Consider the following 113,067-nt stretch of genomic DNA (forward strand, 5'->3'; position numbering starts at 1 on the left):
CGCCGTCGAGAACTCGCCGCTTCCGCTGATGCCGGCCTCCGGCAGCACGGCTACCAGATCGGCGCCGGCGAGTTTCATCTGACTGGAGAAAAGCCCGGTGCCGTCATTGTTCTTGAGCTCGAACAGGCCACTCAACGCGCCGCCGAGGAACTTTGCCTTGAGGTCGGAAACGCGGATGCCCTCCTGGTCGAGCTGCAGCGACAGCGCAGCGTTATAGGCGGTGGCAAGCGGACCGGCGGCAAGCGACGCCGCCGTCAGATCGAGATCGGCGGTAAATGGCAGACTGGATTTCTGGCTGAACGGTGCCGTCGGCCAGGTCCTGTCGTTGACAAGGAAGGCCTGGTCGCCGAACAGCATCACCGCCATCGGATCGAGGTCCAGCTCGTCCAGCGACAGCGCGCCGGCAAGATGCGGCAGCCCCTCGTTGATGTCGATATTTACGTCACCGGAAACCGCCGCTTCGTTGACGGCGCCGCTGAGGCCGCTCAGCACCAGGAGACCATTGCCGTAATCGGCATCGGCTGCAAGCGACGTCGACATGCCGGTGCCCATGCCGGGCAGGCCGACGCCGGTCGTCATCAGCCATGGCTCGATGTCGGCCGTTTCAAGGCTGACCTTGCCCTTGGCGGCCGCGCCTTGAGGCGTGTCGGCAATTGTCCCGTCGAAACCAGCTTTGAAGTCGTTGCCGGCCAGGCTGAAGCGTGTCGCCAGGCCGCCGCCAAGCGTGCCTTTGGCCGAGACCTCGGTAGTCGCCTCGCCAAGCATGCCGAGTGGCAGCGCCGGCAGACCGTAAAGCGCCAGAAGCGCGGTGGCGTCGGCGTTCCTTGCGTTGAAGGTCAGCGTCACCGGCGCTTCGAGAGGCCGGTCGAGCGCCCCTTTGCCGGACAACGACGCCGAAAAGGCCGAGCCACCGGCCTTGCCCTGTGCGCTCATTGCCAGTCCAGTCGTACCGTCGCCATTGTCTGCGGCACTCGTGACCGCATCGATACGCGCATCCTGGAACAGCTCGGGATAGGCAGCAGCACGCTCCGCCAGGCCCTTCAGCACTGCATTGTCGGGATAATGCTGGACGGCGACGTCGATCAGCGGCTTGAGGTCGACGGCGACCACCGAGGCGTCGAGCTTGCCGGTCGGGCTCGCCGGGAAATCCTTGATTCGACCGGTAGCGCTGATCGAGGCGCCGGCAAGTCCGCCGACCGACAGGCGATCGATCTCAAGCAGCCCATCGCGCAATCTAAGCGCGGTGTCGACGCTATCGGCGGTCAACCCGCCGGCGCTGACCGGCCCGGCCTTGATCTGGAAATCGAGGTCGCGGTCGGAAAAGCGGTTGGCGCCCTTGTCGCTGACGAAGATCGAGGCGAAGGCGGCGAGCCCGTCGACATCGAGTTCGCCACCTTCCAGTTGCATCAGCACCGATGGCCTTGTGTCGTCGGGCTGGCTGGAATCGATGCGGCCGGAGAACTTCGCCTTGCCGAGGATGAGTTCGAGATCGCTGAAGGCCTGGTGCTTCTCGCTCAAATCCACCTTGGCCTTGAAGCCGGCGGCCGGCAAGCGGCGGATCGCCTCGTCGACGTCCTTCGACAGCCATGCGGCGAAGCCGGAGGGCTGCGCCACCGCCAGAAGCAGCGATCCGGTGAAACCGAAATGGTCCTCGACGCTGACCATGCCGTTGGCTTCCAGCTTGGCGCGGCCGGGCAGCGTGGCGGCCAGCGATTTTACCGCCCAGCCGCCCTCGGCTGGCTCGGCGGACAGGTGCACGTCGCGAACGGTGGTATCGCCTGCCACCACCGCCGGCAGTTTCACCTCGACCGTGCCCGGTATGGTCGGCTTCGGCAGGTCGAGCAGCGCCTGCTCCAGCGCCGCCACCCGCTCGGACAGCGTCAATCCGGCACCGGCCGCCGCCCCCACGGCCTCGTCGAACTGCACCTGCGCGCCATCGGCCTCGATCGAGAAATGCGGCTTCAGCCCAAGGTCGACCGCAGCCTTGCCGTCGGCAGTGTAGGGATTGTCGCGCGGCCCGGTCTCGAAGCGGAATTCGTCGACGCCGAGCTTCTGGTGGTCGAGCGAAAACTTGCCGTTCAGCCTGAAGCCCGGGTCCGGTTTGCCGGCGCTGACTTTCAGCGCCTCGCCGCCGGTGCCCAGCTGCCGCGCCGCAGTCTGGTCTGCGCCCGATATCTTGAACTGGCCCGAATAGACGGCGGCGCCCTCGACGAGGCCCACATTGCCGTCGGTCTCGATGACCAGCGGATAGGCGTCCGGATCGGCCTTGAGCCTGAGCCGCATTTGCCCGTCCGGTTCGGCCTTGCCGGTGGAAGCGGCGATCGTCGTCCGCAACCCGTCCAGCAACAGCGAGCCGTCCAGCCGCCAGGGGCCGGCCAGCGACTTGGCCGAGATCGTCGAGTTGATCTCGGAAATAAGATGGCTGCGCCCGCCAGCGGCGTGGCTGAGCGCGATCTGTCCTTCCGTCACCGTCAGCTTCTCGATGGAGATCTGGCCGGGATCGAAGGGCGAGGACGGCCGTATCGTCCAGTCGACCGTGCCGTCGGCGGCGATGTCAATCGTCGCCTTCGGCCTCACCAGGCGCATGTCGAAGATCAGCACCTCGCCGCGCAGGAATGGCGCGAGTTCTGCATCCATCGAAAAGGTTTCGACGGTCATCGCCGGCTGGCCGTTAGGGCCACCGGCAACGGCGACGTTGGAAAAGGTCACCGAGGGGAACGGCAACAGCCTTGCCGTCGCATCGCCTCGCACGGTCACCTTGCGGCCCAGGACGGCACTGGCCTCGCGCTCGAAATCGGCACGGTAACCTGTCCAGTCGACAAAGTACGGCACCACCAGCGCCGCACACAGCACCAGCACGAGAAGCCCACCGAAGATCACGAACAGGCGTGCGAGCATGAACTCCTGGATAGTTGATAGTAAAGTCAGTGGCACTCTACCCGCATCAGCGTGTCGATAAAGAGGCAAATCGGGGCGCGGCAGCGGCCTGATGTCAGTCCTTTCCCGGCAGTATCTTCCCCGGGTTCATGATGTTCAGCGGATCGAGCGCCTGCTTGATCGTGCGCATGATGTCGACGCCATGGCCGAGCTCATGCCGCAGGAAGCCGATCTTGCCTTGCCCTATGCCGTGCTCGCCAGTGCAGGTGCCGTCCATGGCGATGGCGCGCATATTGAGCCGCGCCACGAATTTTTCGGCCAGTGCGATCTCTTTCGGGTCATCCACGTCCATCAGCACCAGCACATGGAAATTGCCGTCGCCGGCATGGCCGACGATCGGGGCGATCAGGCCCATCTCGGCGATATCCGCCTCGGTCTCGGTGACGCATTCGGCAAAGCGCGAGATCGGCACGCAGACATCGGTCGACAGGCCCTTGGCGCCCGGCCGCAGCGTCAGCGACGACCAGTAGGCATCGTGCCGGGCTTTCCACAATTTTGTCCGCTCTTCGGCGACGCTGGTCCACAGGAACGGACCGCCGCTATTTTCCTCGGCGATCATGCCGAAGGTCTCGGCCTGTTCGGCGACGCTGGCATCGCTGCCGTGGAACTCGCCGAACAGGCACGGGCTCTCCGGATAGTCGAGCTTCGAATAGGTCTTCATCGCCCGCATCTGCAGCGCGTTGACCAATTCTATGCGCGCCACCGGAATGCCCATCTGGATGGTCGCGATCACCGTGTTGCACGCCGCCTCGAGGCTGGGAAACGGGCAGACGCCGCCTGAAATCGCCTGTGGAATGCCCTGCAGCTTCAAGGTCAGCTGGGTGATGATGCCAAGCGTGCCTTCCGAACCGATCAGCAGCCGCGTCAGATCATAGCCGGCCGAGCTTTTCTTGGCGCGCTTGCCGGTCGTCACTGCTTCCCCGTCGGCCATCACCGCCGTCAGCGACAGGACGTTCTCGCGCATCGTGCCGTAGCGCACCGCGTTGGTGCCCGACGCACGCGTCGCCGCCATGCCGCCGAGCGAGGCGTTGGCGCCCGGGTCGATCGGAAAGAACAGGCCGGTGTCGCGCAGATGCCGGTTGAGATCCTCGCGCGTCACGCCGGGCTCGACGGTGCAGTCGAGGTCCTGCGGATTGACCGCAATGATGCGGTTCATGCGTGACGTATCGAGCGAGATGCCACCGCCCGGCGCATTGGTGTGGCCTTCCAGCGAGGAACCGACGCCAAAGGCGATCACCGGCACGCGATGTGCCGCGCATGCGCGCACGATCTCCTGCACCTCCTCCGTCGTCTCGGCAAAGGCGACGCCGTCCGGCGCCTGCGTCGGGATATAGGTCGTGGTGTGCGCGTGCTGGGCGCGGATCGCCTGGCCGGTCTGGAATCGCTCGCCGAGCCGCTGCTTGAGGATGCCGAGTACGGCGGCAATGCCTTCTTCGTTGCGCTCGACCGGATTGAGGTCGCTTAGAGCCATCGATTCCTCCGCGAATGGACCAGCGTCCACCCTTGTTCTGCATCTACGGATGCGTAGTCTCACCAACCACGCTCTGTCCAGTCCACGCTCATCCCGGCATGACGAGAAGGAAGTTTCCGATGCCCATCCCCGCCCCTTTCGTCTCCCGCGCCATGGACATCGAGGAGGCCTGGATCGACTACAACGACCATCTCAACATGGCCTACTACAACGTGCTTTTCGATCGTTGCTCCGACGAAGCCTTCGAGATGATGGGGATGGGGCCGGATTATGTGAAAGAACGACGGCTGACCATCTACACGGCGGAAGTCCATGTCTGCTACGTCCAGGAGTTGCATCTCGACCACAAGGTCACGGTCTCGTTCCAACTCCTCGACCATGACGACAAGCGGCTGAGGGCCTATCAAGAAATCCGCCATCTCGACGGCTGGCTTGCCGCCACATCCGAAACGCTGTCGCTGCATGTCGACATGGCTGGCCCGAAGGTGGCGCCCTTCCCCGCCGACGTCCTGGCCAGGGTGGAAGCGATGCGCGCCGCCCATGCTGCCCTGCCGATGCCGGAGCGCGCCGGCCGCTCGATCGGTATTCGTCGTAAGTCGGCTTGAACCACGGTCCAACCGCCGTTAACCTTACCGAGGTTTTAACGTGAACAAGCCGAATTGAGACGTTGAACGACTCAGCGCGGCGTTGGAAAACCGTCCGCATCGAATTGCGATACGGGCGGCGGAGCAGCAGCGGTTCGGGGAACGTGCATGAAAACCGATATCAAGGTCGAGGCGGACAGGCTGGCGGCTGATCCACGCATCACCGACTATGATTTCTGGCGCTCGCTGAAGAACCTCAATAACGAGATCTTCCACATCGCCAACAACAACGAGCCGATCCCTTTCGCCATGATCCGCTGGCGCGCCATCCTGAAGCAGGCGCGGATGAAACGCGGCCACGCCTGAACGGTGGGGGAAGAAACAGACCGGCCGTCCGGTTTGCATTTCTGATGATGTGCTGACGAACGATCCCAAGCGTCACAGCTGGCGCTTCACCGCCCCCAGCGGCGATCGCGGCACCACGGGCGACGACTGGATGATCGCCGTATTGGTCATCGCGAACGGAATGATCCGGTCGATCACCCGTTCGAGCTCGGCCACCGAGCCGACATGCGCCAAAGCGATGAAACAGTCCTCGCCGGTGACCCGGTCGCATTGGGCGATTTCCGGTAGGTCGCGGATGATTTCGGCCACGACAGCCAGTTGCCCCGGCACCGGCCTGATCCGCAGCCATGCCGACAGCTTCATGCCGAGCGCGGCCGGATTGATACGCACCGTATAGGCCTCGATCACACCGCTTTCCTGCAGCCGCTTGATGCGCTCGGCAACGCTCGGCGCCGACAGGCCGACCGACCGCGCCAATTCGGCGGTGCTGGTGCGCGCGTCCTTTTCCAGCAGGCGCAGAATTTTCAGGTCCGCCGGATCCAGATCGCTATTTTCATTTCGAAAGCGTTTCAGCGGAATACTCCTTGCTTTCGGAAAGGAAATGGCCGAAATGCCCGGCAATTATCCATATCAATGGCAACAATCGCCTGCGATACTGATCCCATGCAAGATCGGACGCAAGCCCCCGCAGCAAGTCCGGCACTCGCCGGCCCCGCCTTTACCCTGGCAAACGCGGTCCCGCCGCATCTCTGGTTCGGCGTCAGCGCCGTGTTCCACTATCTCGGACCGGCCTTCGCGGTGCTGCTTTTCCCGCATGTCGGCGTGCTCGGCATGGCTTGGCTGCGCATCGCCACCGCGGCACTCGTCTTTGCCCCATTGACCCGGCCATGGGCGGTCTTCGCCCGCGCCGATCGCTCGACGCAGTTGCTGCTTCTGGCCTTCGGCGCCTGCCTTGGCGTGATGAACTGTTCTTTCTACCTGGCGCTCGATCGGCTGCCGATCTCCCTGGTGGCAGCGATCGAATTCGTCGGCACGATCGGCGTCGCGCTTGTTGGCCTCAGAAGCCCGCGCAATCTCGCCGCCCTCGCAATCGCTGTCGCCGGCACCCTGCTGCTAATCGACGTCAAATGGTCGAGCGATCCCGTCGGCCTGTTCTGGGCCTTCCTCAACGGCACGCTGTTCGTTGGCTACATCGTTCTTGGCCACCGCGTCGCGCGCGCCGGCGCTGGTGACGGCATCGCCGGGCTGGGTGCCGCCATGGCGGTCGCCCTTCTCGTCGTTCTGCCGATCGGTTTCGCCGATGCTCTGCCGGCTTTCTCGGCGCCGCCGCTGCTGCTTGCGGCGGTCGGCGTCGGCATCTGCTCGTCGGTCATTCCCTATATTTGCGACCAGCTTGCCATGTCGCGGCTGCCGCGCTCCAGCTTCGCGCTGATGCTGTCATTGCTGCCGGTCACCGCAACGTTGATCGGCGTCATCGTGCTGCGGCAGGTGCCGAGCCTCACCGACTGCCTTGGCATCGCCCTGGTGGTGGCCGGCGTGGCGTTCCATAAGCCGGCGCCGGACTGATCAGGCCAGCTTCTCCTTGAGGAAAGCGATCGTCCGGCCCCAGGCGAGGTCGGCCGCCTTCTTGTCATAGCGGGCCGCCGACGTGTCGTTATTGAAGGCATGGTTGGCGCCTTCATAGACATAGACCGAGTATTCGACATGAGCCGCGTCGAGTGCCTTCTTGAAGGCATCGATACCGGCATTGGTGCGGGTGTCGAGCCCGGCATAATGCAGCATGAGCGCGGCCTTGATCTTCGGCACGTCCTCGGCCTTTGGCTGCATGCCGTAATAGGCGACGGCGGCGGCGAGGTCCGGCGCGTTGACGGCCAGCATGTTCACCGTGCCGCCGCCCCAGCAGAAGCCGACGGCGCCGACCTTGCCGTTGCCGTCCTCGTAGCCTTTGAGGTAGGCGACGGTTGCCACGGCATTGGCGGCGACCTGTGCTGGATCGAGCTGGGAAAACAGGTCACGTGCCCTGTTTTCATCGTCCGGCGTGCCGCCGAGCGATGTCATGAAGTCCGGCGCAAGCGCCACGAACCCTTCCAGCGCCACGCGCCGCGCCACATCGCGAATATGCGGGTTGAGACCCCTGTTCTCGTGCACCACGATGACCGTGCCAAGCTTGCCGGTCTGCTCCGCCGGCCTGACCAGATAGCCCTTCATCTCGCCGGCGCTGCCGGGATAGCTGATGTCCTCGCCTTTCACACGCGGATCGTCTTCCGCCACGATTGCCGCCTGGGCCGAGTTCGCCGCCAGCAGCGGCGCGATCGCGGCAGCTGCCGCACCCGATCCGGCAAGCCTGGTCAATTGCTCCATGAAGCGCCGCCGGTCGAGCGTCAGATGCGTGTATTCGTCATAGGCGTCGATCATCGCCTGGGTAATGACAGGCTCGGCGGCAATGGGTCCGGCAGGTGTTGTCATGGCGCGCTCCTCGTCGGCGCCCCCCGCGGCAACATAGAGCCGAAGCTTGCCTGGTCCAGTCACGGCTGAGTGAGGCTGCCATAAGTCCCTGCACGACGCCGTGATGCCGCGCGCCGCACTGTCGTTAAATTTTGGTCCTTTGTGGCAATGCTAAATGCACGCACCACGATGTAAAAAGAAGTTACCGGGCTATGCCTCACTCGGGCCATTTGGCGAACGAGAATGGCCATTTGGCGGGAAAAAGAATGCCTGATTGACGACGAAGGAATATGCCATGACCTTTCCCTCCCCGCTTCTGGCAAGTGGGTTCGCCCTCGCCGCTATGGCTTTGCTGGCGCTGCGGTTCACTGCCTTCACCGCATTCAAACGATCGTTGATCAAAATCCGCGCCAACCGGCACCCGCCCGCAAACACCAAAGCCTGAGGAAAGGTCATGGACGTTCAGGACATCATCAACACCGTCTCCCAGAAATCTGGTCTCAACCAGGCTTTGACGGAAAAGATCGCCGGCACGATTTTCTCGGTGCTCGAACACGAGGCGGAAGGCACGACCCTGTCCAGCTTCTTCGCCAAAATCCCGGGAGCCGACGCCCTGGCCAAGCAATATGATGTCATGGCTCCCGGCGCAGCTTCCGGTGGTGGCCTCCTGTCCTCGCTGGAGGGCGCGCTCGGTGGCGCTCTCGGCGAAAAGACCGGCGCGCTGATCAACGGCGTCGCCATACTCAAGGCATCAGGCCTCACGCTCGCACAGATCAGCCAGGCCGGCACAATGCTGGTCCAGCAGGCCGAGACAGCCGCCGGCCCGCATCTGACCAGTGAGGTACTTGCATCGGTACCCGACCTGAAAGGGCATCCCGGGCTCTGAAGGAACTTCTCTATTTCGGCAGCGTGTAGGCCATCACATAGTCGCCCGGCTTGGTACCGACCGAGCCGTGGCCGCCGGCAACGATGACGACCAACTGGCGTCCGTCGGCTACCGTGTAGGTCATCGGTGTCGACTGCCCGCCGGCCGGCAGCCGCGCCTGCCAGAGCTGTTTGCCGGTCGTCAGGTCATAAGCGCGCACATAGTCATCGACCGCCGCACCGAGGAAGGCGACGCCGCCGGCAGTGATCATCGGCCCGCCAATGCCGGGCACGCCGACCTTGAACGGCAGCGGCAGCGGCGTCATGTCGTAGACGGTGCCGTTGCGATGCTTGTAGACGATCTTGCCGGTCCGAAGGTCGGCACCCGCCACATAGCCCCAGGGCGGCGCCTGGCAGGGAATGCCGAGCGGCGACAGGAACGGCTTCAATATCACTGCGTAAGGCGCACCGTCATTGCGGTTCAGGCCTTGTTCGCTGCCCTTGGTGTCACCGGGCGGCGGCACGTCGGCGCGCGGCACCAGCTTGGAGATGAACGCCAGGTATGTCGGCATGCCGAACATCACCTGCCGGACCGGATCGACTGCCACGCCGCCCCAATTGAAGGTGCCGAAATTGCCGGGATAGATCAGCGAGCCTTGCAGCGACGGCGGCGTGTAGCGGCCCTCATAGCGCAGCTTCCGGAGCTCGATCCGGCAGGCCAGCTGGTCGAACATGGTGATGCCCCACATGTCGGCACCGGTCAGCGGTTTCGGACTGAAGCTCAGGTCCGAGACCGGCTGCGTCGGCGAGGTATGGTCGCCCTCGATCGCGCCGCCCGGTGCCGGCACTTCCTTGACCGGAACGATCGGCTCGCCGCTGCGCCGGTCGAGCACATAGAGGTCGCCCTGCTTGGTCGGCCCGACCAGCGCCGGCACCACGCCACTTTCCGTGGTGATGTCGACCAGCGTCGGCTGCGCCGGCACGTCCATGTCCCAGAGATCGTGGTGCACGGTCTGCCGCACCCAGCGCAATTGTCCGCTGTTGAGATCGAGCGCGGTGATCGACGAGGAGAATTTCTCGTCATTGGCGCTGCGCCCGGCGCCGAGCTGGTCCGGCGTCTTGTTGCCGAGCGGCACATAAAGCAGGCCGAGCTTCTCGTCGGCGCTTGCCGTCGACCACATGTTGGGCGAGTTGTTGGTGTAGGTCTGGCCCGGCGGCAGCGGCGTCGTCTGGTCCGGATTGCCGGAATCCCAGTTCCACAACAGCGCGCCGGTGTCGGCATCGTAGGCACGAATGACCCCGGACGGCTCCTGCGTCGAATAATTGTCGTTGACCGCGCCGCCGACGATGATCTTGTTGGGACGATCAGCGGCGCCGAGGTCGAATAATAATAGCCCGGCTTCGGATATGGCATGTTGGCGACCAGGTTCAGCGTGCCGCCTTCGGCGAAAGTCGGGCAGACCTGGCCATTCGCCGCATCGAGCGCGATCAGCCGGGCGTCGGATGTCGGCAGGTAGATGCGTGTGGCGCAGGGCTGGCCAGCGGCGACCCTGGCATCGGCATAATAGGACACGCCGCGGCAGGTCTGGTGCTGGCGGTCCTTGTTGAGCTTGACCTGCGGATCGAAGCGCCATTTCTCCTTACCGCTCGCGGCATCGATGGCGATGGCGAAATTATGCGGCGTGCAGATGTAGAGCGTGTCGGCGATTTTTAGCGGCGTCACCTGATAGGTCGTCTCGCCGATGTCGTCGGGCCCTTTCACGTCGCCGGTGCGATAGGTCCAGGCCGGCTGCAGATTGGCGACGTTTTCGGCGGTGATCTGGTCGAGCGGCGAATAGCGCTGGCCATATTGCGTGCGACCGTAATAGTGCCATTCGCCAGCCGGCACGTTGCCGCCGAGATCGGCCGTCGGCGTCACCTTGTCGGTGTTGAGTTCACCCGCAATATCCTTTGGATCGGTCGTCATCGAATAGCCGGCGACCGCAAGCGAGGCCAGCACGGCGAGGATCAGCGGCGCGCGTCCGTCGGGACCGGTAAGCCCGCGCCGCGCCCATGGCGTCAACAGCCATAGCGCGACAAGCACGATGATGCCGCCGCGCGGGCCGAGCTCCCACCAGTCGAAGCCAATCTCCCAGACCGCCCAGGCGAGCGTGCCGAGCACGATCGCCGCGTAGAGCCACAGCGCCGTGGATCTGCGCCTGTAGAGCAGCCAGGCCGCGACAAGGAAAGCTAGACCGACGATGACGTAGTACCAGCTGCCGCCCAGCGTCACGAGCCAGATGCCGCCGCCGCCAACCGCCAGGCCGATGAGGAAAAGGATCAGGGAGGTAATGACCACAGCCAAGACGGTGCTCCTTCGACTGGTGCGCTCCGCGACGCGTCCATGGGCAACCCGGCATTGCGCTCCTGCCCCCACGCAACTTTCTCCGGCCCGCTTCCCCTGTCAAGCAAGCTCGGCGTTTTACGGTGCCGACCCATCGCAAGCCCGGCGTTTTGGTTAGCGGACCCATCCAGATTGTGAGTCCACCGACTGGACAGAGAACAAAACGGAGACACTTCTGGCCTTTCGCTGCCGAATCACTACATTCGGGGAGAGATGTCCGGCTTTTCGGAAGACATGCCTTTTTTTGACGAACCGAACGCGCGGCCCGTGGCCCCGTCGGGCATTGCCGCGCGCGCCATGGCTGCCCGCAGCAACCAGAACAATGCGCCCGACTATCTCAAGGGGTTGAACCCCGAGCAGCGGCTGGCGGTTGAGACCACTGAAGGCCCGGTTCTGGTGTTGGCCGGCGCCGGCACCGGCAAGACGCGCGTCCTGACCACCCGCATCGCCCACATCCTTGCCACCGGCAAGGCTTTCCCGTCGCAGATCCTCGCCGTCACCTTCACCAACAAGGCGGCGCGCGAGATGAAGCAGCGCATCGGCCTGTTGATCGGCGAAGGCAATGTCGAGGGCATGCCGTGGCTCGGCACCTTCCACTCGATTGGAGTGAAGCTGCTGCGCAGACATGCCGAGCTGGCCGGGCTCAAATCCGACTTCACCATTCTCGACACGGACGACGTGGTGCGCCTGATCAAGCAGCTTATCCAGGCCGAAGGGCTGGACGACAAGCGCTGGCCGGCCAAGCAGTTCGCCCAGATGATCGACGGCTGGAAGAACAAGGGCCTCGGTCCCGCCGACATCCCCGAGGGCGATGCCCGTGCCTTCGCCAACGGCAAGGGCCGCGAGCTCTACAAGGCCTATCAGGAGCGGCTGAAAACGCTGAACGCTTGCGACTTCGGCGATCTCCTGTGCCATCCGATCCGCATCTTCCGCGCCAATCCGGACGTGCTGAAGGAATACCACAAGCGCTTCCGCTACATCCTCGTCGACGAATATCAGGACACCAACACCGCCCAGTACATGTGGCTGCGGCTCTTGGCGCAGCGGCCGCAATCCTCCCCCCTTGAGGGGGAGGTGCCCGCGAAGCGGGCGGAGGGGGTTGCCGCAGAAGGCACCGCTAGAGCGTCGAGCACTGCCGCCGGTAGGTCGAGCACTGCCGCACGGACCCCACCCGACCGGGCTTTGCCCGGCCACCCTCCCCTCAAGGGGGAGGGAAGCCCGCGCCTGTCCACCGTAAATATCTGCTGCGTCGGCGACGACGACCAGTCGATCTATGGCTGGCGCGGCGCCGAGGTCGACAACATCCTGCGCTTCGACAAGGATTTTCCCGGCGCCACCATCATCCGGCTGGAGCGCAACTATCGCTCGACCGCGCACATCCTCGGCACCGCCTCCCACCTCATCGCCCACAATGAGGGCCGCTTCGGCAAGACGCTGTTCACCGAAAAGATCGCCGAGGACGACGAGAAGGTGCATGTCCATGCCGCCTGGGATTCCGAAGAGGAGGCCCGCGCCGTCGGCGAGACCATCGAGGCCTACCAGCGCCAGAAGCACAATCTCAACGACATGGCGATTCTCGTCCGCGCCTCCTTCCAGATGCGCGAATTCGAGGATCGCTTCGTCACGCTCGGCCTCAATTACCGCGTCATCGGCGGCCCGCGCTTCTACGAGCGGCTCGAGATTCGCGATGCGCTGGCTTTCTTTCGCGTCGTCGCGCAAGGCGCCGACGACCTCGCCTTCGAGCGCATCGTCAACGTGCCGAAGCGCGGCTTGGGCGAGGCCACCATCCGCCAGATCCACGACACCGCACGGGCGCTGCGCATCCCGATGCTGGAGGCGGCGGCAAAACTTGCCGAGAGCGACGAGCTGAAGCCCAAGCCGCGCGCGGCACTGCGCGAGGTATCGGCCAATTTCGAACGCTGGCAAAAGGCTCTCGAAACCACGCCGCACACCGAGCTCGCCGAGACCATTCTGGAGGAGAGCGGCTACACCGACATGTGGAAGAACGACCGCTCGGTCGAAGCGCCCGGTCGGCTCGAGAACTTAAAAGAACTGATCCGCTCCATGGAGGAGTATGAATCGCTGCGCTCTTTCCTCGAACATGTCGCGCTGGTGATGGACGCCGAGCAGAACGCCGAGCTCGACGCCGTCAACATCATGACGCTGCATTCGGCCAAGGGCCTCGAATTCGAAACCGTGTTCCTGCCCGGCTGGGAAGAAGGCCTGTTCCCGCACCAACGCTCGCTCGACGAGGGCGGCCGCTCAGGGCTGGAGGAGGAACGCCGCCTCGCCTATGTCGGCCTGACCCGCGCCAAGAAGAACCTGCACATCTGGTTCGTCTCCAACCGCCGCATCCACGGCCTCTGGCAATCGACCATCCCGTCGCGCTTCCTTGACGAGCTGCCGGAAGCCCATGTCGAAGTTTCCGAGAGCGGCAACTCCTACGGCGGCTACGGCAATGCCTATGGCGGCGGCTCGTTCGCCTCCGGTCGTGGAGGCCAAGGTGCAGGCAGGCAGAACCCTTATGGAGCGTCGCGCTTCGACAACATCGGCGGCAATAACGGCGCCGAAAAATCCGGCGCTTTCTCCAGCACCTATGCGACACCGGGCTGGCAGCGTGCTCAGGCCAACCGCACCGAGGCGACCGACCGCAATTGGGGCACGCGCTCCGGCCACCAGGTCGAGCGCATCGGCTATGGCGAAACCGACTCCGGCTACGGCGCCGGTCGCACCTCGGTCAAAGGGCGCACTATCGACGGCGAGCTGGTCGCCAAATCCGTCGCCGACACGCCGTCCCCCTTCAGCGTCGGCGACCGCGTCTTCCACCAGAAATTCGGCAACGGCAACATCTCGGCCATCGAAGGCAACAAGCTGACCATCGACTTCGACAAAGCCGGCCAGAAACGCGTGCTGGACGGGTTTGTCACCGGGGTGTGAGGCCGCCGGGCGCTAGCGATACCGCGCCTGGTTCCACTTGTGGCCGAGCAGCGACAGGATGATGATCAGGCCGTTGAAGAACTGGACGTAGAAGCCGCTCAGGCCTGCCGCGACGACGCCGGTCTGGATGAACGAGACCGTGACCGCGCCGATGGCGCCTCCGACGACGGTACCGATGCCGCCCCAGGTCGGGGTGCCGCCGACGAACACCGATGCCAGCACCGGCAGCAGGTATCCGTCGCCCGCCGTCGGCCACCAGGTGAAGTTGATCATCACCGAGAACGTGCCGGCGATCGCCGCGCCGATACCGACGAAGACGAACACTTTCACCCGCACGCGCTTGACGTCGATACCCATCTGCTGGGCGCTGTCGGGATTGTCGCCGACCACCTTGACCTGCGCGCCGAAGCGATGGCGGTTGTAAAGCAGCGCCGACAGCACGACGAAGCCGATGGCCCAGAAGATCTGCACCGGAATGCCATAAAGCTGGCTGGAGAAGATCTTGTAGGCCCAGCTGTCGGCAAGACCGGTCAGTGCCGTCGACCTGCCCTCGTTGATGATCTGGATCAGGCCGCGCAGCAGGAAATTCATGCCGAGCGTGGCGATCAGCGACGACAGCCCGCCATAGACGACCAGCGAGCCGACCAGGAAGCCGAGCAGCATGCCGGTGACGATTGCGGCGGCGATGCCGAGGAACGGGTCGTAGCCGGCCTGCACGACCAGCGCGAAGACCCATGAGGCAAAGCCCATTGTCGCCGGAAACGACAGGTCGATCTCGCCGCAAGTGACGACGAAGACCAGCGGCACCACCACGAACAACGCCACCGGCAGCGTGGTCAGCACGGAACTGTAGAGATTCCAGGTGGTGAACACGATCGGGTTGGCGATCATGAACACCGCCATCATGACGATGAACACGGCAAGCGTGCCGAGCGCGGCGCGGTTGTCGAGGATGAACCCGCGCAGCCAATTGTCGGACGGGTGTCTCCACTCTTTCCCGGCGGCCTCATTATGCGTGCCGCCGAGGGGGCTCTGCAGATCGGGTTCCATGGTCTTGCTCATCGTGCCGCCCTCCCTGCATCGCCCGCGTCGTGCAACCCCGGCAATCCGCTGGGGTGGGCGACGTCTTCCATGAAATTGATCAGATCCTCGGCCGATTTGACCTCGCTGCGGTCGGCGGTGAGCGCGACCTTGCCGCGGTCCAGCACCACGAAGCGATCGGCGATATCGAAGACGTGGTGGATGTTGTGGCCGATGAACAGGATCGAGCGACCGCTCGCCCGCACCTGGCGCACGAAGTGGAAGACCTTGGCGGTCTCGGTCAGCGATAGCGCGGTCGTCGGTTCGTCGAGGACTATCAGCTCCGCCTTCTTATAGATGGCCCGCGCGATCGCCACGCCCTGCCGTTCGCCGCCCGAGAGCTGGCCGACGATCGACTGTGGCGTGAACACTTTCGAGGTGAAGCCGATCTCGCGCATCAGCCGGCTCGCCTCCGCGATCTCCTTGTTGACCTTCAGCCAGCCAAGCCAGCCGGTGAGTTCGCGGCCCATGAAGATATTGCGTACGATCGTCTGCTGCACGGCGAGCGCCCGGTCCTGGAACACCGTTTCGATACCGGCGTCGCGCGAGCGCGCAGGGCTCCATCCGGTCACCGGCTTGCCGCGGACGAGAATCTCGCCGCTGGTCGGTTTGACCACGCCGGACAGGATCTTGATCAGCGTCGACTTGCCGGCGCCATTGTCGCCGATCAGACCGACCACCTCGCCGCGATCGACGCTGAGATTGACCCCGCCCAGCGCATAGACCTGGCCGTAGGACTTGGTGATGTCGCGCAGTTCGATGATGCGTTCGGCCATGGCGATCCTCGCTTGATTGTCGCGTGCCGGCCTTTTCGCCGGCGGTCCCGCCGGCCGGGCTCGATCCCGGCCGACGGCTTGGGAGGTCAGCGCAGCGCCTGCTTGGCGAGCTCGGCGACGATCTCGTAATTCTGCGGCGTGACGAAGCCGGCGCCGGTATCGACATTCATCGGTGCGAGACCCAGCACAACCTGCTGGCAGAGGCTGAGGATCGGCAGATAGCCCTGCAGGAACGGCTGCTGGTCGGCCGTCAGCTGCACCCAGCCGCCCTTGAAGCCCTCGACGATCTGCGGGCTGGTGTCGAAGCCGAAGTTGAAGATATCGCCCGGCTTCCTGCCCGCCGCCTGCATGTAAGTCGGGACGTTGCCCAGCATCTGTCCGCCGGGATAGCCAACCGCCTTGACGTCGGGATTGTTGAGCAGTGCCGCGGTGATCACCGGAAGGGCCAGATTGGGGTCGGAAGCCCATTCGCCGCTTGGCGGCGAGGAGAGCTGTATGACCTCGACGCCCGCTTCCTTGAGGGCAGCGACAGTGCCGCGTTCGCGCGCGCCGCGGCTCTCGTTCTCGAACGGGCCGATCATGATTGCCTTGTCGCCGGCCTTGAGCCCGGCCAGCTTGACCGCCTCGGCACCAAGCGCGCGGCCCTGCTGCTCCTGCTGGGCACCGACATAGCCGCCGCCGAACGCCGCCGTGACCGTCGGCACCGGCACGTTCTGGTACATCATCTTGATGCCGTCCTTGTGCGCCTGTTCGGCCAGCGGCATGATCGCGGCGTCGCCCGGGTGGCCCATCATGGCGATGCCTTGGGGCTTGACCGCGACAGCCTCGCGCAATTGCTGCACCATCTTCTCGACATCCCACTGGGAAAAGATGTAGTCGACCTTCGGCCCGAGATCGGCCGCCGCCTGCTTCGCGCCATTATAGACGATCGTGCCGAAGGCATCGCCCTCGGCGCCGCCGACGAAGAAACGGATATGGACATCCTTACACCACTGGGCATCGAGCGCCTGCGCCGGCAAGGTCGAGAGTGCGGCGGCGAGCGCCATCGCGGCCGCCGCGACGGTCGAGCGCAGAACTGTCCTTCTCATCGTAATGCTCATGCACTTATCCTCCCTTTGTTCCCTCGCTAGCCGAGGGGTTTTGACGATCGCTTCGGCATTGCGCCGCAATCTTTCGCTGGCCGGCACCTCCCGCCGGCTTGTCCTGTTTTTATGCATGTCGTTATCGCAAAACCGCTGGGCACTTTTGCGCGACATGCATTAGCCTCACACCGGGTTCGGCAGGTAGCTCGCGCCTCCCCGGCATTGTTGGAGATAATCCAGTGCCCGCGCCTGGCCGGTGATCTCGAGATCGCCGCGATAGACCGGGTCGTGCCAGCCCTCGATGTCGATGGCGCCCTTGTAGCCGGCCAGCCGCAGCTCGCTGATCACCCGCGTCCAGTCGCTGTCGCCGAAGCCAGGGGTGCGCATCTGCACGAACGGCAGGCGGCCGAACACGCCATGTTCGCGGATCACGTCCCAGCGCACCGTCGCGTCCTTGCCGTGGACGTGGAAGATACGCTGCGCCCATTTGCGGATCTGCGGGATCGGATCGATCAGATAGACCAGCTGGTGGCAGGGCTCCCACTCCAGGCCGAGATTGTCGTTTGGCAATTCGTTGAATATCAGCTCCCAGGCGTCCGGATTGTGGGCGATGTTCCAGTCGCCGCTGGCCCAGTTGCCGTCCATGGCGCAGTTCTCGAAGGCGATGCGCACGCCCTTGTCGGCGGCCCGCTTGGCGAGCGGCCCCCAGACCTCGCGGAAGCGCGGCAGGCTGTCGGGCAGCGGCTTGCCGCGGATGCGGCCGGTGAAGCCGCTGACCATGTTGGTGCCGAACCGATGCGCGTTGTCGATGATCGTTTCCCACGCCTCGAGCACGCCGCGATCGATCTCGCCGCTCTCCAGCGGATTGCCGAACACGCCGATCGACGAGACGATGACATCGGCATCGCCGATCGCCTCGCGGATCTCGCCCGCCAGCCGCGGAATGTCCTTGCCGCCCAGCGTCTGCCAGAAGAACGGCTGGATGCTCTCGAAGCCGAGCGGCAGGATCTGCCTGACATAGGCGGCCGGGTCGTCGAGGTTCGCACGCACCATGGTGCCGATCCTGATGTCGAGCAGCGGGTTTGGCATCATGACCCCTCCTGTTGAGCGATAGCGACCCGGCGCCCGGTTTCGGCGCTCTCGATCGCAGCGAAAACCATGGCCAGGCTCTTGATGTTGTCGGCGCCGCGCGTCTCCGGCTCGGTGCCGGTTTCGACGGCGCGGACGAAATCCTGGATGATGCCGAGATGGCCGCCGACACGATCTGCCGGGTCGAGCGGCGGCACGGCTATCGGTTCGGTGCGGTCGAACAGGCCTTCACGGACCGGCCGCACGACTTCCGCCTTCAATCCGTCCGCGCCGTCCCAGACAATGCTGCCGCGCTCGGCGACGATCCGCCATGTACTGTCCCAGCTTGTACGGAAGCCGGCCGCGCACCAACTGCCGGCATAGGTGAACAGCTTGCCGCCGCCGAGGTTGAAGCTTGCGGCTGCCGACGACCCTTGCCGATACCAGGAGTTGGCCGGCTCCCACTCCTGGCAATAGACGCCGGCCGGTTCGCCGGCCACCATGTAGCGGGCTGCATCGAATGTGTGGATCGCCATATCGAGCAGCAGCACATGGCGCATCTCTTCGCGAAAACCGCCGAAATGCGGCGCAACGAAGAAATCGGCGTGGATGCTGGTTGGCGCACCAATGGCGCCGGAATCGAGAAAGCGCCGGATGCGCCTGACATTGGCGACATAGCGGCGGTTCTGCACGACGGCATGGATGCGGCCGGCGCTGCGGGCCGCCTCGACAATGGCACGCGCATTGTCCGGGCTGTCGGCCAGCGGCTTTTCGGTCAAGAGATGGCAATGGTGGGCAAAGGCGGAAAGCGCGACCTCGCGGCGGGCGGCGGGAACCACGACGTCGAATACCGCGTCGGGCCTGGTCTGGTCGAGCACGGCGTCGAGCTCAGTTCCGATGACGGCGCCGGAAAGCTCGTATTCGCGCGCCCTTGCCCGCGCCCTTTCGGCGTCGAGATCAACCAGGCCGACAATGGCGAGCCCGTCGATCTGCTTGGCCGCATCGAGCCAGGCCTTGCTCATCGCGCCGCAGCCGACCAGGACGACATTGATCATCCAGCACTCCTCCCTCTCGGCCCCTCCAGACCGATCGTCACGGCGTTCACGGCAGAGCCGCAAACGTTCTTCCGTAAACGTTTACGAGAACACACCCGATGGCGTAGAATGTCAATTGGCCGGCTGTGAAAAATCGTGGCGTCGGCTTGGCCCGGAGAGCAGCCGGTGCTAGCCAAGCAAGGGGGAGAACTGTCCTTTGGCGTCCAGCATTCACGACCTTGCGCGTCACCTGAATATTTCGATCGGCACGGTGTCGCGCGCGCTCAACGGCCGCGCCGATGTCAATGCCGACACACGCCAGCGCGTGCTCGATGCGGCCAAGAAGCTGAATTATTCGCCGAACCAGTCCGGCCGCAGCCTGCGGCGCGGCGCCACCCATTCGATCGCCTTCATGCTGCAGCCTCATCCGGGCGACCAGGAATATGGCGAGCCGTTCTTCATTCCGTTCCTGACCGGGTTGCAGGCCAAGCTCGCCGAAAGCGGCCTCGACCTGATCGTGGTGATGGGCGCGCCGGGCGACTACCAGCAGGAGCGCCTGCGCCGTGTCGTCGAGACGCGGCGGGCCGATGCCGTGGTGCTGGCCTGGACGCGGCGCGAGGACGAGCGCATCGACTATCTGACCCAGGCCGGTTTCCCGTTCGCGACGCTCGGCCGCAGCCGCTCCGGCGGCGATTCCTATCCCTCGCTCGACCTCGATTTCGAAAAAGCCGGGGCTGACGCGGTCGATCGTCTCGTCGCGCGCGGTCACCGCCGCATCGCCGCCATCCGCCCGTCGCTCGACCTCAATTTCGGCTATCTGTTCCTCGCCGGCTATCGCAAGGCGTTGCGGCGGCACGGCATCGAATTCGACCCCGAGTTGATCGCCGACGGCTTCATCAACGAGGCCGGCGGCTACGCGGTGACGCCGAAGGTCATGCGCTCCAAGGACCCGCCGACGGCCATCATCTTCAACAATGATGCGATGGCGCTTGGCGGCTGCAAGGCTCTGGCCGAGGCGGGCATCAGGCCCGGCCACGACGTTGCGGTGATCGTCATCGTCGACACCCCGCTCTGCCGCTATTTTTCGCCGGCGCTGACCGGCTTCCGCCCGGCGCTCGAGCCGATGGGCGAGCGGTTGGCCGAAATGCTGCTGGCATCGATCCCGGCTTACGCCGGCGCCGAAGGCGCACGCATCATCCGTGAAGTCTGGCCGCTGGAACTGATCGCGCGCGACAGCGATTGAATCGCGGCGCTCACTGAGCAGGCTCAGATTGATCAAGACCCCCGCGCTCGCGCTCCGGCGTTGCGACCAGCGAGGCAGCGGCGGCATTGGCGGCGGCAAGTGCCGCCTCGACGGGCTCTCCACGCGCAAGCCCCGCCGCAAAGGCGCCGACGAATTCATCACCGGCACCGTGGGTGCTGACCACCTCCACCGGCATCGCCGGCAAGGCGAATGCCTGGCCGTCGCGGTCGCAATAGGCAATGCCCTCGCCGCCGGCCGTAACGATTGCAGCCGGATAGGAACCGACGAGCATGCCGGCCGCCTTCGCAGCACCCTCGAGCGTGTCGACGACCGGAACGCCGGCCAGGAATTCCGCCTCGATGGCGTTGACGATGACGATGTCGGTCAGCGCGATCAGTTCGGCTGTCAGCTTTCGCGCCGGCGCCGCATTGAGAACGACGCGGCCGCCATGCGCCTTCACCGCTCGCGCCGCGGCAATGTTGGCGGCTTCCGGTACCTCGTTCTGCAGCAGCAGAACCGCCGTTTGCGCAATCAGCTCGGCCGCCTCAGTAATGTCCTTTTCGCCGAGAGTGAGATTGCTGCCCGAGACGATCACCGCGCCATAGTCGCCGCTGTCGTCGAAAATCGCTACGCTCATGCCCGAGCCGGCGCCCGAAGCCACTCCCACGAAGCGCTGGTCGACGCCGTTGCGATCGAGATTGTCGAGAAGCGCGCAGCCGAAATCATCGTCGCCGACAGCTCCGATCATCGCCGCACGCACGCCGGCCCGCGCTGCCGACACCGCCTGGTTGCCGCCCTTGCCGCCGCATTTCGGATGCCAGGCATGGCCGGTGACCGTTTCGCCCTTGCGTGGGCGATCGGGGGCTTCGACCAGGATATCGTAATGCAGGCTGCCGAATACGGTCACCAGCGGCGGAGGAGCCGTCATGTGCCCCAGACCTTCATGAGCCGCTTGCCTTTCATGAGTTCTTGTCTTTCCGTTTCGACGTCACCGCAGACATGGTACGGCCGAGATTGCGCTCCGCCGCCTGGTAGTCGCGTTGCGCGACCGCGACGAACAGCGCGTCGAGAATGTTGAGCTGGGCAATGCGCGCCGCTGCGTTCTCACCCATCAACGGCGAGCCTTGGGCGGTCGAGCAAAGCACGATGTCGGCGATGGCTGCCAATGGCGAGTTGTCATAGTTGGTGATGGCCAGCGTGCGCGCGCCGCTTTTGCGCGCAAGTTGGATGGCGTCGATAACAGCGCTCGTGTTGCCGGAATGCGAGAAGCCGACGGCGATGTCGTCGGCGCCGAGCAGCGAGGCCGACATCAGCATCATGTGCGAATCGTCATAGACAGAGGTGCGGATGCCGATGCGCAGGAATTTGTGCGAGACGTCGCGTGCGATCTGCGCCGAACCGCCGACGCCGTAGAAATCGCGGTTCCTGGCGCGGTAAAGCAGATCGGCGGCACGGTCGAAATCGTCCATGTCGAGGATGGCGAGCGTCTCCTCCAGCGCCTGGATAGAGGTGCGGAACACCTTCTGCACGATCTCGGCCGAACTGTCGTCCACCGACAGCTCCTGATGCATCTCGGCGGTCGGCAGGCGACTGTATTCATAGACCGCCGTGCGAAAGTCGCGATAGCCGGAAAAACCCAGCTTCTTGGCGATCTTGACCACCATCGCCTCCGACACACCGGCCTCCTCGGCGATCTGCTTGAGCGGTATGGTCTCGTCGAAGCCGCGCCGTCCGAAGACGGTTTCAACCACCTTCGCCTCGAGCGGCGTCAGATGCGGCATCATCATGCGAATGCGCGGTCCTACTGCTTTCAGGTCCAGCCCGGTCAAGGTCATCCACGTCCCCTCGTCACGCGATCGATAAGCATCGCGGCGAGGATTATAAGGCCAGTTGCCAGGAGCTGATAGAAGGACTGCACGTTCATCAGCGTCAGGCCGTTGCGCATGCTGCCAAGAATGACGGCGCCCAGGATGGTGCCGACGACGCTGCCCTTGCCGCCCATCAGCGAGGCACCGCCGATCGCCGCCGCCGCTATGGCGTCGAGTTCCCAGAGATTGCCGAGAATGGGCTCGGCGGCACCCAGCCGGCCGATCAGGATCTGCGCTGCAAGCGCTGCCAGCAGGCCCGAGATCATATAGGCGGCGATCTTGGTGCGAGCGATCGGCACGCCGGCTATGTAGGCCGCCTCCTCATTGCCCCCGACGGCGAGCAGATATTCGCCAAACGGCGTCTTCTTGAGGATGATCCAGGCAATCAGCGCGACCACGGCCACGATGATGACCGCCAAGGGCAATCCGAACAGCGAGCCGTTGAAGATGGCACGGAAGCCGGCAGGCAGGCCGAGCACCGGATTGCCGCCGGTATAGATCAGCGCCAGCGCCCGGTAGGTGCTGAGCGTTCCCAGCGTGACGATGAAGGGCTGCAGCCCGACATAGGCAACCAGCACGCCGTTGAGCAGTCCGCAGGCGAGGCCGATGGCGAAGCCAGCGGCGATGGCCAGCGGAAACGGCACTCCGGCAACCAGCATCGAGGCCGAGATGACCGCCGAAAGGGCTGCCGTCGGCCCGACGGACAGGTCGATGCCGCCCGAGATGATGACCAGCGTCATGCCCAACGCCAGGCACGCATTGATGCTCGATTGCTGCAGGATGTTGATCAGGTTACGCTCGGCAAAGAAGCCGGGGACCAGCACCCCGAAGACGGCGAGGATCACCACCAGGCCGATCAGCGTGCCGGCGTCGCGCACGGAAAACCGGTGCAGGAAATCTGCCCTTGGGCGCGCTGCTGTGTGTTGGGTTATATCGGTCATCGGCTGGTCCTGTCCGTTATGCACCGGCCCGATGGCCTTGCGCCTTGCCGGCCTCAATCTCCGTTTGGGGTATGGCGTACGCGGCGATCGCCTGTTCGCTGAGACTTGCGCGGCCCAGTTCGGCGGCGACCGTGCCGTCGCGCATGACCAGCACGCGGTCGGCGAGCCGGATCACCTCGGGGAGTTCGGACGACACGACGATTACCGAATGGCCTTCGGCGGCGAGTTCCTCGATCAGGTGGTAGATCTCCGCCTTGGCGCCGACATCGATGCCGCGCGTCGGTTCGTCGAACAGAAGGATCCGCGTTCCCGCCGCCAGCCAGCGGCCCATGATCGCTTTCTGCTGGTTGCCGCCGCTGAACAGGCGGATCGGCCGGTCGAGCAGGAACGGCCTGAGATTGACCCGCTTCATCTTCTCGGCCGCGACCCGTTTCAGCCTTTTGTGATCGATGACGCCGCGCGGCGCGAACACGCCCATCGAGGCCAGCGCCATGTTGCTGGAGATCGACCGCAACGGCACGATGCCTTCGCGCTTGCGCTCCTCCGGCACCAGACCGATGCCGGCCGCGATCGCGTCGCGCGGACTGGAAAGCTTTACCGCCGCGCCGTCGATCTCTATTGCGCCTGATGAGGCCCGGTCGGCGCCGGCCAGCAGCCGCAGCAGTTCGGTGCGGCCCGAGCCGACCAGGCCAGCAACGCCCAGCACCTCGCCGCGATGCAGGTCGAACGAAACGTCACGGACCTTGGTTGCCGAGGCGAGGCCACGCACGCTCAGCCTGATCTCGGGAGAAGCATGCGAGCGGTGTTGTTCCTGGGCAAGCTCGCGGCCGACCATCATCGAAACGACGGCCTTTTCCGACACCTGCGCGAGATCGACGGTTTCGACCACAACGCCGTCGCGCATGATGGTTGCGCGCTGGCAGATGCCGAACACCTCGTCCAGCTTGTGCGAGACATAGACGACGGCGACACCGTCGCGTGCCAGACCGGCAATAACTTCCGCCAGCCGTTCGAACTCGCTCGGCGTGAGGCTCGACGTCGGCTCGTCCATCGCCACGATCCTGGCGCGGTCGAGCAGCGCCCGCGCGATCTCGACGATCTGCCGCTGCGCCACCTTCAGGCTGCCAAGCGGGGCTGCCGGATCGATGGTCGGGTCGATGGCGGCCAGCGCTTCCGCAGCGCGGCTCTCCTGCTCGCGCCGTGCGACGAAGACGCCGCCGCGCGTCAACGGATGGCCGAGGAACATGTTCTGGGCGACGCTGAGGCGTGGCACCTGCTGTAATTCCTGATGGATCATCGCCACGCCGGCTGCGCGTGCGGCGACCGGATTGTTCAGCATCACCGGCTTGCCGTCGATCAGCACGCTTCCCGCCGTCGGTCGGTAGACGCCTGACAGTATGCGCAGCAGCGTCGATTTGCCGGCGCCGTTTTCACCGAGCAGGCCATGGATCTCGCCGGCGCCGACCGAAAACGACACTTCGCTCAGCGCCCGCACAGCCGGAAACTCTTTGGAAATGCCCTCGAATTGCAGCCGCGCTGACATTGCTTCGGTTCTCCAGGCAAGGTGCCGACCCAAGGCCGGCACCTGCCGGCCCTGCTCTACTGGCCCGCTGCCGCGTCCTCGAGCAGCGCCTTGCGCACGGCATCGCCGCCGCCGGAGTAACGGTCGGCATTGTCCTTGGTGATCAGCGCCTGCGGCGTGGCAACGACGCGCGGCAGCTTCTGCCCGGCCACCAGCCGCAGCGCAGATTCCAGCGCCACCTCGCCGGTCAGCACCGGGAATGAATCGACGGTGCCGGTCAGCTCGCCGGCGCGGATCGAGGCATAGGCGTCGGAGATGCCGTCGGTGCCGAAGACCGCAACCTTGTCCTGCAGCCCGGCAGCCTTGACCGCCTCGACGATGCCCAGCGCCATGCCGTCATTGTTGGCATAGAAGCCGATCAGGTCGGGGTGCTGTTGCAGGATGTTGGTGGCCGCGTCGTAGGAGGTCTGGCGATCCCAGTTACCGGGGACGCTGGCGACGACGTCGAACTTGCCGGCCTCGGTGATCGTTGTCTTGAAACCATCGGTGCGCTGGACGGCGGCGTAGACGCCGGCCTGGCCTTCGACGATGGCGACCTTGCCGCCGTCCGGCCGGTTCTTGATGAACCATTTGGCGACGCGCACGCCGTTGTCGCGCTGGACATTACCGACATAATGCTCGGCCTGCGGGATGACCGCGTCGTTGACGTTGACCACCGGCACGTTGGCCGCCTTGGCCTGTTCCATGATCGGCTGCAGGTTGGAGTCGGTCTGCGGCGAGACGAGCAGCACGTTGTAGCCCTGTGTGACCAGGCCTTCGGCGATGGTGAGCTGACCGAGCTGGTCGCCCTCGCTCTGCGCTGCCTGGTAGACGACGGGCACGCCGGTGCGGTCGCCGAACGACTTGTAGCCCTCCCCCAGCGAGCGCCAGTATTCATTGGTCAGCGTCTTGGAGACCGCACCCGCCTTGGTACCCTCGGGCAACTTGGGGAACGCCCCGAACTTGGCCTCGAGCTGCGACCAGTCGATGCGATCCTTCTCGGTGTCGGAATTGAGCGGCGCGAGGTCCGCGGAAAAAGCCGAGCCGATGGACAGCGCCATCAGGGCAGCGGCAGCGGTGGCAAGTAGAAATTTCATGATCTTCCTCCCTTGTTGAAAAACGGTCTATGCCGCCGGCCTCAGCTGTCCGGCCCGAGCATGGCTTCCTGGATGATGGCCTGCGAGGCGACCGCGTCCTGACGGTCGACGGCACTGGACAGGCGATTGTCCTTTTCCAGCCGATCGACGAAGCGCAGCATGCGCTTGACAGTCGCGATGTTGACTTCGCATTCGTGGACCGGGTCGAGCCCGGTCATGTCGGGGAACGTGTCGAAGTAGATGGCGCCGGCATAGCCGTCTCGACGGATCTGCTTGAGCAGCTCGATCGTCTGCAGCGTATGCACGGCCCCGACCATCAGGCCGTCGTCGCGCTTGGCGTAGCCGTCGTTGAGATGCACGCCGAGCAGCTTGCTGTGTCGCGCCACGAGTGCTGCGGCAAAGGCCGGCTGCTCGTCGGCATAGAGCACATGGGCGAAATCGAGCGTCACGCCGAGATTTGGCAGGCCGATCTCGCGGATCGCCAGCAATGTAGTCGCCGCATCTGGCATCAGGCTGTAGGAGCGCGGCTCGTTGGGTTTGTATTCAAGGCTGATTTGGCAGCCCGGATCATGCGCCGCAACTTCACGAATGCCATCGATTTCGTGTTGCCAGAGCGCTGCGTAGTCCACCTGGAAGGCATAGTCGAAGCCATCCTGCCCGAGCCACAAGGTCATCAGGCTGGCGCCCGCCTCGCGCGTGGCGTCGATGCCGGCCTTGGTCAGGTCGATGGCTTCGCGGCGAATGGCAGGATCCGGGTTGGTGAAGGCGCCGAGCTTGAAAGCCGGATTGGAATAGTAGCGCATGGCGAAACCATTGATGGAAAGCCCGATATCGCCGAGTTTGCGCGCTATTTCCGCAGGCTTTTCATCGACATGGTCGGGGAAGTTGAGGTCGAGATCGGTCAACTCCGCAACCTTCGCCGCACGTGCCGCCATTTGCAGCATGGACGGTTTGCCGACAAGATCGGGCCACTCGGCCTGTGGCCGCGAGGCAAAGGAATTGAGGCGGGTGGCGAAACGATAGGCAGTCATCGGGGACCTTTCATTGTCATAACTTTACATTAGAACGATTATTTGTAAAGTTGTTAATTGCTCGCTCGGCGACGACGAATTCGCCATACCCAGGCCAGTTGCGACCACGGGGGACAAGCAAGCGCGGCACTGTCACGCAAGTATCATGTTCGCGTCCTAGATCGCTTCTCCGAAGGCTTTCGCGGCATCCTTGATGCGACGCGGCGCTTTTTCAGATCCCGGCAGCTTTGTCTCAAAGAGGATACCCATGAAAAACCTGCACCGAACCGCGTCCCTCGCCGTCGCGCTGGCGATGTTCACCGCCTTGACCCCGGCCTTGGCAGAAAACGCCGCGACCGTCGGCGGCGTCAGCTTCGTCAACAAGGGCATGGTCGGTGTCGGCCGCATCCCGGCCAGCCAGAAGGACAAGTTCGGCGAGACGTTTGGCTCGGGCTCGGGCATGTCGATCGACGCTGCCGGCTGGACACATGGCGCCGATGGCTACAAGGGCTCGCTATGGCTGCTGCCGGATCGCGGCTACAATGTCGTCGGCACCACCGATTACCGTCCGCGCCTCAACACGATCGCCATCGAGTTCGCCCCGATCGCGCCGGGTGCGGCACCGGCCACCGGCCAGGAACAATCGGGCCTCAAGGCGACGCTTGCAGACACCATCCTTTTGACCGACGACAAGGGTACCGACGCAACCGGCCTCGATCCGCTCAACGGCGTGCGTGCCGCGACCGACGACATGCCGATCCTGCCCGAAGCCAACGGCAAGCTCGCGCTCGATAACGAAGCGATCGCGCGGCTGCCCGACGGCACGCTGTTCATCTCGGACGAATACGGTCCGAACATCTACCGCTTCTCCGCCGATGGGCGTCTGATGTCGGCAACGCAGCCGCCGGCGGCGCTTGTCCCGATGCGTCACGGGACGCCAAACTTTGCTTCCAACAATCCGGGACTTGGCGCGGCAGACCCAGATCCGAAGGATCCCGAAACCGGCCGTCAGAACAACCAGGGCCTCGAAGGCATGGCGCTGACGCCGGACGGGAAGTTCCTGATTGCCGTGCTGCAGTCGGCCCCAAGGCAGGATGGCGGCGATTCCGCCTCGACGCGTCAGAACACGCGCGCGCTGGTCTACGATGCCTCGGATCCCGGCCAGCTCAAGCTCGCGCATGAATATGTCGTGCCGCTGCCGATGTTCACCGATGCCAAGGGCAAAACCAAGATCGCCGCGCAGAGCGAAATCGTGGCGCTGTCGGACAAGACCTTCCTGATGCTGGCGCGCGACAGCGGCAATGGCCAGGGGCTGAAGGGCGACACCTCGCTCCACCGCGAGATCAGCGTCGTCGATCTGTCTGCGGCAACCGATGTCGCCGGCACAGAATTCGACAAGGACAAGCCGCTGGCGCCCAAGGGTGAGCTCGATCCATCGGTGACGCCGGCCAAGCTGACGCCGCTCATTGACATCAACGACAAGACCGAGCTCGGCCGCTTCGGGCTGCACAATGGCGCGCCCAACGACCGCAACAACCTTTCGGAGAAGTGGGAGGCGATGTCGGTGGTGAGCGTCCTCGATCCGACACTGCCCGACGACTATTTCCTGTTCGTCGCCAATGACAATGACTTCCTCACGCAGGACGGCTTCCAGGTAGGCGCGGCCTACAAGGCCGAGGATGGCGCCGATGTCGACACCATGTTCCTGGTCTATCAGGTCACGCTCCCAGGCCTCGCCAAGAAGTAGCGGCACCCATACAGGCGGACGCGCGGAACGCGTCCGCCTGAGCTGGCGCGATTGAGCGGTCGTGCCCTTCAGTTGCGGCTCGCCCGCGCAAGGACGGTGTCCCAGTGCGTTGCAAAACCTGCGACTGACGATCCAGTCGAAGGCACTTACCTCAACATCTCCGCGTCCTTTGGCACGCCGGCATCGATCGGCTCGGCCGTCCTGTTCGACACGGCGGCGATCTTCCCGGCGGCCGACAGGTTCGGGCGCACGAAGACCGGCGCGACGCCGTCGACGCGGCTGTAGAGGTCGATAATGTCCTGATTCATGAAGCGCACACAGCCGGAGGAAGCGTTCTTCCCAATGGAATCCCACTCCGGCGTGCCGTGCAGCCTATACATCGTGTCCTTGCCGTCACGGAAGAGATACAGCGCGCGGGCACCAAGCGGGCTCTGCGGGCCGGGCGGCATGCCGTCCTTGTATTTCGCCAGTTCCGGCCGGCGTTGGATCATTTCCGGCGGCGGCGTCCAGACCGGCCACTTCTTCCTCGCCTGTACCACGGCGCTGCCGGTCCATCCGAAACCGGCCTTGCCGAGGCTGACGCCATAGCGAATTGCCTTGCCGCCGTCGCGCACCAGATAGAGGAAGTGCTCGGAAGTATCGACGACGATCGTGCCGGGTTTTTCTCCAGTCGGGTCGGCCACGATTTGACGCACGAATTTCGGATCGACCTTGGCTACCGGGATTGCCGGCAGTTGATAGCCCTCGTCCATGCGCGCGGCATACATGCTTGCGGCATCGCCGAAAGCCGGATCGCTTGGTGCCGCGGGCACCGGCGCCGCCACGTCCGTCGTAGTGCACGACGAAAGAGCCACGGAGGCCGCGCCCAGAGCGGATGCACCAAGAAAGGCGCGCCGGTTCAGGCGCTCAAAAAACAACGGAATATCGGACATGAGCCCCCCGGCCTACCCATGAGATCCAGGAAAATGCGGCCCCACGCGTGCGGGATCAATATACGATTCCGGAAGGTTGAGAAATGCTTAGATCAAGGCACGCCAGGCGGAATTTACAGCGCCGCATCGACCTCTCCCGTTAAATCGGCAATCATTGCGGACTCAGACAAGCCTTCGCCGAGTTGCCTGCCATGGACGACAACATGCCCCCGCGCCGGCAGACCGGCGACCTCACCAGTGGGCCTATCCCGCGCACCCTGTTGCTGTTTGCCCTGCCGGTGCTCGGCTCCAATGTGCTGCAGTCGCTCAACGGCTCGATAAATGCCGTGTGGGTCGGCCGTTTCCTCGGTGAAGCGGCGCTGACCGCCACGTCCAATGCCAACCTCGTGCTGTTTCTCATCCTCGGCACCGTCTTCGGCATCGGCATGGCGGCGACCATCCTGGTCGCACAATCCGTCGGCGCTCGTGACCTGCCCGAAGCCCGGCGCATCGTCGGAACCAGCGCCACCTTCTTCTTCCTCGTCTCGGTGGTGTTCGCGGTCTGCGGCTGGATCTGGGTCGATGCGATCCTCGATGCGCTCGGCACGCCGGCCGACGCGTTGCCGCTGGCGCGCTCCTATCTGCGCATCATCTTCCTCGCCGTGCCGATGATGAACCTGCTGTCCTTCGTCATGACGGTGCTGCGCGGCGCCGGCGATTCGCGCACGCCTTTCCTTTTTATGGCGCTGGCAGTCATGCTCGACGTCGTTTTGAACCCGTTGCTCATCCTCGGCATCGGCCCGTTCCCCGAACTCGGCATCGCCGGCTCGGCCACCTCGACGCTGATCGGCCAGACGGTAAGCGTGGTTGCCATCCTGATCGTGCTTTATGCGCGCAAGCACCCGCTGCGGCTGGCCGGCGCTAATCTCGCTCTGCTGCGGCCGGACCCGGCGCTGCTGCGCATCGTCGTCTTCAAGGGCGTGCCGATGGGCCTGCAGATGATCGTCGTTTCGGCCGCGGCGCTGACGGTGATGGGCATGGTCAACTCGTACGGCTCGCAGGTCGCGGCTGCCTACGGCATAGCCGCACAGCTCTGGACCTATATCCAGATGCCGGCGCTCGCCATCGGCGCCGCGGTGTCGTCCATGGCGGCGCAAAATGTCGGCGCCAGGCGCTGGGACCGGATTGGACGCATCGCCACCTCCGGCGTCGGCTTCAACCTTGTGCTCACCGGGATGCTCGTCGCGCTGCTGTTCGTATTCGATCGCGCGGTGCTCAGCCTCTTCCTTGGCAGCGACAGTGCAGCAATCGACATCGCCACTCACATTAACAAGATCGCGTCGTGGTCCTTCATCCTGTTCGGCATCACCATCGTGCTCTTCGCCACCGTGCGTGCCACCGGCGCGGTGATGCCGCCGCTGATCATCCTGGTGATCTCGGTGCTGCTGGTGCGCACCAGCTTCGCCTATTTCTTCCGAAGCGTGATCGGCGAGGAAGCTCTGTGGTGGAGCTTTCCGGCTGGCTCTGTAACCTCGCTCGTGCTGGCCGCGGCCTATTATCGCTTCGGCCGCTGGCGCAGCCTGCACATGATCGAGAGCCGGCCGGCTGCCGGCGAACCGCCGGATACCGGCCTCGGCGTACCGCGCCAGCGCGCGCACCTTTCGCCCGAGACACCGAACGGCTGAAAGGTCGGCTCAGCGCGCGTATTTCGCGCCAAACCCGAGAGCGACCAGGGAAAAGACGACAATCATGCCGGCAAAGGCCAGGCTTGCCGCGGTCGCACCTGCCACCGTCGACAGAACGCCGATGCCGATGACCGGCAGCGCGTTGCCGCAAAAACAGCAGATGAAGAAGGCCGAGACGACTTCGGCGCGCCGGTCCGCCGGCGCGATCTCGTTCACCACTTGCAAGCCGCCGCGATAGCCGAGCGCTGCCGCCACGCCGCACAAGGCGGTGCCGGCAATCATTATGGTCATCGAGGCGAAGACCTGCGCCGCAACAATCAGCGCGACGGTTGGGATCATCAGCGCAAGCGCCGCGAACATCGCGGCTCGGCTCGAAAGACGTGCCGTCGCTACAATGGTGGCGGCCGTCACGATCGCCAATTCAAAGAACAGAGCGCCGGCTTCGGCATGGTTGGTTACCTGCAGTTGCTGCGCCAAAATGCTCGGTGCGAGTGCTGCATAAAAGCCGACCAGCGCCATTGCGCCAAAGCCGGTCACCGCCGGCGCAACGAAATTTGCGCGGATGGCATCGGGCACGGAAAGGCGCGGCCGCATCGAAACGTCAGCCAGTTTCCCCGGCCGCGAAACGGTTTCCCGCGTGCGCCAGACCAGCAGGGTTACAGTCGCGAGCATCGCCAGGTAGACGACGAATGTCAGCCTGAGCGGCCAAGGCGCGTATTCGGCGAGCAACCCGGCTCCCAGCGCACCGAGGCCGAGGCCGAGAAAATTGGTGCTGGTGGCAATCGTCGCCGCCTGTGACTTGTCGTCGGTCGGGAGCAATTCGGCGAGCCAGGCGGTGCCGGTGCCCGCGCCGACGCCGATTCCCAGTCCGCTCAGAATTCGGGCGATGTCGAGCCATGCGACATTTTCGGCGAACAGGAAAACCACCGCGCTGACCACGGCCACCGCCATCCCGGCCAATGCCATTGGACGGCGCCCGATGACATCGGACACACGCCCCAACATCAGCAGCGCCGCCAGATTGCCGATGACATAGACGGCGTAGACCAGCGTCAAAGTGATCTGTGAGAAGCCGAAGACCTGCTTGTAGATGATGTAAAGCGGCGTCAGCGCCGTGCTGCCGGCGAAAAGAGCCGCGATCATAGCGGCCACGGTGGCCGCTGCAGCGCGGCCGCCGAGTTCGTAATCGCGCGTCATGACTTGAGCGTGAGCGGTCATTTTTTCGACCTTTTGCTGTTCGGGATCTGACATCCTAACGCCTTTTTCGCGTCAGCCGTTCCCCCTCCCCGGCTTGCTCCTGACAAGTTTGGCAGCTTTGCCGATGGCGCTGAGCGAGATCCTCTTTTAACTTCAGCGGATTGTCAGGGGAGATTCATGGGCAAGGGACGAGTCGAGGCATTCACCGATGGCGTGGTCGCCATCATCATCACCATCATGGTGCTGGAATTGAAGGTGCCGCATGGCGAGGATTTTTCCGCGCTGGCACCACTCTGGCCGATCTTCCTCAGCTATGTGCTGTCCTTCATCAATGTCGGCATCTACTGGAACAATTTGCACAACATGTTCCATACCGTGCAGCGGGTCGACGGCCGCGTGCTGTGGGCGAACCTCAACCTGCTGTTCTGGCTATCGCTGATGCCGGCGACGACAGCCTTCATGGGTGAGAACCATTTCGCGCCGGTGCCGGTTGCTGTCTATGGCGTCGACCTGGCGCTCTGCGCCATCGGCTTCAACATCCTCACCATGGCCCTGCATCGACTGCACGGCAACGAGACTCTCTTCGCCAGGGCGTTGGGCAATGACCTCAAGGGAAAGATCTCGCTGGTCCTCTATCTTTCCGCCATCGCGCTGACCTTCGTCAATCACTGGATCGGTGTCTCGATCTATGTCCTGGTGGCGATGATCTGGTTCGTGCCGGACAGACGCTTCGAGCGGCTGATCGAGAAATAGGCCCCGTCTAGCCTCGCATTGCTTTCAGCTTTTCCGCTACCGAAGCGGCAAGGTCGGCGTAGCGCTCCTCCAGCCGCTCGGCCGCCTTGATCACTGAAAAATCATGGCCGAATTTTTCCAGCGCCATACGCAGCTTTTCGACGAATTCGGCCTGTTTTTCGAGCGCCGAAAACAGCGTCATAACTTGCGCTTCGCTGATGTCGGGATTGGCGAGCATCTGCGGTACTTCGCGGCTCATCTGGTCGCCGGTGGCGGTCTGTTCTTTCAGGATCTCGATCCAGTCGGTCAATCGTCAGGTCTCCTTTTTCGATATCAGCATGCGCAGCGCCCGCCGATGCGGTCAACCCGAAGATGCCGGGACCGGCTTGCGCGAGCCTTTTTCCGCGCTAAGTTCGCCGCGGCCAGAACAGGAGAAAATCATGACCACCGACGCCGAGATCCAGACCGCCCTGCCCGCACTTGCCTCCGGCAATGTCGCCGTCATCACCGGCGCGGCCAGCGGCATCGGCCTTGCCGCTGCCAAACGGCTGGCGGCGATGGGCATGAAGATCGTGCTGGCCGATATCGGCGGCGAACGCGTTGATGAGGCTGCCCGCGCCGTCGCTGCTATCGGCGGGCAGAGCGCCGTGCTTGCCGTCGCCACCGATGTCTCGAAGGCCCAAGACCTCGACCGGCTGGCCGAACGGACATCCGGCACTTTCGGCGACGTCTCGCTGCTGATGAACAATGCCGGCGTCGGCAACAACCCCGGCAAGCCCTGGGAGAACCGTGACGCCTGGAAGCGACTGCTGGACATCAATTTCTGGGGTGTCGTCCATGGCGTCGAGGCCTTCGCGCCGCGCATGCTGGCGGCGGGAAAGCCCGGCCTGATCGTCAACACCGGCTCCAAGCAAGGCATCACCACGCCGCCCGGAAACCTTGCCTACAACGTCTCCAAGGCCGGCGTGAAAACCTATACCGAGGGCCTTGCACACGCGCTGCGCAATGAGCCCGGCGCCAATGTCGCGGCGCATCTGCTCATTCCGGGGTTCACTTTTACCGGCCTGACCGAAGGCGCCACCGAAAAGCCGGCCGGAGCCTGGACCGGCGAGCAGGTCATCGACTTCATGCTGGCCTCGCTGCTGCGTGGCGATTTCTACATCCTGTGTCCCGATAACGAGGCGACCCGGCCCATGGACGAAAAGCGCATGGCCTGGGCAATCGGCGATATCATTGAGAACCGTCCTGCTCTGTCGCGCTGGCATCCGGACTACAAGGATGCTTTCGCGGCATTCATGACACGCAGCGCATGATCCCGAACCGAAGATCACCGTAGCAAAGAATCGGATCCGATCTTCGCAGGTATGCGCCGGACCTTTATATCACGCCGCTGCGTGCTTCTTCGTGTTCCGCTTCTTCGCCATGGCTTTCTCGGCTGCCAACTCGGCAAGCTTCTGATCATGCCGCTTCGCTGCCTGTTCGCATTTCTTGCGGATCTCTTCGACCTCGGTCTCAGTCAGGTGTTCGATACCGATGAAGGTGTTCTGGGCTGTGCTGACCCGGATCAATTCGTCGAGCTTCGCCTGGATCGCAGCGCCATCGCGGTTCTGGGTGTTCTGGATGAGAAACACCATCAGGAAGGTGACGACCGTCGTGCCGGTGTTGATGACGAGCTGCCAGGTGTCCGAAAAGCCGAACATCGGCCCGCTTGCCGCCCAGACGACGATGATCAGGAAACAGACGGCAAACGTCGGCGGCAGGCCGGCAAAATGGGCGACGTTGTTGGCGATCCTGGTGAAAAGCTTCTCAATCATTCAAACTCCCTCAACAGCCGGGCGACGAACCCGGACGGAAGCCGAGTTCATTGTGTCTGCAGAAACAGTTGGCAGCCGCTCCTGGTTCCCTCGTGGCGGAAGATCGCGGGTACATTGTTGGAGGAGCAGATCGCGCAGGCCGTCGGACCGCTTGCAGATACGCCCCGAAGTCAGGGGGCGCCGTTTTCCCAGCGGTCGAGGAAAGCCTCGATGGGCAAGGCCTGCATGTCGGGGACTGCCCTGGCCAGTTTCTCGACCGGCCAGTCCCACCAGGCAAGACGTTCGATCCGGGCCGCAGTTCCCGCGCTGAAGCGCTGCCGCAATGGCGTGGCCGGAACGCCGGCGACGATTGCATAGGCCGGCACGTCGCGCGTCACCACCGAGTTGGCACCGACGATCGCGCCATTGCCGATCGCCACGCCCGGCATGATCACGGCGCCATGGCCGATCCAGACATCGTGGCCGATGCTGACGGCTCTCGCCCGCCGCCGGTCGCGGAATGCCTGATCGACACCCAGCCAGCGGAAGTACTCGTTGGGCCGATAGCTGATTTTGTGCTGCGTCAGCCGCTCGACCGGATGCTCCAGCGCATTGATGCGGCTGTTGGCGGCGATCGAGCAGAATTTGCCGATCGTCGTATAGATCGCCTCGGCGTGGCGCTCGAAGTAGGAAAAGTCGCCGACCATCACCTCGCGCAGGATGACGCGCTCGCCGATCGACGCATAACGTCCAAGCTTGCACGCCTTCAGCTCCGCCGTCGGATGGATGCGCGGCTCGGGATCTTTTAGGACAAGGTGTTCAGGACGGTCCATGCGGGCGCTTTACGCCCGCGCGCATAGTCTCGCAAGCCGAGTGCAGCGCCGCGCATCCGTTTGGACGCGCCAAGGACCCCGTAGCACCTTCAGTCTCTATTTCGGCTTGCCGCTGGTCCACACCACGTTCTGGCCGTAGAGCGGCACGGTGGTGACCGACATTTTTGCCGAGCCATCCTGCACCTGGCGCGAATGCGACAGGTAGATCAGCGTCTCGTTGGCCTTGTCGTAGATGCGGTTCACCACCTGCTTTTTCCAGATCAGGCTGATGCCTTGCTTGAACACCTCCTCGCCGGCCTCGCTCATGTCGATGTCGCCAATGGTGATCGGCCCGGTCTGGCGGCAGGAGATCGAGGAATCGGACGGGTCCTCGAACCAGTTGCCTTTCTGCAGGCGGTCGATCATGCCACGGTCGAAATAGGAGACGTGGCAGGTCACGCCCTCGACCTTCGGATCCTTGATCGCCTCGACGATGATATCGTTGCCGAGCCAATCGACGCCGACCTTGCCGACTTCCTCGGCGGCGGCCGCGCCGGCGCCAATGACCAGGCATGCGGCTAACGCACCGCCAATCAGTTTTCGCAAAGAGGCCTCCTGCGGTTCGAATTTGCCGACCTCAGGTGGGACGAACGGCAGCGCTTTGCAAGCAGATCGCCTCCCACAGGATTGCCGGTTGCGGCAACGCGACATCTTTGCGTCGGCGCGACCGAACCGCTAAGAGTGTTCGCCAAGCCAGGGCCTTCACGGCGCCAACCCGGCGCCCGATGGAAATAACGACGGACTTCACTGATGATGCGTTCAATTCTGGTCGGTATTCTCGTCCTGATGGCCGCTGGCATCGGCTGGCTCACCTTCGACTGGTACCGCGGACATTATAGCGGCGAGCCGTTCGGAGCACCGTTCACGCTGGTCGACCAGAAGGGCGCGCCGGTCACCGAAGCCGCGTTTCGCGGCCACCCCAGCGTGGTCTTCTTCGGCTTCACGCACTGTCCGGAAGTCTGCCCGACCACGCTTTTCGAGTTGGCCGGCTGGCTGAAGACGATGGGCGACGACGGCAAGAACCTGCGTGCCTATTTCGTTACGGTCGACCCGGAGCGCGATACGCCGGAAATCATGAACACCTATGTCAGCAATTTCTCCGATCGCATCCTCGGCATATCAGGCGATCCGGATAAGGTCCACGCCATGGCCAAGTCCTTCGGCATCTACTGGAAGAAAGTCGACACGAACGACGGCGACTACACGATGGACCACACCGCTTCGGTGCTGCTGCTCAATGCCAAGGGCGATTTCGCCGGCACTATTGCCTATGGCGAAAGCCCGGACGCCGCCATCGCCAAGCTCAAACGGCTGGCGGCGGAAGGTTGACACATCCGGTAATGACGCAGACGCGTTTGTATTTCACCGCGGGCAAGATCGAGGCTGATCGCATCTTCGCGGCGCTCGGTGCGGCGTTCGACGATGAGGGCCTGCCGATTGCAGTGCTCGAGGTCGACGAGGACCGCGACATCCACGAAGTGTCGCTCTATGCCGGCGACGACGTCGATGCGGTCGAGGCGCGGCTCAGGGATGTACTTGCCGGACTGTCGCTGTCGAAGCCTATAGCGCGCGAAACGCTGCCCGACATCGACTGGGTGGCGCGCTCGCTGGAGGGATTGAAGCCGGTGCGGGCCGGGCGCTTCTTCGTCCATGGCGCGCATGACCGCAGGAAGCGCCACAGCGGCGAAATCGCCATAGAGATCGAGGCCGGCCTTGCTTTCGGCACCGGCCATCACGGCACCACCGCCGGCTGCCTCGAAATGCTGGAGCAGGTCGTACGGCGCGAGCATCCGCGCAACGCGCTCGACCTTGGCACCGGCAGCGCGGTGCTCGCGATCGCAGTGGCCAGGCTCGCGCATATACCGGTGCTGGCGACCGACATCGACCCGGTCGCCGTCAAGGTGGCCGCCGCCAATGCGCGGCTGAACCACGTCAAGGGGCTCGTCGAAACAGTGACGGCGCCCGGATTCCACCACCCGATCTTTGCCGCGCGCGCGCCCTTCGACTTGATCGTCGCCAACATATTGGCGCGGCCGCTGATGCGCCTGGCGCCGCAAATGGCGGAGCATATCGCGCTCGGTGGCTCGATTGTTTTGTCGGGCATCCTCGAGCGCCAGCGCGATGCGGTAATCGCGGCCTATGTCGGCCAGAAATTCCGGCACGTCCGCACCTTGCACCGCGAGGGCTGGGTGACGATTCACCTCAAGCGCTGAGGCGCGACGCCTTCAACGCAAGCCGGAATCCGCTCGGACTTAGCGCGAGTTCGCCGCTTTCTTCAGCTGTTCGCGATCGTAGCCGTGAGCTTTCAGCGTTTCGTCGTCAAAGCCAAGCAGAACGCCGCTTACATACCGGCTCGCTTCGCGCTGGCGAGCTTCGATCAGCGCTTTCACAGCGTTTTTGAAAAATCCGCGTCTAGGTGAAATCGTGGACATGACGGTCTCCTTTGCAGGGCAACAGGACTTTTCCTCCACATTAAGAAGGTAAGCTCCGCTGACGCTTTTTGAAATCGTCGATTCTGCATGGCGTCCATGCGCAAAGAGACACGCAGCAACCGGGAATGATCGGTCCGAAAATCGATTCCGATTTTCGAAGTCATGCGCTACGGTCGCGCCAGCATTCGAGGAGAGCCGACATGTTCCAGACCTTCGATTCCGCCGGCGATCCGGCCGTTGGCAAGCCGCGCGTGGCAATGCTGCGCCAATGGTTGGCGGCGAACGGGCTGGATGGCTTCATCGTGCCCCGTGCCGACGAGCACCAGGGCGAATATGTCGCCGACCGCTCGGCACGGCTGAAATGGCTGACCGGCTTCAGCGGCTCGGCCGGCGTCGCCATTGTGCTTGGCGAGCGCGCCGTCATGTTTGTCGACGGGCGCTACACGCTGCAGGTGCGCCAGGAGGTCGACCTCGACATCTTTTCGATCGAGAGCCTTGTCGACAACCCGCCGGCCAACTGGATCAAGGATAATCTCGGCAAGGGCGTGCGGTTGGGCTTCGATCCGTGGCTCCATACGATCAGTGACGTCAAGGCGCTGAAGGCCTCGGCCGAGAAGTCCGGCGCGACTTTGGAGCCGCTCGAACAAAATCCAATCGACGCCATCTGGCAGGACCAGCCCGGGCCGCCACTGGCGCCGGTCGAGATCCACCCGATCGGCTTTGCCGGCGAACTGGCCAAGGACAAGCTGGTGCGGCTGGCAGCGGCCATCGAGAAGGACGGCGCCACCCATGCCGTGCTGACCGACCCCTCCTCCATTGCCTGGGCGTTCGACATCCGTGGCGGCGACGTACCGCACACACCGCTGGCGCTCGGCTTTGCCGTGCTCGCCGCCGACGGCTCGCATCTGCTTTTCATGGATCAGCGCAAGTTTTCGCGCACCGTCGCGGCCTACCTGACGCAGCTCGCCGAATTGCACGACCCAGGTGAATTCGAAACGGCAATCGTCACCCGGGCCAAGGGCGGCGCAAAAATCGCGCTGGACCCGGTTCTAGCGGCGGACAAGCTCAGGATGCTGGTCGAGGATAATGGCGGCACCGTCATTGCCGTGCCCGATCCGGCCCGCATTCCACGCGCAACAAAGAACAAAGCTGAGATCACCGGCGCACGCGCCGCACATCGCCGCGACGGCGCCGCGGTCGCCAAGCTGCTGTGCTGGCTCGACCGCCAGAAGCCCGGCACGCTCGACGAAATCGCCGTTGTCACCAGGCTTGAGGAGACGCGCCGTCAGACCGGCGAAGAAACGCAGATGCCGCTGCGCGACGTATCGTTCGATACCATCTCCGGCGCTGGTCCTAACGGCGCCATCATGCACTACCGCGTCTCCCGCGCCACCAATCGCAAGCTGGGGGATGGCGAGCTGTTCCTGCTCGATTCCGGCGGGCAGTACCAGGACGGCACCACCGACATCACCCGCACGGTTCCGATTGGCGCGCCAACCGAGGAGATGCGCGAGCGCTTCACGCTGGTGCTGAAAGGCATGATCGGCATCTCCATGCTGCGCTTCCCCCAGGGCACGCGCGGCTCCGAAATCGATGCAGTGGCGCGCCTGGCGCTATGGAGACACGGCTGCGATTTCGCCCATGGCACCGGGCACGGTGTCGGCTCCTATCTTGCCGTGCACGAGGGCCCGCAGCGTATCGCCAAGACCGGCACCGAAAAGCTGCTGGCCGGCATGATCGTCTCCAACGAGCCCGGCTATTACAAGGAAGGTTCCTACGGCATCCGCATCGAGAACTTGATTCTGGTGACACCGGCCGAGGCAATCGAGGGCGGCGACATCGCCATGCACGGCTTCGAGACACTGACGCTGGCGCCGATCGACAAGCGGCTGGTCCGATCGGACCTTTTAACCCGCGACGAGTTGCATTGGCTTGACGAATACCATGCGCGCGTACTGGCCGAGATCGGACCGATGCTCGACGGCGAAACGCTGGCCTGGCTGGAAAAGGCAACCGCGCCGCTGCCGCACGACTTCAAGCAATAGCCGCGGCGGCAACGCCGGTTGACAGGCTTTGCTCCGCAAGCAGTGCCTGCAAAGCGGTGACGTTGGGAGAACCGGCTCCCTTGCGCCAGAACAACACCGTGACGGCATTGTCTTCGTCAGCGGGCAGTTCGTGCAGCTTTAGCCAGCGGCTTTCCGGAAAACCCGAAAGCACGCTTTTCGGCATCAGCGCTATGCCCATGCCAGCCACCACGCAACCAAGGATGGCATGGTATGAACCAAGCTCGATGGTTTTCTCGGCCATGAACCCTCTACGCGCGTACCATTGTTCCAGCCGCTTGCGGTGCGGGCAGCCGTGCTCGAAGGCTATCATGGTTTTGGGCATGTCCAGGTGGTCTTCGACCGAAACGCGCGATGCCGCCGAGACAATGACCAGCTGCTCATGGAATGCCGGCAGCTTTTCGAACGGAACGTCGGCGATCGGCTCGGCGGCGAAGGCTGCATCGAGTTCGCCGGCAAGCATGGCGGTCGCGAGAACCTGCGGATTGCCGGTGCGCAACTGGATTTCCACTTCGGGATAACGTGCGTGATAATCGGCGAGCAGACAAGGAAGCCGTGCCGCGGCCGTGCTCTCCATGGCACCTAGGCGAAGCGTGCCGCGCGGGCGTGGATCGAGCATCGCTATTCGCGCCTCCTCCGCAAGCGCCAGCAGCCGATCCGCATAGCCGACCAATTTGTGACCGGCCGGCGATACGTGCAGGCGCTTGCCCTCCCGGATAAACAGCTGCACGCCGAGATCCTCCTCGAGCTGCCGGATGCGTGTGGTCACGTTCGACTGCACGCGAAACAGTTTTTCCGCCGCCTTGGTGATTCCGCCCTCGCGCACCACCGTGCGGAAGATGCGCAGATCGGCCAAATCCATACATCTCTCCTGGAGAACATAACGATCTTAATTATTCATTTTAACTGATTATGCCTTTCCCGTAAATCGCCGGTGTAGCTGCCGCTCAACACGGCAAACCAGGGGAGATGGAAATGTCGCGTAAGCCCTTCGGCATCCAGCCGACCGATCTAAGCGCATTGACGCCGAAGCAGCACGAAGCGCTCTATACCGACGCCGTGCGTCGCGCCCACCAGGAGAGATCGGAGGCGGTCCGGCTGAGCCTGTCGCGGGTCGGCGCGGCAATAGTCGCTGCGGTAAAGCGCATGTGTGCTCTCGCCGCCAAGGCAAAAGTCGATCAGCCGACGAGCTGCCGGGCGAGGATCAGCACGGCAGCACCCGCCAGGAACATCGCCATCAGGCCGCCACGCAGCGAGACCAGGCCGGCGACGATCAAGGCTGCCCATTCCGCCGGCCCGGCACTCACGGCCGCCGGCGCCACCAGCGTCGTCAGCACCGCCGCCGGAACGGCGCTGAGCCCGGCTTCGACGCGCGGATGGATATGATCGAAGCGGGAGATCACCAGATGACCGCCGATGCGGGTCAGATAGGTCGCGATCGAAGCGGCGATGATGATCCACAAGGTCGTGCTCATGGCCGTGCCCCCACGCCGCTGTGGCGGGGCGGCAGGATGACGGCGAGCAGCACGCCCGCCAGCGCACCTATGGAGACATGCCAGGGCGAGCCGACCGTTTTGTATGCAATAATGGAGGCGGCAGCGCTGGCGACGACCACCGGCAGCCACAGCGGCCGCTTGCGGAAGCTCATGACCAGGCCGAGAAAATAGATCGGCAGCAGGAAATCGATGCCCAACGCATGGGTGTCGGGAATAAGCTTGCCGAACATCGCGCCGAGCGCGCTTTCGATGACCCAGAACACATAGACCGGCAGCCCAAGGCCCATATACCAGGTGAACCCGACGGTCTCGCCGGCCTCCGCCTTGCGCTCGGCCACCGCGAACTGCGGATCGGTCAGCACAAAATAGCCTATCGCCTGCTGCACCAGCGGCCAATGCGCAATGCGCCGGCCGATGCCAGCCGAATAGAGCACATGGCGAAAATTCACGGCGAAGATCGACAGCACGATCAGCCACGGCGCGACATGCTGGCCGAACAGCTCGATGCCGACCATCTGGCTGGCGCCGCCGAACACCGTTGCGCTCATCAGGAACGCTTCGAGCACGGAAAACCCGTTGTCGACTGCGAGCGCTCCGAACAGCAACGCAAACGGCGCCGACGCCACCACGACGGGCATGCTGAGCCGCACGCCGTCCCAGAAATCGCTTTTCGCTCCGTTTTCGGAGATTGCTTCCGCCGACATCGATCGCTCCTTGGGAACGGCCGTATGTAGAGAGAGCGGCCCGGCTTGTCACACCAATTTGCTTGAGGCAAACGATCAGCGGAAATGATGGCTGAAGCGTCGCGGCAAGCTCGCTTCCGAGCCTAGCGCGGCGAAGCCTTGCCTTCGATCGCCCTGCCCCAGTCAAGCAGCGGTTTTGCCAGCATGACGAAGTCGACGAGTTCGTCGACCAATCCAGCTCCGTAGATATCCGCCGGCTCGATCGCGTGCCGGACGGCAAAATGCCGGTTGCGGATCGCGGTAGCGAGATCGGGCTCGGCGATATGCTCGAAGCCGCGCGGCGTGCGCTTCATGCAGCCGTCCGGGTCGAGCTCGAGACCATTCTTCTTCAGCGCCGCGACGAGGGTGCGGAATTCAGCGGGCCGCTTCGCGATCGCGTTGCGCAGCGCCAGCAATAGGTCCGGTCCGGGCTGCCACCAGGCGACGGCAGCAAAGCAGCGATCGAGCCCGATATGGACGTAAAACACGCCCTGTTCCATCTTGGTGCCGTCGGGCGAAAGGATCGCCGACAAATGCTGGTTGTAAGGCCGTTTGTCCTTGGCAAAACGCACGTCGCGATTAATCCGGAACAGCGATTTCTTGCGGTCGCCGCGCAGGCCGAGCCCCAATGCCGTGAAGCGCTCGGAGAGCGTCTCGACCAGATCGCCGAAGGGATCGCGCAGGTCGCGCTCAAAAAGATCGCGGTTTTCCAAAAACCACTCCCGGCTCTGATGAAAATCCAGCGCCTTGAGGAAGGGAATGGCCTTTTGCCCAAATCCATTGAACGCAGCCGCCATCACCCGCCCTTGCCAATCCGCTGCAGCCAGGTGTCCTCGTCGATCACCTCGATGCCGAATTTGGTCGCGTCCTTCAGCTTGGAACCGGCGCCCGGGCCTGCCACCAGGAGATCGGTCTTCGCGGAAACAGAGCCGGCGACCTTCGCGCCGAGACGTTCAGCCATCGCCTTGGCCTCGGGGCGCGTCATCTTTTCCAGCGTGCCTGTAAACACGATTGTCTTGCCGGCGACCGCACTATCGGCTGAGACGTTCACAATGTACGGCTTCGGGTGGATCTGTGTGAGCAGCGCTTCAAGCACGGCGTCGTTGCGTTCATTGCCGAAGAAATCGCGAAGCGCGCCTATCACGGTATCGCCGATGCCGTTGATTGAAGGAAAAACGGTGTGTGGATCGGCTGCTGCTGCTGTCTCCTTGCCAATGCGGATCAACTCCTCGATCGTCGAGAAGGTTCGGGCGAGCACAGCGGCCGTCGTTTCGCCGATATGGCGGATGCCCAGCGCAAAGATGAAGCGATCGAGTTCGGGTTCGCGGCGGGCGTCGATGGCAGCGAAGAGCTTGTCGAGGCCGTCATAGTTGCGTTCCTCGACGCTGCGTACATTCTTGCGCGTTTTGCCCGATGCGGCCTCACGCTGCCTGGCCTGCTCCTCCCGTCGCTCCGCCAGCGCCTTGGTGACGGCGGGACGGCGGTCCCGGAGGGTGAAGATATCGGCGGCAGTCTTGACCAACCCGGCATTGAAGAACAGGTCTATGTTTTCAGCGCCCAGGCCTTCGATATCCATGGCGCCGCGCGACACAAAGTGGCGTAATCCTTCCACGGCCTGCGCGGGGCAGATCAGCTCGCCGGTGCACCGTCGGCGGGAATCCTCCTTGCCGGTCTTCTCGTTGATCTCGCGCGTTGCGGGTGAGCCGCAGATCGGACATTTGTGCGGGAATTCGTAGGGCACGGCATCTGGCGGACGCTTGTCGACGACGACGCTGACGATCTGCGGAATGACGTCCCCCGCCCGCTGGATGACCACCGTGTCGCCGATACGGATGTCGTTGCCGTCGCGGATCGGCTGGCCGTTGCTGTCCAGACCCTTGATGTAGTCTTCGTTGTGAAGCGTGACATTTTCGACCACGACGCCGCCGACCGTGACGGGCGCAAGCCGGGCAACGGGCGCCAGCGTACCGGTACGGCCGACCTGAATGTCGATCCTGAGCACGGTCGTCATCGCCTGTTCGGCCGGAAATTTATGAGCGATCGCCCAGCGTGGTTCGCCGGTGACGAAGCCCCATCTGCGCTGCAACTCCAATTGGTCGACCTTGTAGACGACGCCGTCGATGTCGTAGCCGAGCGATGAGCGCTGGGCCTCGATAAGGTGATAATGCGCGATCAGTTCGTCGACCGACTTTGCCCGGACCATCAGCGGACTGACCTTGAACCCCCACTCCGCGAATTTTTGCACGGAATCGTATTGGGTCGGAGCTGGATCCTTTGAAGTATAGCCCCAGGCGTAGGCAAAGAATTTGAGGTTGCGGCTGGCGGTAACGGACGGGTCCTTCTGGCGCAGCGATCCGGCCGCCGTGTTACGCGGATTGACGTAATCCTGGCCGCCTATCGCCGCCGAACGCTGCTTCAGCGCCTCGAATTCCGCGTAGGTCATATAGACCTCACCGCGTATTTCGATGACCTCGGGCCAGTCCGGTCCCTTCAAGGTCTTGGGAATATCGGCGATGGTCTTGAGATTGGCGGTGATGTCCTCGCCGACGACGCCGTCGCCGCGCGTTGCGCCCTGCACGAACACACCGCCTTCATACCGCAGGGAAGCCGATAGCCCGTCGATCTTCGGCTCAGCCGTGAAGGCGATGTTCAGCTCCTTGTCGCGATCAAAGAATCGCCGGCCCCGTTCTATGAAGTCCGCGACGTCCTGGTCGGTATAGGCCTTGGCGAGGCTGAGCATCGGCACCGCGTGGCGCACCTTTGCAAAACCTTCCGCCGGCGGCGCGCCGACCCTGCGTGAGGGCGAATCCTCGCGCACAAGATGCGGGAACTGCTGCTCGATGGCGAGGTTGCGCCGGGTCAGCGCGTCATATTCCGCATCCGTGATTATCGGCGCGTCCTCGCCATGGTAGCGCCGGTCGTGCTCGGCGATCTCCTGCGCCAACCGCTTCAACTCGCTTGCCGCCTCGCTTTCGCTGAGCGAATCGACTGGTTTTTCGTCCATGCACTGCTCCCTCCACGGTGGCGCGACACAATAGAACAGGATTTTCTCATGAGGGAGAGACCAGACACAGAAAATCATTCCTGAACAGCAGGATGGCGCCATACCCTGACTCAGGTCACGAGCGCCGGAAACGAACTCGCCTGGAGCAATTCCAGGAAAAGTGTGAAACGGTTTTCCGTCCGGAACTGCGCAGAAACAAAGAGGTAGAGCGGTTCGGCGTTTCGGTGAAACGATGAACAGCTCTACGCTGCCGCGGTGTTCTCCCGCAGCAGCCGCTCGGCCGCCGCACGCGCCTCGTCGGTGATGGTGGCGCCGGCGAGCATGCGTGCGATCTCTTCCTGCCGTGCCGCCCGGTCCATCTCGGCGATGCCGGTCGAGACCCTGTCGGCACCGCCCGATTTGGAGATCAGGAAATGCGTCGCCGCGCGCGCCGCCACTTGCGGTGCATGCGTGACCGAAAGCACCTGCACGCGTTTTGCCAGCCGCGCCAGCCGCTGGCCGATGGCGTCGGCAACCGCGCCGCCGACGCCGGTGTCAATTTCGTCGAAGACCAAGGTCGGCGCCGACCCGCGATCAGCCAGCGCGACCTTCAACGCCAGCAGGAAGCGCGAAAGCTCGCCGCCGGAAGCGACCTTCATCATAGGGCCGGGCCTGGTGCCGGGATTGGTCCGCACCCAGAACTCGACCTGGTCGATGCCTTCTTCCATGCGGCTCTCGGCATCGCTAGCGATCTCGACGATGAACTCGGCGCGTTCGAGCTTCAGCGCCGGCAGTTCGGCCATCACCGCCTTGCTCAGCCCGACAGCCGCCGCATGGCGAAGCGACGACAGCTGGGCCGCTGCAATGTCATAGGCCTGGCGCGCCGCCGCAGCCTGTTTCTCCAGCGCCTGCAGGCGCTCTTCGCCGGCGTCGAGATCGGCAAGGTCGGCAGCCATGGTGTCACGCAATTGCGCCAGGTCATCGACGGCGACGCTGTGCTTGCGCGAGGCGGCACGCAGCGAAAACAGCCGCTCCTCAGCCTTCTCCAGCCGCTGCGGATCATATTCGGTGGCGCGAAGTGCTGCTTCGACGCCCGACTGCGCCGCGTCGAGCGACAGCATCGCCTCGTCGAGCGACTTGACGACATCCTCGAGCAGCCCGGGCGCTTCGGTGACCTTGCGCTGCAGCCGCCTGAGCAGGCTGGCCAGTTGCGGCAAGGGCGAGGACGGACCCGAGAGCACATCCTGCGCATCATGGATTTCCGAGGCGATCTTTTCGGCACGCATCATCAAGGCGCGCAATTCGGCCAGCTCGGTCTCTTCGCCAGGTTGCGGATCGAGCCTGGTCAATTCGGCGACCGCTGCACGCAGATAATCGGCCTCACGGGCAGCTGCTTCGACTTTGGCCCGGTGCCGTGAAAATTCCTGCTCGCAGGTACGCCAATGCCGCCACGCCTCGCCGGTTCCCCGAGCAGCGCCGAGATGGCCGCCGAAACTGTCGAGCAACTCGCGATGGGCGCCGGGATCGACCAAAGCGCGCTCGTCATGCTGGCCGTGGATCTCGACCAGCGCACGGCCGATGTCGCGCATCAGCGTCACGCTGGACGGCTGGTCGTTGACGAACACGCGCGTGCGGCCGTCAGCCGTCTGGACGCGGCGCAGGATGATTTCGCCGTCGTCCTCGATGGCATTCTCGGCAAGCAACATGCGAGCCGCGTGGTTGCGCGGCACGTCGAACACGGCGATGATCTGGCCTTGTGCCGCGCCATGCCGCACCAGCGAAGCGTCGCCGCGGGCGCCAAGCGCCAGCGACAAGGCGTCGAGCAGGATAGATTTTCCGGCGCCGGTTTCGCCGGTAAGGACCGAAAGGCCGGACGAGAAGTCGATGTCCAGCTTCTCGATCAGAACGATATCGCGGATCGACAGTCTGGAGAGCATGGTGACGCGCCGCTCAGGCGCCGGTGATCAGCTTCCCGGCCTTGGAGATCCACGATCCGGCATTCTCGCGCGGCTCGAGCCCACCACTCTGCAGGAGCTTGTAGGAGTCCTTGTACCACTGGCTGTCGGGATAGTTGGTGCCGAGCACGGCCGCAGCGGTCTGGGCTTCCGACGTCAGCCCCATCGCATAGTAGCTCTCGGTCAGACGCGCCAGCGCTTCCTCGACATGACGTGTGTTGGAATAGTTCTCCACGACGTTGCGGAACCGTTTAACGGCCGCGATGTATTCGCGGCGCTCGAGATAGTAGCGGCCGATCTGCATCTCCTTGCCGGCGAGCTGATCGTTGGCGAAGCGGATCTTCTCCTTGGCATCGTCGACATATTCGGAAGTCGGCCAGCGCGTTACCAGATCCTGCATCGTCTGCGCGGTAAGACGCGCTTCCTTCTGGTCCTGGGTGACGTCCTTGATCTGGCGGTAGTAGCTCAGCCCGATAATATATTGGGCATAGGCCGCATCGTCGGTCGACGGGTAGAGGGTCAGGTAGCGCTTGGCCGAACCGATCGCCTCATCGTAATTGCCCTGACGGTAGTCGGCAAAGGCACCCATCACCATCGATTTGCGGGCGAATTCGGAATATGGATGCTGGCGGTCGACGGCATCGAACTTGCGGCTTGCCTCCTGCAGTCGCCCGGCATTCAGATTGGCGAGACCCTGATTGTAGAGCACGTCGGCCGGCTCGGTCTGATCGACATAGGTCGACAGATCGACGTCCTTCTCGGACGACATGCAGGCCGACAGAAACAGCGATGGAACGACCACCGAAAGCGCCAGGAAAACAGCCCGCCGCGGCGCCTTCGATTGACCAACTCGCTTGAAAAACATGTTTGGATTCCGCCCTTTCGGCGTCATTTCAGTCGACGGCAGCAGCCATAAACCATAATTGCCTTGCCCGGCAACGCTATCCCCGGCCAATCGCACATTTTTGTGGCGCTTTGGCGCTACCTGGAAAGCTGTGTAATTTGGCAGGCCGGTGATGCATCCATGCAACACAGCTTGACCGCAACGGGAGCCGCAAGACCTTAAGAATCAGATCATCCAGGGCGCATAGAGGGGTGCGTTGACGGCGCTCATCTCCGCGGTACGCCCGCGCTCGCGGCGCGTCGTCTCAACGATCTCGAAAGCCGAACGGTCGGACAAGAGACGGCGCAGCGCAGCTGCGTTCAGCCTGTGGCCGCCACGATAGGAGCGGAAGCAGCCGATGAACCGGGCACCGGCGAGCGCCAGGTCGCCCATCGCATCCATCGTCTTGTGGCGCGCGAACTCGTTGGGATAGCGCAGGCCTCCCATATTGATCACGCGGTTGTCGTCGCCGATCACCAGGGAGTTTTCCAACGAGGAGCCGAGCGCATAGCCGGCCGCCCACAGCCGCTCGACGTCCTTCATGAAACCGAAAGTGCGGGCCCGCGCGACGTCACGCCGGAAAATGTCGGCGTTCATGTCGGATGCAAAAAGCTGGCGCCCGATCGCCGGGCTTTCGAAATCGATCTCGATCTCGAAGCGCGTGCCATCATAGGGCCGGAACTCCGCCCAGCAGGCGCCGTTCTCGATGCGAACCGGCTTGACCACCCTGATGTAGCGACGCTTGACCGGCAGCGTTTCGACGCCTGCCTGGTCAATGGCCTCGATGAACATCACTGCGCTACCGTCGAGGATAGGCACCTCATGGCCGTCGATTTCGATGACGAGATTGTCGATCCCAAGCCCGAAAAGCGTCGCCATCAGATGCTCGACCGTGGCAATGTGCTCGCCCTGCGGATCGCCGAGCATCGTGCAGAGGTCGGTGGCACCGACCTCGGAAACGAGCGCGCGAAATTCGTGGCTTCCGCTTGCATTCGAAAGCTGGAAGACGACACCCGTATCGGCGTCCGCCGGCAGGAAATGGACGGTGACCGGATTGCCACTGTGAACGCCGATGCCGGTCAGCGTCGCACGCGATTTAAGTGTCGTCTGATAGTCGTGCAAAACAATCCCCATAGCCCATGCTGCCTAGGTCGGCTTCATCTGCCCTGAGGGCGCGGCTCTTGATTGATCGGCAGGCAGGGCCACTTCCCCGAGACTCCCAGCAAACCGACTTTGGTCGGTGGCGAAGATAATGGTCCCGCAGGGAGACTCCAAATCACGGTTTCTTACTCGTTGTAACCGCGCTCCAGCGCGGGATTGCCGCATAAGTCCTTGTTTTGAAATTGCTTTTAATTTTAACAGGCGAACAGTTTCCTGCTCGCCTGTTAACAACTGTTACGAACCGTTAACAGATCAATTGGCTTGTCGGCGCAGGAAGGCGGGAATCTCCAACTGATCGTCTTCCTGGACAGCCCGGCTCTGCGGCGTCAGGCGGCCCTGCTCGTCCAGCTGGCCGCGGCGCGGTGCGTAAAGCTGCGGATCCTGGCTGGCTAGGCGGCGCACTTCCGCCGGCGCCTGGCGCAGTTTCGGTTCGCGAGGCTGCGCCGGCTGCAGTCTTGCAGGCTCCTCTTCGCGGCGGGTCAAGCCGTTGGTCAGGCGCTTGAGCAACCCCATCGGGCCGCTGTTCTCGTGGTCGGCGGGGCGGGCCTTGGCTTCCACTTCGGCCTTCACCTGCGGCGGGAAATCCTCGACCCGCGGCATGCGCTGGGGTGCCGCGGCAACCGGCTGCGGCATTTCACGATGCGGAGCGGGCTGCATCGCTTGCTGAACCGCTGGCTGCATCATTGGCTGCGGTTGAGCGGGAGGCGCCTGGAAAATCTTGCTCTGCGGACGGAAGTCTTCCGCATGCGCGACCGGTGCCGGGCGGGCCTGCGCCATCGCTGCCGCATTCGCTTCGGCGAGCTGAATGGCCTCGGCGACCGGGTCGGCAGCACGTGGTTCATAGATTGGTTGCTGGACAGGCGCCGGGCGCATTTCCGTGACCTGGGCCGCCGGGCGGCTGACCGGCTTCGGCGGAGCCGCGCGGATGGCGATCGGCGCGGCAGCGATTTCGGCCGCCGATTTGTCGATGCCGGTGGCGACCACCGACACGCGGATGACGCCTTCGAGTTCCTCGTCGAAGGTGGCGCCCAGAATGATGTTGGCGTCCTGGTCGACCTCTTCGCGAATGCGGGTTGCCGCCTCATCGACTTCGAACAGGGTCAGGTCACGGCCGCCGGTGATCGAGATCAGCAGGCCCTTGGCGCCCTTCATCGAGGTCTCGTCGAGCAGCGGGTTGGCGATGGCGGCTTCCGCCGCGGCCATTGCGCGGCCCTCGCCCGAAGCCTCGCCGGTTCCCATCATCGCCTTGCCCATTTCGCGCATGACCGAGCGGACGTCGGCGAAGTCGAGATTGATCAGGCCTTCCTTGACCATCAGGTCGGTAATGCAGGCAACGCCCGAATAGAGCACCTGGTCGGCCATCGCGAAGGCATCGGCGAAGGTGGTCTTGTCATTGGCCAGCCGGAACAGGTTCTGGTTGGGAATGACGATCAGGGTATCGACGCATTTCTGCAGTTCCTCGATACCCATGTCGGCCGTCTTCATGCGGCGCTGGCCTTCGAAGTGGAACGGCTTGGTGACGACGCCGACGGTGAGGATACCCTTTTCGCGGGCAGCGCGGGCAACGACGGGAGCCGCCCCGGTGCCGGTGCCGCCGCCCATGCCGGCAGTGACGAAGCACATATGCGTGTTGGAGAGATGATCGATGATCTCGTCGATGCATTCCTCCGCCGCCGCGCGCCCGACTTCAGGCTGCGATCCGGCGCCGAGACCTTCGGTGACATGCGCGCCGAGCTGGATCAGCCGCTCGGCCTTCGACATCGTCAGTGCCTGCGCGTCGGTGTTGGCCACCACGAACTCGACGCCGCGCAAGCCGGCGGTGATCATGTTGTTGACGGCATTGCCGCCGCCGCCGCCGACACCGAACACGGTGATGCGCGGCTTGAGCTCGGTGATGTCCGGCTTCTGCAGATTGATGGTCATTGTCTCCGTCCTTTGCCTTTCCCGCCGCTTCGCCGCCGCGGCCGCCTATGGGGCTGTCCCCGTCAAAATTAAAAACTGTCTCTCAACCACTGACTCATTCGATGCAGTTTTCCGCCTGTTCCGGTCATCCGAAGACCGGAAATTCCCTTCGCCGGCCGGCTCTCGAAGCTCGCCATCTGTGGATAGATCAGAAGTCCGACCGGGGTCGAGAAAGCCGGCCCCTTGGCCGCCTCGGGCAAGCCTGCCACGCCAAGCGGGCGTCCGATGCGCACATTGCGGCCGAGAATGCGGCGTGCTGCTTCTGGCAGGCCGGCAAGCTGGCTGGCACCGCCGGTCAGCACCACACGCTTGCCGACGGCGTTGCCGTAGCCGGATTTGTTCAGCCGGTCGCGCAACAATTCCAGCGTCTCGTCGATGCGGGCGCGGATGATGCGCGTCATCACCGAGCGCGGTATCTGCAACGGCACCTCGCCGTCCTCGCCGATCGGATGGATGGAAACCAGGTCGCGGTCGTCGGCACTGCCAGGCAGCGCCGAGCCATGCATCACTTTCAGCCTTTCGGCGGCATCGAGCGAGGTCGACAGGCCCTTGGCCATATCCAGCGTGACGTGGTTGCCGCCGATCGCGATGGCATCGCCATGGACGAACTTGCCTTCCGAAAACACCGAGATCGTCGTCGTGCCGCCGCCCATGTCGATGCAGGCTGCGCCCATTTCGAGCTCGTCGTCGACCAGCGCAGCAAGCCCGCTGGCATAGGGCGTCGCCACCATGCGTTCAACCGACAGATGCGAGCGGTTGATGCAGAGCTCCAGATTGCGCAAGGGCGCTGCGTCGCCTGTCAGCACGTGCATGTCGACGCCAAGCTGGTCGCCAACCATGCCGCGCGGATCGCGCACACCGCGCTCGGCATCCAGCGAAAAGGCTACGGGAAGCGAATGGATCACCTCGCGCTCGGCCCGCAACGCCTGCTTGGCGCCGGCGGCAAGCACGCGCTTGATGTCGGCCTCGTCGGCCTCATGGCCGCCGAGATTGATGGTGGCCGAAAAAGCCTCGCTCTTCAGCCGGCCGGCAGTCATGTTGACGATCAGCGAATCGACCGTCAGTCCCGCCATGCGTTCGGCGGCGTCGACGGCAAGACGGATGGCGTGCTCGGCACGGTCGAGATCGATGACGACGCCGGATTTCACGCCTTGCGATTTCTGGTGGCCGATGCCGATCACCTGGACGCGATGCGAGCGTCCGCGCAGCAGCTTGCCATCCTCGCGCGGCTTGAGTTTGGCCACCACGCAGCAGACCTTGCTGGACCCGACATCCAGCACCGTCAGGATGCCGGACCGGCGCGACGAGGCATCGCTATTGCCGCCAAGCCAGCTCATATCTTCGTCTCCGGCTTGGGCTTCAGCATCTTGGGCTTTTCGTCGAGCGCGGCTTGGCGCTGTGTCGCCGCTTCCGGCGTCAACTGGACGACCAGACGATCGGAAAGGCGCATGTCGACGGCGGCGATGTCGCGCGTCAAAAGCCCGTTCTCGTGATCCATCCTGACCAGGTCGGCAATCGCCTGATCCTCACCGTCTTCGGGAAGCTTGATCGTGATGCCGTTTTCAAGCTTGAGATCCCAGCGCCGTTCGCCGATGCGGATGTAGCCCTTGATCCGCGCGGCGAGCTCCGGATAATTCTTGATCTTGGCCAGGAAATCCGGCGCTGTGGCCGGCGCGCCGGTGCCGATGATCAGCGGGAGCAATATCTGCTTGCCGCCGGAGAACGGCGCAATGACGGTGCCGGATTTCTCGATGACCGAAAGCGCGCTGCCTTGCTGCCACAACGCGAACGGCTCGCGCTCCTCGACGCGCACTTCCAGCGTATGCGGGTAGACCTTGCGCACTGCCGCGGCTTCGACCCAGGGTAGCGTGGTGATGCGTTCGCGCGCCGCTTCGGCATCGAAGCCGATCAGCGAGGTCCAGCCGTCGAGTTCCAGCCTGTCGAGAATATCGATCTCGGACGTTTCGCGGTTGCCGACGACCTTGACCTGGTCGACGGCAAAGCCGGTGCGGGCGGTGACACTCTGGACGATGGCGTCGGAATATCCGCCGAGATAGGCGCCATAGGCACTGCTCGAAACAAGCAGTGCCGCCGACAGCATGGCAGCGCAATAGGGCGGCGCTTCGAAGTCGCCTTCGCCGAGGCGCGCCAGCACACGCACCGGCCGGCGGAGCAGGCGCGGCAGCACGAAATGGTCGAACGACAACGGCATGCCGAACAGCGCCGGCCCGGCCGCGCCCTTCCCCTTGCCCTGTCCCCACTTCAACGCAGACACGAAGCGTCCTCCACCATCCAACTCAACAAATCGCCGAACGAGTGTCCCGCTTGCGCGGCGATTTCCGGCACCAAAGACGTCGGCGTCATGCCCGGCTGGGTGTTGACCTCGAGCCAGACAATTTCGCCGTTTTCGGAGTGACGATCGTCATAACGGAAGTCCGACCGGGAAACGCCCCGACAGCCGATAGCTTGGTGAGCCTTGAGCGTCAGTGTCTGTATTTTTTGGTAAATATTCGGTGAAAGTTTTGCCGGGCATTCGTGTTTTGATCCGCCCGCGACGTATTTTGAATCATAGTCGTAGAAGGAATGGCCGGTCGGGATGATCTCGCAGACACCGAGCGCCACATCGCCCATCACCGCGCAGGTCAATTCCCGCCCGTGCACATAACGCTCGACCATCACCGTATCGCCATATCTCCACTCGGACGAGCCGATGATCTGCGGCGGATGCGACTGGCCTTCATGGACGATGACGACACCGAAGCTCGACCCTTCGTTGACCGGCTTGACGACATAGGGCGGCTTCATCGGGTGCTTGTTCTGGATGGCGAAGCGATTGGCCACCTTCGATTCCGCCACCGGAATGCCTCCCGCCTTGGCGACCTTCTTGGCCTGTTCCTTGTTCATCGCGAGCGCCGAGGCAAGCACGCCGGAATGGGTGTACGGAATGGCGAGGTACTCGAGGATGCCCTGGATGGTGCCGTCCTCGCCGAAGGGGCCGTGCAGTGCGTTGAAGACGACGTCGGGCTTGAGCGCGCTGAGCACCGAGCCGATATCGCGCGAGACGTCGACGCGGGTGACCTGGTAGCCCTCTCCCTCGAGCGCATCGGCGCAGGCCTTACCCGACGACAGGGACACGGGCCGCTCGGACGAGAATCCCCCCAGAAGGACGGCCACATGCTTGCTTGTCATTCCCCGTCATTTCCTCTCACAGCAGGCCTGCACCATCGTGCATGCCCCGAAAAGCATCGCGCGCACTCAAATGCGCCCGAGCAACTTCGCTCCCGTGTTTCCGCAACATTGAGTCCGAGTCTCCCGGCAGGTTGCCCCCCAGACGGAAACGCGAGTAACGCGTCGAAACGACTCAAATCAGGAAACGCTTCAGGGCAGAGAATCAGAGAGTTGATTCGCTGGCAAGTGCTTACGATTCCGATGGATTCACTTTCCGCAAAAACGGCAGCAAAATGTGAATTCATGAGTCCAAAAGGCAACGGCGGTCAGCTTGCCTAAAGCAACTGTCCGAGAAATTCCTGGACGGCATGGCCCGGCCGAAAATTACCGATGCGCTTGATCTCCCACTGCAGCCGGATGCCTGATCTTTCGAGCACGCGCGCACGCACCGTCTCACCGAGATATTCAAGCTCGTAGCCCGTGGCGGTTCCGGTGTTGATCATGAAGTTGCAATGCATCGGCGACATCTGCGCCCCGCCGACCATCAGGCCGCGGCAGCCGGCCTTGTCGATCTCCTTCCAGGCCGAGGTGCCCTCAGGATTCTTGAAGGTAGAGCCACCGGTCTTTTCGCGGATCGGCTGCACGGTCTCGCGATGGTTCTGGACAGCATCCATCGCGGCCTTGATCGCCGCCTTGTCCTCGGGAATGCCTTCGAGCAGCGCCGACGTGAAGATCAGCCCGGACGGCGCCGCTGAATGGCGATAGGCATAGCCCATATCGGCATTGCTCAGCGTATGAACATTGCCCTTGCGGTCGAGTGCCCGCACCTCGACCACGCGCTCGCGCGTCTCAACGCCATTGGCGCCGGCGTTCATCCTCAGCGCTCCGCCAATGGCGCCGGGAATGCCGTGGTAGAAATGAAAGCCACCGATGCCGGCCTCGTAGGCAACGGCCGCAAGGCGCTTGTCGGGTGTCGCGGCGCCCGCCTTGATCGTGGTCGGCGCAATCACTTCGGTCTCGGCAAAACCCTTGGCCGAAAGCCGGATGACAAAGCCCGCAATGCCGCCGTCACGGACAAGCAGGTTCGAGCCGACGCCGACGATGGTCAGCGGAATTTCCTCCGGCACCGCCTTCAGGAACGTGGCAAGATCGTCCTCGTCGGCCGGCTGGAACAATGCGTCCGCCAGCCCGCCGGCTCGAAACCAGGTGATCTTGTCCATCTCGGCATTGGGCATGATGCGGCCGCGCAGTCCGGCAAGCCGGTCGCCGAGCTTCTCGATCAACGCCTGGCCGCGCATCATGAGATGGTCCCGCCGAGTTCCCTGGGCAGCGCATAGGCCCATTGCGTGATGTTGCCGGCGCCGAGGAAGACGACGAAATCGCCCGGCTTCGCCACCTCGCGCACAATCGGCGCAATCGCCGCCGGACCTTCGATGTAGCGTGCGTCGCGATGGCCGCCGGAGCGGATGCGCGACACCAGTGCGTCGGACGTAACGCCGTCGATCGGCTCCTCGCCGGCCGCATAGACGGGCGCCACCATTACCGTATCGGCATCGTTGAAGCAGACGGAAAACTCGTCGAACAGATCGCGCAGCCGGGTGAAGCGATGCGGTTGGGTAACGGCGATGATGCGACCCTTGGTAGCGCTGCGCGCAGCCTTTAGTACCGCCGTGATCTCGACCGGATGATGGCCGTAATCGTCGAACACATCGACACCGTTCCACGAACCGGTATGGGTGAAACGGCGCTTGACGCCGGCGAAGGACGACAGGCCCTTCTTGATTGCCTCAGCCGAAAGGCCGAGCTCATGCGCGACGGCAATCGCCGCCGTCGCATTGGAAACATTGTGGCGCCCGGGCATAGGCAGCCGCAGGCCTGATATCGTTATCTGGCCGTGCGTCTTGCGGTCGCGGATCACCACGTCGAATTCCGAGGTCGGGCCGTCCATGCGGTGATTGGTGAAGCGCACGTCGGCCTGCGCATTTTCGCCATAGGTGATGACGCGCCGGTCCTCGATGCGGCCGACCAGCGCCTGCACCTCGGGATGGTCGGTGCACATCACACCGAAGCCGTAGAACGGCACATTCTCGACGAACTGACGAAACGCTTCGCGCACTTTGTCGAAGGAGCCGTAATGGTCGAGGTGCTCGGGGTCGATATTGGTGACGACGGCAATCTCGGCCGGCAGCTTGAGGAAGGTGCCGTCGCTCTCGTCGGCCTCGACCACCATCCATTCGCCGTCTCCCATGCGGGCATTGGTGCCATAGGCATTGATGATGCCGCCATTGATTACCGTCGGGTCGAGCCCGCCGGCTTCGAGTAGCGTCGCCACCATCGAAGTCGTCGTCGTCTTGCCATGCGTGCCGCCGATCGCCACCGCTTGCCGGAAGCGCATCAGTTCGGCCAGCATTTCGGCGCGCCGCACGATCGGCAGCAACTTCTCTCTCGCCGCCTTCAGCTCCGGATTGGATTTCTTGATTGCGGTGGAGACGACGACCACTTCGGCCTCGCCGAGGTTTTCGGCCTGATGGCCGACGAAGCATTCGATGCCTTTGTCGCGCAGCCGCTGCACATTGGCGCTGTCGGCCTGATCGGATCCCTGCACCTTGTAGCCGAGATTGTGCAGCACCTCGGCGATGCCGCTCATGCCGATGCCGCCAATGCCGATGAAATGCACGAGGCCGATCGTCTGTGGCATCTTCATGCGTGCGTCTCCTTCCTGAATTCCGAAACGGATTTCCTGGACGCAATAGCCTCTGTCAGATCGGCGAGCAACCGCGCGGCATCCGGTTTTCCGGACGATTTCGCCGCCGCGGCCATTGTCGCCGCCTTGCCTGGATCATCCATCAGCCCGCCGACAAGCACGGCGATCCGCTCCGCCGAAAGCGTGGATTGCGGATGCACCTCGGCGCCGCCCGCTGCCGCAAGGGCCGCCGCATTCGCCGCCTGGTCGTGGTCGAGCGCGTGCGGATAAGGCACCAGCAGCGCCGGCCGGCCGATCACCGCGATTTCCGATACGGTCGATGCGCCGGAGCGCGACATCACCAGATGCGCCGCCGCCAGCCGCGCCGCCATGTCGGTGAAGAAGGGCGACACCTCGGCCTCGATGTCAAGCGTGGCATAGGCCGCTTTCACCCGCGCCACATCGTCGGCGCGCGCCTGCTGGGTGATCGCCAGCCGCCTGCGCTGTGCATCGGAAAGCCGGGCGATCGCCGCCGGCACCGCATCGGAAAAGAACTGCGCGCCTTGGCTGCCGCCAAACACCAGAAATCGGAACGGCTCTTCACCGGCCGATGCGGCATAAGGCGTCTTCGCCGCTTCCAGCACTTGCGGCCTGACCGGATTGCCGGTGGTCACCGTCTTGACGCCTGTAGCACTTGTGTCTTCCGGTAGGAAACCACCGGCAATAGCGTCGACGCGGCCGGCGAGCGCCCGGTTGGCACGGCCCATCACAGCGTTCTGCTCGTGGATCAGCGTCGGCACCTTGCGCCGGGTCGCGGCATAGAGCGGCGGCAGCGTCGGATAGCCGCCGAAGCCGACCACGATGGCGGGCTTGACGCTGGCGATGACGGCCGATGCCTGCCGCACCCCGCGCCAGATTTTCCAAAATGCGGCGAGCACGGCAAAAGGATTTTTCGACCCCATCGTCGCCGACTGGATCGGATGGATGGCGGCCGCCGGGAACTGCCCGGCAAAGCGCTCGGCGCGTTCGTCCGTCGCCAGGTGCACCGCCCAGCCGCGCCCGGTCAGTTCGTGCGCCAGCGCCTCGGCCGGGAACAGATGTCCGCCGGTTCCGCCTGCCGCCAGAAGGATGACCCCCTTCGCCATCTCACTCCGCCGGCATCGCACGCGGCGACGGCATGAAGCCCAGCTGCTTGCGCTTTTCCGGGCGCTTGCGCGTCAGCGCCAGCACCATGCCCATCGAGATGGCGATCGCGATCTGCGAGGAGCCGCCGTAGGAGATGAACGGCAGCGTCATGCCCTTGGCCGGCATCAGCTGCAGATTGACGGCCATGTTGATGACCGACTGCAGGCCGAAGACCGTGACCAGGCCGCCAACCGCGTAGCGGGTGAAATCGTCCTGCTCCCTGAGCGCCGTGTTGAGACCGCGCAGCACGATGAAACCGAAGATGGACATGATGAAGAAACACATGATCAGCCCGAATTCCTCGCCGGCGACGGAGAAGACGAAGTCGGCGTGGCTGTCGGGGATGACCCGCTTGACAGTACCCTCGCCCGGCCCGACGCCGAACCAGCCGCCATTGATCAGCGCCTCGCGGCCCATGTCGACCTGGAACGTGTCGCCCTCGCCGGTCATGAAGCGGTCGATGCGGCCGGCAACGTGCGGGAACACCGCATAGGCAGCGAACACGCCGCCGACGCCGGCAGCACCCAGCGCGACGATCCACAGCCACGGCAACCCGGCCATGAAGAACATCACCCCCCAGGTGCCGAGCACCAGCATGGTCTGCCCAAGGTCAGGCTGCGCCACCAGCAGCGAGATGACCAGCGCAAGCAGCAACATGGCGAACAAATTGCCCGGAATGTCCGGCTGGCGCTTGTGCTCGGCGAACAGCCAGGCGCAGATGATGACGAAGGCCGGTTTCAGGAACTCGGACGGCTGGATCGAGAGGCCGGCAAGCGACACCCAACGCCGCGCGCCCTTCACCTCGACGCCGATATAGAGCACGGCCACCATCAAAAACAGCATGATGCACAGCATGACCAGCGCCATGCGCCGGATCTGCCTGGATTCAAGGAACGAGACGGCCAGCATCACCCCAAGTGCCGGAATGGTGAAGATAATCTGGCGCGTCGCGAAGTGGAAACTGTCTAGCCCGATGCGCTCGGCCACCGCCGGGCTTGCGGCGAAAGACAAAACGATGCCGAGCCCCATCAGCGACAGGAACGCCGCCAGGAACCACCGATCGATCGTCCACCACCAGGTCGCCACAGGGCTTTTGTCGAGACGGCTTTGCATTATCGTGTCCCTCCGATGGGCTTCACGCCATCAATGGCGGTTGCGGCTTGCCTGAACGCCTCGCCGCGGACTTCGAAATTCTTGAACTGGTCGAAACTGGCGCATGCCGGCGACAGCAGCACCACTGCCTCGCCGCTACTATCCCTGGCCGCATCGCGGGCGGCGTGTTCGACTGCCGCCGCCAACGTGCCTGATATCTCGTAGCGCACCGCTTCGCCCAGCGTCGCCGAAAAGGCCGGTGCGGCTTCGCCGATCAGATAGGCCTTGGCGATGCGCGGGAAGAAGCCGCGTAATGGCTCGATGCCGCCCTCTTTCGGCAGGCCGCCGGCAATCCAGTAGATACGCGCAAAGCTCGACAGCGCCGGTGCAGCGGCATCGGCATTGGTCGCCTTGGAATCGTTGACGAACAGCACATGCCCTTTGCGGCCGACCTGCTCCATGCGGTGCGCCAGCCCAGGGAAACTCTCCAGTCCGGATTGGATCTCGCCGAGCTCGAGCCCGACCGTGAGGCAGGCGGCGGCGGCGGCCAGCGCGTTCTGCGCATTGTGCTGGCCGCGCAACGAGCCGATGCCTTCGAGGAAGGCGACACGGCTGTAGCGGCCGTGCACGGCTTCCATTAAGTTGGTGCCGTCAGCGAAATAGCCGTCGGTCAGCGGCAGCCGCTTGGAGATGCGGATGACCTGCCGGCCGGCCCGCTCCAGCCGATCGGCGATCTGGGCGCACCAGGAATCGTCGACACCGATGATTGCCGTCTCGCTGCCGGCCACCAGCCGCTCCTTGATCGAGGCGTAGTGTTGCATCGTGCCATGGCGGTCGAGATGGTCCGGCGTCAGGTTGAGCAGCACACCGGCCGTCGGGTTGATCGAAGGGGCAAGATCGATCTGGTAGGAAGAGCACTCAACCACATAATGCCGTTCAGGCTGCGGCGGATCGAGCGTCATCACTGCGCGGCCGATATTCCCGCCCATCTGCGTGTCGCGCCCAGCCGATTTTAGGATGTGCGCCGTCAGTGCCGTGGTCGTCGACTTGCCGTTGGTGCCGGTAATGGCAATGAAAGGTGCTGCCGGTGCCAGCAGCATCCGCTCGCGGCAGAAAAGCTCGATGTCGCCGATGATCTCCACGCCTGAGCCCCGCGCCAACTCGACGGTCCAGTGTGGCTTGGGATGCGTCAGCGGCACGCCGGGCGACAGCACGAAGGCGGAAAACCTCGCCCAGTCCGCACCGCGCAGGTCCGCTGTCGTGATGCCGACCGCGCCGGCCTTGGCGACGCTGTCGGGATTGTCGTCCCAGGCCAGCACATCCGCGCCGCCCTCGATCAGCGCGCGCGCCGTGGCAATCCCCGAGCCACCGAGCCCGAAGAGCGAAACGCGCTTGCCTGAAAAGGATGCGGCGGGGATCAAGCGGCCTCCTATCTGAGCTTCAGGGTCGACAGGCCGACCAGCGCCAGGATGACGGCGATGATCCAGAAGCGGATCACCACCTGGCTTTCGGTCCAGCCGAGCTTTTCGAAATGATGGTGGATCGGCGCCATCAGGAAGACGCGCTTGCCGGTCATCTTGAAGTAGCCGACCTGGATGATGACCGAGAATATCTCGACGACGAACAGACCGCCGACGATGACCAGCACGATCTCGTGCTTGGTCGCCACCGCGACCGTGCCGATCAGCCCACCCAGCGCCAGCGAGCCGGTGTCGCCCATGAAGATCGCCGCCGGCGGCGCATTGAACCAGAGGAAGCCGAGACCGGCGCCGATCACCGCTCCAAGGACCACCGCAAGTTCGCCGGTGCCGGGCACGAAATGGATCTGCAGATATTCGGCGAACACCGCGTTGCCAGAGAGATAGGCGATGACGCCGAAGGATGCGGCCGCGATCATGATCGGCACGATCGCCAGCCCGTCGAGACCGTCGGTCAGGTTCACCGCATTGCCGGCGCCGACGATGACGAAGCACGAGAACGGGATGAAGAACCAGCCGAGATTGACGAGAAACTCCTTGGCGAAAGGGAATGTCAGCGATGACGAGAACGGCGCCTGGCCGTTATGCATGATCACCCAGGCGGCGATGCCGGCGATAACGAATTCGAGCCCCAGCCGCGCCTTGCCGGAAAAGCCGAGATGCGATTGCTTGGTTACTTTGAGATAATCGTCGTAAAAGCCGATCGAGCCGAATCCCAGCGTCACCAGCAGGACCACCCAGACGTAGATGCTCGACAGGTTCGCCCACAGCAGCGACGAACCGACGATGCCGGACAGGATCATCAGTCCGCCCATTGTCGGCGTTCCCGCCTTCTTGAAATGCGTCTGCGGCCCGTCGGCACGGATCGGCTGGCCCTTGCCTTGCCGCAGCCGCAGCGAATTGATGATGGTCGGTCCGAAGATGAACACGATCAGCGCCGCTGTGATCAGCGCTCCGCCGGTGCGGAATGTTATGTAGCGGAAGACGTTGAAGACCGAGATCTTGTCCGCAAATTCGACGAGCAGTGTTAGCATGCGCTTGCGTCCCCCGGACCGATCCTAGGTCTGTCTGCTGGTTGTGGCTTCCGCCGGAAACTTGCCGAGCAACGCCTCGACCAGCTTTGAAAAGCCTATGCCCTTCGACGATTTGATCATGACCACGTCGCCGGGCTTCAATTCCGATAGAAGAACCGGTTTCAGATCTTCCGCACCGGCGCGGTATTCCGTCTTGATCTCGTCGGGCAAAACGTCGGCCAGCGCCCGCATTTCCGGGCCGCCGAGAAAGACCGTGCGCGTGTCGGTGCCGACGATCAGACCGGCAAGCGCGGCATGCAATTTCGCCGAATGGCTGCCGAGCTCGAGCATATCGCCGAGCACGGCAATGCGCCTGCCCTCGCCCGACACCGGCGTCGTGTTGAGCAGTGCCATTGCAGCGCTCATCGACGCCGGATTGGCGTTGTAGCTCTCGTCGATCAGTGTGATCGGCCCGTTGGGGTGACGCAACACATAGCGCTTGCCGCGTCCGCGTTCGGGCGAAAGATCGGCCAGCGCCTGCGCAACCCTGTTAACGTCGGCACCGACCAGATGCGCGGCACCAAGCACCGCGAGCACGTTCTGCACCATATGGCGGCCCGGCGCGCCGATCCTGGCGACAATCTCGTGCCCGCCAATCTTGGCGGTGATGACCGAGTGATCGGCATTGAGCTCGCATTTGATCAGTTTGAAGGTCGCCCGGGCATTCTCGCCGAACCCGTAGACATGCTCGACGCCGGCCTCTTTGGCCATCTTCTCCAGCAGCTTCCAGCGCGCATCGTCGCGGTTGAGAAGGGCGGCGCCACCGGGCTCCAATCCCTCGAAAACCTCTGCCTTGGCCTTGGCGATCTCGTCCAGGTTGCGGAAGAAGCCGAGGTGAGCGGCCGCGATCAACGTGACGATGGCGACATGCGGCCGGACCATCTTGACCAGCGGCCGGATCTCGTCGGGATGGTTCATGCCGATCTCGAAGACGGCATAGTCGCAATCCTGCGGCATGCGCGCCAGCGTCAGCGGCACGCCCCAGTGATTGTTGAACGACTGGGCCGATGCATGCACCGTACCGACCGCGGAGAGAGCGTGGCGTAGCGCTTCCTTGGTGGTGGTCTTGCCCGCCGATCCGGTCACGGCAATGACCCTGGCCTTTGAGCGTGCGCGCGCCGCAACGCCGAGCTTTTCCAGAGCGACAAGCACGTCCTCCACGACGATCATCGGTGCCGTCAGCCGCCCCAGCGACGGCAGCTTGCCCTCGGCGACGACCAGCACGCCGGCGCCCGCCTTGATAGCGGCGGTGACGAAATCATGGCCGTCCATGGCCTCGCCCTTGATGGCGAAGAAAGCGTCTCCCGGCTGCAGGCTGCGGCTGTCGATGGAAATGCCGGCGATGGCTTCAGGCATCGGACCGAGCGGCCGGCCATCCATGGCGGCAACCAGCGCCTCGGAGGTCCACAGATAGCTCACGCCGCTTGCTCCCGCAGCGCCGAGCGAACTTCCTCATGATCGGAAAAATGCAGCGTCTCGGTGCCGATGGTCTGGCCTTCCTCATGGCCCTTGCCGGCCACGATCAGCGTGTCGCCAGCGTGAAGCATCCCGACCGCCTCGTGGATGGCCTTGCGCCGGTCGCCGATCTCGATGGCGCCAGGTGCGGCTTCCAGGATCGCGGCGCGGATCGTCTCGGGTACTTCCGAGCGGGGATTGTCGTCGGTGACGATGACCACGTCGGCCAGTCTTGTGGCGATCTCGCCCATGATCGGCCGCTTGCCTCGGTCCCGGTCGCCGCCGCAACCGAATACGACGATGACGCGGCCGGTGGTAAAGGGGCGCACCGAAGCCAGCACGTTTTCCAGCGCATCCGGCTTGTGCGCGTAGTCGACATAGACCGGCGCGCCGTTGGCGGCCGTCCCGACAAGGTCGAGCCGTCCCGGCGCGCCCTTCAATTTCTCCAGCGCCATCAACGCTTTGGCAACAGATGTTCCAGTCGAAATGGCGAGTCCGGCCGACACCAGCGCATTTGCAATCTGGAAGTCGCCGGCCAGCGGCAAGTCGACTTCGTGGAGAACGCCGTCCGCTTCGACCTCGGCGCGCTGGCGGTGGCGCTCGTGCTCGACCCGCTTCAGCCGCAGGAAATCGCCGTGGCGGCCGACCGTCAGCACGTTCAGTCCCGCTGCCCGCGCCGCCTTGATCGTCGGCTCCGACCACGGGTCGTCGGCAAAGATGACCGCCGGCGCGCCCTTCGGCAGCAGCGCGTCGAACAGACGCAATTTGGCGCGATGATACTCCTCGACCGTCGGATGATAGTCCATATGGTCGCGGCCGAGATTGGTGAAGCCACCGGCCGCGAGCTTGACGCCGTCGAGCCGGCGCTGGTCGAGGCCATGGCTGGACGCTTCCATCGAGGCGTGGGTGACGCCGGCCTCCGCCAGCTCCTTGAGCAGCCTGTGCAGTGCCACCGGATCCGGCGTGGTCAGCGAGCCATATTCGTTGCGGCCCGGCGCCACCACGCCGGTCGTGCCGATCGAGGCGGCGGCAAAACCCGCCTGCTCCCATATCTGCCGGGTGAATGCGGCGACCGAGGTCTTGCCGCTGGTTCCGGTCACCGCGACCATGGTTTGCGGTTGCATGCCGAAAAAACGTGCAGCACTCAGCGCCAGTGCAAGGCGCGGATCGTCTACGACAAGAACCGGGACTGGCAGCCCGGCGACCGCACTGCCTTTGCCGACCACGATCGCTGCAGCGCCGCGGCTTGCGGCATCGGCTGCGTAGGCTGCGCCATCCGCCTTGGAGCCGGTGAGCGCGAAAAAGACGACGCCCCGTGTTACCTGGCGGGAATCCGACGAAATCCCTGTAACCTCCATGTCGAAGGAAGCTGTCCCCTCGACAGGCAGGATACCGGCTAGATTTTTCAGCTTCATCGAACCCCGTTCATCGCAACAAAATAGCGCGCAGTTGCCGGCGCGCCCCAAGAATCACTGATAGGAAACCAGCGTTGCACCATTTTCATGGCTGAAATCTGGCTTCACGCCAAGCATGGAAGCCGCACGTCGGATGATGTTTGCAGCCATGATGCCCGCGTTCGAGGCGGCCGTACCACCCATGCCGGGCTTTTCCGGCTTCGGTTCGTCGGCGATCGTAAGCACTATGTATTGCGGATCGTCCATCGGAAAAGCCGCAACGAAGGCATTGAAATTCTTTTCCTTCGAGTAACGGCCGTTGACAACCTTCTCCGCCGTTCCCGTCTTGCCGCCCACCCGGTATCCTGGCACCCGTGCATTGCGGCCGGATCCCTTTTCGGCATTGAGGGCATAGAGATAGCGCATGCCCTCGACCGTCTTGTCGCTGACCACTTTCTTGGCCACCGCCATCGCCTGCTCCTGCGTGCGCGGCAGGAAGGTCGGGTCCATCAGATAGCCGCCATTCATCAGCGCGGCGCAGCCGACCGCTGTCTGCAGCGGCGTCGTCGACACACCGTGGCCGAAGGCGATGGTGATCGAATTGACCTGCTTCCAGACCTTGGGCTCGGTCGGCCGAGCCACTTCCGGCAGTTCGGTCTGCATCTTCTCGAGGATTCCCAGGCGATGCAGGAATTCGCGGTGTCCGTCGATGCCAACCGCTTCGGCTTCCTTGGCAGAGCCGATATTGGAGGAGTAGATGAACACTTCCGGCACCGACAGTACCCGGCCCTTGCCATGGAAATCATGGATGGTTTGATGGCCGATCCTGATCGGGCGCGACGCGTCGAAGCGGCTTTGCAGCGTTATCTTGCCGGAATCGAGCGCCATAGCGGTGGTGAAGCTCTTGAAGGTCGACCCCATTTCATAGAGGCCGGCCGACATACGGTTGAGCCTGTCCTTGTCCTGCGCGTTATAGGGGTTGTTCGGATCGAAATCCGGAACCGACGCCATCGCCAGCACCTCGCCGGTCTTGACGTTGAGCACGACGGCGCCCGCCGCGATCGCGTGGTACTTTTCCATACCGGTGGCGACCTCATCGCGCACGATATGCTGGACGCGCAGGTCGATCGAGAGCTGCACCGGCTTCAAATCCTTGGCCACCGCCAGACCCGACGCCTGAAGGTCGCTCAAGCCTTGTTCGTCGATGTATTTCTCCATGCCGGAGATGCCCTGATTGTCGATGTTGGTGAGGCCGACAATGTAGGACGAGGTTTCGCCGGCCGGATAGAACCGGCGCTTTTCGGTGCGAAAGCCGAATCCGGGGATGCCGAGTTGCATGATGTCGGCCTGCTGCTTCGGCGTCAGTTGCCGCTGCAGCCAGACGAACCCGGCGCCGCTCTTCAGCTTGTTGTATGTCTGCTCGTAGTCGATCTCGGGAAGCACCGTCGACAGCTTTTCGATCGCCTCGTCGGCATCGACGATGCGGCGCGGTTCGGCAAACAGCGACGCGGTCTTGATGTCGGTCGCCAGCACTTCGCCGTTACGGTCGACGATGTCGGGTCGCGATGCCGTCACCCGGCTCTGCGGGCCGCCCGACAGGTCGGGATTCTGGAAACCCAGATAGACCAGCCGCCCGGCAATGGTCGAATAGATGCCGAAGAACACTGCCATCGTCATGACGATGCGGGTCCTGCCCTTGCCACCGGTCGCCTTGCGGGCACCTTCGACCACGATTGATCCGCCTGCACCGGGCTTCGAACCGCGCTTCAGCAGCCTGCCAATCTTTGGAAATCTGGCAGCCATTGGAAATCCGGTGATCATTGGACGACGCCTCCGGTCACCACGGGATCCTTGCCGCCGATATCGGCCATGCCGCCCAGCCGCTGCGATGAAAGGTCCTCGATATTGACGGGTTTCGCCGGCAGATCGTCCAGCCCGACGATCTGCCGCGCATTGACCGGCTCGAGTCCGAGTTGCGATTTGTAGATTTCGGTGAGCTTCTGCAGGCGCGACGGCTGGGTAAGCAGGCTCCAGTCCGCCTTGAGCAGGTCGATCGTGTCCTCCTCATAACGGATCTGCGCCTGGATCTTGTGCACTGCCGCCAGTTGCTCCTCGGCCTCGCGCTTGGTCTTGTAGGTCAGGGCGGCCGCCGAAACCATCACGGCGATCAGGACTATGTCGCTGGTACGAAACACGTGCTCACCTCTCTCCCGGTCGATCGGCGCCGGGAAGCTTTGGGCCAGGCAGTTTTGGCAGGCCGAAAATCGAAAAATCGCCGGCGCGCGCCGGCGCCTCTGTACGGATCGCAGCGCGCAGCCTTGCCGAGCGCGCCCGCGGATTTGCCGTTATCTCGGCATCGCCAGGCGTTACGCCGCCGCCCTTCTTGGTGAAGGTGGCGGTGCGCGCCTGCGCCTCGGGCAGGTGCCGCGATCCGGTCGCTGAATCGGCTCTGTCGGCGATGAAGCGCTTGACGATGCGGTCCTCCAGGGAATGGAAGGTCACCACGACAAGCCGCCCGCCCGGTTTCAGCACGCGCTCTGCGGCAAACAGTGCCTTGGCCAGTTCACCGAGTTCGTCATTGACGAAGATGCGCAGCGCCTGGAAAACGCGGGTGGCCGGATGGATCTTGTCCTTTGGCGCGCGACCGATATGCGTCTCGATGGCATCGGCAAGATCGAGCGTGCGCTGGAAGGGGCGTTTTTCGCGACGGCTCTCGATCATGCGGGCGATGCGCCCGGCATGGCGTTCCTCGCCGAGAAAACCGAAGATGCGGGCAAGATCGCCCACCTTGAAGGTGTTCACGACGTCGGCGGCGCTCAGGCCCGCCTGCGCCATGCGCATGTCGAGCGGCCCATCGGCCCGGAACGAAAAGCCGCGCTCCGGCTGGTCGATCTGCATGGAGGAGATGCCGATGTCGAGCACGACGCCATCGGCACTTTCAACCTGTTCGTCGAGCGTCGAGAACGGTGCCTGGACAAGCCTGAGCTTGCCGCCGGACTGCTGTTCAAGGGCCCGCCCCGCCGCGATCGCATCCGGATCGCGGTCGATGGCGACGACCGAGGCTCCGCTTGCCAGAATGGCCTTCGTGTAGCCGCCGGCACCGAACGTGCCGTCGACGATCACCTCGCCTTTTGTCGGCGCCAGCGCCTCCAGAACTTCGGCAAGGAGGACCGGAATGTGACGGGCTGGTCCGCCAACGGCATGAACTTCATCGCCGTCGCCCGCCATCATTCCGGCCGCTCCTCGGGCTTCGTCCCCTGCCGAAGCTGCAAAAGCCGGGCGCGTGCTTCCGTCCCATAGGCGCTGAGCCGTCCCGGCTCCCAGATCTGAAAGAAATTGCCGCGGCCAACGAAGGCCACTTCCGCTGAAATGCCGGTATGCTCGCGAATGAAATCGCTCATCGTGATACGGCCGTCCTGGTCGAGCTTCAGAAACGTTCCATCGCCATGGCAGAAGAACGACATGTCGTCCGCCGTCTGCAGGAACGGGTCTTCCTGGGCGATGCGCTGCTCGTAGCGATCGAGCAGGTCGAGCCCACCGACATCCATCGCCGGGCGATCCAGGCAGCGTAGCGCATAAAGTTCCGAATAGCCGCGTTTCTGCACAACGGCACGGAAATGCGCCGGCACGGACACCCGTCCCTTCGCATCGATCCTGTTCACCGCGTTCGACAGAAACCGGTCCATTACGCGTTACGGCCGCTTGCGCCGCCGCACCCCTCTGCATCTTCCTGTCCGCGCCGCCCCGGCCCGGTCGACGTCCAAAACCCGCTTCGTTGTGACGGGCGAACGCAGGCAAACGCGCAGCCGCCGCGGCTGCCCGATTGGCGTACGCTTCACCCTGACACGGAACGAAGGCTCGAGTATCGGAATGGGATATCATGGGGTGTTATGGGCGTCAACGGGAACAGTTTTCAAAACGCGCCTGCCACGACTGGGGAGAGCAGCTTTGACGGCACTCCCGTCTTTATCCTCTATTAAGCCTAACGAAGCGTTTAGAGCCGTGTGGCCCAACCGGAGCCGACTTGCTGCGGATCGCTGCCGCGCATAGCCTCGGCATCCCTTTTCCGGTCAGTAACGAGGTTGAAACCATGTCCGAAACAGCCAAGTCACGCGCCGCGGCACTTCCCCATCTGCGCCGCGGCGGGCTGGCCAAGGGCGACCCGATCCCCTTGCCCCTGACGATGGCCGCCATCTTTCATGCGCCCGGCGACGCCACCGGCTTCGATCAATATGGCCGCTTCAGCAATCCAACCTGGGATGCGGTCGAGCACATGCTGGCGCATCTGGAAGACGCCCCATGCGTCGCCTTTCCCTCGGGGATGGCTGCCATCTCGGCAGTATTTTTAGGCCTGCTCAAAGCCGGCGACCGTATCCTGCTGCCGTCCGACGGCTATCACACGACGAGAGCGCTGGCAGAGCGCTTCCTGAAGTCCTTCGGCGTCGCTTATGATGTCCGGCCGACGTCGAGCTTCCTCGACGGCGGCTTCGACGGATACCGGCTTGCCTTCGTCGAAACGCCCGCCAACCCGGGACTGGATATATGCGACATCGCAGCCGTCGCCGAAGCCGTGCACAAAGCGGGTGCGGGGCTTGTGGTCGACAACACGACGATGACGCCTTTCGGCCAGCGCCCGCTCGATCTCGGCGCAGACATCGTCATTGCCGCCGACACCAAGGCACCAAACGGCCATTCCGATGTGCTGTTCGGCCATGTCGCCAGCCGCGACGCGGACATTATCTCGAGGGTGACCGACTGGCGCGAGACGTCGGGCGCCATCCCCGGGCCGTTCGAGGCATGGCTGGTGCATCGCGGCCTCGAAACGCTGGACGTGCGCTTCGACCGCATGTGCGCTTCCGCCGAAATGATAGCGCGACGACTGAAAAACCATCGCGCGATCAGCGGCTTGCGCTTTCCGGGACTGGAGAGCGATCCATCGCACAATCTTGCCCGCGCCCAGATGGAGCGCTTCGGTTTTCTCATCTCCTTCGTGCTCGCCTCGGAGGACAAGGCCGAGGATTTCATCAACAACTGCGCCTTGATGCAGGCAGCGACTTCGTTCGGCGGCGTACACACTTCGGCCGAACGGCGATCAAAAAGGGGAGATGCCGTTCCCCCCGGCTTCGTTCGCCTGTCGATCGGCTGCGAGCCGGTGGAAGAGCTTTGGCAGGCGATCGAGGCGTCGCTGGACGCAATCGGTGGCTGAATCGGCAATCACGAACTTAGATCGTCGGCGTCGATCTTGCGCCGGCCGTGCAGCACGCGAATGATTTCGATCGCCTCTTCGCGGACACGATACAAGGTGAGGTATTCGCCGACGATCAGGTGACGGATTCCGGTTGCGATGTCTTCGCGCGGGGCACCTGAGAAGGGATAAGTGGCCACTTGCTGCCAGCGGGCTTCGATCCGATCGAGCAATCGATCGGCTGCAGCCTCGTTGTCTTGCGCAACATGAAGCCAGATCGCGATCAAATCCTCTTCCGCATTTGCGGTTCGGATGATGGGCAGCAAATTCATGCCGCGCTGTCGGGTTTCAATCGTCTCCGCGCTTCGGCCTTTATTTCGTCGATCGACGCAAACCGTCCCGGCCCGCTGTCGATCCCTTCCTGCACCAGCTTGCGCAATTCCTCGACCGTGTAGCCGAGCAGGTCGCGCCGGTCCTTCCATTGCCGCAGCGCGTCGCGGATCACCTCGCTCGCCGAGGCATATTCGCCGGCGGCGACCACGTCGTCGACCACCGCCGCCAATTCCGGCGACAGCGTGATGCTGCGTTTATCGACCTGTCCCATGACGCGCTCCTGAATACCGTCATCCAAATGGTACGATTTAATCGCACCATTTTCAAGGAATGCCGCGCTTAATTGCGGGTCGAAAACTGAACCAACGGCTGCGCCCGAAGACGCAACCTGCTGATATCAGGAGATTTCCTTTTATCGGGGAAAACTGCCAGCTGGCCTGTAAGCCGGGTTCTGTATGGCCCTCGCCGCTTACACGGCGAGAACGTGGCGGCCATTCATCTTGGGCGCATGTTGCCATACGCCTCACGCAACCTACCCGGACGGTGAGCCGGAAACAGCCCTCGAGGGTTTCCCCTCGCACCGCCCCTATTCGGTCTTGCTCCCGGTGGGGTTTACCGTGCCGCTCCTGTTGCCAGTCGCGCGGTGGGCTCTTACCCCACCCTTTCACCCTTGCCACGATTGGATCGTGGCGGTTTGCTTTCTGTGGCACTTTCCCTGGGGTCGCCCCCGCCGGCCATTAACCGGCACCGTGTCTCCATGGAGCCCGGACTTTCCTCACCCGCAGCCTTTCGGCTTCGCGGGTGCGGCCGCCCGGCCAGCTGGCAAGGCGTATAAAGGGGTTCAGGCCCGAAAACGCAAACGAAAAAGCAAGTTGTCGCTTGTCAGGCGGGCGCTCCAAGTGCAGCCAGTTGGACCTTGACCTTGCCGCAATAGGCTGCGGACACCGGGTTCATCCGTGTGGCGGCATGGCCGGCATTGTATTTCAGGATCGTGCCGCAGGTCGTGCCGCCGCCGAGATCCCGCGCCATGGCGAGGTACTTCATGCCGTATTTGATGTTGGTATCTGGATCATAGAGGCCCTGAACCGAACCGCTATAGCCCATCATCCGCGCCGTCGCCGGCTTGATCTGCATCAGGCCGATCTCGCCGGCGCTGCCGACCTGGTTCGGTTGGTAGTTGCTTTCGATCTTGATGACGGCGTTGGCGAGCGACACCGGGACGCCATAGCTGGCGGCATAACGCGCAATGATCGCCGAATACTGTCCGCTGGCGCCGACTACCACCGCCTGAGGCGCTGGCCTGCTCTTCGGAGCGACTGACGCCGTTGCCATGTGGTCGATGCTTTTGCGGTTACGCTTCACATAGTGTTTTGAGATTGTCTTTCTTGCAGCGGTTGGCTTTTTCGCAGGGGCCGGCTTTTTCGTCCTTACCGCGGTTGCTTGTTCCACTTTTGCGGTGGCGGTCTTCTCTACTTTTGCACCACGGGTGGCTTTCGGCACGGCGGTTTTGCCGGCTGCGGCACTGAAGCCCTGATCGGCCCGCTGGCTCAGCGGTGCGCTGTTTGCCGCACTGAAGGCAAAAGTCATTACGCCGGCAGCAATGGCTGCCGTTAAAACGGTCAATTTCTGCATGTGATCCTGTTCTGTTTGATCTGCACAAAGAACTTCGCGCAGATACCCTCAATCAACATCGGAACATTTGGGGGATAGACGTCCGACAATCTGTACGGATCGCCTTTGACGACGGAATTGGCGCCAAAGAAGGCGACGCAAGTCACTTTGAGTAACAGATTGTAATTTTTAAGCTGGCAAAAGATTATTTGAGAGAGGCTATCCTTACGGAAGCGAGCAGCCTTTCCAGCGTGCGGATCGTCGATCCATCAGCCATGCCATCGACCAGGCGCTGCCGGAAATGCCGCTGAAATGCCTCTACCACGATTTCGGTCTGCCGATCGAAGGCGCCGGTGATCTCGACGCCATAACCATAGAGCGCCAGCATCGACTGCAGCGCCTCTACCTCGGCGCCGGTATCGCCTGGCTTCAGCACGGCGCCGCGCCGGATCGGTGCTGCCGGCACAACATGGCCGATACCGACGGCAAACAAGGCCTTCCATGGAAATTTCTCGCCTGGATCGACCTTGCGCCCCGGTGCCACGTCGGAATGGGCAAGCACCCGCTGCGCCGGAATGGAATGGCGCTCGATGATGCCGGCGCACAGGCCGATCACCGCACCGATCTGCGGTTTTGCAAAGTTGCGATAGCCGAGCGTATGCCCCGGATTGACGATCTCGATGCCGATCGAACAGGAGTTGATGTCGCTCTGTCCGAACCACGAGCTCTTGCCGGCATGCCAGGCGCGGTCGCTTTCCCTTACCATCTGAACAATGCGGCCGTCCTCATGGACCAGGTAGTGCGACGAGACCTCGCTTGCCGGATCGCACAACCATGCCTCGGCACCGGCGCCGGTAGCCATGCCGGTGTAGTGCAGCACGATCATATCGGGTCCGAGCGTCCCGCGCCGTGGTCCGAAATTCGGCGATACCCTGACCTCGGCGCTCGGCTCATCGGGCGGAAAGCCGCTCATGCGTGCCGCAGGCCTCGCTCGATCATTTCATAGGCCGCGTTGATCGCCGCCAGCCTGGTCGTCGCGATCTTGATGAATTCCTGCGGCAGGCCGCGTGCGATCAGCCGGTCCGGATGATTGTCGGAGACCAGCTTGCGGTAGCGCCTGCGGACCTCCTCGAACGGCTTCCCGCGCTCGATGCCGAGCACAACATAGGGATCGGCGGCACCCAGATCGACATGCCGGGCCAGGATGCTCTGGTAATGCGCCTCATCGATGCGGAATATCTCGGCGATGCGATGCAGGAATTCGCCCTCGCGCTCATGCACCAGCCCGTCGGCCTTGGCGATGTGGAACAGCCCGTCGAGTATATCCTCGAGCATCAGGCAGTTCGAATGGCCCGAACCGCAAAGCTGCGCCATCCGCTCGGCATAGGTCTCGAAACCGGCAATGTCGCGTTTGGCCAAATCGTAGAGCCGCGCCACATTGCGCCTCTGTTCCTTCGGCACCTCGAATATTTCCTGGAAGGCGCGCACCTCGTCTTGCGTGACGATGCCGTCTGCCTTGGCCATCTTGGCCGACAGGGCGATCATCGCCACCGAGAAGGCGACGCGCCGGCGCAGATCGGCATCGCCGGAGAAAACCGTGCGCACGGCCTCGACCACTTCGGCGACGCCTGACGACGCTGAAGATGAAACGCGTGTGACGAAGTCGCCAAGGCGGTCCCAAATCGACATGGGGGCTTCATAGGACCAACCACCCATCGCTATCAAGCCAAGACAGTGCCGCAGGGGCTGGCCCAATCGATTTGGCGCAATGCCTGAGGCGGCTGGCGCCAGCGCTCACGTCGTCGCACTCGGCCGCCAGGCGCTGGTATCGTAAGCAGCAGAAAGGCCGGCCTGTGAGGCCAGCCTTTCCTTGGCTGTCACATTGACTACTGAGCCGGAGCAGCCGGCGCAGGCGCAGGTGCCGGAGCCGGCTCGGCAGGCTTGTTGGCGTCAGGAGCAGCCGGCTTCATCGTCTGGTCGGATGCCGGCGGGTTGGTGCTCTGCGTCGTGGTGTTGTCGGTGCCGCTGTTGCTGCAGGCGGCAAGGCCAAGCAACGCAAGCGCCGACACCGACGCAAGAATGAGTTTCTTCATGATATCTCTCCTCTAATCACGCCTCCGTTACCGGCGGCGGTCGAGGACACAATGCGTAAGCTGCGCATGAGTTTCGTAACGTTGCATTTCTGCCTGTAACATATTCCAATCACTTGACGATTGCCGGTCAGGGCCTCGCGAGCTAACAGATCGAACAGGGAAAAATCCCGGGAGCGCCGCTGTGACTGCAAAATGGGATTTCTGGATCGACCGCGGCGGCACCTTCACCGATGTCATCGGCCGTGACCCGCAAGGCGCGCTGCACCCGCGCAAGCTGCTGTCCGAGAATCCCGAAGCCTATGCCGACGCTGCCATCCAGGGCATTCGCGATTTGCTCGGCGTCCAACCCGGCGCTCCAATCCCCTCCGCTCTGATCGGCGATGTCAAGATGGGCACCACGGTTGCCACCAATGCGCTTCTCGAGCGCAAGGGCGACCGTGTGCTGCTGCTCATCACCAAAGGCTTCCGCGATGCGCTGAGGATTGCCTATCAGGCCAGGCCAGATATCTTTGCCAAGCAGATCATCCTTCCCGAACAGCTCTATGAGCGCGTCGTCGAGATCGACGAAAGGGTTCGCGCCGACGGCAGTGTCGAGCGCCTGCTCGACATTGCTTCGGTACGCCCGGCTATTGAGCAAGCCAAGGCGGACGGCATCGATGCGGTCGCGATCGTCTTCATGCATGCCTGGAAACATCCCGATCACGAAAAGGCAGTTGCGAAGGTCTGCAGAAAACTCGGATTTTCGCAGGTCTCGGTCAGTCACGAGGTCTCGCCGCTGATCAAGCTGGTCGGCCGCGGCGACACCACCGTGGTCGACGCCTACCTGTCGCCGATCCTGGCTAGGTATGTGCAAAGAGTGGCAAAGGAACTGGGCGTCCTCTCCCCCCTTGAGGGGGAGATGTCGGCGGAGCCGACAGAGGGGGTCGTTGCGGCAGTGCTCGACGCCCCTGTGGTGCCTTCTGACAGGACCCCCTCTGGCCGCTTTGCGGCCATCTCCCCCTCAAGGGGGGAGAGTAGGTCGAACCCAGTCGAGCCGACCCCACCCGGCGGCTTCGCCGCCACCCTCCCCTCAAGGGGGAGGGAAAGCCCTCGCCTCATGTTCATGATGTCGTCGGGCGGCCTCACCGCCGCCGACATGTTCCAGGGCAAGGATGCGCTGCTGTCCGGCCCGGCCGGCGGCGTCGTCGGCATGGTCGAGACGGCAAAACTCGCCGGTTTCGGCAAGGTCATAGGCTTCGACATGGGCGGCACCTCCACCGATGTCGCCCATTACGATGGCGACTACGAGCGCGCCTTCGACACCGAGGTCGCCGGCGTGCGCATCCGCGCGCCGATGATGCGCATCCACACCGTCGCTGCAGGCGGCGGCTCGATCCTGCATTACGAGGCCGGCCGCTTTCGCGCCGGGCCGGATTCGGCCGGCGCCAATCCCGGCCCGGCCGCCTATAGGCGCGGCGGCCCGTTGGCCGTCACTGACGCCAATGTCATGCTGGGCAAGCTGCGGCCCGAGTTCTTCCCGGCTATTTTTGGACCGGGCCAGGACGAACCGCTCGACGTCCAGATGGTTCGCGAAAAATTCGCGGCCCTTGCCGCCGAGATCGGCGACGGCCGCTCCCCGGAAACCATCGCCGAAGGGTTCATCACCATCGCCGTCGAAAACATGGCCAACGCCATCAAGAAGATTTCGGTGCAGCGCGGCTACGATGTCACCGAATACCTCCTGAACTGCTTCGGCGGCGCCGGCGGCCAGCACGCTTGCCTGGTCGCCGATGCGCTCGGCATGGAGGCGGTGCTGATCCATCCCTTCTCAGGCCTGCTCTCGGCATACGGCATCGGCCTATCCTCTGTATTTGCGTCACGCCAGCAGGCGCTGCTGAAGCCGCTGGCGGACAATTCCGGGCCAGCGATCGATGAACTCATCGCAACGCTGCGCAAAGCCGTCATCGACGAACTCGCCGCGCAAGGCATCAGCGAAGACGCGGTCGTCTCGAGACCGGTGCTGCAGATCCGCTACGACGGCACCGATACCGCGCTGCCTGTGAACTTCGGGCACGGCTCGATTGCGCAGGCCAAGGCGGACTTCGAATCGGCGCACAAGGCACAGTTCGGTTTCGTCTATGACGACAAGCCGATGATCGTTGAGTCGATCGGCGTCGAAGGTACCGATACCGGCGGCACCGGCCGCGACGAAAGCGATTCAGTTGTTGAATACATGGCCGCAAATCCTTCCGGGAACCGGAAAATCTTTGTCGACGGCGTCTGGCGCGACGCCGGCATTTTCCCTCGCGAAACGCTGAAGCCTGGTAACAAGATCGCCGGCCCCGCTTTGATCATCGAGCCTAACCAGACCATCGTCGTCGAGCCGGGCTGGCAGGCCGAGATCACCGCCAAGAACCACGTATTGATGCGGCGCGTCGAGAAGAAGCGCCGACACGCCGCACTCGGCACCGAAGCCGATCCGGTGATGCTGGAGGTTTTCAACAACCTGTTCATGTCGATCGCCGAGCAGATGGGCGTGACGCTGCAGAACACCGCCTATTCGGTCAATATCAAGGAGCGCCTCGACTTCTCCTGTGCCGTTTTCGACCGGAATGGCGCGCTGGTCGCCAACGCGCCGCATATGCCGGTGCATCTCGGCTCGATGGACCGCTCGGTGGAAACCATCATCCGGCTCAACTCCGGCGACATCCGTCCCGGCGACGTCTTTGCGCTGAACGCGCCTTACAATGGCGGCACCCATCTGCCTGATATCACAGTGGTGACGCCGGTGTTTTCCCTCCCCCTTGAGGGGAGGGTGGCCGCGAAGCGGCCGGGTGGGGTCCTCGCAGAAGGCACCACAAGTGCGTCGAGCACTGCCGCAACGACCCCCTCCGGCGGCTTCGCCGCCACCTCCCCCACAAGGGGGGAGATCGGCCAATCGCCGAAGATCCTCTTCTACGTCGCCTCGCGTGGCCATCATGCCGACATCGGCGGCACCGCGCCCGGCTCGATGACGCCGCTTGCCACAACCGTCGACGAGGAAGGCGTGCTGTTTGACAATTTCCGCATCGTCGATCGCGGCCGGTTCCGCGAGAAGGACCTGGAGACGCTGCTCACCGACCACCCCTACCCGGCGCGCAATCCGCACCAGAACATCGCCGACCTCAAGGCGCAGATCGCCGCGAACGAAAAGGGCGTCGCCGAGCTGCGCAAGATGGTCGCCCATTTCGGCCTCGATGTGGTCGAAGCCTATATGGGCCATGTCCAGGACAATGCCGCCGAAAGCGTGCGCCGCGTTCTGGAGCGGCTGCCCGACAGTTCCGAATACGAATACCCGACCGACACCGGCCAAATGATCAAGGTGAAGATATCGGTCGACCGGCGGAAGCGCGAAGCGACCGTCGACTTCACCGGAACGTCGCCGGTGATGAAGAACAATTTCAATGCGCCAGAGCCGGTCGCCCGAGCCGCTGTGCTTTATGCCTTCCGCGTCATGGTCGAAGACAACATCCCTATGAATGCCGGATGTCTGCGGCCGATCAACATCATCATTCCCGACGGCTCGATGCTGAAACCCGCCTATCCCGCGGCAGTCGTCGCCGGTAATGTCGAGACCTCGCAACACGTCACCAACGCGCTATTCGGCGCCATGGGCGCGATGGCCAATGCGCAGGGCACGATGAACAATCTCACCTTCGGCAACAAGCAGTACCAGTATTACGAGACGATCTGCTCGGGCTCGCCGGCCGGCCGGATGAACGACGGCCGCGGTTTTGCCGGCACCTCCGGCGTCCACACCCATATGACCAATTCGCGCCTGACCGATCCGGAAGTGCTGGAACTGCGTTTCCCGGTATTGCTGGAGGATTTTCATATCCGCGAAGGCTCCGGCGGCGAAGGCAAATGGAATGCCGGCGACGGCACCAGGCGCACTATCCGCTTCCTCGAAAAAATGGAATGCGCGATCCTGTCCTCGCATCGCAACCGCCCGCCGCGGGGACTGGACGGAGGCGGCGATGGCGAGGCCGGTTCGACCAAGGTCCGCCGCAAGACCGGCGCGATCGAGACGCTGAAAGCCTGCGATCAGACCATCCTCGACGCTGGCGAGGCGGTCATCGTGACGACGCCGACCCCAGGTGGATTTGGCAAGGCCTGAACTCGCGTCAACAGGCTGTCACCGGCCTGTCATCACCCTGCGCTACCCGCTTGCGGCAACGCAAACGGGGAATCGCCTTGCCATGACGGACATTTCTGGGGACCTGGTTTTTCGCCGCGGCAAGGAAGTCGGCAAGGCCGTCTACCAGAACCGCCCGCTGTCGAAAGCCGGCATCTCCGAGCGCCTGTTCGCCTTCCTGTTCTCCGGCCTCGTCTATCCGCAGATCTGGGAAGACCCCGAAATCGACATGGACGCGATGCAGCTCGGGACGGGCCACCGCATCGTCACCATTGCCTCAGGCGGCTGTAACATCCTTGCCTATCTCACCCGCTCGCCGGAAAGGATCGATGCCGTCGACCTCAACGCTGCCCATATCGCGCTGAACCGCATGAAGCTCGAAGCCGTCCGTCACCTGCCGTCGCAGGGCGACCTGTTCCGTTTCTTCGGCGCGGCTGGGACCGGGCACAATTCACAGGCCTACGATCGCTTCATCGCACCGCATCTCGACCCGGTCAGCCGCCATTATTGGGAGCGCCGCAACTGGCGCGGCCGTCGCCGCATCGCTGTCTTCGACCGCAATTTCTACCAGACCGGCCTGCTTGGCCTGTTCATCGCCATGGGCCATCGCACCGCAAAATTTTTCGGCGTCGACCCGGCCGGCATCATGGACGCCAAGAGCATCGCCGATCAGCGCCGCTTCTTCGACGAAGAGCTGGCGCCGGTCTTCGAAAAACCGCTGCTGAAATGGGCGACATCGCGAAAGGCTTCGCTGTTCGGCCTCGGCATTCCGCCGGCCCAGTACGATTCGCTGATCACCTCGGGTGACGGCACCATGGCCAGCGTGCTGAAGGCACGACTGGAAAAGCTCGCCTGCGATTTTCCGCTGAAGACCAATTATTTCGCCTGGCAGGCTTTCGCCCGCCGCTACCCTGATCCGAGCGAGGCCGCCCTGCCCGCCTATCTCGAAAAGCGCAACTACAAGACGATCCGCAACAATGTCGATCGCGTTGCCATCCACCACGCCAATCTGATCGAGTTCCTTGCCGGCAAGGATGCCGGCTCGGTGGATCGCTTCGTGCTGCTCGATGCACAGGACTGGATGACCGACCACCAGCTCAATGGTTTGTGGGCCGAGATCACCCGAACCGCCTCCACCGGCGCCCGCGTCATCTTCCGTACCGCCGCGGAACCCAGCCTGCTGCCCGGCCGCGTCTCGAATTCGCTGCTCGACCAGTGGCGCTACGAGAACGACGCCTCGCGCGAGTTTTCGGCGCGCGACCGCTCGGCCATCTATGGTGGCTTCCATCTCTATGTGAAGCGGTCCGCATGAGCACGACCGAATTGCCGGCCAGCCATGCCCAGCTGATGGACGGCGTCTACCGCTGGCAGCGTCATATCTACGACCTGACCCGCAAATACTATCTGCTCGGCCGCGACCGGCTTATCGCCGGACTGGATGTGCCGGCCGGCGGCACCGTGCTCGAGCTCGGCTGCGGCACCGGCCGCAACATCATCCTCGCCGCCCGCCGCTATCCCGGCGCGCGCTTCTTCGGCCTCGATATTTCGGCCGAGATGCTGGAGACGGCCACTGCCGCCCTCGCGCGCGAAGGCCTCTCCGGCCGCGTCACCCTGGCGTGCGGCGACGCCACCGATTTCGACGCGAAAGCACTGTTCGGCGTCAAAAGTTTCGACCGCATTTTTGTCTCGTATTCGCTGTCGATGATTCCCGGCTGGGAGAAGACAGTGTTCGCGGCTCTTGCTGCCCTGTCACCGGGCGGCTCGCTGCACGTCGTCGATTTCGGCCAGCAGGAGGCCCTGCCCGGCTGGTTCCGCACGCTGCTGCGCGGCTGGTTGAGAAAATTCCATGTCCAGCCGCGTGAAGCCCTGCGCGACGTCCTGGAATCGGAATCTGCGAGAGTTGGTGCAAGCCTTCGATTCAGAACACTTTATCGCGGCTACAGCTGGCTCGCCGTGATCAAGATCGCCATCTAACATCAATTTTGGCGTGGAAGGTTTTGGGGCTCCAATCCTAAATGGGGGCCGTGGCTGAAATCAGTTAATTGGCTAAATCACACATTGCCATGTGACCCAAGGAGTGGTACATTATCTCCTCGCCGGAAGCATGGGATGATCATCGGATTTAGAGATGGATGGCTGCGGGCTTTCTTCGTGGACGACACCCATTCCCGCAATATTCCGTCCGATCTCGAAAGCCGCTTGTTCCGCAAGCTCCAGATGATTGACGACGCGGCGATCGATCAGGATTTGCGTGTGCCGCCCAGCAACCATTTCGAGAAGTTGCGCGGCAATCTCGAAGGCTTCCATTCGATCCGCGTCAACAAACAATGGCGGCTGGTCTTCCGCTGGGACGGGGGCCGGGGCGAGGCGTCGGACATCTATCTCGACGACCACAGCTATATATATAAGTGAGGTGAGACATGTTGATGACCGCACGCAAGCCAGCAACGGTTGGCGAAATTCTTACGGAAGAATTCATGCAACCACTCGGCCTGACACAGGCGGCTTTGGCCGAAGCTATGAGCGTCCAGCGCAAGCATGTGAACGAATTGTGCAACGGCCGCCGCAACGTGACGGCGGCTACCGCGCTCATTCTGGCGCGGGTGTTTGGCAACAGCCCGGATTTCTGGTTGAACGTCCAGCGCCGTAACGATCTTTGGACGGTTATGAATTCACCCGACGAGCGGGCGCGTGTTGATCGCGCCAAGCCTTTGACGACAGCCGCATAGACAAGACTGCGACCGCCGCATTCCTCAGTGCAGCGCCTTGACCAGCGCCGCCACCATCACCTGCGGCCGATAGCCGAGCCTGGCCGGCGTCAGCCCGAGCCGCACCACAACCAGCTGCTCGGAGGGGATGATGGCGACCGTCTGCCCGTCATGTCCCTCCATCCAGTAGGTGTCCTTCGGCAGACCTGCGGCAACGCCGGCGCCGGGGTTTTCTTCGTCGCCCGGTCCTTCTATCCATAATTGCCCCTTGCCGTAGACCTTCGAGGCAGTTGCCGGTTCCCGCATCCAGTCGACGAAGCCGGCGGGCAGGATCTCCTTGCCGTTCCAGACGCCGCCCTGCAGCAGGAACTGGCCGAAGCGCGCCCAGTCGCGTGCCGTGGCATAGAGATAGGACGAGCCGACGAAGGTGCCGTGCTCGTCGACCTCAAGCACAGCGCTGTGCATACCGAGCGGATCGAACAGCGCGGTCCTCGGCCACGCCAGTGCCTTGTCCTTGTCGCCGATTGCGTCCTGCCACAATCGGGACAGCATCACCGCCGTGCCGCTCGAATAGGAAAACACCTTGCCGACCTCGCCGGTCAGCGGCTTGGATCCGGCAAAGCCGGCCATGTCCGGTTCGAGGTAGAGCATGCGCGTTACGTCGGCGACGTCGCCGTAATCCTCGTTGAATTCCAGCCCGCTCGACATCGCCATCATGTCGGCGAGGCTGATCACGGCGCGGCCATCTCCCTTCCAGGGACCGAACAGACCCTGGTTGGTCATCGCCAGCTTGCCCTCCTTCACCAGCGTGCCGACGATCGCCGCATTCACCGTCTTGGTCATTGACCAGCCCAATAGCGGCGTCTTTTCGGAAAAGCCGTCGCCATAACGCTCAGCGACGATGCGGCCGTTCTTGACCACCACGACCGCCCGCATCCCGGCGCCGGTCATGGCTGGATCGTCGAGGACTTTCGCGACCTCGGGATCCTGCGAGGCATCGGCCTTGTCGCCCTCCGGCCAGATCAGATCGGGCAGCGACGCCGGCGTCGGTGCAGCTCCGGCGACAGCCTTGGCGGCGGCAATATCGCCGTCGGGAACCGAGGCGCAGCCGAGCCCCTCGCGGGCGACCGCGACACTTTTGCCGAGCGCGCCGAACAGGCCCGCCGAAACCGTTCCCTTCTCCTTGTCCACCGACACTCTCATCAGCTTCAGCAGCGGATGACCCGGCGCCTGCACATCGACGGCGAGCACGTCGTCGGCGTCTCGCCCGGCGATGAAGACGTTCGAGCAGACGATCTTGGCGGCATAGCCGGAACCGACGCGGATCAGTTCCGGCGGCGCGAAATACAGCCAGCCGGCGAGTATCGCGGCCGCCAGCACAGCCAGGCCGAGCAGCCATTTGACGAACTTCAGGAGGATCTGCATTTTTTCGAATTCCCCTGAGCCCGATCTATGTCATCGATTTGCCGCCATTGTTTCGGCAAAATCGCGGCTCTTGTCGAGCGCCGTCAACCGAATATCAACCATGATCGGCGATCACAGGTGCATGTCGCCCAGAAGTGCGCAGCGGTTGTGGGACAACGACATGCATAGACAAAAGAGCCAAGCGCGTCGAAGCGACGCGCTTGGGACAGACCGGGCGATCCTGTGGGGTGACCGTCCGGCGGGGCTTGAATGCATGCGTCCCAAAACTGCGTAACGGTTTGGGAATGCATGAAACGAAGATCCAGGTGCGCCGCGTAAGTCGGTTTCAGACACGCTGCGCCCGGTCGAGGGGCCACCCGCGGAAAGACCCATCAGCGGCCGGCTGAAACCGGCTCAGGAAGTAGCGATGCGCCGTTTCGCGGTTCTCATCACGCTGATGCTGCTTGGTGCCTGCTCGACGGTCGAGGATCTGACGCCATCGCTATCGTCGTCCAGCGCCTCGATGGTTGCGGTACGCGCGCCGCGTTTTGCCGATTCCGACCCGCATGAATGGGACAGCGGCGCACCGTGGAGCTATGCCGTCCACGGCACCGACGTCTCCAAATACCAGACATCGATCGACTGGCCGGCGGCCAGGGCCAGCGGCATCTCCTTCGCCTTTATCAAGGCAACCGAAGGCGGAGACCGTTTCGATGAAGCTTTCAACGAGCATTGGAGCCGCACCAGGGCGTCGGGCATCCCCCGTGCCGCCTATCATTTTTTCTACTTTTGCACGCCGGCCGCTACCCAGGCGCGCTGGTTCATCCGGAACGTGCCCAAAGACAGCTCGGCGATGCCGCCGGTTCTCGACATGGAATGGAACCCGAAATCGCCGACCTGCAAGCTGCGGCCCGATCCCGCCACGGTACGCAGCGAGATGAGCACGTTCCTCGAAATCGTCGAAAAATACTACGGCAAGAAGCCAATCATCTACACGTCTGTCGACTTCTTCGAAGATAATGGTTTATCGGGTTTCCGCGACTACCCCTACTGGCTGCGCTCCGTCGCCGGGCACCCGCGCCAGAAATACGGCAGCCATCCCTTCACCTTCTGGCAGTATACCGGAACGGGCGTCGTGCCGGGCATGACCGGAAACGCCGACATCAGCGTCTTCAACGGCTCCGAAGCCGCGTGGAAGAAGTGGTTGCGGCAGAACACCCGTTGACACCAGGCCTGCCGCCTGCTTTTCGACACAGCCAACGACGAATGCCTGCAACCGCCGGTAATCTTCTTGGAAGGATAGCGATGCGATTGCGCTTTGGACTTCTCGCGGCGCTGCTCCTGACCGCCGTGCCGGCCGCGGCACAGCAATGCGGCGGGGATTTCGAGTCATGGAAGCACGGCGTGGCGGCGGAGGCCAGGGCGGCCGGCGTCGGCGCTGCCGGCCTTGATGCGCTGGAAAACGCCACCCTCGATGAGAAGGCGTTGGCACGCGACCGCGCCCAGGGCGTCTTCACCCAGACCTTCATCGAATTCTCGAACCGCATGATCTCGTCGCATCGGCTGAAGCAAGGTGCGGCCAATCTGCAAAAATATGCCGAGGTCTTTGTCCGCGCCGATCGCGAATACGGCGTGCAGGCGCCGGTCATCGCCGCCTTCTGGGCCCTGGAGACCGATTTTGGCGCCGTGCAGGGCGATTTTCATACGCTGAACGCGCTGGTGAGCCTCTCGCATGACTGCCGCCGTCCGCAGCTGTTCCGGCCGCAGATCGTGCCGCTGCTGATGTTGATCGATCGCGGCGTGGTGCCGGCCGACGTCACCGGTGCCTGGGCCGGCGAGATCGGCCAGACGCAGATGTTGCCTTCCGACTATCTCGGCCACGGCGTCGACGGCGACGGCGACGGCCTGGTCGACCTGCGCGGCAGCGCGCCGGACGTGATCATGAGCACGGCCAGCAAGATCCAGTCGCGCGGCTGGAAGCGCGACCAGCCCTGGATCGAGGAAGTCCGTGTGCCTGACGATTTGCCGTGGGAGCAGACGGGACGCACCAACAAGCTGCCGTTGACGCAATGGAGCCAGTGGGGCGTTACCAGGCCCGACGGTACGCCGCTTCTCGACAACGGCCTGAAGGCCGGCCTGGCGCTGCCCATGGGTCGCAAGGGGCCAGCCTTCCTGACCTACGACAATTTCGACGTCTATCTCGAGTGGAACCAGTCCTTCACCTATGCCCTGACCGCGGCAAATCTTGCCGCCCGACTGGGGGGCGCGCCGCGATTCGATCCGCGCAACCCCGAACCCGGCCTCGACGCCGACCAGATGAAGGCGCTACAGACCAAGCTCGAGGCGAAAGGCTATGACGTCGGCACCGTCGACGGCATCCTGGGCACCAACACCCGCGAAGCGATCCGCAAGGAGCAGAAGCGGCTGGGCCTGCCGGTCGACGGCTGGCCGACGCCGGAGCTGCTGGCGAGACTGTGAATGGTGAATGGTGAATGGTGAAAAGAATAGCACCGGAGCCGCATTGAGCACCAGAATTACCACTATTCATTTATTCACTATTCACTATTCACTATTCACCATTCACCATTCACCATTCACTATTCCACCATCCACTAATCCGCCATCGTCTCCAGGCTGGCGAACCCCTGCGGCGCATCGCCTTCGTCGAACGGCGTCGCCACCTCGACGAATGTGTCGGGATAGAAGCCGTTGAACCGTGTTCTGAGCGACAGCGAATAGGCGCCGATATGGCCGATCTCGATCCAGTCGCCGGTATCGACTGTTTCGGGCAGCCAGAACGGCCGCGACAATATGTCGACGGAATCGCAGGTCGCGCCACAGACCTTGAACGGCACGATGGTCTTGTCCTCGCCATTGCGCGAGCGGATCGCCGGATCGGGGATGAAGCGCGCCGGCAGCGTGATCTTGCCGGTCCATGAATCCGACAGCGATGCCCAGATGCCGTCATTGATGTAGAGCCTTTTGCCCTTGCGCAGCAGCACGCGCACGATCAGCGACAGGCAGCGCGCCACGATCACCCGGCCGGGCTCGGCCACCAGCGGCATCTGGTCGAACTGGTACTCCTGGAGGTCGCCCGACAGCCGCGACATGATCTGGCCGAGCGACGGCATTTCCGGCTTGCGGCTGTTCGGATCATGACCGTATTCGGCGGGAAAGCCGCCGCCGACATCGAGCCCGGCAATGTCGAAGCCGACGCGGTTGCGCACCCAGTCGGCGGAGGCCAGCGCCCGCTCATAGGTGTCGGGATCCTCAATCTGGCTGCCGACATGAAAGCACAGCCCGACCTTGTAGCCCGTTCGGTTCAGCCGTTCGGCCAGTTCGACCGCATTGGCCGGTCCGGCGCCGAACTTCTTCGACAGTTCGTAGGCCGCCGAGCCTTTCGTCTGGATGCGCACGAACACGGTGATGGCGCCCGGATTGATGTCGAGCGCCCGCACCACCCTGGTCAGCTTGGTGACCTCGTCCTCATGGTCGAGCGAAATGACGCGGATGGCGTATTTTTCCAGCGCCAGCCTGATGTCCGACTGCGCCTTGACCGGGTGCATGTAGAGCATCTCGGCGTCGGGCGAGACGGCGCGCACGGCGGCGAATTCGCCGGGCGAGGCCACATCGAAGGCACCGACGCCGGCCTCGACCAGGGCGTTGAGCACGATCTGCTCGCCATTGGTCTTGACCGCATAGGCGGTCTTGCCGGGAAACATGCCCATGAACTGTTTGGCGTCCGCCTTCAGCACCTGCGGGCGGAAGCAATAGATCGGATCGTCCGGGCGAAGCGCCAGCGCTGCCTCGCGGGCATTTTCGAATCGCTGCATGGACGAATCCCTTGACTGAGGCTGCGCACAATTAATCCAAGCTAGCGGCTAATGAAAACAATTCTATGTCTCGCCGCCCTGGCTTCGCGGCGCTACGCCGGTGCTGCACGCCGGTTATGAGCGAGCTAGGCCATCGCTCAGGTTTCGGGTGGCCCTTGCGGCCGGATCGGGTATGGCGTGAACAGACGCCTGAAGAGCAAGGCATCTCGTCTGGGAGGACGACCAATGGCGATAGCTGCCACCACCACGATGCGCGGTCCGATGGTGCTCAAGGACTGGGCGCAGCTTCTGCTGCTCGGCGCCATCTGGGGCGGCTCGTTCTTCTTTGCCCGTATTGCGGTAGCGGAACTTCCGCCGCTGGTGCTGGTGCTGTTCCGCGTCACCATAGCTGCGATCGCGTTGCAGCTCTATCTTGCGGTCCGTGGCCCGTCGTTTCGCCTCGCCTTGCCGCATGCCGGCCTGTTCTTCCTGCTGGCGCTCGCCAACAACGTCATCCCTTTCTCGCTGATCTTTGCCGGCCAGACCGAGCTTGGCGCCGGTGTCGCCTCGGTGCTCAATTCGACGACGCCGTTCTGGACGCTGATCCTCGCCAACGCCCTGACCAGCGACGAAAAGCTGTCGTGGAACAAGCTTGCCGGCATCGCCCTCGGTATCGCGGGAACGGCGGTGATGATCGGCCCCGGCCTCGTCGCCGGGCTCGGCGGTCCGGTCTGGGCGAAATTCGCGCTGATCGGAGCGTCGCTATCCTATGCGGTTGCGCTGATGATTGCCCGCCGCCTCAAGGGTGTGCCGTCACCGGTCATTGCCGCCGGACAATTGACCTGCTCGACCATCATCATGATCCCGGTCGTTCTGTTCACCTATGACGCTGCCAATCTGTTTTCGGCCTCGCCGCCGGTCTGGGCGGCGGTGCTGGCGCTGGCGCTGCTGTCGACGGCCTTCGCCTACATCCTCTATTTCAATCTCGTCGCCTCGGCCGGCGCCACCAATGCCTCGCTGGTCACGCTCATCGTGCCGGCAAGCGCCATCCTGCTCGGTTTCCTGTTCCTGGGCGAGCGGCTCGAACTGTTCGAACTCGGCGGCATGGCGCTGATCGCGCTCGGCCTCGTCACCATCGATGGTCGCCTGTTCGGGCGGCGCTAATGCATGTCGCGCAAAGATGTGCAGCGGTTTTGCGGTAACGACATGCATAGAAAAAGAACCTAAAGCGCGTCGCACGAGGCCGGTCGAACGCGACGCGCTTTAGAGATGGCGCTATATGGGCGTGATCGCGGGAACAGATGAACCCTGCCATTCCAGACGCCAGATACCGCCTTGCCTGAGATTCTGAACGAGATCGGGAAGGAAGGCGGCAAGGCAGGTCCCGCCGACATGTCTCACGGAAGGATACACAAGACCGGTCGCGGCGTCTTGCTTGCGGAGTTGCTTCGCCAGCGCCTGACCGGCAGGATAGGCTAAGACAGTATCCGGATCGAGCACCGGGTCCTTGCTGAACTCAGCACCGCGCAGATCGTGAAACGAGCCTATGAAGTCGGCAACGAGCTCCGCGTAGTCGGTGACGTTTTCGAAACGTTCGATTGCGGCAAGCTCGCGCGTCAGATGAAAAGAGACCTCGCCGAGTGCGGTTTCCGCATCGAACGCACAGTACCAGACGCCCCTGGCATCATCGTTGAAACGATTGCCGCCCGGACGGGTGTAAGCGAACGCCGCATTGATGAAGGTGTAGCCCGGTCTCCCGAAAACCAGTTCGCGCGGATCGAGGTCGGGCAATCCTCCCTGCTGCGCCTGAAGGCGGCCGCTGGTGGCTCCTTCGAGCTCCGCAAGGTCCTCCAAATCTCCATGATTCCTGGCCAACGGCATCAGGACCGGTTCCTTGAACCTGCCTGTCGAAATCAGCCGGATCGTGTCGCGCTGGGAAATGTCAGCGCGTGGTGGGATCTGCATTCAAAGTCCACCGCGCAAAGCGTCCATATGTTGGCGAACCTGCAGCAGCTTCGGAATGCCGCCCTCGATCATCACGTCCAAGGGGCGCCGGCCACCATAAAGCGGCCCTTTGTTCGGCAACCGCACCCATTCATCGGCAAGCGCTTCGGAGAACAGAAGCCGCAGTCCCTTGAAGATGCCGATCAGGGCGCTGATGCGTGTCAGCGAATCCTGGGAGAGAACGCCCTCCCACTCGCCTTTCTTCATGCGGAACCAGGTTCTCTCCGACACGTCGCCGATCAAAGTACAGATCTCGGTGCTGGTCAGATGCCAGATGTCTGCGAGCCTGACGATGCCGGCAACAGCCGCTGGCGTGAGCCGCGCCCGTACCGAGGCATCCGCCAGATTTGCCGGCAAAGCCTGATTTGCAGGATCGCGAACCGCATAAGCGACACTCATTCCGGCCTCCATCAATTGGCAGGCAATATACTGCCAATTGGCAGAAAATTCAAGTCCTGGCTATCTCACAACGGTGCCGGTTGCCCACCGCATTCGTATAGCGTGCGTATAGCGTGCAGCATCCGGTTGGATGCGCAAAGGATGCGTCGAATCTTCAGCCATTCGAAAATCGATTCCGATTTTCCGCCGCGGTAGCGCTGCCATTCTCGCTGCTGCCACGGCTTTGCCACAAATTATTCACAGGTCCCGAGCCGGCTTTTGACAAAGAGTTTCAATGCCTAACGGCAAACGGCAGGTCGCAAATTCCACAATCTCGTCGCATTGCAGCAAAGTTTCTGCTTGCCTGTGGCACAAATGACCCTAGACTCTCGCCATAGCTCTTTAAGAGGAGGCTATGACATGGGACTGACGAGGCCGATCAACGCATTGATGATTTGTGCTGCGTTTGCATTCATCGGCGCCCTCATTATGGGCGTCCTTCCATAAGGCCGCTGAGCGGGGGAAGACCAGCACCGAATACTCCAAACCATTTGAAAAGGCCGGGCATTTTGCCCGGCCTTTTGCATTCCCCCGATCTTTGACATTTTAAAAAGGAGCTTGCCGCCTTACGCCGCGGCTGATCCCGCCGCCTCGACTTCGTGCGACCTGATGCCGATCATGTGGCAGATGGCGAAGACCAGATCGGCTCGGTTCATCGTGTAGAAGTGGAAATCGCCGACGCCGCGCTCGACAAGGTCCAGCACCTGCTCGGCGGCCACGGCAGATGCCACCAGCGCATGCGTTTGCGGATCGTTCTGCAGCCCATCGAAACGCTCGGCCAGCCATGCTGGCACCAAGGCGCCGCACCGCGCCGAGAAGTTGGCGACTTGGGTGAAATTGTGCACCGGCAATATGCCCGGCACGATGGGTATGTAGATGCCGGCCCGCCGTGCCCGCTCGACATAGCGCTCATAGAGATCGTTGTCGAAGAAGAACTGGGTGATCGCCCGCGTCGCTCCGTTGTCGGCCTTGCGCTTCAGCATGTCGAAGTCGGTGGCGAAATCCGGGCTTTCCGGATGCTTTTCCGGATATGCCGAGACCGATATGTCGAAATCGCCGGCGCCCTTCAGCGCATCAACCAGTTCGGCGCCATTGGCATAGCCTTCCGGATGCGGCCGGTAGGCCGCGCCGACGCCCTCGGCCGGATCGCCGCGCAGGGCGACGAAACGCTTGACGCCCATATCGGCGAACTCCCGGATCACCGCATCGACCTCGTGACGCGCCGCATCGACGCAAGTCATGTGCGCCGCCGGCGTCAGCGTCGTTTCATTGAGGATGCGCTTGACGGTGCGGGCCGTCCGCTCGCGGGTCGAACCACCGGCGCCATAGGTGACCGAGACGAATTTCGGCTTAAGCGGCTCAAGCCGGGTGACCGTGTCCCACAGCCTTGCTTCCATCTCATCGTTTTTCGGCGGAAAGAACTCGAACGAAACCCTGACCTTGTCGCCGATGTCGGGGCGGCGGGAGAAGCGGAACTGGTTCATCAGGCGGTTTCCCCTATCGGATACGCATTGGCCGGTTGTCTGTCGTTGGAAGGCTCGGCAATCAGCATGCGCCGATCGCGGCCGAGCCAGAGTTTGACGGTGAGCTTGGCCTCGTTGCCGCCGCGCGGCTCGAATTCCTGACTGTCCTCGAGGTCGAGGCCGGCCTCGGAAAACCAGTCGCCAATCTGCCGGTCGGAAAAGCCGAGACGCATATGCGCGTGCTCCTCGCGCAAGAACTCCAGCGCGTGCGGCGCGAAATCGACGATCACCAGCCGGCCGGCCGGGCGCAGCAGACGCGCCGCCTCGCGGATGGCGCGGGCGGGATCGTCGAGATAGTGCAGCACCTGATGGATGGTAACGAGATCGAAGGCGTCGCGTTCGACCGGCGGCGCGAAAATGTCGCCCTGGCGCACCTGCGCATTCGAAACGCCGGCCTTGTCGAGATTGGCGCGCGCCACCGTCAGCATCTCGCGCGACATGTCGATGCCGACACCGCGCCGATAGAGCGGCGAAAAGATCTCGAGCAGCCGTCCGGTGCCGGTGCCGAGATCGAGCATCGACTGGAACGGCCGTTTGCCGACGAGCTTGATGAGAGCTGCTTCGACGGCGCGATCCGGCACATGCAGCGAGCGGATATGGTCCCAGCTTGCGGCGTTTACCGAGAAATATTCGGCAGCCCGGTCCTGCCGCTTGCGCTTGACTGCGGCCAGCCGTTCGAGATCACGCTCGACCTGCGGATCGGCGCCGCGGATGCCGGAGACCAGCCTGAGCACGAAATCGCGCGACGCATCGGAATCCGATAGCCGGAAGAACGCCCACGAGCCCTCCTGGTAGCGGCCGATCAGCCCGGCCTCCAGCAGCAATTTCAAATGGCGCGAGACGCGCGGCTGCGACTGGCCGAGGATTTCGGTGAGATCGGACACGGTCAGATCGCCGCGCGACAGCAGCGCCAATATGCGCAGCCGGCTGGATTCCGCCGCCGCCTTCAATGTATCTACCATCGTGTCGAGAGCGACATGCATGCGAGCATTCTCTTTGAAAAGATATAAACATATGTTTATGTCGGTTTGGATAGGCTTGCAAGCGCTATGTCGCTTCCGGACAAGAAAATGACGCATGCGTGGCGGATCGCGCAAAAACGGACGCATGATCGGGGCGAGAACCATGTTCGAAACGCGCAGCGGCGAAAAGCTCCTGGAAACCGACCCGGCAACGATGCCGCCGGATGGCCATGTCGTCTTCATCGGCCGCATCGCTTCGCCTTGGATCACGCGGGAGACTTGCCCCAAAAACATGAAGGCGGCGCGGGAGACGGAACAGCCGGCGCACTTGGTCATCGACCCGCTTTATCGGGATGGCCTGCTTGGGCTGGAACGCGCCAGCCACGTGATCGTCCTGTCCTGGCTGCACCATGCGCCGCGGCAACTGATTGTCCAGAAACCCCGCCATGCCACAGGGCCGAAAGGCGTCTTTTCACTGCGCTCCCCTGCCCGGCCGAATCCTGTCGGACTGCATGTCGCCAAGCTGGTTGCCCTCGACATCGACACCGGCCGCATCGATCTCGACGCCATCGACGTGCTCGACGGCACGCCGGTCATCGACATCAAGCCCTATTTCGCCTCGACCGATGCCTTTGCCGATGCGACCATCGCCGGGCGGGACGAGCCAGGGCCGGTGGAGTGATGAGCGCGCCGACCGGCCGCCGCCGCGCCATCGCCAAGGCACTGACAGCGCTGCTGCCGCTGGCGCCCTATGCCGACATGGAAAAGATCCGGGCCGATGCCGGCGCCGTGCACATGAAGACCTTGCCGCCGAGCATTGCCGTGTGGCTGGCGACGATAGCGCATATTCGCCACGCCCACACCGACTACGAAAAGCTGCTGGCCGAAGGCTATGACCGCGATTCCGCGCGCTTCTTCGTCATCGAACAGACCAACAATGTGCTCACCCGCTGGCGCGCCACCCGTCTGCTCGACGATGAGGATGAGGCGTAGAGCGACGGCAGGCACACGCGTCGAGTTCTGCGCTCTTCACTGTTGTGATTAGCGAAATCGAGAGGTGACGGCCAATCTCCCCCCTCGTGGGGGAGATGTCCGGCAGGACAGAGGGGCGCTGTCCCGCCGACCTCAGGTCGGCAGCATCGGAACTTTCAAAGCCTGAAATAAAAAACCCGCCTCGCGGGCGGGTCGTTGGAGCCCAATTGGCACCATACCCAAATTAGTAGCATAGCTGCCGGCACAAAGCAAGAACAAAATACGCCGTGACTAGAGGTCGCCTTGCCTGGACTAGGCCCGGTAAATCCACTGCTCGGGCACGCGCACCGAAATCTCCTCGCCGGCCGCGATCGTGCCGGGCTTCTCGACCCAGGCGACGAGCCCGCGCAACCGCTTCGCCGCCTTCGGGAACAGCAGCGCGCCGGCCTCATGGTCGGCCATCCCGGCATTTTCGGCGACCGATCGCCCGGCGATCCGGCAAGGCCCGTTCTGCGCGTTGATCTTGACGGTCGCGCCGCCTTTGAAGAACAGCAGCGTGCCGGACGGCAGCATGGAGAGGCGCGGCAGGCCGTCGATCAGGAGATTGGCGCCGATCCATTCCGGCTTGATCTCGGCGATGCCCATCCGTTCGGCGACGATTGCCAGTTCGTCCGCAGCCACGATCGACAATTGCCGTTCGTTGCGCATCTCAGTGCCGCGCGGATACCAGGGTTCCCGCCCGCCGGAGCGCCGCGTCGTGCCGGCGTGGAAATCGCCGTCGATGCCGTCGAAACCGAGTTGCAGCGTATCCACCGCTCGTGTCTCAAAACGATCGAATGATGCGAGATAGAGCGCCGCCACCCTGGCGGCGAGTTTTCGCGACGGGACGATCTCGACCGGAGTTTCGGCTTCGGGAAACATATCCGGCATTGGTTTCATTCCTAGCTGCCGGATGCAGTTAGCCGAAGTCGATTCATAGGGTCCAGTCGAAAGCGTTGATGCTCCAATCAAGACGGCTGATACGGGTCGGCACCACCAGCGTCATGGTTGAACCAGCCTCATGCAAAAGCGTGCCGCATTGCTGCCGCGCTGCATCGGTTGATAATATCGGTCAGGTCAAGCCCGCTGAGGTTTATCATGCATCCCGCATCGGCAATCGCACAGCTCTGGCTGCTCTGGGTGGTTTCATGGGCCGCGGCCGCCTTCTGGGCCGACCGGGCCGAAAAACGCGCCGGCTTCGGGGTGGAGCTTCCATCCCGCGCCGTCATGGTGCTCGGCACGATCCTGCTCTTCATCCCGGCGCACGGTTATGCCGGCCCGCTGAGGCTTTGGACGCCGAACCTTGCCGAAGCGTGGATCTGCGTGGCGCTGATTGCCGCCGGTCTGGCATTTGCCTGGTGGGCGCGGCTGCATCTTGGCCGCCTGTGGTCGGCCACGGTCACCGCCAAGGCCGCGCATCGCGTCGTCGACACCGGCCCTTACCGGCTGGTGCGCCACCCGATCTATACCGGCCTGCTTCTGGCGATCCTCGCCACCATGGCGGCGAAAGGCACTGTCTGGGGCGTTGCCGGCGCCATCCTCATCACCGTCGGCATCGTCATGAAGGCAAGGCTGGAGGAGCGTTTTCTGCGCGGTGAACTGGGTAGCGCTTACGACGACTATGCCAGGCGCGTTCCGATGCTGGTGCCGTTCGCGCCGGGCTAATGCATGTCGCCCAAAAGCATGCCCTCGGGCTTGAACCGAGGGTGTGCAGTGGTTTTGGGACACGACATGCGTAAAACAAAAAATCTAAAGCATGCGCAATAGCGCGCCGCCGATCGAGTAGCCGGCGCCGAAGGCGCAGAGCAGGCCGTAGTCGCCGGCCTTCATGTCGGCATGGTTCTCCGACAGGGCGATGATGGCGCCGGCGGCGGCGGTGTTGCCGAGGCGCTCCAGCACCATCGGCGCGCGGTCGTGGTCGACGTCATGGCCGAACGACAGTTTCAGGATCATGGCGTTCATCCGCGCATTGGCCTGATGCAGCCAGAAGCGCCGGATCGCTTGCGGCGTCAGCCCGTGCTCGGCCAGGAACTCGACGATGAATTTGTGGCCGGCAACGGTGACTTCCTTGAACACCTTGTTGCCGATCTGCTTGATCAGATTGCCTTCCAGATCGATCATGTACGGATCGTCCTGGGTGGCGCGGGTATAGTAACCGAGATTGGTGCGGATGCTGTTCGACATCTGCGTCCAGGCGCGCGTATCCAGCACCTCGAAGCGGCCCGGCCGCTTCTCGCCCTGGGCGAGCCCTTCGACGATCATCGACACGGAAGCGTCGCCGAAGATGAAATGCGTCTGCCGGTCGCGAAAATTGAGATGCCCGGTGATGATCTCCGGCGTCGTCACCAGCACGCGTTTATGCGCCCCTGCCCGCACCAGATTGACGGCGATGTGCAACGCCGCCGCTGCCGAAGAGCAGCCAAGCCCCATATCGAAGCCGGCGCCTTTCGTGCCCAGCGCCTGCTGCATTTCGATGGCGATCGCCGGATAGGGCCGCTGATGGTGCGAGGCCGAGCAGATCACCAGGTCGATGTCGCCAGGCTTCAGCCCGGCATGATCGAGCGCCTTGCGGGCCGAAGCGATGCCGAACTCGGCCTCCAGCGACAGCGCATCGTCGGGCCGCGCCGCGAAACGCGGCGCCATGCGGGTCGGATCGAGGATGCCTTCCCGTTCGATGACATGGCGGGTCTGGACGCCCGAGGCATGGACGATGAAGGCACTGTCCGATTTCTGCAGAAGCGGCTCGCCCGACACCTCGCGGCGGACGTTTTCCATATCCACCCAGCTGTTGAAGCTGGCGACGAGTTCCTCATTGGTGATCAAGGCTTCGGGGATTTCAACGCCGATGCCGCTGATGATGACGCGATGCATTTCCAGTTCGTCCCGTGCGCAGGCGTTGCGGCTTCATGTCGACGCCGCAAAAAGCTCGGCGCAACCTCTTTTGCACCTAGCCAGTTTATGCCGGCTTAAATCAAGTCCCTGGGACGGGTCTTTACCAGGCGCAGAGCTTGGTATTGGTCTGCGGGTTGTTCCAGCAGGCACCGTCATCGCGGCTGCGCACGAATTGCCCGGGCAGCGGCACGTTGCGGCGGCCGAGATTGACATAGCCATAGGCAAAACCCGGTCCGTCGATTTCCAGGACGTAGGTCGGATAGCCCGGCGCCGAGATGCGAAAGCTGCCGGCATCGTCCAGCGCCCGATAGCTGCACGAGAAATAGCCGTCGTCGCTGGTGAAGCAGCGCGCTCGCTTGGCCTCCGCCGATAGAGACAAGGCAAGCACAGCGGCCGCACAAATGCTGCCGCCGAAACCCATCTTTTTCAGTGTCATCATCCACCCCCATGGCCCATGAAGGGCCGTGCCCCAGCGAGATGCGCATGACGGCGAAGGCCGGTCAAGCATCCGCTGCTGGCTGTTTTTTGGGTGTAGCTAAGAGTTTCTAAGCGGAACGCCGCGCCACGATGAAGAGACGGGGAAAGCGCAGCAACACCTTGCCGCTTGCCGTTTTCGGATAGGCTTCGCTGATCCCGGCCGCGTAGTGCTTCAGGAAAAGCTGCCGCTCGTTTTCGTCGAGAGGATCGAGGAACGGCTTCAGCCCCGTCGATTTCACCCACTCGACGATCGCCTCGGCATCGGCCAGCGGATGGTTGTAGATCGTGTGCCAGACATCGAGCCGATCCGAGAATGGCGACAAAAGGTCGTAATAGAACGCGACCGGCGGCAGCGGCGCGCGGGCCGCGCGCTCGAGCTTTTCGGCAAACGGCATCTCGGCCGCGGTCTCCCGCATCAGCCGGTGCGAAGGTTCGGCCATATTGTCCGGCATCTGCACGGCAAGCGCGCCGCCGGGCGCCAAAAATCCCATCAACCGCTGGAAGACCGCCGGATGCTCCGGCAGCCATTGAAACACCGCATTGGCAAAGATCACGTCGACCGGTTCGTTCGGCTGCCACGCCGCCGCATCCGCCAAGGCAAAGCTGACACCGGGCAGGCGCGCCCTGGCCTTCTCGATCATGTCGGGCGAGGTATCGAAGCCACTGATCTGCGCCCGCGGCCAGCGCTCGACCAGCAATTCGGTCGAATTGCCCGGCCCGCAGCCAATGTCGACCACCCGGCGCGGTTCCGGCACCGGCACCTGCGCGACGAGATCGCGCGCCGGCCGGGTGCGCTCATCCTCGAATTTCAGGTAGAGGGCGGCGGACCAGTCGGGCCTCACCTTCGCGACTGTATTCATCGATAGACCTCGCGACGGTCGCCTACTTGAACCACCCAAATCGCGACAGCGCTATCATCGATCCTTGTCAGAACTCGGAATGAGCCCACACGATATTTCCAGAGACCTGCCAGTGGTCCTGTTAGCGCTTCGCCAAGTTCGCGTGGATTATCGCGCGAGGCGAGCCTGTTTTCCAGGAAGTCCACAATCCGACGCTGATCGGACCTTTGCAATCTGGAGATATCCTTCAGTGCACGCTTCTCGACACGAATTGTCCACACGATCAACCGTCACTGCGGTCGCTTGCGTCCAATCCCAGTCGTTCCTTAGCTTCGGCCAGAGAAAGCCATTCACCTTCACCATCGTTAAGGCGCTCGAGGGCGATTAGTCCGTCTTCCAGATCCTGAATTTGCTCGACAATGGCCTCAACGACTACGTCATGTTTTGTCCGGCCAGTTTTCCTTGCGACGATCTCGAGGCGTTTTTCCAGCGCGGTAGGAAGCTCGACATTAAGCATGTTTATCTCCTTCCGGTAATTCTACGAGCAGCCTGGGGCGCTTGCAACCAATCCGTTGTTACCGAGTCAGCCGCTTATACGTCATCCTGTGCGGATTGACCGCCTCAGGCCCAAGCCGGCGGATCTTGTCCTGCTCGTAGTCCTCGAAATTGCCTTCGAACCATTCGACATGGCTGTCGCCTTCGAAGGCGAGGATGTGCGTCGCCAGGCGATCGAGGAACATGCGATCGTGCGAGATGATGACGGCGCAGCCGGCGAAGCTCTCGAGCGCGTCTTCGAGCGCGGCCAGCGTTTCGGTATCGAGATCGTTGGTCGGTTCGTCGAGCAGCAGCACATTGCCGCCGGTCTTCAGCATTTTTGCCAGATGCACGCGGTTGCGCTGGCCGCCGGACAGGTTGCCGACCTTCTGCTGCTGGTCGCCGCCGCGGAAATTGAACGACGCGCAATAGGCGCGGGTGTTGGCTTCGAACTTGCCGAGCTTGACCACTTCGGCGCCGCCCGAGATCTCTTCCCAGACCGTCTTGGTCGGGTCGAGTGCGTCGCGGCTCTGGTCGACGTAGCCGAGCTTGACCGTCTCGCCGACGCGGATGGTGCCGGCATCGGGCTTTTCCTGGCCGGTGATCATGCGGAACAGCGTCGTCTTGCCGGCGCCGTTCGGGCCGATGACGCCGACGATGCCGCCGGGCGGCAGCTTGAATTCGAGATCGTCTATCAAAAGCGTGTCGCCAAAGCCCTTCGACAGGCCCTCGACCTCGATCACCACATTGCCGAGCCGCTCGCCATGCGGAATGACGATCTGGGTATCGCTCGGACGCCGCTTGTCGGCTGCATCCAGCAGATCCTGGAAGGCCTGGATACGGGCTTTCGACTTGGTCTGCCGGGCTTTCGGGCTGGACTGGATCCACTCGCGCTCGCGGCCGATCGCCCGCTGGCGCGCATCGTCCTCGCGGCCTTCCTGCTTGAGCCGCTTGGCCTTGGCTTCGAGATATTTGGTGTAGTTGCCTTCGTAGGGGATACCGCGGCCGCGATCGAGCTCGAGGATCCAGCCGGTGACATTGTCGAGGAAGTAGCGATCGTGGGTGATGATCATCACCGCGCCCGGATAGGCCCGCAGATGCTTTTCCAGCCACGCCGTCGTCTCGGCGTCGAGATGGTTGGTCGGCTCGTCGAGCAGCAGAAGGTCGGGCTGGCGCAGCAGCAACTGACAGAGCGCGACGCGACGGCGTTCGCCGCCCGACAGCTTGGTGACATCGGCCTCCTTGGGCGGGCAGCCGAGTGCCTCCATCGCCATCTCGACCTGCTGTTCGAGATCCCACAGGTTGAGCCGGTCCATCTCGTCCTGCAGCTTGGCCGACTCGTCCGCCGTCTCGTCGGAATAGTTCATCATCAATTCGTTGTAGCGCTCGATGATGGCGGTCTTGGCGGCGACGCCTTCCATGACGTTTTCGAACACGTTCTTGTTCGGATCGAGCGCCGGCTCCTGCGCCAGGTAACCGACGGTAGCACCCTCGGCCAGCCAGGCCTCGCCGCTCCACTCCTTGTCGATGCCGGCCATGATCTTGAGGATCGTCGACTTGCCGGCGCCGTTGGGGCCGAGGATGCCGATCTTGGCGTCCGGGTAGAAGGACAGATGAATGTTCTCGAGCACCTTCTTGGTGCCGTAGGCCTTGTTGAGGCCGGCCATGTGATAGATGAACTGGCGTGCCACGCGCGCTTTCCCTGAAAAGTCGACTGATGTCGGATTGGATGGAAGTTGGGGGCTATGTAAGCGATGCAGCCGCGAACGGCAAACAGTTTTGGCCCTAAAGCAATTCCAGGAAAAACCGTGAAACGGTTTTCCGTCCGGAATTGCGTCAAAACAAAAAAGATGGAGCGGTTCAGCGGTTCCGTGAAACGATGACCCGCTCCAGGCGGATTTGGTCGCAGCCGCAAACGCTTAGCCGCTTCATTTCGTGCCGGCGCCCAGGCGAAAGCTCCGGTTAATCATTCCGCGTCAAACAATGTTGGATGGGAAATCGCTGGCAGCCGCGATTTCGGGGAGAGAGATCGGGCCGTGTTGAACAGTTTCCTGCTTTTTGCCGAAGCGGTTCTCTATTTCGGCATCATGGTCACGCTTTTCCGGTTCAGGGGCCGCATCGGCCTCGGCGTCTTTGTTTGCGCCCTTGGCGTCATGCATTTCCTGGAAACCTATCTCGCCAGCGTCTTCTACGTCGCGCTGCCGTTCGGCATGGTATCGCCGGGTTCGGCCGTGCTGTTTTCCGGCAAGCTGGTGATGCTTCTCCTGCTCTACATCAAGGAGGACGCGGCAACTGTCCGGCAGCCGATTTACGGCCTGCTGCTCGGCAATGCCCTGATGGTCGGGCTCGTGCTGATCCTGCGCCTGCACGACATCGCACCGCTGCCCGACGGCAAGCTTCCCGACATCGGCTTCATCGATGAGATGGGCTGGCTGATGGTGTGGGGCACGACGCTGCTGTTCGTCGATGCCATCCTGATCATTCTGCTCTATGAAAAGCTCGGCAAATACCTGCGCGAGGCGCTTTTCACCCGCATCCTGGTCTCCGTCGCCTGCGTGCTCACCTTCGACCAGGCAGGCTTTTTCACGGCGCTGCATTTCGTCACCGGTGCGCCGGTCGCGGTGTTCTTCGGCGGCTGGTTCGCCAAGATGGCAGCGGCCCTGGTCTACAGCACCATGCTGGTCGCCTATATCAGGTGGTTCGAGGCGCGGCAGGTGCCGGCGCCGCGCGGGCTTTCCGACATTTTCGACACGCTGACCTATCGCGAGCGCTATGAGGCGCTGGTCGAGCATGTTGGTCGCGACGGCCTCACCGGCCTCCTGCACAGGGGGCGCTTCGACAGCGATGGCGAGGCCGCCGTCGCCGCCAGCCTGCGGACCGCCAGGCCGCTCAGCCTGCTGATCATCGATGTCGACCACTTCAAATCGATCAACGACCGCTTCGGCCACGCCGAGGGAGACAAGGTGCTGAAAGCCCTGGCGATTTTGCTTGGCGAACTTGTCGGGACCGAAGATCAATTGTTCAGGATCGGCGGTGAGGAATTCGCCATCCTCGGCTGGCGTCCGCAGCCGCTCGCCAGGCTGCTGGGTGAAACCGTCAGGCAAGCGGTCAAGACGTCCGCGAGCACCAGCCGGTTCGACATTACCGTCAGCGCCGGCATCTCGACGGTCAGCGAGACGACCCGTTGCCTTGCCGATCTCTTTGCGCTGGCCGACCAGCGTCTCTACAAGGCCAAATCCACGGGACGCGATCGCGTTGTCGGGGAACCGGGCGGCAACGAAGCAGACGCCCGCAACACATGGACCAGGCCGGAGCGCAGCGCCGGCGCGTAACGCTGCCCAGGCCTGCGATTGGCTCAATCAGGATTGTTTGCGCCGCTGCCATCCGCCGATCGCAACCGAAACCGCCATCAGCGCGATCGCCAGCCATTTCAACGCGGTAATAATCGGGCCGGCTTCGATATCGTAGGCAATGAACAGAAGAATGCCCGGTACCAGCAGGCCGCAGAGCACGAGCGTGATCCGATTGATCTGCCATGACACTTTTGCCGCAAGCGCCTGGTCGCCGGGCACGGCGACAAGCGCGGCCCGCATTGCCTTCGGCGCCACGAGCGTGGTCGAAAGACGCAGCGAAATCGGCAGGCCGATGCCGATGATCAGGAAGGCGCATGCCGCCAGGAGCAGCGAAAACTTGAGCGCACTGGTTTCGGCCGGTACCGGGAACAGCAGCGCCGCCAGCGGCAGGAAGACACAGAACATCCCGAGCGCGGCGATGGCGATGAAGATCGCCGCGTTGACCAGCGTAAACAATTGGTAGGTGCCGCCGCCGACGGGTTTGGCGAGCGTGGTCATGCGAGCCCACTCCACTTCGGTGTAGGAAAAGCCCGGCCACTCCATATGGCCGTCGCGGATCGCCGTCATGCCCTTGGCCCAGAACGCCAGCCGCGCCAGCGCGCCGCCCGTCATACCACTCATCGCCACCCCCTATGAATGATGCCCCCCGGGATCATACCATCCCCGGTGCAAAGCGACAGTCGCGTACGGCCTGTTTACTGGAACCCGACGGCATCGACCGCGCCCTTCGGGCAGCCAGCCTTGGCTGTCGGCGCCGAGGCAAGCAGCAGGGCACCGAGCGAAGCGTTCGAAGCGATCGGGCCGGTCAGGCCGAGCGTCAGTTCGCCGATCAGCCGCCTGCCGTTCGAGGGATCGACCACGCAGGACACGCGGACCCGGTCGCCCGCGCCTTTGCCGAAGGCACTGTCGAAGGTGCTGCGTATCTGATCGGATGTCAGTTGCTTGCCGATGTTCTTGATGAAGAGATCGCGCACCGGCGACGCATTCATCGCGCGCATCAGGTTCAAGGCGTCGGCGAAATACTCCTGCTGGCTCTTGCCGTAGCAGGTGCCGTGCTTGATCCATTCATGCCTTTCGAGGGCGGACGCGGTGCCCGGCATCACCTGGTCGAGTTCCGCTCGCGTTTTCGGGTCAAGAGTGACCGACGGCAAATCCCGCCAGTGTGCCGGATCGTCGTTCGCCTTGTCGCTTGCCGCGACCTGGCAATAGAAATTTCCGTTCGGCTGCGGCCACAATCCATGCAAGGTGAAGTGGGTCGCATCGAAACCGGCGGCGGTCTGCGCACGGCATTCGGCCTTGCTGGATTTGGTCTCACAAAAAGCCGGCTGCCAGCTCAGCGCGAAGACATATTCCGGCTTTCCGGACGCCGATGGCTTGTTCGGCTCGGCAGGCGCCGGTGCAGCCGGCATCGTCGACGCGCTGCCGCCCGAAACATGACCGCAGCTGATCTTGACCCAGCGGCGCTCCGGATCGGCGCCCGGCACGCGAATGAGGTAGTGCGTGGGCGCGTCCTTGTTGCCGGCCAGCAGATCATAACTCTGACCAGCCGCGGTCGAGACATTGCCGGGATTCTTGCCGCTCTTGATCGCCTGCGTTGCCGGACAGGCGGCATCGGCGACGAAAGAGCCGGTCATCTTCACATCGGCCCGCGCCGCGCTTGCGCCAGCAAACGCAAGAAACACCGCCCCCCATATCGCCCAAATCCGCATTCCGGCACTCCTCGTGATTCACGCCGCAAGCTAGAAACTTGCGACATGTCAGAATTACGATTTCTTTCGCCGGCCGTAAAAACAATCGCCAGCGCATTGAGACGGCTCCCGCGTGGTCGATCAGGATCCGCTCGCCTCCACCCGTTCCGTCAGGGTGCGCAGCAGATCAAGCGAGGCTTTCAGCACGTCGGCGTCCATACCCTCCGAAACGCGGTTCGCCCAAACATGCTGGCGTGTGCCGATATTCTTGACCGCTGCCCGGCCGGCATCGGTTATCGACAACAGCTTGGCGCGGCGATGCGCCGGGTTGTCGGCGTAGGCGGCAAGCCCCTCCGCAGCCAGTATGTCGGCCAGCCGCTGTACACTCTGACGGGCGAGACCCATGTCGCGGGCGATGTCGGCCACAGATTTCGGCTCCTTCAAAACTGCACCCAAAACCTGCCAGCGCGCTGCCGTCAGCCCGGTTGGAGCGGCCAGCCGGTCGGCCGCATCCAGAAAACTGCCGTTCATCCTGAACACGGCAAGCACCAGTTCGGTGAGCACATTTGCCGCTTCGGTCCTGGTCGTCATTTCTGGCCGGCCTCGATGGTCGCGACGAAATTATTAACGGCTTCGGCTACGACCTCGGGCTTGTCAAGCATCACCCAATGGCCGCTGCCCGCCACGATCTGGCGCGGAATGTCCGTGCGCAGCCGGTAGAGCGCGGCTGGAGTGTCACTGGCCTCGGTAGCCAATACGAACATAGGCCCGCGATACGCATCGAGTGCCGGCTCCGGGTTCCATTCGGCCAGTGCCTTGCCGACACCTGCCCTCGCCGCCGGATCGACCACTGCCGCATCGGCCAGAACACGCTGGCGAACAACCGCGTTAGGGCCGGCAATCGACGTGTAATAGGCGTTCAGGACATCACGGCCTTGCGGACCGGCCAGATCGCGGACAAAGCCGTCACGAATCGCCTGCGGCAGCGCACGAGGATCGGTCGCCGGGTCGACGAGCAAGACACCGGCGACCCGGTCGGCATGGCTGGCGGCATAAGCGAGCGCCACGCCACCGCCGCCGCTGTGCGCGACAATGAGAAACCGCTTCAGGCCAAACGCGTCGGCCACGGCACCGACATCCATTGCACGACCGTCATAACCATAGTCACCGTCCTGCGCCGGCGCGGAGGCGCCATGACCGCGAAAATCGAAGGCTACCGCCTCGCGGCCTTCGACGGAGAGCTGCATCACCCGGTCCCAGTGGGAAGCGCGGCTGCAATCTCCATGCAGGAACATGATCGGCAGGCCATTGCCGGCGTTGATCCTATAAGTGGCAAGCTGGCCTTGCGGGCCTGGAACAGTGGACGTCATCATGGTCATCTCCCTGGTTTCCTGACTGAACGCAGCAATCCCTGACAACAGAGTGGCCGTCGTGAAGGCGAAGCCCGCCAGCAAGATTGCACGCCGCGAAATGGCCCGGTGGTTTTCATAGTCTTACCCCCAATCTGCCGCTGACCATTTGACAGCATGCTGTCATGTAATCACATTGACAGCATGCTGTCAACTACCGTCGAATGGGTACCCTACGTCCCTTGACGTCGATCGCTGCGTCGCCCAACAGTCGCCGACGGGAGCGAGACATGCCATTTGACAAGCAGAGGATGCTGGCATCGCCGACCGGCGCCGAGCTCAACCTTTATGTGAAACACGCCATCGGCCAACCGCGCGCCATTGTCCAGGTCAATCACGGGTTGGCCGAGCACGCGGCGCGCTATGCCCGTTTCGCCGATTTCCTTGGCGAGCGCGGCTACCAGGTCTACGCGCACGACCACCGTGGCCATGGCGCCACCAAGGCGCCCGACGCGCCACCTGGCAGGTTCGCCGATGCGGATGGCGGTGCCAAGGTCATCGCCGATGTCGCCGCCGTCCATGATCTCATCGCCAGGGAACAACCTGGTCTGCCGATCATCGTCTTCGGCCACTCCTTGGGCGCGTCGGTCGCGCTGAATTTTGTCCTCCGCCACTCGGCGCGCATCCATGCCGCCGCGATCTGGAACGGCAATTTCTCGGCCGGACTGCTCAGCCAAATCGCGCTGGCCATGCTTGGTTGGGAAAAGTTCCGGCTTGGCTCAGACGTGCCGTCGCGCCTGCTGCCCCGGCTGACGTTCCGGGCCTGGGGCAAGGCGGTGCCCAATCACCGGACGCCGTTCGACTGGCTGTCGCGCGATGCCGTTGAAGTCGAGAAATACATCGCCGACCCGCTTTGCGGCTGGGACGCATCGGTGTCGATGTGGCAGGACATCGTCATGATGACCCTGCATTGCGGCAGCGACCGCAATTTTTCCGGCGTGCGGCGCGACCTGTTCGTCAATCTGGTCGGAGGCGAGCAAGATCCGGCCTCGGACGGCGGCAAGGCGGTCAGCCATCTTGCCGGCCGGATGCACATGATGGGTTTTTCGAATCTTGTTTCAAAGGTTTACGCCAAAACCCGCCACGAAAGCCTGAACGAGGTCAACCGAGACATCATCATGGAGGATTTTGCCGCCTGGGCCGACCGCGTGCTGAGGGCACAGTGATACTGGCCCATTGCAAGGGCCGTGACAGCGGCGCGCGGGATTGATAGAGGCTGCGCTTTCGATCAACCACGGTGATCCATGACTGAGCCTCCGCTCAAAGGCATCCGCGTCATCGAACTCGCACGCATCCTCGCCGGGCCATGGGCCGGACAGCTGCTTGCCGACCTCGGCGCCGACGTGATCAAGGTCGAGAGCCCGGACGGCGGCGACGACACCCGCAAATGGGGACCGCCCTTCGTCATCGGCCATGACGGCGAGAACCTTTCGGCCGCTTATTACCATTCCTGCAACCGCGGCAAGCGCTCCATCGCCATCGACTTCTCGACGCCCGAGGGTGCCGAGACGGTGCGCCGGCTGGTCGCGACATCGGATGTGCTGATCGAAAACTTCAAAGTCGGCGGACTGAAGAAATACGGCCTCGACTATGACAGCCTGAGGAAAATCAACTCGCGGCTGATCTATTGCTCGATCACCGGTTTTGGCCAGTCGGGACCGTATGCGCCGCGTGCCGGCTATGATTTCATCATCCAGGGCATGGCCGGCATGATGTCGATCACCGGCGAAGCCGGCCGCGAACCGCAAAAGGCGGGCGTCGCTATTTCAGATGTTTTCACCGGGCTTTATTCGGTCATCGCCATCCAGGCGGCGCTTCGCCATGCCGAGAAGACCGGCGAAGGCCAGCATATCGACATGGCGCTCTACGACACCCAGATCTCGACGCTCGGCAACCAGAACCTCAACTATCTCGTCTCCGGACAGTCGCCGGTGCAGATGGGCAATGCGCATATGAACATCGCGCCCTACGAAGTGGTGCCGGTGAAAAATGGCCACATCATCCTGGCGGTCGGCAATGATGGCCAGTTCGCAAAGTTCTGCGCTGCCGTCGGCCTCGATGAGCTGGCGTCGAACCCTGACTTCGCCACCAATCCCGCCCGCGTCGCCAACCGGGCAAAGCTGCGCGAGCATATGATCGAGGCGCTGAAAGCCTTCGATCGCGACCCGTTGCTGGCCAGACTTGAGACTGCCGGAGTGCCGGCCAGCCCGATCAACAACATCGGCCAGATGTTTGCCGACCCGCAGACCATCGCGCGCGGCATGCGGCTCGACCTCGATGACGGCCATGGCAATCTCTTGCCCTCGGTGCGGGCGCCGATGGTCATGTCCGGCACGCCGCTGGTCTATGAACGTCCGTCACCGCGTCTCGGCGAACACACCGAAGAAATCCTTGCCGAACTGGAGAGGTCAGGAAAATGAAGACCGGCGGACAACTCATCGTCGATGCGCTCGAAGCCAACGGAACGGACCGTATCTATTGCGTACCTGGCGAATCCTATCTGGCGGTGCTCGACGCGCTGCATGATTCACCGATCCGCACAATCGTCTGCCGCCAGGAGGGCGGTGCCGCAATGATGGCCGACTGCCACGGCCGCCTGACCGGCAGGCCCGGCATCTGCTTTGTCACCCGCGGCCCAGGCGCCACCAATGCCTCGGCCGGCATCCACATCGCGATGCAGGATTCGGTCCCCCTCATCCTGTTCATCGGCCAGGTCGCCAGCCACGCCAAGGGGCGCGAGGCCTTCCAGGAGGTCGACTACGTCAGGTTCTTCGGCGATATCGCCAAATGGGTGGTCGAGATCGACGACGCCGCACGCATACCCGAATTCGTCACACGCGCCTTTGCGGTGGCGACGTCCGGTCGCCCGGGCCCGGTCGTCATCTCGCTGCCCGAAGACATGCTGACCAGCCTCGCGGAGGCACCGGACGCCCGGCATTATACCCCTGTCGAGACGCGGCCTGGCGAAGTCGAGCTCGACGCACTGGAACTGTTGCTCAACCAGGCAAAGCGGCCCTTCGTCATCCTCGGCGGTACGCGCTGGGACGCGCAGGCCGTTGCACGGATGCGGACGATAGCCGAAGCCTGGTCGCTGCCGGTCGGCTGCTCCTTCCGCCGCCAGATGCTGTTCGACCATCTCCACCCGAACTATGCCGGCGATGTCGGCATCGGCATCAATCCCAAGGTAGCAACCGCCATCAAGCAGGCCGACCTTGTACTGCTGATCGGCGGCCGCATGGGCGAGATGCCGTCATCCGACTACACGCTGCTGAAGAGTCCCTACCCCGACCAGACGCTGGTCCATATCCATGCCGACGCCGGCGAACTCGGCCGCGTCTACCGGCCGGCGCTGGCGATCAATGCCTCGCCTGCCGCTTTCGTCGAAGCCTTTGCCGGACGCAAGCCGGCCGCAACACCGGTGTGGGCGGCTGAGGCAGCGAAGCTGCACGCCGCCTATCTCGACTGGTCGACGCCTCCGGAGAGCGGCCCCGGCGCCGTCCAGATGGGGCCGATCATGAATTATCTCGAAACGATGCTGCCGGACGACGCCATCCTCACCAATGGCGCCGGCAACTACGCCACCTGGGTGCATCGCTACCATCGCTTCCGGCGTTTCGGCACGCAGGCAGCACCCACATCCGGCTCGATGGGCTACGGCACGCCGGCGGCGGTCGCCGCCAAGCAGCTTTTCCCCGACCGCGACGTGATCGCCTTCGCCGGCGACGGCTGTTTCCTGATGAACGGCCAGGAATTCGCCACCGCCGTGCAATACGGGCTGCCGATCATCGTCATCGTCGTCAACAATGGCATCTACGGCACCATCCGCATGCATCAGGAGCGCGAATATCCCGGCCGTGTCGTCGCCACGGACTTGAAGAATCCCGACTTTTCTGCTTTGGCTCGTGCCTATGGCGGCCATGGCGAGACGGTGGAAAAGACCGCCGACTTCGCGGCGGCCTTCGAGCGAGCGCGGGCCAGCGGCAAGCCGTCGATCGTAGAGATCCGGCTCGACCCTGAAGCCATCACGCCGACCCGCACGATGTCCCAGATTCGCGACAAGGCCTGACAAAACAGGATGATTGCCCTGTTTTGTCGTCGTGATCTGCCTATTTGGCCTTCTCGATCTGGCCGCGGATCTCGCCGTCCGCATGGGCCGCGGTGTGGATGTTGACGTAATATTTGCCAGCCTCAAGATCGGTGGCCTGGGCATCGGTCAATGTCGCCGAACCCTTGATCGGGCTCTTCAGCTTGCCTTCGAACGGCACCACCGGATCGGCGTTTTGACCCTTTGCCGCCGGGCCGTGAATGTGTGCGGCCTTCGCCGGCCCGCTGAGGCCGGAATATCTCACGGTCCAGCTGAGTTTCTTGGTGGCGGTGTTGAACCTGAGCGTGGCGGTGCCCTTGCCCTTCGTGGTGACGGGCGGGTTCTGCTGAGCACCATCGAGCGTCGCCGTCATCTTCATGGTTTCGGCCAAGGCCGGTGAAGCAGAGAAGATGGCTGCAGAAATGGCCAGCGCCGAAAGCATCGGCGTGAAGGACTGGATGCGCATGGAAACCTCCGTTGTGACACCCTTGAGGCGGATGCACCGGCACAACGATTTTGCGAGCGGATGTTTCCGCCGGTAACGTTTATTTTACCTCCCACTAAAAAGGGGCGGTCGCCCGCCCCTTTTCCGCTACAAGCCAGTTTGACAGCCCTATTTGATGGCCTTGTCGGTGATCGCCGTCGTGTAGGCGCCGGTAGGCTCCTTGCTGATGATCTTCTGGTCGAGCAGCGCCTTGGCGGTGCGCTCGTAGGTCGCCGGATCGAGCTTGCCATCGGCATTGTCGATCAGCTTGGCGACTTCGCCCATCATGCGCTTTTGGTGATTCTCGTCCTGGCCGCCATTGTCCATGACGATGCCGGCCGCTTCGTCGGAATGGTCGACGGCGTATTTCCAACCCTTCATCGAAGCGCGCACGAAACGCACCATCTTGTCCTCGAAGGCCGGATCCTTGAGCTTGTCCTCCAGGGCATAGAGCCCGTCTTCGAGCAGATCGTTGCCCATGGCGGAATAGTTGAAGACGGTCAGCTCTTCCGGCTTATAGCCGGCGTCGATGAGCTGCCAGTACTCGTTATAGGTCATGACCGAAATGCAATCCGCCTGCTTCTGGATCAGCGGCTGCACGTCAAAGCTCTGCTTGAGCACGGTGACGCCGTCCGGCCCGCCATCGGTCTTGAGGCCAAGCTTGTTCATCCAGGCATAGAACGGATACTCGTTGCCGAAGAACCAGACGCCGAGCGTGTGGCCCTTGAAGTCGGCTTCCGTCTTGACCGGCCCGTCCTTCGGGCAGACCAGCTCCATGCCGGCCTTCTTGAATGGCTGGGCGATGTTGACCAGCGGCACGCCCTTCTCGCGCGCAGCCAGCGCACCGCCCATCCAATCGACGATGACGTCGGCGCCGCCGCCGGCGATGACCTGCTCGGGCGCAATGTCCGGGCCGCCGGGCTTGATGTCGACGTCGAGGCCCTCGGCTTCATAGAAGCCCTTGGCCTTGGCGACATAATAGCCGGCGAACTGTGCCTGGGTGACCCATTTCAGCTGCAGCGTCACCTTGTCCGCGGCCATCGCCTGGAACGCGGCAAGCGACATCGCGCCGGCCAGCATCGAAACAACAAGTCTTTTCATGTTTTTACCCTCTGAAGTTAGCGCCCTAAACCCACCGCCCCTATCCACCACGGACAGAGGGATGCCAAAACGTGACTGCTCTCTCGAAAAGAGCGACCACGCCATAAAAGACCGAACCCGCAAGTGCTGCAACTGCGATTTCCGCCCACACCATGTCGATGTTCATCCGCCCGACTTCCGTCGAAATGCGGAATCCCATGCCGACCACCGGCGTGCCGAAGAACTCGGCGACGATGGCGCCGATCAGCGCCAGCGTCGAATTGATCTTCAACGCATTGAAGATGAAGGGTGCCGCCGCCGGCAGCCGCAGCTTGAACAGCGTCTGCCAGTAGCTCGAGGCATAGGTGCGCATCAGGTCGCGCTCCATATGGCCGGAGGCGGCAAGCCCGGCGACGGTGTTCACCAGCATCGGGAAGAAGGTCATGATGATGACCACCGCTGCCTTCGACTGCCAGTCGAAGCCGAACCACATGACCATGATCGGCGCGACGCCGATGATCGGCAGCGCCGACACCATATTGCCGATCGGCAAAAGCCCGCGCCGCAGGAACGGCACGCGGTCGGCGGCGATGGCAACGAGGAAGCCGGCGCTGCTCCCCACCACATAGCCGAAGATAACAGCCTTGAAGATGGTCTGCCTGACATCGGCCCCCAGCACCGGCAACGAGCCGACGATGCGTGCACCGATGGCGCTTGGCGGCGGCAACAGGATGAAGGGAATGCCGGCACCACGCGTCACCGCCTCCCAGATGATCAGGATCCAGGCGCCGAAGATGGCCGGAATGATCAGGCGCAGGGCGGTTGACGCCCAGCGCGACGTCGGGCGAAACGACGACAAGACCGTTACGCAGCGCCAGGCCAAAAACCACGCCGCGACGAGCAGCAGATAGAAGGATGCGCGAGCGCTGCCCTCATTGCCGGTTATGCCGGCGAGCAGCATCCACGCTGCGCCATGCGCGCCAAGGAACAGCAACACCACCCCGATCATCGGTGGAAAGTTGTCGGCCTCGATTGCCACGAGCAGCAAAATGAAAATCAAAACCGCAGTTGCCATGCCGTAACCGGGCGTAGCGCTGACGAGCGGCCAAAGAAGCAGCGCGCCGGCAAGCAGGACAAGCGCTGCATACCCCTGCCAGGATCGAGGCGTGATTGAGGAAAGGCTCAGGATGGAGCTCATGCCGGCCTCCCGCCCATGGCGCGGTCGACAAGGCGCCCGGCGATGCCGACGACCATCACCAGCAGCGCCGCGACCACCGACCCGGCAACCAGAGCCGACCAGATGTCGATGGTCTGGCTGTAGTAGGCGCCGGCGAGCAATTTGGCGCCGATGCCGGCGACGGCGCCGGTCGGCAACTCGCCGACGATGGCGCCGACCAGGCTGGCGGCCACCGCCACCTTCATCGAGGTAAACAGGAACGGCACCGAAGCCGGCACCCGCAATTTCCAGAAGGTCTGCGAGGCACTGGCATTATAGGTGTGCATCAGGTCGAGATGGGTAAGCTCGGGCGAGCGCAGTCCCTTCACCATGCCGACTGCCACCGGAAAGAACGACAGATAGGTCGAGATCAGCGCCTTCGGGATAAGCCCGGTGATGCCGACCGCCGCCAGCACGACGATGATCATCGGCGCCACCGCCAGGATCGGAATGGTCTGCGAGGCGATGATCCACGGCATCAGACTGCGGTCGAGCGTCGCCACATGGACGATGCCGACGGCGATGACGATGCCGAGCGCCGTGCCGAAAGCAAAGCCGAGCAGCGTTGACGACAGCGTCACCCAGGCATTGTAGACAAGGCTGCGGTTCGAGGTGATGCTGCGCAGAAAGGTGTTTTCGAAAAAATTCACCGCCACCTGATGCGGTGCCGGCAGCGTCGGCTTCGGCTGTACCAGCGTCTTGCCGATGAATTCCACAATACCCGGCGTCTGATTGGCGCGGCGGTCGAGATCGCGCTGGAACGGCGTGTTGAGGATGACGGCCATGACGTACCAGACGACGACAACGCCCAGGAGGATCGAGGTCACCGGAACGATCTTGTCGCGAAACGAGTCCATCTAGCAGGCCTCGCCGGGTAAGCGCCCTCCTCTCCCCAACGGGGAGAGGGTGACTGGAGCGAAGCGGAGGCCGGGTGAGGGTGACCGCGCTTTTGTCATCCTAGGGCGGAACCGCCGCGAAGCGGCGTGCGTATCGGGAGCGCCCCACCACGCTTTCGTCATCCTAGGGCGAAGCAAGGAGCGAAGCGACGCGGCGCAGACCCTAGGATCCATGCCATTATCTTCCCGCTCCGCAACGGTGCTGAAAATGGCTCCCTCCGCACCGCTCTGCGTAACGCTTATTCTCGACCGCTTGCGCGTTTCGCCCGACATCACGGCATGGATCCTAGGGTCTGCGCACGCCGCTTCGCGGCGGCTCCGCCCTAGGATGACGAAAGCACGGTTAGCGCGTCCCTCGCGAGGGCGATGCACCTCCTGCGTCGAACGCGCAAGCCCGTCGCGCGCGCCCTCAATCATCATAGCTGTGCCCTGCCCTCAGCCCGTCGCGCACGCGTGCCGCGATGGCCAGGAACTCCGGCGTCTCGCGGATATCGAGCGGTCGCTTTTTCGGCAGCGTCGATTCTATGACGTCGCTGACACGCCCCGGGCGCGGCGACATGACGACGATGCGCGTCGACAGATAGACCGCCTCAGGGATCGAATGGGTGACGAAGCAGATAGTCTTGTTGGTGCGCTCCCAAAGCTCCAGCAGCTGTTCGTTGAGGTGATCGCGCACGATCTCGTCCAGCGCGCCGAACGGCTCGTCCATCAACAAAAGATCGGCGTCGAAGGCGAGCGCCCGCGCGATCGAGGCGCGCTGCTGCATGCCCCCCGAAAGCTGCCAGGGGTATTTCTTCTCGAAGCCGCTGAGGTTGACAAGGTCGAGGGTGCGCTTGATGCGCGCCGCCTGCTCCGCCCTGGACAGGCCCATGATCTCCAGCGGCAGTGCCACATTGCGCTCGATCGTGCGCCACGGATAAAGTGCGGCCGCCTGGAAGACATAGCCATAGGCGCGGCTCTGGCGCGCCTGCTCGGGCGTCATGCCGTTGACGGAGATGGCTCCCGATGTCGGCTTCTCCAGATCGGCGATGACGCGCAGCAAGGTCGTCTTGCCGCAGCCGGAGGGCCCGATGAAGGACACGAATTCCCCCTTGCCGATCGTCAGGTCGACATTCGACAGCGCCTGCACCGGACCATCATTGGTCTGGAAGGTCAGGCCAAGCTTGCTTGCCGAAACAACGGCTGGCGATACTCCCGTCATCGGCCGTAGCCTGTCGCTTCCGGCCACTGCGGCGCCGGCCGGAATCCCATTGATTTTACCCCGATGTTGCTTTCCACTCGCCCAGTCCTACTCGCCCCAGTTTTACGCGCCCCAGTTTTACACGCCCTTGTCCCATCAGATAGACGCCCGGAGTTGCCCCGATGTCGCCCAAACCGACTTGCCATCTTATCCGCCCTGAAAGCTCTTATGAAGGCAAGCAGGGCCTGAGTTATTTCGGCGGTATCGCCGCCGAAACAGTCGGCTCGTCCGGCATCTGCATGCATCTGCTGACCATGCCGCCGGGTGCCCGCGCCAAGGCGCATATGCACGAAAACCATGAAACCGCGATCTATGTGCTCTCCGGCGAAGTCCATACCTGGTATGGCGACCGGCTCGAACAGCATATCGTGGTCAAGGCCGGCGATCTTTTCTATATTCCCCCCGGCGTGCCGCATCTGCCGGCCAATCTGAGCGACGGCCCCGCCTCGGCGGTCATTGCCCGCACCGATCCCAACGAACAGGAAAGCGTCGTCCTGCTGCCGGAACTGGACGGGTTGGTCGCCTGACGCCGGCATCGAGGCAGCGGTCGTCATCGGCACCGTCACGAACATGATTTCAGCGGCCCTATCTCCTCAAGGCCGGGAATGGTCACGAAGAAACCGTCCCCTCCTCTGTTGATGACCTTGACGACATCCGTCGTCGTGCCCTCCTCGCCCTCGGCGAAACAGCTGGAGCTCAACAACAGGGTGCCAGGCGCCGTCGTCAATCGCTGTGCGAACTGGCAGCCGCTGCCATAGGTTTCGACGCCGTCGGCGGTCAGCACGACATA

At 63.3% G+C, this 113,067-nt stretch carries 106 protein-coding genes, 1 other RNA gene and 1 pseudogene (2 of these 108 only partly in view); 31 read left to right on the forward strand and 77 right to left on the reverse strand.

Annotation, left to right across the window (positions count from 1 at the left end; translation table 11 throughout):
* Together NKH60_RS01135 and NKH60_RS01140 are read right to left on the reverse strand one after the other, a co-directional pair.
* Positions 1-2,898: the 5' portion of an AsmA family protein gene (locus NKH60_RS01135; protein ID WP_352831176.1), read on the reverse strand. The gene continues 1,176 nt to the left of window position 1, outside the view; 2,898 of the gene's 4,074 nt are visible here — the first part of the coding sequence; its start codon is at positions 2,896-2,898; its stop codon lies off the left edge, out of view.
* Positions 2,899-2,992: 94 nt separating this feature from the next.
* A complete protein-coding gene (locus tag NKH60_RS01140; RefSeq protein ID WP_352870894.1) occupies positions 2,993-4,408 on the reverse strand; it encodes an FAD-binding oxidoreductase in 1,416 nt (471 codons plus the stop codon).
* Between the two features lie 119 nt (positions 4,409-4,527).
* Here NKH60_RS01140 and NKH60_RS01145 point away from each other — a divergent pair, with 119 nt between their 5' ends.
* Positions 4,528-5,013, forward strand: coding sequence for a thioesterase family protein (locus NKH60_RS01145; RefSeq protein ID WP_352870896.1), 486 nt, complete (start codon positions 4,528-4,530; stop codon positions 5,011-5,013).
* 147 nt (positions 5,014-5,160) lie between these two features.
* Positions 5,161-5,358 (forward strand): hypothetical protein, encoded by a 198-nt coding sequence (locus NKH60_RS01150; RefSeq protein ID WP_023676715.1) that lies wholly within the window; start codon positions 5,161-5,163, stop codon positions 5,356-5,358.
* Between the two features lie 72 nt (positions 5,359-5,430).
* Here the strand turns inward: NKH60_RS01150 and NKH60_RS01155 are convergent, their stop codons facing one another.
* Positions 5,431-5,910 carry an Lrp/AsnC family transcriptional regulator gene (locus NKH60_RS01155; RefSeq protein WP_352831290.1) on the reverse strand — a complete coding sequence of 160 codons (480 nt, stop codon included), beginning with the start codon at positions 5,908-5,910 and terminating at the stop codon, positions 5,431-5,433.
* A 90-nt stretch (positions 5,911-6,000) separates the two neighbouring features.
* On the opposite strand from NKH60_RS01155, the gene NKH60_RS01160 reads away from it, so the two are divergent.
* Positions 6,001-6,903 carry an EamA family transporter gene (locus NKH60_RS01160; protein ID WP_352831180.1) on the forward strand — a complete coding sequence of 301 codons (903 nt, stop codon included), beginning with the start codon at positions 6,001-6,003 and terminating at the stop codon, positions 6,901-6,903.
* Here the strand turns inward: NKH60_RS01160 and NKH60_RS01165 are convergent, their stop codons facing one another.
* Positions 6,904-7,803, reverse strand: a complete 900-nt coding sequence (locus NKH60_RS01165) for a dienelactone hydrolase family protein (RefSeq protein WP_352831181.1) — start codon at positions 7,801-7,803, stop codon at positions 6,904-6,906.
* Between the two features lie 253 nt (positions 7,804-8,056).
* On the opposite strand from NKH60_RS01165, the gene NKH60_RS01170 reads away from it, so the two are divergent.
* Both NKH60_RS01170 and NKH60_RS01175 read left to right on the forward strand, forming a co-directional pair.
* Entirely contained in the window at positions 8,057-8,227 is a 171-nt protein-coding gene (locus NKH60_RS01170) for a hypothetical protein (protein WP_352471599.1), read from the forward strand.
* Positions 8,228-8,236: 9 nt separating this feature from the next.
* The gene (locus NKH60_RS01175) at positions 8,237-8,668 is read left to right on the forward strand and encodes a hypothetical protein (protein WP_352815403.1); all 432 of its coding nucleotides are present in this window, start codon (positions 8,237-8,239) and stop codon (positions 8,666-8,668) included.
* A 10-nt stretch (positions 8,669-8,678) separates the two neighbouring features.
* On the opposite strand, the pseudogene NKH60_RS01180 reads toward NKH60_RS01175, so the two are convergent.
* Positions 8,679-10,990, reverse strand: a pseudogene (locus NKH60_RS01180) (glucose/quinate/shikimate family membrane-bound PQQ-dependent dehydrogenase).
* Positions 10,991-11,242: 252 nt separating this feature from the next.
* Here NKH60_RS01180 and NKH60_RS01185 point away from each other — a divergent pair.
* A complete protein-coding gene (locus NKH60_RS01185; RefSeq protein ID WP_352614311.1) occupies positions 11,243-13,966 on the forward strand; it encodes an ATP-dependent helicase in 2,724 nt (907 codons plus the stop codon).
* A 12-nt stretch (positions 13,967-13,978) separates the two neighbouring features.
* On the opposite strand, the gene NKH60_RS01190 is transcribed toward NKH60_RS01185, so the two are convergent.
* The 5 genes from NKH60_RS01190 to NKH60_RS01210 form a co-directional block, all read right to left on the reverse strand.
* On the reverse strand, positions 13,979-15,028 hold the full coding sequence (locus NKH60_RS01190) for an ABC transporter permease (protein WP_352505624.1): 1,050 nt from the start codon (positions 15,026-15,028) through the stop codon (positions 13,979-13,981).
* A complete protein-coding gene (locus tag NKH60_RS01195) occupies positions 15,025-15,822 on the reverse strand; it encodes an ATP-binding cassette domain-containing protein (RefSeq protein ID WP_352505623.1) in 798 nt (265 codons plus the stop codon). The genes NKH60_RS01190 and NKH60_RS01195 overlap by 4 nt, the downstream gene beginning before the upstream one ends.
* Before the next feature lie 86 nt (positions 15,823-15,908).
* On the reverse strand, positions 15,909-16,922 hold the full coding sequence (locus NKH60_RS01200; RefSeq protein WP_023676725.1) for a substrate-binding domain-containing protein: 1,014 nt from the start codon (positions 16,920-16,922) through the stop codon (positions 15,909-15,911).
* Positions 16,923-17,087: 165 nt separating this feature from the next.
* Entirely contained in the window at positions 17,088-17,993 is a 906-nt protein-coding gene (locus tag NKH60_RS01205) for a sugar phosphate isomerase/epimerase family protein (RefSeq protein WP_352505670.1), read from the reverse strand.
* Positions 17,993-19,027 carry a Gfo/Idh/MocA family protein gene (locus NKH60_RS01210; RefSeq protein WP_352505622.1) on the reverse strand — a complete coding sequence of 345 codons (1,035 nt, stop codon included), beginning with the start codon at positions 19,025-19,027 and terminating at the stop codon, positions 17,993-17,995. Before NKH60_RS01210 ends, NKH60_RS01205 begins: the two co-directional genes overlap by 1 nt.
* 196 nt (positions 19,028-19,223) lie before the next feature.
* Here NKH60_RS01210 and NKH60_RS01215 point away from each other — a divergent pair, with 196 nt between their 5' ends.
* Positions 19,224-20,249, forward strand: a complete 1,026-nt coding sequence (locus NKH60_RS01215; protein ID WP_023676728.1) for a LacI family DNA-binding transcriptional regulator — start codon at positions 19,224-19,226, stop codon at positions 20,247-20,249.
* Between the two features lie 10 nt (positions 20,250-20,259).
* On the opposite strand, the gene NKH60_RS01220 is transcribed toward NKH60_RS01215, so the two are convergent.
* The 6 genes from NKH60_RS01220 to NKH60_RS01245 are packed head-to-tail and all read right to left on the reverse strand — an operon-like array spanning position 20,260 to position 26,747.
* A complete protein-coding gene (locus NKH60_RS01220) occupies positions 20,260-21,177 on the reverse strand; it encodes a ribokinase (RefSeq protein ID WP_352831184.1) in 918 nt (305 codons plus the stop codon).
* A 31-nt stretch (positions 21,178-21,208) separates the two neighbouring features.
* Complete coding sequence (locus NKH60_RS01225; protein WP_352831186.1) at positions 21,209-22,084, reverse strand: MurR/RpiR family transcriptional regulator; 876 nt, start codon at positions 22,082-22,084, stop codon at positions 21,209-21,211.
* Positions 22,081-23,058, reverse strand: a complete 978-nt coding sequence (locus NKH60_RS01230) for an ABC transporter permease (RefSeq protein ID WP_352831188.1) — start codon at positions 23,056-23,058, stop codon at positions 22,081-22,083. The genes NKH60_RS01225 and NKH60_RS01230 overlap by 4 nt, the downstream gene beginning before the upstream one ends.
* Before the next feature lie 16 nt (positions 23,059-23,074).
* Positions 23,075-24,601, reverse strand: a complete 1,527-nt coding sequence (locus tag NKH60_RS01235) for a sugar ABC transporter ATP-binding protein (RefSeq protein ID WP_352831190.1) — start codon at positions 24,599-24,601, stop codon at positions 23,075-23,077.
* A gap of 56 nt (positions 24,602-24,657) precedes the next feature.
* Positions 24,658-25,716: a sugar ABC transporter substrate-binding protein gene (locus NKH60_RS01240; protein ID WP_352831192.1), complete on the reverse strand. Its 1,059-nt coding sequence runs from the start codon at positions 25,714-25,716 to the stop codon at positions 24,658-24,660.
* A gap of 41 nt (positions 25,717-25,757) precedes the next feature.
* Complete coding sequence (locus tag NKH60_RS01245; RefSeq protein ID WP_352870902.1) at positions 25,758-26,747, reverse strand: TIM barrel protein; 990 nt, start codon at positions 26,745-26,747, stop codon at positions 25,758-25,760.
* Between the two features lie 247 nt (positions 26,748-26,994).
* Between NKH60_RS01245 and NKH60_RS01250 the strand changes: the two genes are divergently transcribed.
* Positions 26,995-28,473, forward strand: a complete 1,479-nt coding sequence (locus NKH60_RS01250) for an esterase-like activity of phytase family protein (protein WP_352831195.1) — start codon at positions 26,995-26,997, stop codon at positions 28,471-28,473.
* 146 nt (positions 28,474-28,619) lie between these two features.
* Here the strand turns inward: NKH60_RS01250 and NKH60_RS01255 are convergent, their stop codons facing one another.
* Positions 28,620-29,405, reverse strand: a complete 786-nt coding sequence (locus NKH60_RS01255; protein WP_352501044.1) for a L,D-transpeptidase — start codon at positions 29,403-29,405, stop codon at positions 28,620-28,622.
* Positions 29,406-29,596: 191 nt separating this feature from the next.
* Between NKH60_RS01255 and NKH60_RS01260 the strand changes: the two genes are divergently transcribed.
* Positions 29,597-31,069, forward strand: coding sequence for an MATE family efflux transporter (locus NKH60_RS01260; RefSeq protein ID WP_352767769.1), 1,473 nt, complete (start codon positions 29,597-29,599; stop codon positions 31,067-31,069).
* Between the two features lie 9 nt (positions 31,070-31,078).
* On the opposite strand, the gene NKH60_RS01265 is transcribed toward NKH60_RS01260, so the two are convergent.
* Entirely contained in the window at positions 31,079-32,287 is a 1,209-nt protein-coding gene (locus NKH60_RS01265) for an MFS transporter (protein WP_352831197.1), read from the reverse strand.
* Positions 32,288-32,443: 156 nt separating this feature from the next.
* Here NKH60_RS01265 and NKH60_RS01270 point away from each other — a divergent pair, with 156 nt between their 5' ends.
* Complete coding sequence (locus NKH60_RS01270) at positions 32,444-33,019, forward strand: TMEM175 family protein (protein WP_023676740.1); 576 nt, start codon at positions 32,444-32,446, stop codon at positions 33,017-33,019.
* A 7-nt stretch (positions 33,020-33,026) separates the two neighbouring features.
* Here the strand turns inward: NKH60_RS01270 and NKH60_RS01275 are convergent, their stop codons facing one another.
* Positions 33,027-33,308 (reverse strand): hypothetical protein, encoded by a 282-nt coding sequence (locus tag NKH60_RS01275; RefSeq protein WP_023676741.1) that lies wholly within the window; start codon positions 33,306-33,308, stop codon positions 33,027-33,029.
* 130 nt (positions 33,309-33,438) lie between these two features.
* Between NKH60_RS01275 and NKH60_RS01280 the strand changes: the two genes are divergently transcribed.
* Positions 33,439-34,311, forward strand: a complete 873-nt coding sequence (locus tag NKH60_RS01280; protein WP_352831199.1) for an SDR family NAD(P)-dependent oxidoreductase — start codon at positions 33,439-33,441, stop codon at positions 34,309-34,311.
* Between the two features lie 69 nt (positions 34,312-34,380).
* On the opposite strand, the gene NKH60_RS01285 is transcribed toward NKH60_RS01280, so the two are convergent.
* The 3 genes from NKH60_RS01285 to NKH60_RS01295 all read right to left on the reverse strand — a co-directional run bounded on the left by NKH60_RS01285 (position 34,381) and on the right by NKH60_RS01295 (position 36,209).
* Complete coding sequence (locus NKH60_RS01285; protein ID WP_031211766.1) at positions 34,381-34,812, reverse strand: low affinity iron permease family protein; 432 nt, start codon at positions 34,810-34,812, stop codon at positions 34,381-34,383.
* Positions 34,813-34,982: 170 nt separating this feature from the next.
* Complete coding sequence (locus NKH60_RS01290; RefSeq protein ID WP_352471576.1) at positions 34,983-35,624, reverse strand: DapH/DapD/GlmU-related protein; 642 nt, start codon at positions 35,622-35,624, stop codon at positions 34,983-34,985.
* A 96-nt stretch (positions 35,625-35,720) separates the two neighbouring features.
* Positions 35,721-36,209, reverse strand: coding sequence for a CreA family protein (locus NKH60_RS01295; protein ID WP_254818969.1), 489 nt, complete (start codon positions 36,207-36,209; stop codon positions 35,721-35,723).
* 204 nt (positions 36,210-36,413) lie between these two features.
* Between NKH60_RS01295 and NKH60_RS01300 the strand changes: the two genes are divergently transcribed.
* Both NKH60_RS01300 and NKH60_RS01305 read left to right on the forward strand, forming a co-directional pair.
* Complete coding sequence (locus NKH60_RS01300; protein WP_352831201.1) at positions 36,414-36,992, forward strand: SCO family protein; 579 nt, start codon at positions 36,414-36,416, stop codon at positions 36,990-36,992.
* A gap of 11 nt (positions 36,993-37,003) precedes the next feature.
* Complete coding sequence (locus NKH60_RS01305; protein ID WP_352767762.1) at positions 37,004-37,876, forward strand: 50S ribosomal protein L11 methyltransferase; 873 nt, start codon at positions 37,004-37,006, stop codon at positions 37,874-37,876.
* A 39-nt stretch (positions 37,877-37,915) separates the two neighbouring features.
* Here the strand turns inward: NKH60_RS01305 and NKH60_RS01310 are convergent, their stop codons facing one another.
* Complete coding sequence (locus tag NKH60_RS01310; protein ID WP_352450114.1) at positions 37,916-38,095, reverse strand: hypothetical protein; 180 nt, start codon at positions 38,093-38,095, stop codon at positions 37,916-37,918.
* Between the two features lie 200 nt (positions 38,096-38,295).
* Between NKH60_RS01310 and NKH60_RS01315 the strand changes: the two genes are divergently transcribed.
* On the forward strand, positions 38,296-40,140 hold the full coding sequence (locus NKH60_RS01315) for an aminopeptidase P family protein (protein WP_352767760.1): 1,845 nt from the start codon (positions 38,296-38,298) through the stop codon (positions 40,138-40,140).
* Here NKH60_RS01315 and NKH60_RS01320 read toward each other — a convergent pair.
* From NKH60_RS01320 to mraZ, 24 genes are all read right to left on the reverse strand, one after another.
* The gene (locus NKH60_RS01320) at positions 40,130-41,020 is read right to left on the reverse strand and encodes a LysR family transcriptional regulator (protein ID WP_352831203.1); all 891 of its coding nucleotides are present in this window, start codon (positions 41,018-41,020) and stop codon (positions 40,130-40,132) included. The genes NKH60_RS01315 and NKH60_RS01320 overlap by 11 nt on opposite strands.
* A gap of 316 nt (positions 41,021-41,336) precedes the next feature.
* Positions 41,337-41,633: an AzlD family protein gene (locus NKH60_RS01325; RefSeq protein WP_352501052.1), complete on the reverse strand. Its 297-nt coding sequence runs from the start codon at positions 41,631-41,633 to the stop codon at positions 41,337-41,339.
* Entirely contained in the window at positions 41,630-42,358 is a 729-nt protein-coding gene (locus tag NKH60_RS01330) for an AzlC family ABC transporter permease (RefSeq protein WP_352501053.1), read from the reverse strand. Before NKH60_RS01330 ends, NKH60_RS01325 begins: the two co-directional genes overlap by 4 nt.
* A gap of 122 nt (positions 42,359-42,480) precedes the next feature.
* Complete coding sequence (locus NKH60_RS01335; RefSeq protein WP_352831205.1) at positions 42,481-43,173, reverse strand: DUF2461 domain-containing protein; 693 nt, start codon at positions 43,171-43,173, stop codon at positions 42,481-42,483.
* The gene (gene ligA / locus NKH60_RS01340; RefSeq protein ID WP_352831206.1) at positions 43,173-45,380 is read right to left on the reverse strand and encodes an NAD-dependent DNA ligase LigA; all 2,208 of its coding nucleotides are present in this window, start codon (positions 45,378-45,380) and stop codon (positions 43,173-43,175) included. Before ligA ends, NKH60_RS01335 begins: the two co-directional genes overlap by 1 nt.
* Before the next feature lie 242 nt (positions 45,381-45,622).
* Complete coding sequence (gene recN, locus NKH60_RS01345; protein WP_352471568.1) at positions 45,623-47,296, reverse strand: DNA repair protein RecN; 1,674 nt, start codon at positions 47,294-47,296, stop codon at positions 45,623-45,625.
* Positions 47,297-47,309: 13 nt separating this feature from the next.
* Positions 47,310-48,179, reverse strand: coding sequence for an outer membrane protein assembly factor BamD (locus NKH60_RS01350; protein ID WP_352501057.1), 870 nt, complete (start codon positions 48,177-48,179; stop codon positions 47,310-47,312).
* 204 nt (positions 48,180-48,383) lie between these two features.
* Positions 48,384-49,331 carry a UDP-3-O-acyl-N-acetylglucosamine deacetylase gene (lpxC, locus tag NKH60_RS01355; protein ID WP_352471566.1) on the reverse strand — a complete coding sequence of 316 codons (948 nt, stop codon included), beginning with the start codon at positions 49,329-49,331 and terminating at the stop codon, positions 48,384-48,386.
* 279 nt (positions 49,332-49,610) lie between these two features.
* Entirely contained in the window at positions 49,611-51,281 is a 1,671-nt protein-coding gene (gene ftsZ, locus NKH60_RS01360) for a cell division protein FtsZ (protein WP_254818983.1), read from the reverse strand.
* Between the two features lie 68 nt (positions 51,282-51,349).
* A complete protein-coding gene (gene ftsA / locus NKH60_RS01365) occupies positions 51,350-52,657 on the reverse strand; it encodes a cell division protein FtsA (RefSeq protein ID WP_352471565.1) in 1,308 nt (435 codons plus the stop codon).
* Positions 52,654-53,595, reverse strand: coding sequence for a cell division protein FtsQ/DivIB (locus NKH60_RS01370; protein WP_352501059.1), 942 nt, complete (start codon positions 53,593-53,595; stop codon positions 52,654-52,656). Before NKH60_RS01370 ends, ftsA begins: the two co-directional genes overlap by 4 nt.
* Complete coding sequence (locus NKH60_RS01375) at positions 53,583-54,509, reverse strand: D-alanine--D-alanine ligase (protein WP_352471563.1); 927 nt, start codon at positions 54,507-54,509, stop codon at positions 53,583-53,585. Before NKH60_RS01375 ends, NKH60_RS01370 begins: the two co-directional genes overlap by 13 nt.
* A 314-nt stretch (positions 54,510-54,823) precedes the next feature.
* Positions 54,824-55,789, reverse strand: a complete 966-nt coding sequence (murB, locus tag NKH60_RS01380; RefSeq protein ID WP_352471562.1) for a UDP-N-acetylmuramate dehydrogenase — start codon at positions 55,787-55,789, stop codon at positions 54,824-54,826.
* The gene (gene murC, locus NKH60_RS01385) at positions 55,786-57,192 is read right to left on the reverse strand and encodes a UDP-N-acetylmuramate--L-alanine ligase (RefSeq protein ID WP_352471560.1); all 1,407 of its coding nucleotides are present in this window, start codon (positions 57,190-57,192) and stop codon (positions 55,786-55,788) included. Before murC ends, murB begins: the two co-directional genes overlap by 4 nt.
* Positions 57,189-58,316 carry an undecaprenyldiphospho-muramoylpentapeptide beta-N-acetylglucosaminyltransferase gene (murG, locus tag NKH60_RS01390; RefSeq protein ID WP_352453155.1) on the reverse strand — a complete coding sequence of 376 codons (1,128 nt, stop codon included), beginning with the start codon at positions 58,314-58,316 and terminating at the stop codon, positions 57,189-57,191. The genes murC and murG overlap by 4 nt, the downstream gene beginning before the upstream one ends.
* 1 nt (position 58,317) lies before the next feature.
* Positions 58,318-59,469 (reverse strand): putative lipid II flippase FtsW, encoded by a 1,152-nt coding sequence (gene ftsW, locus NKH60_RS01395; protein ID WP_352456168.1) that lies wholly within the window; start codon positions 59,467-59,469, stop codon positions 58,318-58,320.
* Positions 59,469-60,869 (reverse strand): UDP-N-acetylmuramoyl-L-alanine--D-glutamate ligase, encoded by a 1,401-nt coding sequence (gene murD / locus NKH60_RS01400; RefSeq protein WP_352831208.1) that lies wholly within the window; start codon positions 60,867-60,869, stop codon positions 59,469-59,471. Before murD ends, ftsW begins: the two co-directional genes overlap by 1 nt.
* An 8-nt stretch (positions 60,870-60,877) precedes the next feature.
* On the reverse strand, positions 60,878-61,960 hold the full coding sequence (gene mraY / locus NKH60_RS01405; RefSeq protein WP_023676767.1) for a phospho-N-acetylmuramoyl-pentapeptide-transferase: 1,083 nt from the start codon (positions 61,958-61,960) through the stop codon (positions 60,878-60,880).
* A gap of 24 nt (positions 61,961-61,984) precedes the next feature.
* Complete coding sequence (locus NKH60_RS01410) at positions 61,985-63,418, reverse strand: UDP-N-acetylmuramoylalanyl-D-glutamyl-2,6-diaminopimelate--D-alanyl-D-alanine ligase (protein WP_352471557.1); 1,434 nt, start codon at positions 63,416-63,418, stop codon at positions 61,985-61,987.
* Entirely contained in the window at positions 63,415-64,869 is a 1,455-nt protein-coding gene (locus NKH60_RS01415; RefSeq protein ID WP_352614293.1) for a UDP-N-acetylmuramoyl-L-alanyl-D-glutamate--2,6-diaminopimelate ligase, read from the reverse strand. The genes NKH60_RS01410 and NKH60_RS01415 overlap by 4 nt, the downstream gene beginning before the upstream one ends.
* 54 nt (positions 64,870-64,923) lie before the next feature.
* Positions 64,924-66,651 carry a peptidoglycan D,D-transpeptidase FtsI family protein gene (locus NKH60_RS01420; protein WP_352471555.1) on the reverse strand — a complete coding sequence of 576 codons (1,728 nt, stop codon included), beginning with the start codon at positions 66,649-66,651 and terminating at the stop codon, positions 64,924-64,926.
* A 14-nt stretch (positions 66,652-66,665) separates the two neighbouring features.
* Positions 66,666-67,043 (reverse strand): cell division protein FtsL, encoded by a 378-nt coding sequence (gene ftsL, locus NKH60_RS01425; protein ID WP_352501064.1) that lies wholly within the window; start codon positions 67,041-67,043, stop codon positions 66,666-66,668.
* A gap of 4 nt (positions 67,044-67,047) precedes the next feature.
* Complete coding sequence (gene rsmH, locus NKH60_RS01430) at positions 67,048-68,079, reverse strand: 16S rRNA (cytosine(1402)-N(4))-methyltransferase RsmH (RefSeq protein WP_352501065.1); 1,032 nt, start codon at positions 68,077-68,079, stop codon at positions 67,048-67,050.
* Complete coding sequence (mraZ, locus tag NKH60_RS01435; RefSeq protein WP_352456172.1) at positions 68,076-68,534, reverse strand: division/cell wall cluster transcriptional repressor MraZ; 459 nt, start codon at positions 68,532-68,534, stop codon at positions 68,076-68,078. The genes rsmH and mraZ overlap by 4 nt, the downstream gene beginning before the upstream one ends.
* Before the next feature lie 404 nt (positions 68,535-68,938).
* Here mraZ and NKH60_RS01440 point away from each other — a divergent pair, with 404 nt between their 5' ends.
* Complete coding sequence (locus NKH60_RS01440) at positions 68,939-70,054, forward strand: cystathionine gamma-lyase (RefSeq protein WP_352831211.1); 1,116 nt, start codon at positions 68,939-68,941, stop codon at positions 70,052-70,054.
* Positions 70,055-70,062: 8 nt separating this feature from the next.
* Here NKH60_RS01440 and NKH60_RS01445 read toward each other — a convergent pair whose 3' ends face one another.
* From NKH60_RS01445 to NKH60_RS01475, 7 genes are all read right to left on the reverse strand, one after another.
* Positions 70,063-70,365, reverse strand: a complete 303-nt coding sequence (locus tag NKH60_RS01445; RefSeq protein WP_352831213.1) for a type II toxin-antitoxin system RelE/ParE family toxin — start codon at positions 70,363-70,365, stop codon at positions 70,063-70,065.
* Complete coding sequence (locus NKH60_RS01450; protein WP_352831214.1) at positions 70,362-70,637, reverse strand: type II toxin-antitoxin system ParD family antitoxin; 276 nt, start codon at positions 70,635-70,637, stop codon at positions 70,362-70,364. The genes NKH60_RS01445 and NKH60_RS01450 overlap by 4 nt, the downstream gene beginning before the upstream one ends.
* Before the next feature lie 153 nt (positions 70,638-70,790).
* An RNA gene (gene rnpB / locus NKH60_RS01455) (RNase P RNA component class A) lies at positions 70,791-71,189 on the reverse strand.
* A 59-nt stretch (positions 71,190-71,248) separates the two neighbouring features.
* Positions 71,249-71,998, reverse strand: coding sequence for a lytic transglycosylase domain-containing protein (locus tag NKH60_RS01460; RefSeq protein WP_352471549.1), 750 nt, complete (start codon positions 71,996-71,998; stop codon positions 71,249-71,251).
* 184 nt (positions 71,999-72,182) lie between these two features.
* On the reverse strand, positions 72,183-72,950 hold the full coding sequence (locus NKH60_RS01465) for an N-acetylmuramoyl-L-alanine amidase (protein ID WP_352471548.1): 768 nt from the start codon (positions 72,948-72,950) through the stop codon (positions 72,183-72,185).
* A complete protein-coding gene (locus NKH60_RS01470; protein WP_352471547.1) occupies positions 72,947-73,666 on the reverse strand; it encodes a TerB family tellurite resistance protein in 720 nt (239 codons plus the stop codon). The genes NKH60_RS01465 and NKH60_RS01470 overlap by 4 nt, the downstream gene beginning before the upstream one ends.
* A 197-nt stretch (positions 73,667-73,863) precedes the next feature.
* The gene (locus NKH60_RS01475) at positions 73,864-74,070 is read right to left on the reverse strand and encodes a hypothetical protein (protein ID WP_023676780.1); all 207 of its coding nucleotides are present in this window, start codon (positions 74,068-74,070) and stop codon (positions 73,864-73,866) included.
* A gap of 181 nt (positions 74,071-74,251) precedes the next feature.
* Between NKH60_RS01475 and NKH60_RS01480 the strand changes: the two genes are divergently transcribed.
* From NKH60_RS01480 to NKH60_RS01500, 5 genes are all read left to right on the forward strand, one after another.
* Complete coding sequence (locus tag NKH60_RS01480) at positions 74,252-78,205, forward strand: hydantoinase B/oxoprolinase family protein (RefSeq protein WP_352870918.1); 3,954 nt, start codon at positions 74,252-74,254, stop codon at positions 78,203-78,205.
* Between the two features lie 82 nt (positions 78,206-78,287).
* Positions 78,288-79,535: a BtaA family protein gene (locus tag NKH60_RS01485; protein ID WP_352870920.1), complete on the forward strand. Its 1,248-nt coding sequence runs from the start codon at positions 78,288-78,290 to the stop codon at positions 79,533-79,535.
* The gene (locus NKH60_RS01490; RefSeq protein WP_352501072.1) at positions 79,532-80,197 is read left to right on the forward strand and encodes a class I SAM-dependent methyltransferase; all 666 of its coding nucleotides are present in this window, start codon (positions 79,532-79,534) and stop codon (positions 80,195-80,197) included. The genes NKH60_RS01485 and NKH60_RS01490 overlap by 4 nt, the downstream gene beginning before the upstream one ends.
* A 135-nt stretch (positions 80,198-80,332) precedes the next feature.
* A complete protein-coding gene (locus NKH60_RS01495) occupies positions 80,333-80,635 on the forward strand; it encodes a type II toxin-antitoxin system RelE/ParE family toxin (RefSeq protein WP_352831220.1) in 303 nt (100 codons plus the stop codon).
* Between the two features lie 8 nt (positions 80,636-80,643).
* Positions 80,644-80,952: a HigA family addiction module antitoxin gene (locus tag NKH60_RS01500; RefSeq protein WP_352820363.1), complete on the forward strand. Its 309-nt coding sequence runs from the start codon at positions 80,644-80,646 to the stop codon at positions 80,950-80,952.
* A 24-nt stretch (positions 80,953-80,976) separates the two neighbouring features.
* On the opposite strand, the gene NKH60_RS01505 is transcribed toward NKH60_RS01500, so the two are convergent.
* On the reverse strand, positions 80,977-82,356 hold the full coding sequence (locus NKH60_RS01505; RefSeq protein WP_352870923.1) for a serine hydrolase domain-containing protein: 1,380 nt from the start codon (positions 82,354-82,356) through the stop codon (positions 80,977-80,979).
* 406 nt (positions 82,357-82,762) lie between these two features.
* Between NKH60_RS01505 and NKH60_RS01510 the strand changes: the two genes are divergently transcribed.
* A complete protein-coding gene (locus tag NKH60_RS01510; protein ID WP_502907723.1) occupies positions 82,763-83,560 on the forward strand; it encodes a glycoside hydrolase family 25 protein in 798 nt (265 codons plus the stop codon).
* An 80-nt stretch (positions 83,561-83,640) separates the two neighbouring features.
* A complete protein-coding gene (locus NKH60_RS01515; protein ID WP_352471540.1) occupies positions 83,641-84,813 on the forward strand; it encodes a lytic murein transglycosylase in 1,173 nt (390 codons plus the stop codon).
* Between the two features lie 134 nt (positions 84,814-84,947).
* On the opposite strand, the gene NKH60_RS01520 is transcribed toward NKH60_RS01515, so the two are convergent.
* A complete protein-coding gene (locus NKH60_RS01520; protein WP_352831225.1) occupies positions 84,948-86,168 on the reverse strand; it encodes an alanine racemase in 1,221 nt (406 codons plus the stop codon).
* A 225-nt stretch (positions 86,169-86,393) separates the two neighbouring features.
* Here NKH60_RS01520 and NKH60_RS01525 point away from each other — a divergent pair, with 225 nt between their 5' ends.
* A complete protein-coding gene (locus tag NKH60_RS01525) occupies positions 86,394-87,311 on the forward strand; it encodes a DMT family transporter (RefSeq protein ID WP_352831226.1) in 918 nt (305 codons plus the stop codon).
* Positions 87,312-87,422: 111 nt separating this feature from the next.
* On the opposite strand, the gene NKH60_RS01530 is transcribed toward NKH60_RS01525, so the two are convergent.
* From NKH60_RS01530 to NKH60_RS01545, 4 genes are all read right to left on the reverse strand, one after another.
* Positions 87,423-88,028 carry an RES family NAD+ phosphorylase gene (locus NKH60_RS01530; protein ID WP_352831228.1) on the reverse strand — a complete coding sequence of 202 codons (606 nt, stop codon included), beginning with the start codon at positions 88,026-88,028 and terminating at the stop codon, positions 87,423-87,425.
* An 84-nt stretch (positions 88,029-88,112) separates the two neighbouring features.
* A complete protein-coding gene (locus NKH60_RS01535; protein ID WP_352831230.1) occupies positions 88,113-88,550 on the reverse strand; it encodes an antitoxin Xre-like helix-turn-helix domain-containing protein in 438 nt (145 codons plus the stop codon).
* A gap of 605 nt (positions 88,551-89,155) precedes the next feature.
* Entirely contained in the window at positions 89,156-90,073 is a 918-nt protein-coding gene (gene metF, locus NKH60_RS01540; protein ID WP_023676795.1) for a methylenetetrahydrofolate reductase [NAD(P)H], read from the reverse strand.
* Positions 90,073-91,095, reverse strand: coding sequence for an ArsR/SmtB family transcription factor (locus tag NKH60_RS01545; RefSeq protein ID WP_023676796.1), 1,023 nt, complete (start codon positions 91,093-91,095; stop codon positions 90,073-90,075). The genes metF and NKH60_RS01545 overlap by 1 nt, the downstream gene beginning before the upstream one ends.
* Positions 91,096-91,237: 142 nt before the next feature.
* On the opposite strand from NKH60_RS01545, the gene tsaA reads away from it, so the two are divergent.
* Together tsaA and NKH60_RS01555 are read left to right on the forward strand one after the other, a co-directional pair.
* Complete coding sequence (tsaA, locus tag NKH60_RS01550) at positions 91,238-91,756, forward strand: tRNA (N6-threonylcarbamoyladenosine(37)-N6)-methyltransferase TrmO (RefSeq protein WP_352501079.1); 519 nt, start codon at positions 91,238-91,240, stop codon at positions 91,754-91,756.
* Entirely contained in the window at positions 91,756-92,067 is a 312-nt protein-coding gene (locus tag NKH60_RS01555; RefSeq protein ID WP_352456194.1) for a DUF2293 domain-containing protein, read from the forward strand. Before tsaA ends, NKH60_RS01555 begins: the two co-directional genes overlap by 1 nt.
* A 291-nt stretch (positions 92,068-92,358) precedes the next feature.
* Here the strand turns inward: NKH60_RS01555 and NKH60_RS01560 are convergent, their stop codons facing one another.
* Positions 92,359-92,976 carry an MOSC domain-containing protein gene (locus tag NKH60_RS01560; RefSeq protein WP_352831232.1) on the reverse strand — a complete coding sequence of 206 codons (618 nt, stop codon included), beginning with the start codon at positions 92,974-92,976 and terminating at the stop codon, positions 92,359-92,361.
* A 207-nt stretch (positions 92,977-93,183) separates the two neighbouring features.
* Here NKH60_RS01560 and NKH60_RS01565 point away from each other — a divergent pair, with 207 nt between their 5' ends.
* A complete protein-coding gene (locus NKH60_RS01565) occupies positions 93,184-93,750 on the forward strand; it encodes a methyltransferase family protein (RefSeq protein WP_352471529.1) in 567 nt (188 codons plus the stop codon).
* 84 nt (positions 93,751-93,834) lie between these two features.
* Here the strand turns inward: NKH60_RS01565 and NKH60_RS01570 are convergent, their stop codons facing one another.
* The 6 genes from NKH60_RS01570 to ettA all read right to left on the reverse strand — a co-directional run bounded on the left by NKH60_RS01570 (position 93,835) and on the right by ettA (position 98,518).
* On the reverse strand, positions 93,835-94,956 hold the full coding sequence (locus tag NKH60_RS01570; RefSeq protein ID WP_352831235.1) for a beta-ketoacyl-ACP synthase III: 1,122 nt from the start codon (positions 94,954-94,956) through the stop codon (positions 93,835-93,837).
* Between the two features lie 121 nt (positions 94,957-95,077).
* Entirely contained in the window at positions 95,078-95,413 is a 336-nt protein-coding gene (locus tag NKH60_RS01575; RefSeq protein ID WP_352471527.1) for a hypothetical protein, read from the reverse strand.
* 109 nt (positions 95,414-95,522) lie between these two features.
* The gene (gene tam / locus NKH60_RS01580) at positions 95,523-96,314 is read right to left on the reverse strand and encodes a trans-aconitate 2-methyltransferase (protein WP_352831237.1); all 792 of its coding nucleotides are present in this window, start codon (positions 96,312-96,314) and stop codon (positions 95,523-95,525) included.
* A complete protein-coding gene (locus NKH60_RS01585; protein WP_352501113.1) occupies positions 96,311-96,574 on the reverse strand; it encodes a type II toxin-antitoxin system RelE family toxin in 264 nt (87 codons plus the stop codon). The genes tam and NKH60_RS01585 overlap by 4 nt, the downstream gene beginning before the upstream one ends.
* A 2-nt stretch (positions 96,575-96,576) precedes the next feature.
* The gene (gene relB / locus NKH60_RS01590; RefSeq protein ID WP_352471524.1) at positions 96,577-96,810 is read right to left on the reverse strand and encodes a type II toxin-antitoxin system RelB family antitoxin; all 234 of its coding nucleotides are present in this window, start codon (positions 96,808-96,810) and stop codon (positions 96,577-96,579) included.
* Between the two features lie 58 nt (positions 96,811-96,868).
* Positions 96,869-98,518: an energy-dependent translational throttle protein EttA gene (gene ettA, locus NKH60_RS01595; protein ID WP_352453385.1), complete on the reverse strand. Its 1,650-nt coding sequence runs from the start codon at positions 98,516-98,518 to the stop codon at positions 96,869-96,871.
* A 345-nt stretch (positions 98,519-98,863) separates the two neighbouring features.
* Between ettA and NKH60_RS01600 the strand changes: the two genes are divergently transcribed.
* Positions 98,864-100,159, forward strand: coding sequence for a GGDEF domain-containing protein (locus tag NKH60_RS01600; RefSeq protein ID WP_352831239.1), 1,296 nt, complete (start codon positions 98,864-98,866; stop codon positions 100,157-100,159).
* A 27-nt stretch (positions 100,160-100,186) separates the two neighbouring features.
* On the opposite strand, the gene NKH60_RS01605 is transcribed toward NKH60_RS01600, so the two are convergent.
* From NKH60_RS01605 to NKH60_RS01620, 4 genes are all read right to left on the reverse strand, one after another.
* A complete protein-coding gene (locus NKH60_RS01605) occupies positions 100,187-100,801 on the reverse strand; it encodes a hypothetical protein (protein ID WP_352471520.1) in 615 nt (204 codons plus the stop codon).
* A gap of 74 nt (positions 100,802-100,875) precedes the next feature.
* Complete coding sequence (locus tag NKH60_RS01610; RefSeq protein WP_352709702.1) at positions 100,876-101,889, reverse strand: ribonuclease T2 family protein; 1,014 nt, start codon at positions 101,887-101,889, stop codon at positions 100,876-100,878.
* A gap of 120 nt (positions 101,890-102,009) precedes the next feature.
* Positions 102,010-102,459: a MarR family winged helix-turn-helix transcriptional regulator gene (locus tag NKH60_RS01615; protein WP_352709703.1), complete on the reverse strand. Its 450-nt coding sequence runs from the start codon at positions 102,457-102,459 to the stop codon at positions 102,010-102,012.
* Positions 102,456-103,241, reverse strand: a complete 786-nt coding sequence (locus NKH60_RS01620; protein WP_352539492.1) for an alpha/beta fold hydrolase — start codon at positions 103,239-103,241, stop codon at positions 102,456-102,458. Before NKH60_RS01620 ends, NKH60_RS01615 begins: the two co-directional genes overlap by 4 nt.
* A gap of 266 nt (positions 103,242-103,507) precedes the next feature.
* Between NKH60_RS01620 and NKH60_RS01625 the strand changes: the two genes are divergently transcribed.
* The 3 genes from NKH60_RS01625 to NKH60_RS01635 all read left to right on the forward strand — a co-directional run bounded on the left by NKH60_RS01625 (position 103,508) and on the right by NKH60_RS01635 (position 107,343).
* Complete coding sequence (locus tag NKH60_RS01625; RefSeq protein ID WP_352831241.1) at positions 103,508-104,443, forward strand: alpha/beta fold hydrolase; 936 nt, start codon at positions 103,508-103,510, stop codon at positions 104,441-104,443.
* 78 nt (positions 104,444-104,521) lie between these two features.
* Complete coding sequence (locus tag NKH60_RS01630; RefSeq protein ID WP_352571797.1) at positions 104,522-105,697, forward strand: CaiB/BaiF CoA transferase family protein; 1,176 nt, start codon at positions 104,522-104,524, stop codon at positions 105,695-105,697.
* Positions 105,694-107,343: a thiamine pyrophosphate-binding protein gene (locus tag NKH60_RS01635; protein WP_352870931.1), complete on the forward strand. Its 1,650-nt coding sequence runs from the start codon at positions 105,694-105,696 to the stop codon at positions 107,341-107,343. The genes NKH60_RS01630 and NKH60_RS01635 overlap by 4 nt, the downstream gene beginning before the upstream one ends.
* 40 nt (positions 107,344-107,383) lie before the next feature.
* Here NKH60_RS01635 and NKH60_RS01640 read toward each other — a convergent pair whose 3' ends face one another.
* The 5 genes from NKH60_RS01640 to NKH60_RS01660 all read right to left on the reverse strand — a co-directional run bounded on the left by NKH60_RS01640 (position 107,384) and on the right by NKH60_RS01660 (position 112,238).
* Entirely contained in the window at positions 107,384-107,827 is a 444-nt protein-coding gene (locus tag NKH60_RS01640; protein WP_352471512.1) for a CHRD domain-containing protein, read from the reverse strand.
* A 147-nt stretch (positions 107,828-107,974) separates the two neighbouring features.
* Positions 107,975-108,946 carry an ABC transporter substrate-binding protein gene (locus NKH60_RS01645; RefSeq protein WP_352471510.1) on the reverse strand — a complete coding sequence of 324 codons (972 nt, stop codon included), beginning with the start codon at positions 108,944-108,946 and terminating at the stop codon, positions 107,975-107,977.
* A 40-nt stretch (positions 108,947-108,986) separates the two neighbouring features.
* Positions 108,987-110,123 (reverse strand): ABC transporter permease, encoded by a 1,137-nt coding sequence (locus NKH60_RS01650; protein WP_352501093.1) that lies wholly within the window; start codon positions 110,121-110,123, stop codon positions 108,987-108,989.
* The gene (locus tag NKH60_RS01655) at positions 110,120-110,998 is read right to left on the reverse strand and encodes an ABC transporter permease (protein WP_352831244.1); all 879 of its coding nucleotides are present in this window, start codon (positions 110,996-110,998) and stop codon (positions 110,120-110,122) included. Before NKH60_RS01655 ends, NKH60_RS01650 begins: the two co-directional genes overlap by 4 nt.
* A gap of 448 nt (positions 110,999-111,446) precedes the next feature.
* Positions 111,447-112,238, reverse strand: coding sequence for an ABC transporter ATP-binding protein (locus NKH60_RS01660; RefSeq protein WP_352453396.1), 792 nt, complete (start codon positions 112,236-112,238; stop codon positions 111,447-111,449).
* 161 nt (positions 112,239-112,399) lie between these two features.
* Here NKH60_RS01660 and NKH60_RS01665 point away from each other — a divergent pair, with 161 nt between their 5' ends.
* On the forward strand, positions 112,400-112,804 hold the full coding sequence (locus NKH60_RS01665; RefSeq protein WP_352831246.1) for a cupin domain-containing protein: 405 nt from the start codon (positions 112,400-112,402) through the stop codon (positions 112,802-112,804).
* Positions 112,805-112,839: 35 nt separating this feature from the next.
* On the opposite strand, the gene NKH60_RS01670 is transcribed toward NKH60_RS01665, so the two are convergent.
* Positions 112,840-113,067, reverse strand: partial view of a hypothetical protein gene (locus NKH60_RS01670; RefSeq protein ID WP_352820340.1) — the 3' portion only. It continues 114 nt past the right edge of the window; 228 of the gene's 342 nt are visible here — the last part of the coding sequence; the start codon falls outside the window, past its right edge; its stop codon occupies positions 112,840-112,842.

It is taken from the genome of Mesorhizobium sp. M1006, assembly GCF_040318825.1.
Lineage (GTDB): Bacteria > Pseudomonadota > Alphaproteobacteria > Rhizobiales > Rhizobiaceae > Mesorhizobium.

Bases quoted from the DNA above. Each gene is read 5' to 3' on its own strand.
- NKH60_RS01140 (WP_352870894.1), bottom strand. From the start codon at position 4,408: ATGGCTCTAAGCGACCTCAATCCGGTCGAGCGCAACGAAGAAGGCATT.
- NKH60_RS01145 (WP_352870896.1), top strand. From the start codon at position 4,528: ATGCCCATCCCCGCCCCTTTCGTCTCCCGCGCCATGGACATCGAGGAG.
- NKH60_RS01150 (WP_023676715.1), top strand. From the start codon at position 5,161: ATGAAAACCGATATCAAGGTCGAGGCGGACAGGCTGGCGGCTGATCCA.
- NKH60_RS01160 (WP_352831180.1), top strand. From the start codon at position 6,001: ATGCAAGATCGGACGCAAGCCCCCGCAGCAAGTCCGGCACTCGCCGGC.
- NKH60_RS01165 (WP_352831181.1), bottom strand. From the start codon at position 7,803: ATGACAACACCTGCCGGACCCATTGCCGCCGAGCCTGTCATTACCCAG.
- NKH60_RS01175 (WP_352815403.1), top strand. From the start codon at position 8,237: ATGGACGTTCAGGACATCATCAACACCGTCTCCCAGAAATCTGGTCTC.
- NKH60_RS01185 (WP_352614311.1), top strand. From the start codon at position 11,243: ATGTCCGGCTTTTCGGAAGACATGCCTTTTTTTGACGAACCGAACGCG.
- NKH60_RS01190 (WP_352505624.1), bottom strand. From the start codon at position 15,028: ATGAGCAAGACCATGGAACCCGATCTGCAGAGCCCCCTCGGCGGCACG.
- NKH60_RS01195 (WP_352505623.1), bottom strand. From the start codon at position 15,822: ATGGCCGAACGCATCATCGAACTGCGCGACATCACCAAGTCCTACGGC.
- NKH60_RS01200 (WP_023676725.1), bottom strand. From the start codon at position 16,922: ATGAGCATTACGATGAGAAGGACAGTTCTGCGCTCGACCGTCGCGGCG.
- NKH60_RS01205 (WP_352505670.1), bottom strand. From the start codon at position 17,993: ATGCCAAACCCGCTGCTCGACATCAGGATCGGCACCATGGTGCGTGCG.
- NKH60_RS01210 (WP_352505622.1), bottom strand. From the start codon at position 19,027: ATGATCAATGTCGTCCTGGTCGGCTGCGGCGCGATGAGCAAGGCCTGG.
- NKH60_RS01220 (WP_352831184.1), bottom strand. From the start codon at position 21,177: ATGACGGCTCCTCCGCCGCTGGTGACCGTATTCGGCAGCCTGCATTAC.
- NKH60_RS01225 (WP_352831186.1), bottom strand. From the start codon at position 22,084: ATGACCTTGACCGGGCTGGACCTGAAAGCAGTAGGACCGCGCATTCGC.
- NKH60_RS01230 (WP_352831188.1), bottom strand. From the start codon at position 23,058: ATGACCGATATAACCCAACACACAGCAGCGCGCCCAAGGGCAGATTTC.
- NKH60_RS01235 (WP_352831190.1), bottom strand. From the start codon at position 24,601: ATGTCAGCGCGGCTGCAATTCGAGGGCATTTCCAAAGAGTTTCCGGCT.
- NKH60_RS01240 (WP_352831192.1), bottom strand. From the start codon at position 25,716: ATGAAATTTCTACTTGCCACCGCTGCCGCTGCCCTGATGGCGCTGTCC.
- NKH60_RS01245 (WP_352870902.1), bottom strand. From the start codon at position 26,747: ATGACTGCCTATCGTTTCGCCACCCGCCTCAATTCCTTTGCCTCGCGG.
- NKH60_RS01250 (WP_352831195.1), top strand. From the start codon at position 26,995: ATGAAAAACCTGCACCGAACCGCGTCCCTCGCCGTCGCGCTGGCGATG.
- NKH60_RS01255 (WP_352501044.1), bottom strand. From the start codon at position 29,405: ATGTCCGATATTCCGTTGTTTTTTGAGCGCCTGAACCGGCGCGCCTTT.
- NKH60_RS01260 (WP_352767769.1), top strand. From the start codon at position 29,597: ATGGACGACAACATGCCCCCGCGCCGGCAGACCGGCGACCTCACCAGT.
- NKH60_RS01265 (WP_352831197.1), bottom strand. From the start codon at position 32,287: ATGACCGCTCACGCTCAAGTCATGACGCGCGATTACGAACTCGGCGGC.
- NKH60_RS01270 (WP_023676740.1), top strand. From the start codon at position 32,444: ATGGGCAAGGGACGAGTCGAGGCATTCACCGATGGCGTGGTCGCCATC.
- NKH60_RS01280 (WP_352831199.1), top strand. From the start codon at position 33,439: ATGACCACCGACGCCGAGATCCAGACCGCCCTGCCCGCACTTGCCTCC.
- NKH60_RS01285 (WP_031211766.1), bottom strand. From the start codon at position 34,812: ATGATTGAGAAGCTTTTCACCAGGATCGCCAACAACGTCGCCCATTTT.
- NKH60_RS01290 (WP_352471576.1), bottom strand. From the start codon at position 35,624: ATGGACCGTCCTGAACACCTTGTCCTAAAAGATCCCGAGCCGCGCATC.
- NKH60_RS01300 (WP_352831201.1), top strand. From the start codon at position 36,414: ATGATGCGTTCAATTCTGGTCGGTATTCTCGTCCTGATGGCCGCTGGC.
- NKH60_RS01305 (WP_352767762.1), top strand. From the start codon at position 37,004: ATGACGCAGACGCGTTTGTATTTCACCGCGGGCAAGATCGAGGCTGAT.
- NKH60_RS01310 (WP_352450114.1), bottom strand. From the start codon at position 38,095: ATGTCCACGATTTCACCTAGACGCGGATTTTTCAAAAACGCTGTGAAA.
- NKH60_RS01315 (WP_352767760.1), top strand. From the start codon at position 38,296: ATGTTCCAGACCTTCGATTCCGCCGGCGATCCGGCCGTTGGCAAGCCG.
- NKH60_RS01320 (WP_352831203.1), bottom strand. From the start codon at position 41,020: ATGGATTTGGCCGATCTGCGCATCTTCCGCACGGTGGTGCGCGAGGGC.
- NKH60_RS01325 (WP_352501052.1), bottom strand. From the start codon at position 41,633: ATGAGCACGACCTTGTGGATCATCATCGCCGCTTCGATCGCGACCTAT.
- NKH60_RS01330 (WP_352501053.1), bottom strand. From the start codon at position 42,358: ATGTCGGCGGAAGCAATCTCCGAAAACGGAGCGAAAAGCGATTTCTGG.
- NKH60_RS01335 (WP_352831205.1), bottom strand. From the start codon at position 43,173: ATGGCGGCTGCGTTCAATGGATTTGGGCAAAAGGCCATTCCCTTCCTC.
- ligA (WP_352831206.1), bottom strand. From the start codon at position 45,380: ATGGACGAAAAACCAGTCGATTCGCTCAGCGAAAGCGAGGCGGCAAGC.
- recN (WP_352471568.1), bottom strand. From the start codon at position 47,296: ATGCTCTCCAGACTGTCGATCCGCGATATCGTTCTGATCGAGAAGCTG.
- NKH60_RS01350 (WP_352501057.1), bottom strand. From the start codon at position 48,179: ATGTTTTTCAAGCGAGTTGGTCAATCGAAGGCGCCGCGGCGGGCTGTT.
- lpxC (WP_352471566.1), bottom strand. From the start codon at position 49,331: ATGGGGATTGTTTTGCACGACTATCAGACGACACTTAAATCGCGTGCG.
- ftsZ (WP_254818983.1), bottom strand. From the start codon at position 51,281: ATGACCATCAATCTGCAGAAGCCGGACATCACCGAGCTCAAGCCGCGC.
- ftsA (WP_352471565.1), bottom strand. From the start codon at position 52,657: ATGAGCTGGCTTGGCGGCAATAGCGATGCCTCGTCGCGCCGGTCCGGC.
- NKH60_RS01375 (WP_352471563.1), bottom strand. From the start codon at position 54,509: ATGACAAGCAAGCATGTGGCCGTCCTTCTGGGGGGATTCTCGTCCGAG.
- murB (WP_352471562.1), bottom strand. From the start codon at position 55,789: ATGATGCGCGGCCAGGCGTTGATCGAGAAGCTCGGCGACCGGCTTGCC.
- murC (WP_352471560.1), bottom strand. From the start codon at position 57,192: ATGAAGATGCCACAGACGATCGGCCTCGTGCATTTCATCGGCATTGGC.
- murG (WP_352453155.1), bottom strand. From the start codon at position 58,316: ATGGCGAAGGGGGTCATCCTTCTGGCGGCAGGCGGAACCGGCGGACAT.
- ftsW (WP_352456168.1), bottom strand. From the start codon at position 59,469: ATGCAAAGCCGTCTCGACAAAAGCCCTGTGGCGACCTGGTGGTGGACG.
- mraY (WP_023676767.1), bottom strand. From the start codon at position 61,960: ATGCTAACACTGCTCGTCGAATTTGCGGACAAGATCTCGGTCTTCAAC.
- NKH60_RS01415 (WP_352614293.1), bottom strand. From the start codon at position 64,869: ATGAAGCTGAAAAATCTAGCCGGTATCCTGCCTGTCGAGGGGACAGCT.
- NKH60_RS01420 (WP_352471555.1), bottom strand. From the start codon at position 66,651: ATGGCTGCCAGATTTCCAAAGATTGGCAGGCTGCTGAAGCGCGGTTCG.
- rsmH (WP_352501065.1), bottom strand. From the start codon at position 68,079: ATGATGGCGGGCGACGGCGATGAAGTTCATGCCGTTGGCGGACCAGCC.
- mraZ (WP_352456172.1), bottom strand. From the start codon at position 68,534: ATGGACCGGTTTCTGTCGAACGCGGTGAACAGGATCGATGCGAAGGGA.
- NKH60_RS01440 (WP_352831211.1), top strand. From the start codon at position 68,939: ATGTCCGAAACAGCCAAGTCACGCGCCGCGGCACTTCCCCATCTGCGC.
- NKH60_RS01445 (WP_352831213.1), bottom strand. From the start codon at position 70,365: ATGAATTTGCTGCCCATCATCCGAACCGCAAATGCGGAAGAGGATTTG.
- NKH60_RS01450 (WP_352831214.1), bottom strand. From the start codon at position 70,637: ATGGGACAGGTCGATAAACGCAGCATCACGCTGTCGCCGGAATTGGCG.
- NKH60_RS01460 (WP_352471549.1), bottom strand. From the start codon at position 71,998: ATGCAGAAATTGACCGTTTTAACGGCAGCCATTGCTGCCGGCGTAATG.
- NKH60_RS01465 (WP_352471548.1), bottom strand. From the start codon at position 72,950: ATGAGCGGCTTTCCGCCCGATGAGCCGAGCGCCGAGGTCAGGGTATCG.
- NKH60_RS01470 (WP_352471547.1), bottom strand. From the start codon at position 73,666: ATGTCGATTTGGGACCGCCTTGGCGACTTCGTCACACGCGTTTCATCT.
- NKH60_RS01475 (WP_023676780.1), bottom strand. From the start codon at position 74,070: ATGAAGAAACTCATTCTTGCGTCGGTGTCGGCGCTTGCGTTGCTTGGC.
- NKH60_RS01485 (WP_352870920.1), top strand. From the start codon at position 78,288: ATGACGGACATTTCTGGGGACCTGGTTTTTCGCCGCGGCAAGGAAGTC.
- NKH60_RS01490 (WP_352501072.1), top strand. From the start codon at position 79,532: ATGAGCACGACCGAATTGCCGGCCAGCCATGCCCAGCTGATGGACGGC.
- NKH60_RS01495 (WP_352831220.1), top strand. From the start codon at position 80,333: ATGATCATCGGATTTAGAGATGGATGGCTGCGGGCTTTCTTCGTGGAC.
- NKH60_RS01500 (WP_352820363.1), top strand. From the start codon at position 80,644: ATGTTGATGACCGCACGCAAGCCAGCAACGGTTGGCGAAATTCTTACG.
- NKH60_RS01505 (WP_352870923.1), bottom strand. From the start codon at position 82,356: ATGCAGATCCTCCTGAAGTTCGTCAAATGGCTGCTCGGCCTGGCTGTG.
- NKH60_RS01510 (WP_502907723.1), top strand. From the start codon at position 82,763: ATGCGCCGTTTCGCGGTTCTCATCACGCTGATGCTGCTTGGTGCCTGC.
- NKH60_RS01515 (WP_352471540.1), top strand. From the start codon at position 83,641: ATGCGATTGCGCTTTGGACTTCTCGCGGCGCTGCTCCTGACCGCCGTG.
- NKH60_RS01520 (WP_352831225.1), bottom strand. From the start codon at position 86,168: ATGCAGCGATTCGAAAATGCCCGCGAGGCAGCGCTGGCGCTTCGCCCG.
- NKH60_RS01525 (WP_352831226.1), top strand. From the start codon at position 86,394: ATGGCGATAGCTGCCACCACCACGATGCGCGGTCCGATGGTGCTCAAG.
- NKH60_RS01530 (WP_352831228.1), bottom strand. From the start codon at position 88,028: ATGCCGTTGGCCAGGAATCATGGAGATTTGGAGGACCTTGCGGAGCTC.
- NKH60_RS01535 (WP_352831230.1), bottom strand. From the start codon at position 88,550: ATGAGTGTCGCTTATGCGGTTCGCGATCCTGCAAATCAGGCTTTGCCG.
- metF (WP_023676795.1), bottom strand. From the start codon at position 90,073: ATGAACCAGTTCCGCTTCTCCCGCCGCCCCGACATCGGCGACAAGGTC.
- NKH60_RS01545 (WP_023676796.1), bottom strand. From the start codon at position 91,095: ATGCATGTCGCTCTCGACACGATGGTAGATACATTGAAGGCGGCGGCG.
- tsaA (WP_352501079.1), top strand. From the start codon at position 91,238: ATGTTCGAAACGCGCAGCGGCGAAAAGCTCCTGGAAACCGACCCGGCA.
- NKH60_RS01555 (WP_352456194.1), top strand. From the start codon at position 91,756: ATGAGCGCGCCGACCGGCCGCCGCCGCGCCATCGCCAAGGCACTGACA.
- NKH60_RS01560 (WP_352831232.1), bottom strand. From the start codon at position 92,976: ATGCCGGATATGTTTCCCGAAGCCGAAACTCCGGTCGAGATCGTCCCG.
- NKH60_RS01565 (WP_352471529.1), top strand. From the start codon at position 93,184: ATGCATCCCGCATCGGCAATCGCACAGCTCTGGCTGCTCTGGGTGGTT.
- NKH60_RS01570 (WP_352831235.1), bottom strand. From the start codon at position 94,956: ATGCATCGCGTCATCATCAGCGGCATCGGCGTTGAAATCCCCGAAGCC.
- NKH60_RS01575 (WP_352471527.1), bottom strand. From the start codon at position 95,413: ATGACACTGAAAAAGATGGGTTTCGGCGGCAGCATTTGTGCGGCCGCT.
- tam (WP_352831237.1), bottom strand. From the start codon at position 96,314: ATGAATACAGTCGCGAAGGTGAGGCCCGACTGGTCCGCCGCCCTCTAC.
- relB (WP_352471524.1), bottom strand. From the start codon at position 96,810: ATGCTTAATGTCGAGCTTCCTACCGCGCTGGAAAAACGCCTCGAGATC.
- NKH60_RS01605 (WP_352471520.1), bottom strand. From the start codon at position 100,801: ATGAGTGGTATGACGGGCGGCGCGCTGGCGCGGCTGGCGTTCTGGGCC.
- NKH60_RS01610 (WP_352709702.1), bottom strand. From the start codon at position 101,889: ATGCGGATTTGGGCGATATGGGGGGCGGTGTTTCTTGCGTTTGCTGGC.
- NKH60_RS01615 (WP_352709703.1), bottom strand. From the start codon at position 102,459: ATGACGACCAGGACCGAAGCGGCAAATGTGCTCACCGAACTGGTGCTT.
- NKH60_RS01620 (WP_352539492.1), bottom strand. From the start codon at position 103,241: ATGATGACGTCCACTGTTCCAGGCCCGCAAGGCCAGCTTGCCACTTAT.
- NKH60_RS01625 (WP_352831241.1), top strand. From the start codon at position 103,508: ATGCCATTTGACAAGCAGAGGATGCTGGCATCGCCGACCGGCGCCGAG.
- NKH60_RS01630 (WP_352571797.1), top strand. From the start codon at position 104,522: ATGACTGAGCCTCCGCTCAAAGGCATCCGCGTCATCGAACTCGCACGC.
- NKH60_RS01635 (WP_352870931.1), top strand. From the start codon at position 105,694: ATGAAGACCGGCGGACAACTCATCGTCGATGCGCTCGAAGCCAACGGA.
- NKH60_RS01640 (WP_352471512.1), bottom strand. From the start codon at position 107,827: ATGCGCATCCAGTCCTTCACGCCGATGCTTTCGGCGCTGGCCATTTCT.
- NKH60_RS01645 (WP_352471510.1), bottom strand. From the start codon at position 108,946: ATGAAAAGACTTGTTGTTTCGATGCTGGCCGGCGCGATGTCGCTTGCC.
- NKH60_RS01650 (WP_352501093.1), bottom strand. From the start codon at position 110,123: ATGAGCTCCATCCTGAGCCTTTCCTCAATCACGCCTCGATCCTGGCAG.
- NKH60_RS01655 (WP_352831244.1), bottom strand. From the start codon at position 110,998: ATGGACTCGTTTCGCGACAAGATCGTTCCGGTGACCTCGATCCTCCTG.
- NKH60_RS01660 (WP_352453396.1), bottom strand. From the start codon at position 112,238: ATGACGGGAGTATCGCCAGCCGTTGTTTCGGCAAGCAAGCTTGGCCTG.
- NKH60_RS01665 (WP_352831246.1), top strand. From the start codon at position 112,400: ATGTCGCCCAAACCGACTTGCCATCTTATCCGCCCTGAAAGCTCTTAT.